General features: G+C 52.8%; 98 protein-coding genes, 1 other RNA gene, 2 pseudogenes and 1 other annotated feature (2 of these 102 running past the window's edge). Of the genes and pseudogenes, 83 read left to right on the forward strand and 18 right to left on the reverse strand.

Annotated elements, in window-relative coordinates:
• Positions 1–1,160: the 3' portion of a hypothetical protein gene (locus BN2762_RS12925; protein WP_055107374.1), read on the forward strand. Its footprint begins 496 nt before the window's first position; the window shows 1,160 of its 1,656 coding nt (coding positions 497–1,656); its start codon lies off the left edge, out of view; its stop codon occupies positions 1,158–1,160.
• An 83-nt stretch (positions 1,161–1,243) separates the two neighbouring features.
• Positions 1,244–1,505: a binding site (T-box leader), on the forward strand.
• A 171-nt stretch (positions 1,506–1,676) separates the two neighbouring features.
• Positions 1,677–4,118: a leucine--tRNA ligase gene (leuS, locus tag BN2762_RS12930; protein WP_055107375.1), complete on the forward strand. Its 2,442-nt coding sequence runs from the start codon at positions 1,677–1,679 to the stop codon at positions 4,116–4,118.
• A 276-nt stretch (positions 4,119–4,394) separates the two neighbouring features.
• Here the strand turns inward: leuS and comER are convergent.
• Positions 4,395–5,207: pseudogene (gene comER, locus BN2762_RS12935) on the reverse strand (late competence protein ComER); the annotation flags it as partial.
• 116 nt (positions 5,208–5,323) lie between these two features.
• On the opposite strand from comER, the gene BN2762_RS12940 reads away from it, so the two are divergent.
• The 6 genes from BN2762_RS12940 (at position 5,324) to holA (ending at position 12,565) form a co-directional block, all read left to right on the forward strand.
• Positions 5,324–5,950: a ComEA family DNA-binding protein gene (locus tag BN2762_RS12940; protein WP_055107376.1), complete on the forward strand. Its 627-nt coding sequence runs from the start codon at positions 5,324–5,326 to the stop codon at positions 5,948–5,950.
• A gap of 15 nt (positions 5,951–5,965) precedes the next feature.
• Complete coding sequence (locus BN2762_RS12945; RefSeq protein WP_055107377.1) at positions 5,966–6,484, forward strand: deoxycytidylate deaminase; 519 nt, start codon at positions 5,966–5,968, stop codon at positions 6,482–6,484.
• A 121-nt stretch (positions 6,485–6,605) separates the two neighbouring features.
• Positions 6,606–9,245 carry a ComEC/Rec2 family competence protein gene (locus BN2762_RS12950; RefSeq protein ID WP_055107378.1) on the forward strand — a complete coding sequence of 880 codons (2,640 nt, stop codon included), beginning with the start codon at positions 6,606–6,608 and terminating at the stop codon, positions 9,243–9,245.
• 160 nt (positions 9,246–9,405) lie between these two features.
• On the forward strand, positions 9,406–9,954 hold the full coding sequence (locus BN2762_RS12955; protein WP_055107379.1) for an RNA polymerase sigma factor: 549 nt from the start codon (positions 9,406–9,408) through the stop codon (positions 9,952–9,954).
• Positions 9,951–11,207: a zf-HC2 domain-containing protein gene (locus tag BN2762_RS12960; protein ID WP_055107380.1), complete on the forward strand. Its 1,257-nt coding sequence runs from the start codon at positions 9,951–9,953 to the stop codon at positions 11,205–11,207. Before BN2762_RS12955 ends, BN2762_RS12960 begins: the two co-directional genes overlap by 4 nt.
• A gap of 338 nt (positions 11,208–11,545) precedes the next feature.
• On the forward strand, positions 11,546–12,565 hold the full coding sequence (gene holA, locus BN2762_RS12965; RefSeq protein WP_055107381.1) for a DNA polymerase III subunit delta: 1,020 nt from the start codon (positions 11,546–11,548) through the stop codon (positions 12,563–12,565).
• Between the two features lie 125 nt (positions 12,566–12,690).
• Here holA and rpsT read toward each other — a convergent pair whose 3' ends face one another.
• Positions 12,691–12,963, reverse strand: coding sequence for a 30S ribosomal protein S20 (gene rpsT, locus BN2762_RS12970; protein ID WP_055107382.1), 273 nt, complete (start codon positions 12,961–12,963; stop codon positions 12,691–12,693).
• 175 nt (positions 12,964–13,138) lie between these two features.
• On the opposite strand from rpsT, the gene gpr reads away from it, so the two are divergent.
• The 4 genes from gpr (at position 13,139) to BN2762_RS12990 (ending at position 17,561) form a co-directional block, all read left to right on the forward strand.
• A complete protein-coding gene (gene gpr / locus BN2762_RS12975; protein WP_055107383.1) occupies positions 13,139–14,152 on the forward strand; it encodes a GPR endopeptidase in 1,014 nt (337 codons plus the stop codon).
• A gap of 448 nt (positions 14,153–14,600) precedes the next feature.
• Complete coding sequence (locus tag BN2762_RS12980) at positions 14,601–15,887, forward strand: stage II sporulation protein P (protein WP_055107384.1); 1,287 nt, start codon at positions 14,601–14,603, stop codon at positions 15,885–15,887.
• A 37-nt stretch (positions 15,888–15,924) separates the two neighbouring features.
• Positions 15,925–16,338, forward strand: coding sequence for a hypothetical protein (locus BN2762_RS12985; RefSeq protein ID WP_222861080.1), 414 nt, complete (start codon positions 15,925–15,927; stop codon positions 16,336–16,338).
• 137 nt (positions 16,339–16,475) lie between these two features.
• Positions 16,476–17,561 carry a LacI family DNA-binding transcriptional regulator gene (locus BN2762_RS12990; RefSeq protein ID WP_230202515.1) on the forward strand — a complete coding sequence of 362 codons (1,086 nt, stop codon included), beginning with the start codon at positions 16,476–16,478 and terminating at the stop codon, positions 17,559–17,561.
• 243 nt (positions 17,562–17,804) lie between these two features.
• Here the strand turns inward: BN2762_RS12990 and BN2762_RS27750 are convergent, their stop codons facing one another.
• The 5 genes from BN2762_RS27750 to BN2762_RS13010 all read right to left on the reverse strand — a co-directional run bounded on the left by BN2762_RS27750 (position 17,805) and on the right by BN2762_RS13010 (position 23,282).
• Positions 17,805–18,008 carry a hypothetical protein gene (locus BN2762_RS27750; RefSeq protein WP_222861081.1) on the reverse strand — a complete coding sequence of 68 codons (204 nt, stop codon included), beginning with the start codon at positions 18,006–18,008 and terminating at the stop codon, positions 17,805–17,807.
• Positions 18,009–18,681: 673 nt separating this feature from the next.
• On the reverse strand, positions 18,682–19,860 hold the full coding sequence (locus BN2762_RS12995) for a glycoside hydrolase family 130 protein (RefSeq protein WP_055107386.1): 1,179 nt from the start codon (positions 19,858–19,860) through the stop codon (positions 18,682–18,684).
• Positions 19,861–19,876: 16 nt separating this feature from the next.
• Entirely contained in the window at positions 19,877–21,088 is a 1,212-nt protein-coding gene (locus BN2762_RS13000; protein ID WP_055107387.1) for an AGE family epimerase/isomerase, read from the reverse strand.
• Positions 21,085–22,047, reverse strand: coding sequence for a glycoside hydrolase family 113 (locus tag BN2762_RS13005; protein ID WP_055107388.1), 963 nt, complete (start codon positions 22,045–22,047; stop codon positions 21,085–21,087). The genes BN2762_RS13000 and BN2762_RS13005 overlap by 4 nt, the downstream gene beginning before the upstream one ends.
• A 200-nt stretch (positions 22,048–22,247) precedes the next feature.
• Positions 22,248–23,282: a substrate-binding domain-containing protein gene (locus tag BN2762_RS13010; RefSeq protein ID WP_055107389.1), complete on the reverse strand. Its 1,035-nt coding sequence runs from the start codon at positions 23,280–23,282 to the stop codon at positions 22,248–22,250.
• 361 nt (positions 23,283–23,643) lie between these two features.
• On the opposite strand from BN2762_RS13010, the gene BN2762_RS13015 reads away from it, so the two are divergent.
• From BN2762_RS13015 to BN2762_RS13075, 13 genes are all read left to right on the forward strand, one after another.
• Positions 23,644–24,984, forward strand: coding sequence for an ABC transporter substrate-binding protein (locus BN2762_RS13015; protein WP_055107390.1), 1,341 nt, complete (start codon positions 23,644–23,646; stop codon positions 24,982–24,984).
• Positions 24,985–25,093: 109 nt separating this feature from the next.
• Positions 25,094–25,969, forward strand: coding sequence for a carbohydrate ABC transporter permease (locus tag BN2762_RS13020; RefSeq protein ID WP_055107391.1), 876 nt, complete (start codon positions 25,094–25,096; stop codon positions 25,967–25,969).
• Between the two features lie 2 nt (positions 25,970–25,971).
• A complete protein-coding gene (locus tag BN2762_RS13025) occupies positions 25,972–26,805 on the forward strand; it encodes a carbohydrate ABC transporter permease (RefSeq protein WP_055107392.1) in 834 nt (277 codons plus the stop codon).
• Positions 26,806–26,841: 36 nt separating this feature from the next.
• Positions 26,842–27,864: a glycoside hydrolase family 130 protein gene (locus BN2762_RS13030; RefSeq protein WP_055107393.1), complete on the forward strand. Its 1,023-nt coding sequence runs from the start codon at positions 26,842–26,844 to the stop codon at positions 27,862–27,864.
• 133 nt (positions 27,865–27,997) lie between these two features.
• Complete coding sequence (locus BN2762_RS13035) at positions 27,998–28,957, forward strand: acetylxylan esterase (RefSeq protein ID WP_055107394.1); 960 nt, start codon at positions 27,998–28,000, stop codon at positions 28,955–28,957.
• 345 nt (positions 28,958–29,302) lie between these two features.
• Complete coding sequence (gene lepA / locus BN2762_RS13040) at positions 29,303–31,120, forward strand: translation elongation factor 4 (protein ID WP_055107395.1); 1,818 nt, start codon at positions 29,303–29,305, stop codon at positions 31,118–31,120.
• A 145-nt stretch (positions 31,121–31,265) separates the two neighbouring features.
• Positions 31,266–32,462 carry a radical SAM family heme chaperone HemW gene (gene hemW, locus BN2762_RS13045; RefSeq protein WP_055110011.1) on the forward strand — a complete coding sequence of 399 codons (1,197 nt, stop codon included), beginning with the start codon at positions 31,266–31,268 and terminating at the stop codon, positions 32,460–32,462.
• 71 nt (positions 32,463–32,533) lie between these two features.
• Positions 32,534–33,001 carry an N-acetyltransferase gene (locus BN2762_RS13050; protein WP_055107396.1) on the forward strand — a complete coding sequence of 156 codons (468 nt, stop codon included), beginning with the start codon at positions 32,534–32,536 and terminating at the stop codon, positions 32,999–33,001.
• Positions 33,002–33,106: 105 nt separating this feature from the next.
• Complete coding sequence (gene hrcA, locus BN2762_RS13055) at positions 33,107–34,141, forward strand: heat-inducible transcriptional repressor HrcA (RefSeq protein WP_055107397.1); 1,035 nt, start codon at positions 33,107–33,109, stop codon at positions 34,139–34,141.
• Between the two features lie 49 nt (positions 34,142–34,190).
• Positions 34,191–34,808 (forward strand): nucleotide exchange factor GrpE, encoded by a 618-nt coding sequence (gene grpE / locus BN2762_RS13060; protein ID WP_055107398.1) that lies wholly within the window; start codon positions 34,191–34,193, stop codon positions 34,806–34,808.
• 50 nt (positions 34,809–34,858) lie between these two features.
• Positions 34,859–36,709 (forward strand): molecular chaperone DnaK, encoded by a 1,851-nt coding sequence (gene dnaK / locus BN2762_RS13065; RefSeq protein WP_055107399.1) that lies wholly within the window; start codon positions 34,859–34,861, stop codon positions 36,707–36,709.
• A 150-nt stretch (positions 36,710–36,859) separates the two neighbouring features.
• On the forward strand, positions 36,860–37,978 hold the full coding sequence (gene dnaJ / locus BN2762_RS13070; protein ID WP_055107400.1) for a molecular chaperone DnaJ: 1,119 nt from the start codon (positions 36,860–36,862) through the stop codon (positions 37,976–37,978).
• Between the two features lie 640 nt (positions 37,979–38,618).
• Positions 38,619–39,746, forward strand: a complete 1,128-nt coding sequence (locus BN2762_RS13075) for a slipin family protein (protein WP_055107401.1) — start codon at positions 38,619–38,621, stop codon at positions 39,744–39,746.
• 116 nt (positions 39,747–39,862) lie between these two features.
• On the opposite strand, the gene BN2762_RS13080 is transcribed toward BN2762_RS13075, so the two are convergent.
• Both BN2762_RS13080 and BN2762_RS13085 read right to left on the reverse strand, forming a co-directional pair.
• Positions 39,863–40,141 (reverse strand): YxcD family protein, encoded by a 279-nt coding sequence (locus tag BN2762_RS13080; protein ID WP_055107402.1) that lies wholly within the window; start codon positions 40,139–40,141, stop codon positions 39,863–39,865.
• A gap of 3 nt (positions 40,142–40,144) precedes the next feature.
• Positions 40,145–40,603, reverse strand: a complete 459-nt coding sequence (locus BN2762_RS13085; protein ID WP_055107403.1) for a hypothetical protein — start codon at positions 40,601–40,603, stop codon at positions 40,145–40,147.
• Between the two features lie 226 nt (positions 40,604–40,829).
• On the opposite strand from BN2762_RS13085, the gene BN2762_RS13090 reads away from it, so the two are divergent.
• The 9 genes from BN2762_RS13090 (at position 40,830) to BN2762_RS13125 (ending at position 48,854) form a co-directional block, all read left to right on the forward strand.
• A complete protein-coding gene (locus tag BN2762_RS13090; protein WP_055107404.1) occupies positions 40,830–42,182 on the forward strand; it encodes an IS1182 family transposase in 1,353 nt (450 codons plus the stop codon).
• 184 nt (positions 42,183–42,366) lie between these two features.
• Entirely contained in the window at positions 42,367–42,735 is a 369-nt protein-coding gene (locus BN2762_RS13095; protein ID WP_055107405.1) for a hypothetical protein, read from the forward strand.
• A 32-nt stretch (positions 42,736–42,767) separates the two neighbouring features.
• Positions 42,768–42,938, forward strand: a complete 171-nt coding sequence (locus BN2762_RS26105) for a YfhD family protein (protein WP_074048626.1) — start codon at positions 42,768–42,770, stop codon at positions 42,936–42,938.
• Positions 42,939–43,189: 251 nt separating this feature from the next.
• Positions 43,190–44,317, forward strand: a complete 1,128-nt coding sequence (locus tag BN2762_RS13100) for a Gfo/Idh/MocA family protein (protein ID WP_055107406.1) — start codon at positions 43,190–43,192, stop codon at positions 44,315–44,317.
• Between the two features lie 86 nt (positions 44,318–44,403).
• Positions 44,404–45,372 carry a 50S ribosomal protein L11 methyltransferase gene (gene prmA, locus BN2762_RS13105; protein ID WP_055107407.1) on the forward strand — a complete coding sequence of 323 codons (969 nt, stop codon included), beginning with the start codon at positions 44,404–44,406 and terminating at the stop codon, positions 45,370–45,372.
• A gap of 6 nt (positions 45,373–45,378) precedes the next feature.
• Positions 45,379–46,062, forward strand: coding sequence for a site-2 protease family protein (locus BN2762_RS13110; protein WP_055107408.1), 684 nt, complete (start codon positions 45,379–45,381; stop codon positions 46,060–46,062).
• Between the two features lie 92 nt (positions 46,063–46,154).
• Positions 46,155–46,919 carry a 16S rRNA (uracil(1498)-N(3))-methyltransferase gene (locus BN2762_RS13115; protein ID WP_055107409.1) on the forward strand — a complete coding sequence of 255 codons (765 nt, stop codon included), beginning with the start codon at positions 46,155–46,157 and terminating at the stop codon, positions 46,917–46,919.
• Between the two features lie 3 nt (positions 46,920–46,922).
• Complete coding sequence (gene mtaB, locus BN2762_RS13120; protein ID WP_055107410.1) at positions 46,923–48,263, forward strand: tRNA (N(6)-L-threonylcarbamoyladenosine(37)-C(2))-methylthiotransferase MtaB; 1,341 nt, start codon at positions 46,923–46,925, stop codon at positions 48,261–48,263.
• Positions 48,264–48,422: 159 nt separating this feature from the next.
• Positions 48,423–48,854, forward strand: a complete 432-nt coding sequence (locus BN2762_RS13125) for an NUDIX hydrolase (protein WP_055107411.1) — start codon at positions 48,423–48,425, stop codon at positions 48,852–48,854.
• Here the strand turns inward: BN2762_RS13125 and BN2762_RS13130 are convergent.
• Positions 48,851–49,891, reverse strand: a complete 1,041-nt coding sequence (locus tag BN2762_RS13130; RefSeq protein ID WP_055107412.1) for a Na/Pi cotransporter family protein — start codon at positions 49,889–49,891, stop codon at positions 48,851–48,853. The genes BN2762_RS13125 and BN2762_RS13130 overlap by 4 nt on opposite strands.
• Positions 49,892–50,043: 152 nt before the next feature.
• Here BN2762_RS13130 and BN2762_RS13135 point away from each other — a divergent pair, with 152 nt between their 5' ends.
• From BN2762_RS13135 to BN2762_RS13160, 5 genes and pseudogenes are all read left to right on the forward strand, one after another.
• The gene (locus BN2762_RS13135; RefSeq protein ID WP_055107413.1) at positions 50,044–51,414 is read left to right on the forward strand and encodes a class I SAM-dependent rRNA methyltransferase; all 1,371 of its coding nucleotides are present in this window, start codon (positions 50,044–50,046) and stop codon (positions 51,412–51,414) included.
• A 330-nt stretch (positions 51,415–51,744) separates the two neighbouring features.
• On the forward strand, positions 51,745–55,305 hold the full coding sequence (gene addB / locus BN2762_RS13140) for a helicase-exonuclease AddAB subunit AddB (protein ID WP_055107414.1): 3,561 nt from the start codon (positions 51,745–51,747) through the stop codon (positions 55,303–55,305).
• Positions 55,265–59,449 (forward strand): helicase-exonuclease AddAB subunit AddA, encoded by a 4,185-nt coding sequence (gene addA, locus BN2762_RS13145; RefSeq protein ID WP_074048627.1) that lies wholly within the window; start codon positions 55,265–55,267, stop codon positions 59,447–59,449. The genes addB and addA overlap by 41 nt, the downstream gene beginning before the upstream one ends.
• Positions 59,450–59,505: 56 nt before the next feature.
• Positions 59,506–60,693 carry an exonuclease SbcCD subunit D gene (locus tag BN2762_RS13150; RefSeq protein ID WP_055107416.1) on the forward strand — a complete coding sequence of 396 codons (1,188 nt, stop codon included), beginning with the start codon at positions 59,506–59,508 and terminating at the stop codon, positions 60,691–60,693.
• Positions 60,690–63,787 (forward strand): annotated as a pseudogene (locus BN2762_RS13160) (AAA family ATPase). The gene BN2762_RS13150 and the pseudogene BN2762_RS13160 overlap by 4 nt, the downstream one beginning before the upstream one ends.
• Positions 63,788–64,124: 337 nt before the next feature.
• Here the strand turns inward: BN2762_RS13160 and BN2762_RS27755 are convergent.
• The gene (locus BN2762_RS27755; protein ID WP_222861082.1) at positions 64,125–64,265 is read right to left on the reverse strand and encodes a hypothetical protein; all 141 of its coding nucleotides are present in this window, start codon (positions 64,263–64,265) and stop codon (positions 64,125–64,127) included.
• A 297-nt stretch (positions 64,266–64,562) separates the two neighbouring features.
• Between BN2762_RS27755 and BN2762_RS13165 the strand changes: the two genes are divergently transcribed.
• The 3 genes from BN2762_RS13165 (at position 64,563) to BN2762_RS13175 (ending at position 65,691) form a co-directional block, all read left to right on the forward strand.
• Positions 64,563–64,928: a histidine triad nucleotide-binding protein gene (locus tag BN2762_RS13165; RefSeq protein WP_055107419.1), complete on the forward strand. Its 366-nt coding sequence runs from the start codon at positions 64,563–64,565 to the stop codon at positions 64,926–64,928.
• Positions 64,929–65,058: 130 nt separating this feature from the next.
• Positions 65,059–65,232 carry a 30S ribosomal protein S21 gene (rpsU, locus tag BN2762_RS13170; protein WP_005547957.1) on the forward strand — a complete coding sequence of 58 codons (174 nt, stop codon included), beginning with the start codon at positions 65,059–65,061 and terminating at the stop codon, positions 65,230–65,232.
• Between the two features lie 15 nt (positions 65,233–65,247).
• Positions 65,248–65,691, forward strand: coding sequence for a GatB/YqeY domain-containing protein (locus tag BN2762_RS13175; protein ID WP_055107420.1), 444 nt, complete (start codon positions 65,248–65,250; stop codon positions 65,689–65,691).
• Between the two features lie 860 nt (positions 65,692–66,551).
• Here the strand turns inward: BN2762_RS13175 and BN2762_RS13180 are convergent.
• Both BN2762_RS13180 and BN2762_RS13185 read right to left on the reverse strand, forming a co-directional pair.
• A complete protein-coding gene (locus tag BN2762_RS13180; protein WP_148499853.1) occupies positions 66,552–67,562 on the reverse strand; it encodes an IS3 family transposase in 1,011 nt (336 codons plus the stop codon).
• Positions 67,469–67,813, reverse strand: a complete 345-nt coding sequence (locus tag BN2762_RS13185) for a transposase (protein ID WP_230202464.1) — start codon at positions 67,811–67,813, stop codon at positions 67,469–67,471. Before BN2762_RS13185 ends, BN2762_RS13180 begins: the two co-directional genes overlap by 94 nt.
• 466 nt (positions 67,814–68,279) lie before the next feature.
• On the opposite strand from BN2762_RS13185, the gene yqfC reads away from it, so the two are divergent.
• The 19 genes from yqfC to rnpB all read left to right on the forward strand — a co-directional run bounded on the left by yqfC (position 68,280) and on the right by rnpB (position 85,896).
• Entirely contained in the window at positions 68,280–68,567 is a 288-nt protein-coding gene (gene yqfC, locus BN2762_RS13190; RefSeq protein ID WP_055107421.1) for a sporulation protein YqfC, read from the forward strand.
• A 6-nt stretch (positions 68,568–68,573) separates the two neighbouring features.
• Complete coding sequence (gene yqfD, locus BN2762_RS13195) at positions 68,574–69,755, forward strand: sporulation protein YqfD (protein WP_055107422.1); 1,182 nt, start codon at positions 68,574–68,576, stop codon at positions 69,753–69,755.
• Positions 69,756–69,761: 6 nt separating this feature from the next.
• Positions 69,762–70,733: a PhoH family protein gene (locus BN2762_RS13200; protein WP_055107423.1), complete on the forward strand. Its 972-nt coding sequence runs from the start codon at positions 69,762–69,764 to the stop codon at positions 70,731–70,733.
• 106 nt (positions 70,734–70,839) lie between these two features.
• Complete coding sequence (locus BN2762_RS13205) at positions 70,840–73,125, forward strand: HD family phosphohydrolase (RefSeq protein WP_055107424.1); 2,286 nt, start codon at positions 70,840–70,842, stop codon at positions 73,123–73,125.
• Positions 73,100–73,597 carry an rRNA maturation RNase YbeY gene (ybeY, locus tag BN2762_RS13210; RefSeq protein WP_055107425.1) on the forward strand — a complete coding sequence of 166 codons (498 nt, stop codon included), beginning with the start codon at positions 73,100–73,102 and terminating at the stop codon, positions 73,595–73,597. The genes BN2762_RS13205 and ybeY overlap by 26 nt, the downstream gene beginning before the upstream one ends.
• Positions 73,597–73,968: a diacylglycerol kinase family protein gene (locus tag BN2762_RS13215; RefSeq protein WP_055107426.1), complete on the forward strand. Its 372-nt coding sequence runs from the start codon at positions 73,597–73,599 to the stop codon at positions 73,966–73,968. Before ybeY ends, BN2762_RS13215 begins: the two co-directional genes overlap by 1 nt.
• A gap of 69 nt (positions 73,969–74,037) precedes the next feature.
• Positions 74,038–74,442 (forward strand): cytidine deaminase, encoded by a 405-nt coding sequence (locus BN2762_RS13220; protein ID WP_055107427.1) that lies wholly within the window; start codon positions 74,038–74,040, stop codon positions 74,440–74,442.
• 37 nt (positions 74,443–74,479) lie between these two features.
• Positions 74,480–75,382, forward strand: a complete 903-nt coding sequence (gene era, locus BN2762_RS13225) for a GTPase Era (RefSeq protein ID WP_055107428.1) — start codon at positions 74,480–74,482, stop codon at positions 75,380–75,382.
• A 182-nt stretch (positions 75,383–75,564) separates the two neighbouring features.
• The gene (locus tag BN2762_RS26110; protein WP_074048628.1) at positions 75,565–75,714 is read left to right on the forward strand and encodes a YqzL family protein; all 150 of its coding nucleotides are present in this window, start codon (positions 75,565–75,567) and stop codon (positions 75,712–75,714) included.
• Between the two features lie 21 nt (positions 75,715–75,735).
• On the forward strand, positions 75,736–76,485 hold the full coding sequence (gene recO / locus BN2762_RS13230; protein WP_055107429.1) for a DNA repair protein RecO: 750 nt from the start codon (positions 75,736–75,738) through the stop codon (positions 76,483–76,485).
• Positions 76,486–76,559: 74 nt separating this feature from the next.
• Complete coding sequence (locus BN2762_RS28075; protein WP_262362814.1) at positions 76,560–76,685, forward strand: hypothetical protein; 126 nt, start codon at positions 76,560–76,562, stop codon at positions 76,683–76,685.
• 158 nt (positions 76,686–76,843) lie between these two features.
• A complete protein-coding gene (gene glyQ / locus BN2762_RS13235; RefSeq protein ID WP_055107430.1) occupies positions 76,844–77,731 on the forward strand; it encodes a glycine--tRNA ligase subunit alpha in 888 nt (295 codons plus the stop codon).
• The gene (glyS, locus tag BN2762_RS13240; protein WP_055107431.1) at positions 77,724–79,802 is read left to right on the forward strand and encodes a glycine--tRNA ligase subunit beta; all 2,079 of its coding nucleotides are present in this window, start codon (positions 77,724–77,726) and stop codon (positions 79,800–79,802) included. Before glyQ ends, glyS begins: the two co-directional genes overlap by 8 nt.
• Before the next feature lie 26 nt (positions 79,803–79,828).
• Positions 79,829–80,290, forward strand: coding sequence for a YaiI/YqxD family protein (locus tag BN2762_RS13245; protein WP_055107432.1), 462 nt, complete (start codon positions 79,829–79,831; stop codon positions 80,288–80,290).
• Positions 80,291–80,333: 43 nt separating this feature from the next.
• Positions 80,334–82,154 carry a DNA primase gene (gene dnaG, locus BN2762_RS13250; RefSeq protein ID WP_055107433.1) on the forward strand — a complete coding sequence of 607 codons (1,821 nt, stop codon included), beginning with the start codon at positions 80,334–80,336 and terminating at the stop codon, positions 82,152–82,154.
• Positions 82,155–82,199: 45 nt separating this feature from the next.
• Positions 82,200–83,330 (forward strand): RNA polymerase sigma factor RpoD, encoded by a 1,131-nt coding sequence (gene rpoD / locus BN2762_RS13255; protein ID WP_055107434.1) that lies wholly within the window; start codon positions 82,200–82,202, stop codon positions 83,328–83,330.
• Positions 83,331–83,513: 183 nt separating this feature from the next.
• Positions 83,514–84,290: a tRNA (adenine(22)-N(1))-methyltransferase gene (locus BN2762_RS13260; protein ID WP_055107435.1), complete on the forward strand. Its 777-nt coding sequence runs from the start codon at positions 83,514–83,516 to the stop codon at positions 84,288–84,290.
• The gene (locus BN2762_RS13265; protein ID WP_055107436.1) at positions 84,266–85,381 is read left to right on the forward strand and encodes a Nif3-like dinuclear metal center hexameric protein; all 1,116 of its coding nucleotides are present in this window, start codon (positions 84,266–84,268) and stop codon (positions 85,379–85,381) included. The genes BN2762_RS13260 and BN2762_RS13265 overlap by 25 nt, the downstream gene beginning before the upstream one ends.
• 101 nt (positions 85,382–85,482) lie before the next feature.
• Positions 85,483–85,896: RNase P RNA component class A (gene rnpB / locus BN2762_RS25655), an RNA gene on the forward strand.
• Positions 85,897–86,155: 259 nt separating this feature from the next.
• On the opposite strand, the gene BN2762_RS13270 is transcribed toward rnpB, so the two are convergent.
• Positions 86,156–88,072 carry a S8 family peptidase gene (locus tag BN2762_RS13270; RefSeq protein ID WP_055107437.1) on the reverse strand — a complete coding sequence of 639 codons (1,917 nt, stop codon included), beginning with the start codon at positions 88,070–88,072 and terminating at the stop codon, positions 86,156–86,158.
• A gap of 146 nt (positions 88,073–88,218) precedes the next feature.
• Here BN2762_RS13270 and BN2762_RS13275 point away from each other — a divergent pair, with 146 nt between their 5' ends.
• From BN2762_RS13275 to thiI, 6 genes are all read left to right on the forward strand, one after another.
• Complete coding sequence (locus BN2762_RS13275; RefSeq protein WP_055107438.1) at positions 88,219–88,446, forward strand: DUF1540 domain-containing protein; 228 nt, start codon at positions 88,219–88,221, stop codon at positions 88,444–88,446.
• A gap of 38 nt (positions 88,447–88,484) precedes the next feature.
• Positions 88,485–88,913, forward strand: coding sequence for a hypothetical protein (locus tag BN2762_RS13280; RefSeq protein ID WP_187386519.1), 429 nt, complete (start codon positions 88,485–88,487; stop codon positions 88,911–88,913).
• A gap of 583 nt (positions 88,914–89,496) precedes the next feature.
• A complete protein-coding gene (gene ltrA / locus BN2762_RS13285) occupies positions 89,497–90,789 on the forward strand; it encodes a group II intron reverse transcriptase/maturase (protein WP_055107439.1) in 1,293 nt (430 codons plus the stop codon).
• 197 nt (positions 90,790–90,986) lie between these two features.
• Positions 90,987–91,736 (forward strand): lytic transglycosylase domain-containing protein, encoded by a 750-nt coding sequence (locus tag BN2762_RS13290; RefSeq protein WP_055107440.1) that lies wholly within the window; start codon positions 90,987–90,989, stop codon positions 91,734–91,736.
• Between the two features lie 169 nt (positions 91,737–91,905).
• Entirely contained in the window at positions 91,906–93,057 is a 1,152-nt protein-coding gene (locus BN2762_RS13295) for a cysteine desulfurase family protein (RefSeq protein WP_055107441.1), read from the forward strand.
• A gap of 4 nt (positions 93,058–93,061) precedes the next feature.
• Positions 93,062–94,294, forward strand: coding sequence for a tRNA uracil 4-sulfurtransferase ThiI (gene thiI, locus BN2762_RS13300; RefSeq protein WP_055110014.1), 1,233 nt, complete (start codon positions 93,062–93,064; stop codon positions 94,292–94,294).
• A 1,353-nt stretch (positions 94,295–95,647) separates the two neighbouring features.
• Here thiI and BN2762_RS13310 read toward each other — a convergent pair.
• Positions 95,648–96,352 carry a TerC family protein gene (locus BN2762_RS13310; protein ID WP_055107443.1) on the reverse strand — a complete coding sequence of 235 codons (705 nt, stop codon included), beginning with the start codon at positions 96,350–96,352 and terminating at the stop codon, positions 95,648–95,650.
• Between the two features lie 142 nt (positions 96,353–96,494).
• Here BN2762_RS13310 and BN2762_RS13315 point away from each other — a divergent pair, with 142 nt between their 5' ends.
• From BN2762_RS13315 to BN2762_RS13340, 6 genes are all read left to right on the forward strand, one after another.
• Complete coding sequence (locus BN2762_RS13315) at positions 96,495–97,148, forward strand: TerC family protein (protein ID WP_055107444.1); 654 nt, start codon at positions 96,495–96,497, stop codon at positions 97,146–97,148.
• A gap of 91 nt (positions 97,149–97,239) precedes the next feature.
• Positions 97,240–97,749, forward strand: coding sequence for a hypothetical protein (locus BN2762_RS13320; RefSeq protein ID WP_316246796.1), 510 nt, complete (start codon positions 97,240–97,242; stop codon positions 97,747–97,749).
• Positions 97,750–97,905: 156 nt separating this feature from the next.
• On the forward strand, positions 97,906–99,747 hold the full coding sequence (typA, locus tag BN2762_RS13325; RefSeq protein ID WP_055107445.1) for a translational GTPase TypA: 1,842 nt from the start codon (positions 97,906–97,908) through the stop codon (positions 99,745–99,747).
• Between the two features lie 59 nt (positions 99,748–99,806).
• Positions 99,807–100,121: a YlaH-like family protein gene (locus BN2762_RS13330; RefSeq protein ID WP_055107446.1), complete on the forward strand. Its 315-nt coding sequence runs from the start codon at positions 99,807–99,809 to the stop codon at positions 100,119–100,121.
• A gap of 98 nt (positions 100,122–100,219) precedes the next feature.
• A complete protein-coding gene (locus tag BN2762_RS13335; protein ID WP_055107447.1) occupies positions 100,220–101,311 on the forward strand; it encodes an LCP family protein in 1,092 nt (363 codons plus the stop codon).
• Between the two features lie 70 nt (positions 101,312–101,381).
• On the forward strand, positions 101,382–101,834 hold the full coding sequence (locus tag BN2762_RS13340; RefSeq protein WP_055107448.1) for a pyridoxamine 5'-phosphate oxidase family protein: 453 nt from the start codon (positions 101,382–101,384) through the stop codon (positions 101,832–101,834).
• 46 nt (positions 101,835–101,880) lie between these two features.
• Here BN2762_RS13340 and BN2762_RS13345 read toward each other — a convergent pair whose 3' ends face one another.
• Positions 101,881–102,528 (reverse strand): YhcN/YlaJ family sporulation lipoprotein, encoded by a 648-nt coding sequence (locus BN2762_RS13345; protein ID WP_055107449.1) that lies wholly within the window; start codon positions 102,526–102,528, stop codon positions 101,881–101,883.
• Positions 102,529–102,638: 110 nt separating this feature from the next.
• Here BN2762_RS13345 and BN2762_RS13350 point away from each other — a divergent pair, with 110 nt between their 5' ends.
• Together BN2762_RS13350 and BN2762_RS13355 are read left to right on the forward strand one after the other, a co-directional pair.
• Positions 102,639–103,970, forward strand: coding sequence for a PhoH family protein (locus BN2762_RS13350; RefSeq protein ID WP_055107450.1), 1,332 nt, complete (start codon positions 102,639–102,641; stop codon positions 103,968–103,970).
• A 157-nt stretch (positions 103,971–104,127) separates the two neighbouring features.
• Complete coding sequence (locus tag BN2762_RS13355) at positions 104,128–105,402, forward strand: ABC transporter substrate-binding protein (RefSeq protein ID WP_055107451.1); 1,275 nt, start codon at positions 104,128–104,130, stop codon at positions 105,400–105,402.
• Positions 105,403–105,422: 20 nt separating this feature from the next.
• On the opposite strand, the gene BN2762_RS13360 is transcribed toward BN2762_RS13355, so the two are convergent.
• Together BN2762_RS13360 and BN2762_RS13365 are read right to left on the reverse strand one after the other, a co-directional pair.
• The gene (locus BN2762_RS13360) at positions 105,423–106,514 is read right to left on the reverse strand and encodes a coiled-coil domain-containing protein (RefSeq protein ID WP_055107452.1); all 1,092 of its coding nucleotides are present in this window, start codon (positions 106,512–106,514) and stop codon (positions 105,423–105,425) included.
• Positions 106,515–106,717: 203 nt separating this feature from the next.
• Positions 106,718–106,954 (reverse strand): DUF2626 family protein, encoded by a 237-nt coding sequence (locus BN2762_RS13365; protein WP_055107453.1) that lies wholly within the window; start codon positions 106,952–106,954, stop codon positions 106,718–106,720.
• Between the two features lie 430 nt (positions 106,955–107,384).
• Here BN2762_RS13365 and BN2762_RS13370 point away from each other — a divergent pair, with 430 nt between their 5' ends.
• From BN2762_RS13370 to BN2762_RS13405, 8 genes are all read left to right on the forward strand, one after another.
• Positions 107,385–108,038: an RsfA family transcriptional regulator gene (locus BN2762_RS13370; protein ID WP_055107454.1), complete on the forward strand. Its 654-nt coding sequence runs from the start codon at positions 107,385–107,387 to the stop codon at positions 108,036–108,038.
• A 115-nt stretch (positions 108,039–108,153) separates the two neighbouring features.
• On the forward strand, positions 108,154–109,110 hold the full coding sequence (locus tag BN2762_RS13375) for a ketopantoate reductase family protein (protein ID WP_055107455.1): 957 nt from the start codon (positions 108,154–108,156) through the stop codon (positions 109,108–109,110).
• 73 nt (positions 109,111–109,183) lie between these two features.
• Positions 109,184–109,567, forward strand: a complete 384-nt coding sequence (locus BN2762_RS13380; RefSeq protein WP_055107456.1) for a DUF3397 domain-containing protein — start codon at positions 109,184–109,186, stop codon at positions 109,565–109,567.
• Positions 109,568–109,786: 219 nt separating this feature from the next.
• Complete coding sequence (locus BN2762_RS13385) at positions 109,787–111,421, forward strand: peptide ABC transporter substrate-binding protein (RefSeq protein ID WP_055107457.1); 1,635 nt, start codon at positions 109,787–109,789, stop codon at positions 111,419–111,421.
• 179 nt (positions 111,422–111,600) lie between these two features.
• The gene (locus BN2762_RS13390) at positions 111,601–112,533 is read left to right on the forward strand and encodes an ABC transporter permease (protein WP_055107458.1); all 933 of its coding nucleotides are present in this window, start codon (positions 111,601–111,603) and stop codon (positions 112,531–112,533) included.
• A gap of 3 nt (positions 112,534–112,536) precedes the next feature.
• The gene (locus BN2762_RS13395; protein WP_055107459.1) at positions 112,537–113,487 is read left to right on the forward strand and encodes an ABC transporter permease; all 951 of its coding nucleotides are present in this window, start codon (positions 112,537–112,539) and stop codon (positions 113,485–113,487) included.
• 11 nt (positions 113,488–113,498) lie between these two features.
• Positions 113,499–114,494: an ABC transporter ATP-binding protein gene (locus tag BN2762_RS13400; RefSeq protein WP_055107460.1), complete on the forward strand. Its 996-nt coding sequence runs from the start codon at positions 113,499–113,501 to the stop codon at positions 114,492–114,494.
• A protein-coding gene (locus tag BN2762_RS13405) for an ABC transporter ATP-binding protein (protein WP_187386597.1) crosses the window boundary here: on the forward strand, positions 114,485–115,343 show its 5' portion. It continues 86 nt past the right edge of the window; only the first 859 of its 945 coding nucleotides appear in the window; it begins with the start codon at positions 114,485–114,487; the stop codon falls past the right edge of the window. Before BN2762_RS13400 ends, BN2762_RS13405 begins: the two co-directional genes overlap by 10 nt.

Here is a 115,343-nt window from a genome sequence, read left to right on the forward strand (position 1 = left end):
TGATTTTCGGCCAAAGGTACAAAGATCAGGCCTTGATCGAAGACGGGAGAGACTGCCTGCGGCGCACCCTTGAGCTGATCCGGCAGGAAGGGATGGCGGAGTACGGCTCACTGCCGTGGTTTTGGCACTGGATACAGGCGTTCACCTGCGCTTTCGAGCTGGCGGAGCATGAGGAGCTTAAGGCGGAGCTGGCCGAAATGCTGGATCACCTGTGGACCTTAAGGGCGAGCCTGTATTTAAAAGGCGCCTGGGTCGGCGCTCATTCCCGGGGCTGGCCGCATGATGCTCCAAAGGATGCGAACGTTCTGCATGATTATGTGCAGTTCGGCGACTTCAAGCTGCCGGATGAGATGCCCCGAACGGAATACGCCGGCCTGCTGTTCCGGCCAGCCCCCGAGCGCGCGCGGAGCATTGCGATAAATAGACAGCAGCCGGCCGAGGTGTGCAGCACGATCATAAAGACAGTTGAGGGTGAACGCCGCGTGCTGCACTCCTATGCTTATATCACGGGGCAGTTTGCGGCAGGCGGGCTGTGGGAGAGAGTCAAGGAATTCGATAACGAGCAGCTGCGCTGGTTGTTCAGTTTGCCGGTGCGCCTTGACGGGTTAGGCAATCAGCTGTACTTTTTCCATCCTGGGGAAGGATATGATGAATCCGGCCGGGATCCCCGCCATCAAAGCGAATGGATGGAGGTGCTCTATCATCAGAACACAGTCCTGGCGCTGTACCCGCTGCCTGATGAGGTTCAGGCTGAGGTGATCGGCGTCCTTCCGGAAGGGGAGTGGCTGCAGGAGCCGGAGGCATTGTATGGTAAAGCGGAGGAAACTTACTTCGCCGTATACTTGTCCGGATCCTATGAAATACGTCAGCAGGACGGCTACCGTCTTGTGGTCTGCCGCGGACGCAGGAGCGGAGTGGTGGTCGAAGCCATCGGCGAACCGCAGGCGAAGGAGCGCGGGATCGTTCATCTGAAGCAGTTCGCGAGCGAAATGTCGCTTTCCAAGCCCCGGTTTATACAGGGAGAAGAATTTCGGGTCGATTACACGGGAATGCTAACCGGTGAAGAGCTAAGCTTGCGTGCAAAAGGCAGGTCCGGCGCCAAAGCTCTGATTCAGGGTCAGCCTGTTTCGTTCGATCATTACACTTACGGGGCGCAATAGCCTGCATAATGCGGTATCGCAGGAAATATCATTGACGATGTCGACGCAGTTTTATATAATGATTGGTAATCAAAATTGGATAGTTAGGAACTTTGAAGAGGAATAGTAGTTTGGATTTCTGCCACTCAGAGAGCCGGTGCTTGGTGCAAGCCGGTTGGAGAATGCAAATGAACTCGCCTCGGAGTTATGATGCAACGGGGTTTATAGTCTGGCGCTGTGCAATGCGCCTGATGTCCCGCGAACATCATCGTTTTGCCCGCGTTAAGGGTGCAAAGGGAGCGGATGGCAAAGCATGCCGGAAGCTAACTAGGGTGGTACCACGGGAATACTCCTCTCGTCCCTAGCGATGATACGCTATGGATCGAGAGGTTTTTTTCTTTTAAGATTACAGAATGATGTGCATTCAGCGGAGCTGAACGCTTCTGTAATCGCAAGTCATACTACCGCCTAATGCGGTCTGTCCATCTAGAAAGTACGTCGACTGACGTTTTTCTCAACTGAAGGGAGTCTAAGATCATGAGCAATAACAATCAATCTCACGATGTCTATCGTGCCCAGTCGATTGAGCCGAAATGGCAGAAATACTGGGACGATCACCAGACGTTTAAAACCCGGGAGGAGCCGGGCAAACCGAAATTTTACGCGCTGGATATGTTCCCCTACCCGTCGGGCGCAGGCCTTCACGTAGGCCATCCTGAAGGGTATACGGCGACGGATATCGTCTCTCGCTACAAGCGGATGCGCGGATACAACGTGCTTCATCCGATGGGGTGGGACGCATTCGGACTGCCGGCGGAGCAGCATGCGCTCGATACGGGCGAGCATCCTCGCGATATTACGGTCAAGAATATCAACAATTTCCGGCGCCAGATTAAGTCGCTGGGCTTCTCCTACGATTGGGACCGGGAGATCAGCACGACGGATCCGGAGTACTATAAATGGACGCAGTGGATCTTTATTCAGCTCTACAAGAAGGGGCTTGCTTACGTGGCCGAGGTGCCTGTCAACTGGTGTCCGGCTCTCGGGACTGTTCTTGCCAATGAAGAGGTTATCGACGGCAAGAGCGAACGAGGAGGACATCCTGTAATCCGCAAGCCGATGCGGCAGTGGGTACTGAAGATTACCGAATATGCTGAACGGCTGCTGGAGGATCTGGAGGAGCTCGACTGGTCGGAGAGCATCAAGGATATGCAGCGCAACTGGATCGGCAAATCCGAGGGAGCGGAGGTCGTATTCGGCATCGAGGGAAGCGATGAGACGCTGACGGTATTCACCACCCGTCCGGACACTTTGTTTGGAGCCAGCTATGCGGTGCTTGCGCCAGAGCATGAACTGGTAGAGCGGATTACGACGGACGCTCAGCGCGGCGCGGTATCCGAATACCAGGAGCAGGCTGCCCGCAAGAGCGATCTGGAGCGCACGGATTTGGCAAAAGAGAAAACCGGCGTCTTTACCGGGGCTTATGCGATCAATCCGGCCAATGGGGAGAAGCTGCCCATTTGGATAGCGGATTATGTGCTTGCAGGCTACGGAACAGGCGCGATTATGGCCGTTCCGGGCCACGACGAGCGGGATTATGAATTCGCGAAGCAGTTTGGTCTGCCGATTATCGAGGTCGTAGAAGGCGGAAATATTGCAGAAGGAGCGTATTCAGGAGACGGGGCTCACGTCAATTCCGGCTTCCTGAACGGCCTCCGCAATGAAGAAGCCATTAAGAAAATGATCGCCTGGCTGGAGGAGAACGGCAAGGGCCGAGGGAAAGTAAGCTACCGCCTGCGCGATTGGCTGTTCAGCCGTCAGCGGTATTGGGGAGAGCCGATTCCGATCCTTCATCTGGAGGATGGCACGATGAAGCCGGTACCGGAGGATCAGCTGCCGGTGCTTCTGCCGGAGGTCGATCATATCGAGCCATCCGGTACGGGAGAGTCACCGCTTGCCAACGTAACGGAATGGGTGAATACGACGGATCCCGAGACGGGCCTTCCGGCTCGCCGCGAGACGAATACGATGCCGCAATGGGCAGGCAGCTGCTGGTATTATTTGCGGTACATTGACCCGCACAACGATAAGGAGCTGTGCTCGAAGGAGAAGCAGGAGCAGTGGCTGCCGGTAGACCTCTACATCGGCGGAGCCGAGCATGCGGTGCTTCACCTGCTGTACGCCCGCTTCTGGCATAAGGTCTTGTATGATCTAGGCGTTGTATCGACGAAGGAGCCGTTCCACAAGCTCGTCAACCAAGGGATGATCCTCGGTACGAACAACGAGAAAATGAGTAAGTCCCGCGGCAACGTCATTAACCCGGACGTGATTGTGAACGAGTACGGCGCCGATACGCTGCGCGTCTATGAAATGTTCATGGGGCCGCTGGAGGCGACCAAGCCGTGGAATACTAGCGGGGTCGAAGGAACGCACCGCTTCCTCTCCCGGATCTGGCGCCTGTTCGTCGCCGAGGACGGCAGCCTGAACGCCAAAATTCAAGATGGCGACGGCTCGGACGATTTCAAGCGCACCTGGCATAAGACGATCAAAAAAGTGACCGAGGACTTCGAAGCGCTGCGGTTCAATACAGCGATCAGCCAGCTGATGATCTTCGTGAATGAAGCCTATAAAGCGGACGTTGTTCCGAAAGCGGCAGCGGCCAATTTCGTGCAAATGCTGTCCCCGCTGGCTCCGCATTTGGCGGAGGAGCTGTGGGAGCGCCTTGGCCATAACGAGAGCGTTACTTACGAGCCATGGCCGGTATATGACGAGGCTTGGACGGTCGATTCCGAGGTGGAAATCGTCGTGCAGGTGAACGGCAAAATCGTGGACCGCACCAAGGTCGCGAAGGATCTTGACCAGGCAGCGATGCAGGAGCACAGCATGGCCCTGCCGAACGTGAAGCAGGCGATTGAAGGCAAGACCGTCCGCAAAGTCATTGCGGTTCCGGGCAAGCTCGTCAATATCGTGGTCGGCTAGACAGAGCTAGAGCATCTCGGTTGTGCTCTCGGTGTCGGCATTAGCGGCAGGTGATGTATTGGTTGCATTGTCGGCATTGTCGGTATTGGTGTTATTAGCTGAATTGGTTGTATGGTCGGTAACATTGGCTTCACTGGCAGCATTGGCTTCACTGGCTTCACTGGCTTCACTGGCAGCATTGGCTTCATTGGCGGCATTGATGGAGCTGGCGGCATTGGCAGAGTTGATGGTATTAGCGGTACTGGCAGTGCTGCTCGCGGTCGGAACGGTGCTGCTGAAGAGGGTGGCCAGCTTGGCCAGGTCGGCCTCGTGCTTGCACTGTGTCGCCTCGATCAGGCTGGGGAATACGCCCTGCAGCCGCTCCTCCAGGATAGCCAGTCCTTCGGCCGTCACGCCCCCAGGAACTGCAACTCGGCGCTGCAGCTGTTCGGGCGTCAGGCCGCCATCCGTCAGGAGCCTGCCTGTGCCGAGCAGCATTTCTGCGCCGAGGCGCAGAGCCTCCGGCATGCTGATGCCGGTCAATTGCGCCGCAGCTCTGGCCCACTGCTGGACGATGAAGGCCACGAAGGCCGGGCCGCAGCTCGCCATGTCGGAGGCGATTCTCGTCTCCGACTCTTTGATTGGGGTCGGTCTGCTGATCGAGGACATAAGCTGCTCCAGCAGCAGCCGGTCCTCGGGCTGTACCCGCTCCCCGTAAATGCAGAGCGAGGCGCCGCTATGTACGGAATGGGTGATGCTGGGGATGATCTTGGCGACTTTGGCGGGGATTTGCTCCTCCAGCATAGCAATAAGCACAGGGCTAGTAATGGAGATGACCAGCTGCGTCTCATGGAGTACATTGCGGATTTCCGCGATAACCTCCGGGAATTGATGGGGCTTCACGCATATAAATACAATATCGCTTCCCTGGGCTGCGTCGGCATTGCTTGCCGCGACGTTCAAGCCGGGATGCCGCAGAGCCAGCATCTCCGCCTTGTGCCGGCCTCGGTTGCTAAGGTACAAGTTATGCGGGTACAGTGCACCGGAACGAAGGAAAGCTTCAATGAGCAGGCTCCCCATCGATCCCGTTCCGATGAAAGCGACTTTCATCCTGTTTCCCCCTTTCGTGCTTAAGCACAAAAATATTCGTCGTTTAAATATGTATGCATCTTGATTGGATCTTCATGACTTTTTGGACAGATTCTTTTGAGATTGGAGCGATAATATTGAAACGGGAATACGTTTTGACGGCGATTGCATCCGCCGTCATCGGAGCGGGCCTGATGCTTCTGGCAGCCGGTGGAAGCCGTCCTGCCGGCATTGAAGGCTGGACGCCGCTTAACCGCGAGGTGGCTGCTGCGCTGGCCGCTGATGAAGGACAGGAGGCGGCGATTGCTGCTGCAGCGGCTAAGGCGTCGGCATCGGGTGCAGGGGCAGCCGAGGCAGCGGAAGGTCAGGCAGCAGCTGGCCAGGAGCATCCTGCGGCGGAAGGCAGCCCCGCCAGGCCGGGTATGGCGGCGGGACTGAACCCTGGCGACGAGGAAGCCGCCGGGAAGGCGGGCTTGGCAGAGCAAAGCGCAGCTGGTGCTGCCATCCCGGCGGCATACGGCAGCAGCGATACCGCAGCAGCGCCGCTGCCGCCTGCCGAGCCGCCGCAGGACGGCCTGGTGAGCATTAACACGGCGGACAGTGCCCAGCTTCAGGCCGTTCCGGGCATTGGCGAGAAGAAGGCCCAGGCGATCATAGACTACCGGAATCAGCACGGCTCTTTTAATTCCTTGAGTGATTTGAAAAAGGTGAAGGGCATCGGAGACAAACTGTTCCAGAAGATGAAGCCTTATATCAAACTTTAAGAGGAGAACTAAAGGATGAGTCTAGATACACGCAAAGATTGGGATACGTATTTCATGGATATCGCTTATATGGTATCCACGAGATCGCGCTGCAACCGGCGGCATGTGGGCGCCGTGCTCGTTCAAGGGAAGAAGCTGCTCGGAACGGCATATAACGGCGCTCCATCGGGTGTGCCTGACTGTTCGGAAGCGGGCTGCATGATCGCCGAGGAATACGAAGCGGTGACGGTGGACGGCAGGGAGACGATGGTCAAGAAGCAGCGCTGTGTCCGCACTATCCACGCGGAGCAGAATCTGCTATTGTTCACCGACCGGATCGACCGGGAAGGCTCCAGCGTCTATGTGACCGACGAGCCGTGCTGGACATGTGCCAACATGCTGGCGAACAGCGGGATCACTGAAATTATTTATCACCGCCCTTATCCGAAGGATACAGGCAAGGTGTCGGCAATGATGGGCCAGAAGGGAATTATCTTCCGGCGCCTGGAATCGTACCAGCCTCCGAAGGAAACGGATGGCCGGGTTGAAGATTAGTGTAGTTGAAAATTAGTGCATAAGAGATGAAGGAAGAACCTCGTCTGCTGCGGCAGATGGGGTTCTTTTTTTGCTGAGGGTACGTACGGCTGGTCATTATTTTTAGAAAGGAGGCAGGATGATGCGCCAAAGGCCTTTGGTCGCTACGGTAAGCTGCTGGACCGCCGGCAGCGCTCTCGCCTATTTGCAGAGCGGCTTTGCTTTTTGGCTGTCATGGGCGGGACTGTTATTGCTTCTCCCTTTGGCCGGGCTGATCTCCCGCTGTCCGTGGAGGAAGCTGCTTATTTACGGGCTGATGTTCTCGCTTGGGGCCGCCTATTGGACATACCATGACGGGAATAATGAAAGCAGGCTCGCCGAGTGGATGAACGGGGACGGCTTAGATCCCGGCGCAGCTGCTATCCTCGAGCCAGGCCAGATGCACATAACAGGGATGCTGCTGTCTCCGGTGAAGGTGGACGGTGACCGCGCGGATTTCACGGTTCGCCTAAACAAGGCGTCATGGGCGGGACAGCCAGCCGGTCCCAAGCTGGAGAATGCGGGCGGAGAGAAACTGATCGTCCAGCTGCGGCTGGCTTCCCTGGAGGAAGCGGCCGTAGCTGGACAATGGAGAAGAGGCCAGCGGATAGAGCTGGAAGGAACGCTGGAGAGGCCGAATACGGCCCGTAATTTTGACGGGTTCGACTATCGGGACTACTTGCGGATTCAGAGGGTTCACTGGATCCTGAAGGCTGCGGGCGCTTCCTCCGTAAAGGTGGAGGCGGATAGCGGAATTAACCCGGCCACGCTGCTCGGAAAGGTCGATGCCGCCCGGAACTTGCTTGCTGAACGTATTGAACGATTGTTTCCCGGGTGGCAGGCGGGGTATATGCAAGGGCTGCTGATCGGCCTGGCCAGCGAGCTGGAGCCTGAGAAATACGCGCAGTTCTCCCAGCTTGGATTAACGCATATTTTGGCGATTTCCGGAAGCCACGTCGCTATTAATGTAGGTTTGATTTTCGGATTGCTGCGGCTGTGCCGCGTTACCCGGGAAAATTCATATCGCATCGTGTTCTGGTTCATTCCCGCATATGTGCTGATTACGGGATTCTCGCCCTCCGTAATCCGCTCAGGGCTAATGACGATGATCGGCATCTATTTATTGCGGCGCGGCTTACTGAAGGATGGATTGAACGTTCTGTCTGCGGCGGCTCTGTTGATGCTGCTCTGGGAGCCATATTACATGCTGAATGTGAGCTTTCAGCTGTCGTTTATCGTAACGGCGGGGCTGATACTCTTCGTGCCTCTGCTGATGCCCTACCTCCGATGGCTGCCTGCCAGGATGGCCGGAGCCGCCGCGATTACAATCGCCGCGCAAATTGTTTCTTTTCCATTGACCATCTACTATTTCAATCAGTTCTCGCTCCTATCCCTGGCGGCGAATATGCTGCTTGTCCCCATCATCGGGATGCTTGCCCTGCCCGGCGGTACGGCAGCACTGCTGCTCAGCGCCGTGTGGCTGCCTCTTGGAGAATGGCTGGCTTATCCGATACGCCTCCTGAATACAGCGACGTTCGTCGTCACGGAATGGCTGAATGACCGCAGCGGATTCATGACCTATTGGAAGTCTCCTTCCTTAGCGTGGATCGCTGTATTCTATGCCGTATTCTATTTGCTGCTATATTCGAGACATCGGAGCCGTATCGTGCAGGAGGCCAGCCAGGCGGGCAATGACGATACGCAGCCGCTCGGGCCGCAGCAGGGAAAGAGCGCATGGAAGAGCGGCAGCCGCAGGAAATGGAGGGAGCTGGCACAGATTCGGCCCATGCAGCTGATGCGAGCAGTGCTTGCCGGCCTGCTGCTTGTCCAATTATATTTAGGATATCAGCCTTTAAATATGAAGGGACGGGGACATGTCCAGTTTATTGATGTGGGGCAAGGGGATTGCGCTCTGATTACGACCCCGGAAGGGAAGAACCTTCTCGTGGACGGAGGCGGCACCGTTTCATTCCGCAAACCGGAGGAGGCGTGGCGAAATCGGCGCGAGCCCTTTGAAGTAGGAGCCAAGACTGTTGTGCCTTTGTTGAAAAAACGCGGGATCAACCGACTGGATGCGGTTATTCTTACGCACGGCGACCAGGATCATGCCGGCGGACTGCAGGCGGTGCTTGAACAATTTCCGGTAGATGCGCTGCTTATCAACGGGACGCTTAGCGATTCAAAGACAATCGCCAAATTGATGGCTACGGCGCTTCAAAAGGAGATTCCAATTTACACGGCTGCGCAAGGAATGAGCTTAAAGATAGATTCATCGACGACGCTGCGAATATTGTCTCCTGAGCCGCCGGCTTCAGACGGCGGACGAATTCCTTACAGCAAAGAACAGAATCATGAATCCATCGTATTTGCACTGCAAATGGCTGGCGCAACGTTCTTGTTTACGGGAGATATGGATGAAGCTGCGGAGCATCGGGTGCTGGAGGAGCTTGCATACGGGAGCTTAGCCCATGCTTGGCCCGAAAAGCCCTATATTGATGTCATGAAAATCGCCCACCATGGCAGCAAAACCTCTACCTCGCGGGAATGGGTTGAATACTGGCGTCCTGCCTCAGCCGTTATTTCCGCCGGAGCCTCCAACAGCTATGGCCATCCCCATCCGACCGTGGTAGAACGGCTGCATTCAGCGGGCAGTCAAATTTACCGCACGGATCGACAGGGCGAGGTTCAAATGGAAGTGGGAAACGGACGTATTCGCGTGCGCTTCAAGTTGCTTGCCCCGTGATGACGGGCTGCGTATTTTCTGGTATTCTTAGGTGAGATTCGAGGTTTAGCAGGGATTGCAAGACCTAACTACTAATATTTTCTACAAAAAAATAGTAACAACATTGCAACATATCGCCAGTCGATATCGTCTGTAAGGTTGCAAGGAAGGGGGAGCCTTTGTGGTGGAGCAGGAACTCATCAGAGCCGCTCAAACGGGCGATCGCGACGCTCTAATCACCCTATTGCGAGAAATAGAGAATCAGGTATATCGCACGGCCTATTATATTTTGAATAATGAACAGGATGCCCATGACGCAGCCCAGGAAGCATTGATACGCATTTATACGAAGATTGATACTTATGAAGAGAAGGCGCAATTCAAGACCTGGGTGCAGCGAATCGTGACGAATATCTGTATCGACAAGTTTCGGAGGAAAAAACCGACGGTATCGATCGAGGAGCACGAGATCGTGTTCGAAGGCAAGGATAACGTCGAACGTGAAGTCATGTCCGGGTATATTGCGCAGGATATCCGCGAAGCGATCGATCAGCTTCCCGAGCATCATCGATCGGTCGTGGTGCTGCGGTATTTGCAGGACTTTTCGTATAACGAAATCGCTGACAGCTTGAACTTGCCGCTCAATACGGTGAAATCGTATTTGTTCAGGGCAAGGCAGCAGCTTCAGCATTTACTCCAAGATTATCAGAAAGGTGGTGTATCAGGATGAAGTGCGCGGAGGCGGTGGAATGGATGCATCGGTATATCGATCATGATTTGAATGACGAAGAGGCAGCAGCATTGTTCGAGCATATTCGCGAATGCAGCGATTGTGCTCAGGAATTTGAGCTTCTGAACGAGCTCTCGGCCAAGCTGAGCGAGCTCCCTGATGTCACGCCGCGCTTTAGCCTAGTTGACCGGATCATGCCACAGTTGGATGAGATTGACCGGGCTCGCCGGGAAGAGGGGAGCGCGCTGGAGCATAACAGCCTGATTGAATCGGCAGCCGCAGCGGCGGCAGCCAGTCCGCGCAGCATGCGGAGCAGAAGCGCTAAGGAAGCGGCGCAGCGCGGCCCTCGCCGCAGAATGCGAACAGGGATATTCGGCACGGTTGCGGCCGCCGTCATTTTAGGCATCTTCATTACGCAATATGAGCCGAGAACGATTCCTAATGCAGAATTGCCTGCGGCTGATCAAAGCGCCGACTTTTCGAATAATCATTCGTCTGCAACCAGTGAAATGCTGATGCAAAGCCAGGATGCCGCGGAGAGCGGTGCAGCAGGCGCGGGGGACGGGGCAGTCGGCAATTCGGGCAAGGAGCAGGGCGTACATTCGGACGGTACAGGCGATCTGAATGCAGTTACCCGTAAGGAGGAGCCTTCGGCGGGAAATGCCGAGCAGGAGAAGGTGACTTCGAATCGCGGCGAATCTAAGCAGGATCCCTCTCAAGAGGCGTCAAGCAAGCCTGTGAATACCGACGGGAATGCCGGGGGAAGTCCGGCAGTGCCGGATGCTCCCCGCAGTGGAGATAATTCTGGCGCGAATGACAATAGGAAGAACGGGACGTCAGAGGGACAGCCTGCTGAAGGAGAGCCAGCTGCAGGCGAACCGGCGAGCCGGGCGGACATAGGCGAACATAAGATGGAAATGGCGCCCTTGGCCCCGGATTCGTCAATGTCTTCGCCGGACGAATCAACCTCGGCTCAGCACTACGGATTTGCCGCTGTGCCGGAGGAATGGAGTTCTCCGGATGGAACGCATCATGCTGTCCTGAAGGATGATCATTTGTACATCTATAAGCTGCAGAACGAGGAACACCAGCTTGTGAAGGATGAACAGGTTATCGGCGTATGGCTTAAGGGCGAGTGGTCCGGAGACAGTACGAAATTTATCTATGAGGCGGATGTGGACGGCAGCGTCACTAAGCATACCGTAGCGGTAAAATCCGCGGCGAATGCGGAAAATTCCTCCGAAAGCAAATAAGTGAAGCACGATTTCAGGAGATATGGAATAGGTTATATATTAGAATACAGAGAGAAGCGAAAGACCCTGAACGTCGTATGACCGCCGGCAGAAAAGTTTCTAGAGCTTTTCAGCCCGCGTTTATATAGATGCTCCGGGACAAAGGGACCTGATTGCCAGATGGCGAAGGTCCCTTTGTTTGTTCGCGGCATAAATCCGGCTTCATCAGGGAATTGGATTTGGACGAAAACCGGATATCACGGTATCATAGTATTACGAAGGCTTGATATGGCAGGGAGCTGAAGCATTGAGCATCCATCCCTGCCGAGGATTATAGGTGAGATGAGAGGGGAAGCCGAGTGGATATCAAAACGGCGATCAAAGAAATCAAACAGGGGCGTATTTCCCCTTTATATGTATGTTACGGCACGGAAAAATACCAAATCAATGAATTCATCGCTCTGCTTGAGAAGCATGTCGTTGACGAGGAGCAGCGTGATTTTGCCATGGCCGCCTTCGATTTGGCCGAAACGCCAATCGAGGCGGTGATCGAAGAAGCGGAGACGCTGCCGTTTCTCGTGCCGCGCAAGCTAATTGTGGTCAAGGATGCTTCATTATTCACTGCGGGGAAGGACGGGGGAAAGGTCGAGCACAAGCTTGAGTCCCTAACGTCTTATATGGCGAATCCGGCCGAGCACAGCGTCATCGTCTTCGTCGTTTCCGGAGAGAAGCTCGATGAGCGGAAGAAGATTGTCAAGGGCATCAAGGCGGCCGGCACTGTGCTGCCGTTCATGCCGCTTGGCAGCGGTGAGCTGGCGCAATGGGCCGTCAAGCAGGCGGAGAAAAGAGGCTGCAGCATGAGCCGTGAGGCGGCTGAAGCATTGATAGCCGCCAGCGGCGTCCAAATGGCCTCCCTGGCCGTTGAGTTGGATAAGCTGTGTCTGTATGCGGGAAATGGCGGCGTGATCGATGAGGGAGCCATACAGCAGCTGGTAGCGCGGACGACGGAGCAGAACGTGTTTGCTATGGTGGAATGCATTGCGGGGCTTAAACTGGAGCAGGCGCTAAACATTTTCTATGAGCTGCTAAAGCAGCGGGAGGAGCCGATCAAGATTGCAGCGCTAATTGCCCGCCAATTCCGGATTATGCTGCAGGTAAAGGAATTGGGGCGGCAAAGCTATTCTCAGCAGCAAATGGCTTCGCAGCTTGGGCTTCATCCCTATGCTGTTAAGATTGCAGGCGAGCAGGCTCGAAGATTTGAGGCGGCGAAGCTGCGCGAGGTGTTGTCCGAGCTTGCGGAGCTGGATCATAAGATGAAGAGCGGGGGCGTCGATAAGGTGCTCGGATTAGAGCTGTTTCTGCTGAGGCTCGGTGTATAGCACGGCACTTTCATAATTTTTATAGAAATAACCCATAGCCACTGGCGTCACAGCCACAAGGAACCAAAAAGACCTGAACATATGTGTTCAGGTCTTTTTGAGCTTAAGTTTATAAATAACGTCGCTTACGCTTGGGACGTAAGGGCGTTCAATTTTTTAGCCAAGCGGGATTTCTTGCGGGCAGCAGCATTCTTGTGGATCAAGCCTTTAGTAACAGCTTTGTCCAATTTCTTAGCAGCTGCAGCAAAAGCTGTTTTAGCTGTTTCTACTTCATTGTTACTCAGCGCAGTGTCGGCAGCTTTAACAGCAGTACGCAAAGCGGACTTTTGCGAAGCGTTCAGAGCACGGCGTTTGTCGTTAGTTTTTACACGTTTGATAGCGGATTTAATGTTTGGCATTGCATTCACCTCCTGTAAAGCAAATATCATCCCAGATGATTCACAACTTAAAATATTTTATCACGCAGCTAGGCAAAATGCAATAAATTCATCGTAAAGAAAAGACGCTTGCATAATGTCTATTATCCTCCCGCACAATATAGGATGATCACGTGAAAAGGGAGGTCTTCCTCATATGAATCTGGATTTAAGCAAATATTCAGTCCGTACGGATTTGGCGGTAGAGTCCAAGGAGCTTGCGGAGACGGTTCACGGCAGGCCGATCTCCGGCATCCATGAAGAAGTCGAAGAGCTGGACGGAATCAAGGTTACCCGGCTGGATGTCAAGGACGAGCAGGCCTCGCGTCAAATAGGCCGGCTGGTCGGGCACTACGTTACTCTTGAGGTCCCTGGCCTGCGCAGCCATGACAGCGATTTGCAGGAGAGGGTGTCCGCTGCTTTTTCCAAAGAGTTCATCGCTTTTCTGGATAAAATCGGCGTCAACACCGATTCGACGGTATTAATCGTCGGGCTGGGCAACTGGAATGTTACGCCTGATGCGCTCGGTCCGCTTGTCGTAGAGAATACGATCGTGACCCGGCATTACTTTGAGCTCGTGCCGGATCAAGTAGCTCCGGGCTACCGCAAGGTCAGCGCAATCGCTCCGGGAGTGCTCGGCATTACGGGAATTGAATCCAGCGAAATTGTGCAGGGCATCGTGGATCGCACGAAGCCGGACGTCATCATCGCAATCGATGCTCTGGCGTCCCGATCTCTGGAACGGGTCAATACGACGATTCAGATCGCCGATATCGGCATACATCCGGGATCGGGCATTGGCAATAAGCGCAAAGGGCTGACCAAGGAAATATTGGGCATTCCCTGCATTGCGATCGGCGTCCCGACTGTATGCTATGCGTCCACCATCGTCAATAATGCACTCGATATGATGATGTCTCATTTCAACGGAGAGAGCGGAAATGCCAAGGGCAGCACGAAACAGATTATGGGGCTGCTTACGGAGCTTAACGAAGGCGAGAGATTGGGTCTGGTTAAGGAGGTTCTTGAGCCGCTCGGCCATGATCTCATCGTAACTCCCAAGGAAATTGACGAGTTCATTGAGGACATTGCCAACGTCATTGCCAGCGGGCTGAATATTTCCCTGCATCAGGCTGTTGACAAGGATAACGTGGCAGCGCATACCCATTGATCATTATTGAGCCGCGTCCATTCTACGCTTTGGGCATTAGAGTGGACAGCGGCTGTCTTCCCGGCGGCGGGGGCTGGGGTCTTCCTGCACGGCGGAGCTGAGGGGCTTCCTGGCGGCACAAATGGGGCTCTTCCTGGGCGATGCGGATGGCGGTTTGCCGGACGGTGTGGATAGGGTCTTCCCGCCGGCATAGATGGGGTCTTCCTGCACGGTTCAGATGGCGGCTTACTTTGAGGCGGCCGAGCTCTGACCCTATGAAGTTCGCAATCTAGCGGACTTTATTTTTTTGTGAGAGTAGAGGTTCTACTTTTCGGAATAGGTTCATAGATTTCAGATATGAAAGTGGTTCAGCGGCTATAGGAGATTTAACGAAAGACCTGGCCGGACCAGAAAGAAATCTTGAGACGAAGGGAACTTATTTCCGGCTAAAGGAGGGCTTCACAACAAAATGAGATGGTTTAGAACTTGGAACGTCGGCCGAATGAGACATAATCTGATGCGCGTGCTTGCTATGGGACAGACTTTTCTGCTTCTGTCGGTGTTATCGGTAGTATTTTTTCTGGTGCTAGGTATTGGGGGAATCGCAGAGAAGCAGCTGAACACTTCCCCGGTCTCTTCTATGAAAGGGCTGGCCTCATCGTTATCGAGCCGGTTCTTTATCAGCATGGTAGGCATGGAGCTGCCCCATATGGTTCCGGAAAAAGAAATGAGCTCCTTCTCTGGCAAGCAAATGACGAATTTCGTATTCCAGCTGCTTACGGACGTGAATCCGTCCGATCCGAAGAGTCTCGTAGCCCGGGAGGTGCCGGGCCTTGGCGCGGACAGCCCGATATTGCTGCGCACGGGCTCGGGAAATACGGCAGTACAGGCTCCGGAGGATTATCATCCGGGGGCCGGCGCTGACGGGAGCAGCCCGGATCATCCCGAGCCGGATCTCGGCCAGGAGCCTGATGCGGAGCCGGTTAAGCCAGCAGATCCCGAACCGGACAAGAAGGACGAGCCGCCTATCCAACCTGGGCACAAAAACATCGTCATGGTCTATCATTCGCATCCGCAGGAGTCATTCAACCCGGTTCTCGGCATAGATTCGACCAATCCTAGTTCCTCCAAGGACATGATGAACGTAGGTTTGGTTGGAGACGCGCTGGCCAAGGCGCTTGAGCGCAAGGGCGTGGCTACGCTTCATGCTTACGAGAATTATGCGGCGACCGTGCAAAATTACAGCTATAACTATTCTTATAAATATTCGAGGCAGACCGTGAAGGAAGCGATGGCTCAGAACGGACAGCTGCAATATTTCATAGATATTCACCGGGATTCCCAGCGTTATGATAAAACCACAACGAGCATCGACGGTGTATCCTACGCCCAGGTATATTTCATTATCGGGCATGGCAATGAGAACTGGCGGAAGAACGAGGCCTTTGCCAGCTCGATCCACGAGCGTCTGGAGAAGTCCTACCCCGGAATATCAAGGGGGATATGGGGCAAAACTTCCTCTCAAGGGAACGGCGAGTACAATCAGTCCCTCTCGCCGCATAGCATACTCATTGAAATCGGGGGGATCGATAATACCAAGGAAGAGCTGGAGCGAACGGCCGGCGTGCTGGCCGGGATTATCGCGGATATTTACTGGGAGAGCCAGGAGGCGGAGAAGGCGGGTACTTTGACGAAGGACCAGACGAAGGGGAAGACCGAGCAGAAGCAGGTAGCGGCGAATAAACCGGCCGGATGAATGTATTTCTTAAGGGGGAGTCGCATTGTCACGGACGATGAGAAAATCACTGTTTTACGGATTGCTGCTCGTGGCGGGAATTACGTTCGGGATGCAGCTGGCGGAGACGGGGACGAGCCGGACTTACAGCCCTGCTTCTGCGGACGTCAGTTGGCAGTATAGCCAGCAGTATAGGCAGGACAATCTCGAGAGCACCCGGGCTCAGGCTGAACGCGAACGGGAAGCATACTGGGAAAGCGAGCTGCAGGAGCCGGCGGATCGCACAGCGGGTGAAGCAGGAGCCTGGCCGGTCATCCCCGAGCTGCTGCAGACGCCGGACAGTCTGCTGCTCCCTCCGCCGGAGCAAGCGCCGGTAGACCGGTTCGCCGATAAAGCGGCGAACCTGCTGCAGCAGATGTCGCAGCGGAGCATACATTGGGTGGCCTCGCTGTTTCGATCAAGCGAATACTAAGGTTATCGGGACAAGTGCAAATTCCGGATAAATCACCGATTTATGATTACTCTTATTTTTGTTATAATAAAGTTATATTTGTTAGATGCATGGAAGAACAAATTGACTATATGGGGCATGTCCGGAGGTAGTAATCATTGAAGAAGGTAACGATGCAGCAAATCGCCGATCATCTCGGCGTATCCAAATTTGTCGTCTCCAAGGCATTATCCGGCAAGGGAGGCGTAAATGAAATGACGAGGGAGCGGGTGATCCAGGCCGCATCCCAGCTCGGTTATTTCAATCAGAAGAACGGCTATGTAAAGAATATCAGGCCCACTACAGCAGCGGCAGCCATTCCGCCGGGGAAGCAGTCGGTGCTCGTGCTGATGCCGAATATCCGCTCGCAGAATAAAGAGTCTCTCTATTGGGGCAAGGTTCTCGAGGGGATTTCGGATGAGCTGGAGGCGCAGAATCTCGGCATGATCATCGTATCGGAGCCTCGCACCGACGTCATGATGAATATCATTAACCCCGAAGGTATTCTCGGGATGATCGGGGTCGGTCAAATCGCGACCAGCCTGCTGCTGGAGGTGCATCGCATCGGCTTGCCTATGGTGCTCGTCGACCATGAGGATAACCTGATACCCGCAGACTCGATTTTTGCCAATAACGTCGATGGAACCTATCGTTTGGTCAACCATTTGATCGGACTCGGGCACCGGGAACTGCATTTTTTGGGCAATCTAAATTTCTCCAGAAGCTTCCGGGACAGATGGGTCGGCTTCCGCAGCGCTTTAGAGGAGAATGGCCTCGGTGTGCAGCTGCATGATGACCCCATGCTTTATTTGGACAGCGTAGAGACCGGGGGCTTTGTTCCTGGCCTGAAGGATTGGCTGCTTGCCAGGAAGAAATCCAAGTCTTTGGGCCTGCCGACGGCGCTGGTCTGTGCCAACGACTCTATTGCGCTTAGCACGATCAGCATTTTGAAGGAGCTGGGGCTTCGTGTGCCCGAGGATATTACCGTAACCGGATTTGACAATATTGAGGATGCCGCCCGTTTTGATCCGGCGATTACGACCGTGAATGTGCCGAAGGAGCAGCTGGGCAGACGTGCGGTCACGAAGCTGCTGGACCGGCTGGCCGACTCGAACAGGGCGGTGGAGAAGTGGCTTGTTTCGGTCGAGCTGCTGTACCGGAATTCGGCTTCCAGCCCGCGGGAAGCGGTGCATGCATCATCCTGAACCGAATATTAGAGCTCTGCGATAACCCCGGGAACATTAAGAATGGGCTGTCCCTAAAGGTAGGGAATTTAATTGGCTTAGGGGGATAGCTTCTCGTAAAAGTTTTTTGTAAAAATAGTCGGCTAGGATGCTATAGTCGGCCAGGATGCTTTATTCCTGGCCGACTATTTTATTTTGTTGGCTAGTTGCCTGGCTTTCAGAAGATTGCGGGCAAGGGAAAGCCATCCGGTCTCAACTCAAGGCTTACTTCCTTTTTTCGAGCTTTTGTTTCTTTTTGTGGCAGGTGTTGTATTTGATGATTGCTTTCACTGATTGGCCTTCTAGGTAGGCGTAATTTTCCTCGTTCTCATATCCGGCGTCGGAACTTACATTTGTCTTTAACAGATGGATGTGACCAAGCATGCTCTCACCTCCCCCTTTACGCCGAGCATAAATCGCGAATTTCATGTTCTGGCGGACATGAATCGCAGATTTCTCATTCTAGCGAGCATGAGTCGTGGAGACTTCTAGTTCTAAATGGATTTATAGTAGTTAGTTTCTGCAGCAAAGAAAGGAAAGCGGATTTAAATGGATTTCATGTCGTTAGAAGAAGGGAACTGTCCATCAGGGGCGGGATTCGTGATTTTAGATGCATCAAATCCATCTAATCTATTGAACCACTCATTTAGTGCATAATTAGATACATGAATTCCATTTAGTGTTCGTGTTCGACAGCTTATATAACAGAAGCCAAAGAATGGGGGGCCACATCCGACAGCTTATATAACAGAAGCTAAGAATCGGCGGTTAGCGTGCGAGTTCAATAGCTTATATAACATAGGCCAAGAAATGGAGTTCTGTGTCCAAGTTCGGCAGCTTAGATAAGTTGAACTAAAGAAAGGGATGCATGCAAGGGAGAAAATTGCTACCGCAAATTTAATACCGCAAAAGCTAATACCATAAAAATCAAAAGCTAATACCATAAAAATCAATACCGCAAAAGTTATTACCGCAGAAGCTAATACCGCAAAAATTGATTCTGCAGAAATGGATAGCTTTTAAACGGACAGCTTAATAAAAAAAGGGCGCCCCCAGCCATTAGCGATGACTTGTGGGACTACCCCTCTTTCAATACTATAAATTAATTAAAAAAACGAAGATTATTATTAATCAGTTCGATTCTTTGCTCCACGCAGGCAAAGGAGCGAAGCGGATCCTTCGGCGTGTTCACTGCGTAATCGACCAGTTGCTCCACGGTCGTCGTGGCGACATGGATTCGGGTGTCGGAGGACGCATAGTAAATGTAGACCTCCCCGTTCTCCCGGGCGATTACACCGTTGCAGAATACGACGTTAGAGACGTCGCCGACCCGTTCTTCGCCGTCCGGAGCAATCAAATGCCCGCCTGGGCTGTAGATGATCCGATGCGGCTCGTTCAAGTCGGTAACAAATACGTATAGCACGTATCTTAATCCCGCTGCTGTATTCCGTACCCCATGCGCAATGTGGAGCCATCCGATCTCTGTGCGGATAGGTGCAGGGCCCTGGCCGTTCTTTACTTCTTTAATCGTATGGTACTCCCGTTCATCCACGATGATTTCCTCATTGATGACAGCCTCTTCGATGGAGGCGGACAGCCCCCAGCCGATTCCGCCGCCGGAGCCGGCGTCGATGAAGCCATCCTGCGGGCGGGTATAGAAGGCGTATTTGCCATCGACGAACTCGGGGTGCAGAACCACGTTGCGCTGCTGCGGAGATTTCGTCTTCAAATCCGCCAGACGCTCCCACGCTACAAGGTCTTTCGTCCGGGCAATGCCGCATTGGGCGATCGCGCTGGACAAATCTCCTTGGGGCGCATTCGGATCCTTGCGCTCCGTGCAGAACAGGCCGTAAATCCAGCCGTCCTCATGCTTCACCAGACGCATATCATAGACGTTGACATCCGGCTCAGCGGTTTCCGGCAGGACGACCGGATGATCCCAGAAGCGGAAGCCGTCCACGCCGCTCTCGCTCTCGGCGACGGCGAAGAAGGATTTGCGGTCGATCCCTTCCACGCGAGCTATCAGATAGAACTTGCCGTTTAGCTCGATAGCCCCTGGATTAAATACAGCGTTAACGCCAAGCCTCTCAGCGAAGAACGGATTCGTCTCCGGGTTAAAATCATATTTCCAGATCAAGGGGGCATGCTCCGCGGTCAGTACGGGGTAGCGATACCGGTCATATATGCCGTTGCCGAACGGAACTTTCTCGTTGGGGCGGGCGATCAGGGCTTCATATTTCTTGGTTAATGCTGCTTTTCTCTCTGTAAAACATGCGTTCATATTACTAGCCTCCATATTAATTTGTTTTGTTCAAACGCGAGATCATTTCCAGGCAAGCTCTGCCGTTATGGTAAGGGCACTTCCAGGCACTGACCTTCGGTTCGGCGGTAATCGGGGTGCCGTCCTGACGTACCGCCCAGTGCCACTCGCCATGTACGGGATCGGAGATGAACTGGCGAATGAAATGCCAGGAGCTGCGGGACGCCTCTTGGAACCTTAAGTCTCCGCTCAGCTGATAGGCATTGTAGAACCCGACCATCGCCTCGGCCTGCGGCCACCAGTCCTTGTTGGTATCGGTCAGCCCATGCTCATCTGCTTCGTTCCACAGCCCTCCGTCCTTATCTACGCCCTTGGCAAGAACCGCCTCCGCCATAGCCACAGCCACTTGCTTGACCCGCTCCAGCAGGGCATGGTTATGCTCCAGCAATTCGGCCGCTTCGACGAGCAGCCAGCTTCCTTCAATGTCATGGCCGTAGGAGATATGTGTGCTCTTTACATGCCACTCCTCATCAAAGAACAGATGGAAATGGGCGTTCTCCGGATGGATGATATGATCCAGCGTAACCTCGATGAGCTCGGTGAGCTTCTGCTCCAACCTTTCTGATTTCCATACCCGATACAGGTTGGTGTAGGCTTCGAGCACATGCAGATGGGTGTTCATCGACTTTTTCTCGTTGAGATCCTTGTTGCTTAAGGTCAGATCGTCAGTAACCTGCCAATCGCGTGCGAGCGCCTCGATATAGCCCCGGTGGACGGGATCGTAGCTGTGCTTCTCCAGCAATTCAAACAGCTGGGCAGCCTGCTGTACCGGCTCGGGGCGTCCGGATGCCAGATGGTATTCGGAAAGCGCATATATGACGAAGGCTTGGCCGTATACCTGTTTTTTATCCTGAATAGGCCGGCCGGTGTAATCTACCATCCAGTAGAGCCCTCCGAACTCTTTATCCACGAATGCATCCTGCAAATAAGCGTAAGCCCTGTCTGCCGTCTGCAAATATCCGGCATGCGGATAAACGCGGTGGGCGGCCGCAAAGGTCCACAGAATTCGGGCATTCAGGACTAGGCTTTTCGCGGCCTTCGGCTGAATTGCTCCAGTGTGATCCATCCCTCCAATGAATCCGCCATAATCCTCATCCATCGTGCGCTCCATCCAGAAGCGCAAAATGTTATTATTCAGCTCATCTTCGATTTCCGCCAGCCAGGCAGCGGAGTTTGCTTGTTCAGTCACTGCTCCATCCCCTCATTTCTTCTCTTGGACGTGTAGTAATCGTAAATGATTGTCTCCGCCTTCTTGCCATAGACGCAGTAGCCGTCATCTGCCGCCGCCTCCTCGCGGGAATACAGCCTGGCCGGCCAATCCCAGAGCATGAAGCCCTGAACCCAATCCCTACTGTCGCATGCCCGGAACATCGCTTCGTAGAATCTGGCCTGCTCATCCTGGTCGGCGGGGCCGGCTAGCGTCCAATCGTTGGGAATGGCCGCCGAGCCGCTGCGGCTGGGGCAGCCGGCTTCCATGAAGAAGAAGGGCTTGCCGTGAGTCTTCACTACGTTCTCGATCCGATCAAGCTGGGCTTCCCAATCGCCGGCCGGGTAGTAGCCGCTGGAGGAGATGATATCCAGGGCATCCCACCAGCCGACGTTATCCTCCTGATATTTATCGCAATTATACGTAATGAGACCGTTATATACGCCGCGAACCTCGGCGATCAGCTGACGCCATTCGGCCTCCCGCCGATCCGTCTGCACCATTTCGCAGCCGATGCACAACATTTCGCAGCCCGTCTCCTCAGCGATCCGGGCAAAATGAAGGATGTAGGCGCTGTAGGAGCGGAACCAATCGGACCACTTGGGCTCGCATGGCACATCCTTATCAAAAAAATTAATATGCGCCCGCCAGGTGCCGTCCGCACAGTTGACGATCGGCTTCAGGCATACGTTCAATCCTAGGCTCTTGGCCTCCCGTATCGCCCATCTTACTTCTTCGTCCGTGACTGTCGGCGCTTCCCAATAAGGGATTTCGGTAGAATTAGCGGTAGCCTGGATCGCCGAGAAGGCGATGGCCGTCCAGCTGGCCCCCGTCGCCGCCGCCATCTGTTCCATGGAATGTCTGGCTTCATCATTCGCCCATGTTCCGCGAACGCCCATGAAGCCCCATGTCATTCCGGCGATGAAATCCGGCATGTTCATCGTATCAGCCTCTCTTTGTTAGTAAGTGGTGGAATCGTACTAATTCATTGAGTGAAGCAGGGATCGATCCTTTCGTTAGTTTTGTTATCATAATTTTATTATTGTTATATAACTAATTTATAGATGTTTTCAGGGAATAAATCAACCGTTAATTGTGGCAAAACTAAAAAAAACCGCCCATATGGGCGGTTTGTCCGGTTTCAGTTGCAGGAGGCCTTCGGCGATCCGTCAGCTGCTTTCCGAACCGATTGGCGGTAAATGATCTTGCCCTGCACCATTACGCGTCCGAACTTGCGGTGCGGGTTCTCGATTTTGTCCATCATCAGCTTGACGGCCGATTTGGCCATCTGCTCGATGTCCACCTCCACCGTCGTAAGCTGCGGCGTAGTTAATGTGGCGTATATATCATTATCGAAGCCAACGACGGAGCAGTCGTCCGGAATGCTGTAACCCAGCTGCTTCAGCTTGTCTACGAGCAGATAGGCGATTTGGTCGCAATTGCAGACGAAGGCGGTGGGCAGCGGGCTTGGAAGCCCGATATCGATGAATTTTCCTTTCTCGTCCCGGTCGCTCAATATCAAGGTCTGATCCAGCTGCAGTCCATGCTCCAGCAAGGACTTATAGTAGCCCAGGAACCGGTCCTGAATGCTGCTAGTTGAATAGATGTTTCCTACATAGGCGATTCTTCGGTGACCGTTGCGGATCAAATAGTTTGTCATTTCATAGGCCCCGTAAAAGTTGTCGGTAACGATAGAATCGATGTCGGCATGCTCATCGTAGAAGTCGAGGAACAATTTTGGAAGATTCATGTTCTGAACCGTCTCGATATACCTCTTGCTGATTTGGCCGAGAACAATGATGCCGTCGACTTTTTTCTCACTATAGACCCGCGGGAAGTTCAGCTGCTCCTCATCCTCGTTGCTCAGGATGTTGAGAATGCCGAAATACCCGTATTGATCAAGCAGCAGCGAAATCTGCTGATATACGCGCAAATAGAAAGAGTGGGATACTCCCGTGAATCGCTCCGGGATGAGCACGCCGATATTCTTCGACAGTCCGTCCTTAATGGACTTGGCCGCGGAGTTGTAGCGGTATCCCATTTCCCCGGCTAAGGCCTTAATCTTCTGCTTAAGCTCCTCGCTAACGCCTTCCTTATCGTTAAGTGCTTTGGATACCGTAACGCTGCTCACGCCGAGCTTATTAGCGATATCCCGCATCGTAATGTTGCTTTTCATGAAATCACCTGCTTTCGCGTTATAACTTTAATGCCGTGCCTACAGGTAGTATACATTTATATGATTTAAAGATAAAGAAAAGTTTACAAAAGCAATAAAATTAGCTAATCGTTAACCTAACATTCTTGTCTATTTAAGTGATCCAAATGGTACTTTCTGAAACTTTCGATATATTCTGCAATTAAGTTTCTTAAAAATATAAAGTGAGTTATAAAACGCTGAATTCGTAAGGGATACAGGGTTTGAAAACGATTTGAAAACAAAAGCATAAAATTAAATGATTGACGGGTAAGCGCATCCAGTATAACATTTGAATTGTAAGTTACCGATAACTTAATTTAGATTGAGAGGGGTTGCAAGAGTGAAAAAACGCAAATTGGTATTGGGGTTAATGGCTTTGACGCTCATTCTTGGGCTGCTCGCAGGCTGCGGAGGCAAAGGCAATAACGGGGAAGCCGGCGGCGGGACAAGCAGTGACGGAGCGGCAAACGGGGATGGCGGCGGAATCAAAGGAGAAATTACCGTAATCACGCAAAGAACAGATATTGTGGATACGGTATTCAAGCAGTACGCCGCAGAATTCAACAAGCAGTATCCCGATGTAAAGGTGAATTTTCAGGCGCTATCCGATTATGAAGGGCAAATCACGGTGCGAATGAGCTCCGATGATTACGGGGATGTCCTTCTTCTGCCGACGAGCATTCCGCTCGAGGATACGCCGCAGTTCTTTGAACCGCTTGGGGATCTGGCGGAAATGAGCAAGCAGTATATCGGTCTTGAAGAAAGGGCGGTTGACGGCAAGGCCTATGGCATACCGATCGCGGTTAACTTCTCCGGCGTCTTATATAACAAGAAAGTGTTCGCAGACGCTGGCGTAACGACGGCGCCGAGAACGCCGGATGAGTTCATGGCGGCGCTGAAGGCGATTAAGGAGAAGGGCGACGCCATTCCGCTGTATACGAACTACGCCGACGGCTGGCCGCTGACGCAATGGGAGGCCGTGCTTACGACGGTTGCGGGCGACGTGGATTACGTCAATGTCAAGCAGCCGAGCACGGATGATAACTTCGTGCCGGGACAGCCTCATTACGAGCTGTATAAAGTGATGTACGATGCTGCTGCCCAAGGGCTGATCGAGAAGGATCCGACGACAACGAACTGGGAGGCGTCCAAGTCCGATATCGCTAACGGCAAAATCGGCGCAATGGTGTTAGGCTCCTGGGCCATCGGGCAGGTGAAGGAGCAGGCGGCTAATCCGGACGACATTGCTTATATGCCGTTCCCGACAAATGCCCAGGAAGTCATTATGCCGCTGGCGGATGACTATACGCTGGGGATCAGCAAGCACAGCAAGAACAAGGCTGCTGCGAGAGCATGGGTCGACTGGTTCATTAACGAATCCGGCTATCCTACTACGGAGGGCGGGGGCATGAGCCCGGTCGTCGGTGCGCCGCTGCCCGACACCCTGAAGCAATTTGAAGGCACGGACATTAAGTTTGAATTGCAGACGCCGGCGCAGCCAGGCCAGGAGGGCTGGGTGGACAAGATCGATAAAGACGCCGAAATCGGCCTGTGGCAGCCGGACTTCAAGAAGCGGATCATTGAAGCCGCCATCGGCAACCGCAAGGAATCTTACGATGACATTATGAAGGAGCTCAACGCTGCATGGGTTGAATCCCGGGCGAAAGTAATTCAGCAGTAAGCGATCCGGCTTCATTGCGAGTTGAGACCATAGGGAGGAGAACGCGCTGCAGCGCGTTCTCCCTCTCGTACCATATCAAGACAGAAAGCAAGGCCTGGAGGTGTGAGTGGTGTTTGCAAACCTAAGCTACAAGACGCAAAGGCGAATCATAATTATCGCTTTCTCGCTGATTCCGGTCGTCTTATTATTCACGTTTGCTTATCTCCCTGTATTCAACATGTTCAAATACAGCTTTACGAATTGGAACGGTTATAGCAAAAGCTTTGATTACGTCGGCTTTGAGAACTACAAGACGATTTTTACGAATCCAAAGTATTTTTCCGTATTCAAGGTCAGTCTCTATTATTTCGGAGCGACCTTCGTACAGATGGGATTAGCCCTTTACTTTGCTACCATACTTAGCTTTAATGTACGCTTTAAAAATTTCTTTAAAGGCGTTTTATTTTTTCCTTATCTGCTCAATGGGGTAGCCATCGGCTTCATCTTCCTGGTCTTCTTCCGTCCGGACGGCACGCTGGATACGCTGCTTCAGGTTCTCGGGCTGGGGCATTTATCGCAGGGCTGGCTTTTGAACCCGAGCATAATTAACATTTCGCTTGCAGGGGCGTCCCTGTGGAGGTACATGGGCTTCAACTTCATTATTTTCCTGGGGGCCATATCCTCCATCGGCAAGGACATCTACGAGGCTGCCGACATTGACGGCGCCAACCGCTGGCATCAATTCAGACATATTATCCTGCCCAGCATCAAGCGGATTCTGCAGCTGAACTTGATTTTGGCTATTAGCGGCGCCATCAGCGCCTTCGATATTCCATACATTATGACCGGGGGCTCCAACGGAAGCAACACCTTCGTGATCCAGACGGTCGACGTTGCATTTAAATACAGCAAGCTGGGTCTTGCTTCGGCTATGGCCGTCGTGCTGCTCATCATCGTCATTCTCGTGACGCTGCTCCAGCGGGTTCTGATTAAGGGGGATGATTGATCATGTATAGGCTGAAATATGCAGTAGGCAGCGCGTTCAAGTATATGACTCTAATTCTGGGTGCCTTCACGGCCCTGATTCCGATTATCGTTGTGTTCTTCTCTTCCTTAAAAACTAACGCCGAATACGGTGCGACCAGCCCGCTCGATCCGCCGCAAAACTGGACGAATTTTTCGAATTACACCAAGGCGTTCATCGATGGAAAAATGCTGCTTGGCTTCGGCAACACCGTTTTTATACTCGTTATTTCTATAATTGGAGCGACGCTGATCGGCTCAATGATCGCTTATGTCCTCAGCCGGTTCAAATTCCGGGGGAGCAAGCTGTTAATGGGCGCATTCCTGCTCGCTACCTTGATCCCGAGCGTTACGACGCAGGTGGCAACGTTCCGCATTATTGATGCGCTGGATTTGGTGAATACCCGATTTGCTCCTATTGTGCTTTATTTGGGTACCGATATTATTGCCGTATATATTTTCCTGCAATTTCTGGATACGATTTCGGAATCCCTGGATGAGTCGGCAATGCTGGACGGCGCCTCCTACATCACGATCTTCTTCAAAATCGTGCTGCCGCTTCTCGCTCCGGCTATCGTAACGGTCATCATCGTGAAGGGCGTTAATATTTACAACGATTTCTATACGCCGTTCCTCTACATGCCAGGGGAGAATCTGCAGGTCATATCGACCGCCTTGTTTAAATTCAAGGGACCTTACGGCTCGCAGTGGGAGGTCATTTGCGCAGCCATCATAATTACGATCATTCCTATCCTGGTCGCATTCATCGCACTGCAGAAGTATATATACAATGGCTTCGCGCAGGGTTCAGTGAAATAAACCTAATGATTATTGCTTTGGAAGGAGACATACCTCATGACAGAAGTACGTATTATTGGAGAACAACTGCTCCATATGCCTTGGCAGGAGAAGCCGGCGGGCACAGCCGGACCCGTGTGGAGACATAGCGATAACCCGGTGATCCAGCGCAACCCGGCCAAGGGCATTGCCCGTATTTTCAACAGCGCGGTCGTCCCGTTCGAGGGACGGTTTGTCGGGGTGTTCCGCGCGGAAACGATTAACGGCCGGCCCCATTTGCATCTCGGATGGAGTGATGACGCGCTGAGCTGGACGATCGAAGAAGAGCGGATCGCTTTCGTCGACGAAGCCGGCAAGCCGTTCCAGCCGAATTATGCGTACGATCCGCGGCTCGTTAAAGTGGAAGGAACCTACTATATTATCTGGTGTACTGATTTCTACGGAGCTGCAATCGGCATAGCCAAGACGGATGACTTCAAGACGTTCGTTCGCCTGGAGAATCCCTTTCTGCCGTTCAACCGCAACGGAGTGCTCTTCCCGCGCAAGATCAACGGCAATTTCGTCATGCTGTCCCGTCCGAGCGACAGCGGGCATACGCCGTTCGGCGACGTGTTCCTTAGTGAAAGTCCTGACCTTGTCTACTGGGGCAAGCACCGTCACGTCATGACCAAGGGCGGGCAGGGCTGGTGGCAATCGGTGAAAATCGGCGGGGGTCCTGCCCCGATTGAGACGACGGAAGGCTGGCTCATGTTCTACCACGGTGTAACGGGAACGTGCAACGGGCTCGTGTACAGCATGGGCGCGGTCATCCTTGACCGGGATGAGCCGTCCAGGGTGAAGTATCGTTCAGCGAATTACGTGCTGACGCCGGAAGAATGGTATGAGGAGCGCGGCTTCGTTGGCAACGTCGTGTTCCCGTGTGCGACGCTGCATGATGCGGGGACGGGCAGGATCGCCATCTATTATGGGGCTGCGGATACATACGTCGGCGTAGCCTATACGACGGTGCAGGAGATCGTGGATTATGTAAAGGCGACGAGCGAGGAAGTCGCCGACGATGCCGAGATTGGCATTATGTAGCCCTTAATGTTGGGCCAAGCGCCCAATCGGGCCCGAGCGATATCGGGCAATTGCAGGCGGTATCATTTCAGCAGAGGATGGATTCCTTCAAACAGGATTGATTCCATCCTCTTATTGTTAGGAGGTTGCATGAATGGGCAGCGACATGACTTTAGCGGAATTGACAAAATATGAGGGCAGCAGTCCAAGGCCGGCTGATTTTGATTCCTACTGGGAGAGGGCGCTTCAGGAGCTCGACGGGCAGCCGCTGGACTACGAGCTGGTTCCCGCTGATTTTGCCACTCCTCTTGCGGATTGCTATCATCTTTATTTCACTGGCGCAGGCGGAGCGCGGATTCATGCCAAATATGTCAAGCCGAAGCGGCTGGAGGGCAAAGGCCCTGCAGTGGCGATGTTTCACGGTTATTCCTGCGATAGCGGAGACTGGGCGGATAAGGTGAACTATGCGGCTCACGGCATTACGGTGCTGGCGATGGATTGCCGCGGCCAGGGCGGCCTGTCCGAGGATAACCTGACGGTGCAGGGGACGACGCTTCGCGGCCATATTATCCGGGGAATCGATGATCCGAATCCCGACAAGCTGTATTTCCGCAATGTCTTTCTGGACACCGTGCAGACGGCCAGAATTCTTATGCGCATGGATCATGTGGATCCTGAACGCATCGGCGTGCACGGCCTCTCGCAGGGCGGGGCTCTCGCCACAGCCTGCGCAGCGCTTGAGCCGAGGGTCAAGCTCGCTGTGCCGGTATATCCGTTCCTGTGCGACTACCGAAGAGCCTGGGAACGGGATATTACGACTTCGGCTTATGAAGAGCTGCATTATTATTTCCGGTCCTTCGATCCTCACCACCTGCGGGAGGAAGAAATTTTCATGAAGCTTGGTTATATCGACATTCAGAACCTGGCCAGCCGGATCAAGGCTAAGGTGCTGTTCGTGACCGGACTGGCCGATACGATCTGTCCGCCGTCCACGCAATTTGCGGTCTATAACAAAATTCGCTCGGAGAAGGAACTGCTGGTTTACCACGAATATGGCCATGAGTATTTGCCGTATTTGGGAGATCGTACCTTGCGGGCTTTTTTGAAGTTGTAGCCGTTTGAATGATCCAATAGCTTCTTATTTATATAGAAGAAAATTTAGCTAGAGGAAATGTCCCAGTGCAGGTTATAAGGAAGCCTGCGCCGGGGCATTCTTTATTGTTGGGCGAATGGGGCATCGTGCTGCAGAGGCAGCCGGAGCACCAGCCTTGAACGCCAGGCTTGTGCCTAAGCTTTGTGCACAGGCCTTAGGTACTAGCCTTAGGGATTAGTCTTAAGAAGCAGCTTTATGTACAAGTTTACAAGTTCTGAAGCCTCGCCAAGGCTGACATTGATGATGACTCTTATACCTGATATAATAAATTGATTATACTTCTAAGGATTTGTGGTGGGGGTAACAATGACAGATATTAGAGCAAGGCAGCAAAAAATTCGGAATTTCTGTATTATTGCGCATATCGACCATGGCAAATCAACGTTGGCTGACCGGATTTTGGAGTATACCGGGGCATTGACCTCACGGGAAATGCAGCAGCAGGTACTTGATACGATGGATTTGGAGAGAGAACGTGGAATTACGATTAAGCTTCAGGCCGTACGCCTCTCCTACCGTGCAGACGATGGCGAAGAATACGTGCTTAATTTGATTGATACGCCGGGACACGTCGACTTCACGTATGAGGTATCCAGAAGCCTGGCCGCCTGTGAAGGGGCTCTTCTGGTCGTCGATGCCGCGCAGGGAATCGAAGCGCAGACGCTGGCTAATGTATACTTGGCTTTGGATAACAACCTTGAGATATTGCCGGTGATCAACAAGATCGATCTGCCGAGCGCCGATCCAGATCGTGTGAAGCAGGAGATCGAAGACGTCATCGGTCTGGATGCGAGCGAGGCCGTCCATGCTTCGGCGAAGGCCGGCATTGGCATTAGGGAGATCATTGAGCAGGTTGTGCAGAAGGTGCCTGCGCCGGCGGGGGATCCCGACGAGCCGCTGAAGGCGCTCATTTTCGACTCGCATTATGATCCGTACAAAGGCGTTATCGTGTATGTCCGCGTCATTAACGGGCACATCAAATCGGGCTCCAAGATCAAAATGATGGCGACCGGCAAGACGTTCGAGGTCATCGAGGTCGGCGCATTCATGCCGCGGATGACAATGGTAGACGAGTTGAACGTCGGGGACGTCGGATTTATCGTCGCCGGTATCAAGACGGTGGGCGACACGCGCGTCGGGGATACGATCACGGATGCGAAGAACCCGACGGCAGAGCCGCTGCCGGGATACCGCAAAATCAATCCGATGGTATTCTGCGGGCTGTACCCGATCGACACATCGGATTACAACGATTTGCGGGAAGCGCTGGAGAAGCTGCAGCTGAACGATGCTTCGCTGAGCTTTGAGCCGGAGACCTCCAGTGCGCTCGGCTTCGGATTCCGCTGCGGATTCCTTGGCCTGCTGCATATGGACGTCATACAGGAGCGCATCGAGCGGGAGTTCAATATTCCGCTCATTACGACCGCGCCAAGCGTTATTTATAAAGTGTCCCTGACGAACGGAGAGACGATATCGATCGATAACCCGTCCAACTATCCGGAGGTCGGCAAGATCGACCACGTGGAGGAGCCGTACGTCAAAGCGTCCATCATCGTGCCGAACGATTTCGTGGGCACGGTCATGGAGCTTTGCCAGAGCAAGCGCGGGGAATTTATCAACATGGAATACCTGGATACGACGCGGGTAACGATCACGTACCAGATTCCGCTATCCGAAATCGTGTACGATTTCTTCGACCAGCTCAAGTCCAGCACGAAGGGCTATGCTTCCTTCGACTATGAGCTATCGGGCTACCGTCAGTCGAATCTCGTCAAAATGGACATCCTTCTGAACGGGGAGCAGGTCGATGCGCTGTCCTTCATCGTTCACAGGGAGCGGGCCTACCATCGCGGCCGCGCGATTTGCGAGAAGCTGCGCGAGCTGATTCCGCGCCAAATGTTCGAGGTGCCGATCCAGGCCTCTATCGGTACGAAGATTGTCGCGAGAGAGACGGTCAAGGCAATGCGCAAGAACGTGCTTGCGAAGTGTTACGGCGGCGACATCTCCCGGAAACGTAAATTGCTGGAGAAGCAAAAAGAAGGCAAGAAGCGCATGAAGCAGGTAGGTAACGTAGAGGTGCCGCAGGAGGCGTTCATGGCGGTGCTGAAAATCGACGACAATTAATCGATCATCCTGCATGGATGGACAAGGAAAGCCGAGCGGCTTTCCTTTTTCCGTACTATCGTTGGATGCATCTATGGGATTTCGCAATTACAGACGAAATTAACCAACAAGAAGGAGGAGCATTAGCGTGAACCATCAACTGAAACTGGACGGGAGGGAGTCTAGGAATTCCTTCAATCGTCCAAGCACGGCTCCTCAAGCCGTATATATCCATATCCCGTTTTGTACGAATAAATGCTTCTACTGTGATTTCAACTCGTACGTCCTCAAGGATCAGCCGGTGATGGATTATTTGCGGGCGCTTGACCGGGAGATGGAGCTGACGGTGCGCGAGACGCCGCCTGGAGAGATTAAGAGCATCTTCGTTGGCGGCGGTACGCCGACCGTGCTCAAGCCGGATGAAATGGAGTTCTTCCTCTCCTCTGTTCGCCGCCATTTTCCCGATTGGGCGGCCGATATCGAATTCTCGATGGAGGCCAATCCTGGAACAACGGATCGCGACAAGCTGGCCGTGATGAAGGACGGGGGCGTCAATCGCGTCAGCTTCGGCGTGCAGGCCTTCCAGAACGAGCTGCTGAGCGGCATCGGGCGAATTCATAATACGGATGACGTATTCCGCAGCCTGGAGAATGCAATGGCAGCCGGGCTGGATAATCTGTCGATCGATCTGATGTTCGGCCTGCCGAATCAGACGGTGGAGATGCTGGATTACAGCATGTCCAGGGCACTGGAGCTTGGCCTGCCGCATTATTCCATCTACAGCCTCAAGGTCGAGGAGAACACGCTATTCCATACGTTGTATCAGAAGAATCAGCTCCCCCTTCCGGCGGAAGAGGATGAATTGAAAATGTACTTGCTGCTGATGGAGCGGATGGAGCAGGCCGGATACAAGCAGTACGAGATCAGTAATTTTGCGAAGCCCGGCTATGAGAGCCGCCATAATATCACGTACTGGCGCAATGAGGATTATTACGGGCTCGGCGCGGGCGCCCACGGTTACGTGAATCGCTGCCGCCATGTCAACATTAAGGGCGTTAACCCATATAATGAAGCAACTCAGCAGGGGCGGCCGATTTTGGAGCGCTTTGAGGTACCCCGCGAGGAAGCGATGGAGGATTTCGTCATGGTTGGCCTACGCGTGCTGGAGGGGATTTCGGATGACCGGTTCCAGCGCCAGTTCGGAGTCCGGCTTGAAGATATGTTCGGGGAGCAGCTAGGCAAAATGCTGAATGCCGGGCTGCTGGAGAGAACGGCTGCAGGCGGCTACCGGTTGAGCCGGAAGGGGATCTTGTTTGGCAACGAGGTATTCGCCGAGTTTGTAGGCGCCTTGGACGGAAAATAATATATTGAACTTATATACGCTTTGTTGTATATTTATTCATATTATTGTGCCGGATTCGAGGAGGGATAAGCATGCCTGCTGTAGCTGTATGCAGAAGAGCAAAGCTGGAGGACGTAGAGCCTCTATTTCAGATGATTGATGGATATGCCCAGCGGGGCATCATGCTGCCGCGTTCAAGAGAGGTGCTGAGCCGGCAGATCGACGACTTCGTCGTTACCGAGGTAGACGGTCTCGTCGTTGGCTGCGGATCCCTGTGCCGTCTTGGCGATGAGCTTGTGGAAATCCGGTCGCTGGGCATTGCGGAAGGGTATAAAGGGCGCGGGCTCGGCTCTCTGCTTGTGGCGCAGCTGGTTGAGGAAGCGAAGAGTCTCGGCATTCCTAAAGTCATGGCGCTCACTTATGAAGTTTCTTTTTTTCTGAAAAACGGATTTACCGTCGTAGAGAAGGATATTTTTCCGGAGAAAGTCTGGACGGACTGCATTCACTGCCCGAAGCAGCATGCTTGTGACGAAATAGCAGTGCTTAAGATACTGAACTGACTTGACAATCGTCTTGTCGGTTTGGTATTTTTGTATTAGCGATTAGCACTCGATATGAGTGAGTGCTAACGGTACGGTCAAACATCTAATTTGGGAGGGATTTTCATGTTAACGGAACGCCAAAGAATGATTTTGACAGCCATTGTAGATGATTATATTCGTTCGGCGGAGCCGGTGGGATCCCGAAGCATTTCAAAGCGGGGCGATGTCGGCTACAGTCCGGCGACGATTCGCAATGAAATGGCAGATTTGGAGGAGCTCGGATTTCTTGAGCAGCCTCATACCTCAGCTGGCCGTATTCCGTCTAATAAAGGATACCGATATTATGTTGATCATATGATGCCGCTGAACCTGCTGACCCCGGAAGAGCTGGGAACGATAAAGTCCTTTTTTGCTGAGAAGCTGAACGCGACGGAGCAGGTCATACAGCATGCAGGCACGATTTTGTCGCATATGACGAACTATACCTCTATTTTGCTTGGGCCCGAAGTATTCCATACTTCTCTTCGCCATTTTCAGCTGCTGCCGCTTAACGATACTGCGGCAGTTGCGATTATTGTGACGAATACGGGGCAGGTAGAGAACAAGACGGTCTCGATCCCGCCAGGCGTATCCATTTCGGAAATCGAGAAGGTCGTCAATTTGCTTAATCACAGGCTGGCCGGCGTACCGATTTATAAATTGAAATCCGCCCTTTACAACGAAATCGGTCAGGAAATGCAGCGGCATATCGACCATTTCGAGGATTTGATCAAGGTGCTGGATGAAGCGCTCGACAGCGACGGGACCGAAGGGCAGCGGCTGTTCCTCAGCGGAACCACCAATATGCTGACACAGCCGGAGTTTCGGGACGTCGACAAGGTGAAGAGCATTTTAGACCTCCTGGAGGAGACGCCGACATTAACGAAGATGATGACCTCGGCTTCGAAGGGATCAGGCATTCAGGTGCGTATCGGTACCGAGAACAACCATGAGGCTTTTGCGAACTGCAGTCTGATTACGGCGACCTATGCCATTGATGGCGGCGCTGTAGGCACGATCGGCATTTTGGGGCCGACGAGAATGGAGTATGCCCGGGTCATGCGGATTTTGGATATGCTATCCAAGGATTTAACAGAATTCCTGTCCCGCTTACATTAATCATGAGCATGATATTCATTGGCAACCGCAGGTTAAGGAGGTGAACATCTTGAAGGAGCAGGAACCGATTCAAGACAACATCAATACGAATGTAGAGGAAGAGTTGGAAATGAGCGATAACCTGAATCAAGAAAATACAGTCGACGAGAATAACACGCCGGAGGAGCAAGCAGCGAGCGAGCAGCAGGCTGCCGAATCCAGCCCGGCTGAGGAGAGCAATAAAGAGGTAGAGGCGCTTCGCGCTGAATTGGAAGAGCAGCAGCAGAAGCTGCTGAGAGCGCAGGCGGACTTCGATAACTTCCGCAGGCGTACCCAGAAAGAGAAGGAAGAGCTTGGGAAGTACGCTTCCGCGAAGCTGATCACCGAGCTGCTGCCGGTTATTGATAATTTCGAGCGAGCGATCGCCAGCGGCGAGCAGGGCACGGATGTCACATCCTATGCCAAGGGCGTGGAAATGATTTTCCGCCAGCTTGAGGGCGTGCTGGGAAGCGAAGGCTTGAAAGCGATGGAGACTGTCGGCGAGCCGTTCAATCCGGAATTTCATCAGGCGATTATGCAGGTGGAGTCGGATGAGCATGAAGAAGGCATCGTAGTCGAAGAGGTACAGAAAGGGTATATGTTGAAGGACAAGGTACTTCGTCCGGCGATGGTTAAAGTCAGCGGTTAGATGATGAAGTACACACATACGCACAATCTATTAAGGAGGACATTACTTATATGAGTAAAGTAATCGGTATTGACTTAGGAACCACCAATTCTTGCGTAGCCGTTATGGAGGGCGGCGAGGCGGTCGTTATTCCTAACCCGGAAGGCGCGCGCACAACGCCATCCGTTGTAGGCTTTAAGAAAGACGGCGAGCGCGTTGTCGGCGAGACGGCAAAACGCCAGGCTATTACGAATCCGGATCGCACGATCATCTCGATCAAGAGACATATGGGAACGAACCATAAGGAGAATATCGACGGCAAAGAAATGACGCCGCAGGAAATTTCGGCGATCATTCTGCAGAAGCTGAAATCCGATGCCGAAGCCTATCTTGGCCAACCGGTGACCCAAGCGGTTATTACTGTTCCGGCTTATTTCAATGACAGCCAGCGCCAAGCGACGAAGGACGCAGGTAAAATCGCGGGCCTTGAAGTGCTGCGTATCGTGAACGAGCCTACGGCTGCGGCACTTGCATACGGCATGGAGAAAGCTGAAGACCAAACGATTCTTGTATATGACCTGGGCGGCGGTACGTTTGACGTATCCATTCTGGAGCTTGGGGACGGCTTCTTCGAAGTTAAGGCAACCAGCGGGGACAACAGCTTGGGCGGCGATGACTTTGACCAAGTGATCATCGACTATCTGGTAGCTGAATTCAAGAAAGATCAAGGTATCGATCTTAGCAAGGACAAAGCGGCTGTACAGCGGCTTAAAGATGCTGCCGAGAAGGCGAAGAAGGAATTATCCGGCGTCCTGACGACGACGATTTCCCTTCCGTTCATCACGGTAGCCGACGGCGTGCCTCAGCACTTGGAGATGAACCTGACTCGCGCCAAATTCGAAGAGTTGTCCGCACATCTCGTAGAACGGACGCTTGAGCCGACACGCCGTGCACTCAGCGACTCCGGCCTGACTCCTGCGGAAATCGACAAGGTTGTATTGGTCGGCGGATCTACGCGGATTCCTGCCGTTCAAGAAGCGATCAAGAGACTGACCGGCAAAGAGCCGCATAAAGGCGTTAATCCCGATGAAGTTGTTGCTCTTGGCGCTGCGGTGCAAGCGGGCGTTCTGACAGGCGACGTTAAAGACGTGGTATTGCTCGACGTTACTCCGCTGTCCCTCGGGATCGAAACCGCAGGCGGCGTATTCACAAAAATGATCGAACGCAACACGACAATTCCAACAAGCAAATCGCAAATCTTCTCTACTTATGCAGATAACCAGCCTAGCGTTGAGATTCATGTTCTGCAAGGGGAGCGCGAAATGGCGGCAGGCAACAAAACGCTGGGTCGCTTTATGCTGGGCGACATTCCACCGGCACCGCGCGGTGTACCGCAAATTGAGGTTACCTTTGATATCGATGCCAACGGGATCGTTAACGTGTCGGCAACGGATAAAGGAACCGGCAAGAGCCAGAAAATCACAATCACTTCTTCCAGCGGCTTGAGCGACGAGGAAGTAGAGAAAATGATGAAGGACGCCGAGCTTCATGCAGAGGAAGACAAGAAGCGCAAAGAGCTTGTAGAAGCGAAAAACAACGGCGACCAGCTCATTTACAGCGTAGAAAAAACGATCAAAGATCTTGGCGACAAAGTCGACGCTGCCGAGGCGGAGAAGGCGAATGCAGCTAAAGACGAGCTGAAGAAGGCGCTCGAAGGCGATAACATCGACGAGATCAAAGCCGCTTCTGAGAAGCTGACGGAGATTGTACAGCAGCTTTCCGTGAAGCTGTATGAGCAAGCAGGAGCCGCCCAAGCGGGTCAAGCTGCAGGCGCCGACGGCGCTGCTGCCGGAGGCCAAGGCAAAGACAATGTCGTAGACGCGGAATATGAGGTCGTTGACGAAGACAAGAAGCAGAACTAATCGCTGCATGCCAGCGGTTGGTTAGGCTGCACACTTTGGTGAACCGGGAAGGTCAAAGCGCGGGGCATTCCGTGCTTTGACTTTCCTTTTGCCGGATTAAGGGATTTGCTCAGGAGAGAGCAGAGCTATAGCAATAGTGGGGGTGGAAGGATGGCTGAAAAACGCGATTATTATGAGGTGCTGGGCGTTGGCAAAAGCGCGACAGACGATGAGATCAAGAAAGCCTATCGCAAGCTGGCGCGTCAGTATCACCCTGACGTCAACAAGGCGCCGGATGCGGAGGATAAATTCAAAGAAGTAAAAGAAGCTTATGATGTCCTTAGCGATTCGGGGAAACGCGCCCGCTACGATCAGTATGGCCATATCGATCCGAATCAGGGGATGGGCGGCGGATTTTCCGGCGCGGATTTCGGCGGCTTCGGCGATATTTTCGATATGTTCTTCGGCGGCGGCGGCCGCCGCGATCCGAATGCGCCGCAGCGCGGGAACGATTTGCAGTATACGATGACGATCGAGTTCAAGGAAGCCATCTTCGGCAAGGAGAGCGACATTACGATTCCTCGCACGGAGAACTGCGATACATGCTTCGGCTCCGGGGCGAAGCCGGGAACGAAGCCGGAGACGTGCTCCGTCTGCCACGGCACAGGGCAGCAGGAGGTCGTTCAGAACACGCCGTTCGGCCGTATGGTGAACCGCCGGGCCTGCGGCAACTGTGCGGGGAAGGGTCAAATCATCAAAGACAAGTGCCCGACCTGCCAAGGCAGCGGCAAGGTCAAGAAGCAGCGTAAAATCCACGTCCGCATTCCAGCCGGAGTGGATGACGGCGCTCAGCTGCGGATGAGCGGCGAAGGGGAGGGCGGCTTGCGCGGCGGACCGCCGGGAGATTTGTACATCGTCATCCGCGTGAAGCCTCATGATTTCTTCGAGCGCGAGGGCGATGACATATACTGCGAAATCCCGTTGACCTTTGCCCAGGCGGCACTGGGGGATGAAATCGAAATCCCGACGCTGACGGAGAAGGTGAAGCTGAAGGTACCGGCAGGTACGCAAACAGGCACTTATTTCCGCTTGAAGGGCAAAGGGGTTCCGCGGCTGAGGGGCATCGGCCAGGGTGATCAGCATATCAAGGTGGTCGTTGTGACGCCAAGCAAGCTCAGCGACGAGCAGAAGGATCTTCTGCGCCAGTTCGCCGCGCTTGACGGGGAGCACACCCATGAGAATGAACAGTCGTTCTTTGACCGAATGAAGCGGGCATTCCGCGGAGATTGATCGGCAGCGTACAGCTGTCATCGTAAGCCGAAGTGAACTGAATAGACACAGAGTATCGATTGCACCGACGCCGTCATGGCGTCGGTTTTTTCTTTTTGCAGAGAAAATCCGGTTCGTAATACTTTCACCATGTTCGTTCCTCCCGAAATAAGCGATGATAGCTATGAGATCATGCACGGCTGGCTTTACCCAGGCGAGGATGTCCGATCATTCCGCAGTGCAGGCATAAAATCTATGCTTGGCATGCTGTAATGTCAGAGGCATGAAATCTCCAAATGCAAGGGTTCGAATCCCTTATCCTTATGGAAGGATTAGCTCAGTGGTAGAGCGCTCGACTGTTAATCGAGAGACAAAGCTACAGATGATGGCCTGATGGAGGGATCCTCGGTGGCTAGTTACGCACGCTGCGGCATAAGCTTTGCAGCCTTGCGGATACCGTAATTGCACTCTGGATGCAGTCCCGGGAAGGGGAAGCGGAACAGACCGGAAGAGGGCAAGCGATCTTGCGGAATGTCCAGGGATGCTTCGGCGGGAAGCAGGCGGAAGGCAATTCTTAAGCAGGGCTCCGCTGATGCGGCAGGGAGGATGCCTCTGCATTAGGTCATAAAGGCGGTGAGCCGCCTAGGAGGAGGAAGATTAAATGTTGAAAAAAGTAACAATACATAAAGGAATGCGCGGCTTGCTGTTTAAGCAGGGAAATTATGAAAAAATGCTGCAGCCGGGGACATACCGCCTCTCCCCGTTTACCGAAAGCCATATCCTTGTGGTTGACACTGCACTGCCGTTCGAGGTGGACGGCAAGGATCTGCAGCTGTTCATGCATGACGACATGCTCAGGCAGGAGCTTGAGGTCGTTCAGGTTATGGACCACGAGTACGTGCTGCATTACGAGGACGGCCGGTTCAGCGGGCTTCTCCGGCCGGGAACCTATGCTTTTTGGAATGTTCTGAAGAAGCACAGCTTCATTCATGTCGATATTCGCAATCCCGAACTGCCGGCCGCGATTGATCCGGTTATTATTCCGAAGCTGACGGGCTGGTATCATGTGCTGGAGGTGGCCGATCATGAAGCGGGTGTGCTGTACTACAATCACGTCATGCAAAGAGAGCTTGCGCCCGGAAAATATTACTTCTGGAGAGGTCCTGCAGCGGTAACTGTGCAGAAGATCGACCTGCGCCAGCAGCAGCTGGACATGACGGGGCAAGAGATGATGACCGAGGACAAGGTTACGCTCCGGCTGAATTTTGTTTGCCAATATAGAGTAACCGAGCCGCTCCGGGTGCTGGGGATCAAGTCCTTCGAGGACCAGATTTACATTCAGCTGCAGCTGATACTGCGGGAGTATATCGGAAGCTTGAAGCTCGATGATCTATTGAGAATGAAGCAGGAAATAGCGGATTTCGTACTGACCCGATTGCAGGAGAAGGAGCAGGAATACGGTGTTCGCTTCGTCTCAGCAGGGGTCAAGGATATCATTTTGCCGGGAGACATCCGCGATATTTTGAACACTGTTCTTCTGGCCGAGAAAAAAGCGCAAGCCAATCTCATCACCCGCCGCGAGGAAACCGCATCGACCCGCAGCCTGCTTAACACGGCCAAGCTGATGGACGAGAACGAGACGCTGTACCGCTTGAAGGAGCTGGAGTTCCTGGAGAAGATTTGCGACAGAATCGGCTCAATCTCTTTAACCGGGGGGAGCAGCCTGCTTGAGCAGCTTAATTTCTTACTGGGAGCAAGCCGAGCAGATGGGACCAACCCAAAGGCCTGAAGGGAAGCTATGGTGAACTAGCCATTTAAGCCGGCGATCCCCCTCTTTTCCGAAAAAAAGTGATCCCAATAAAAAGGCACCCTTATCGTCTAAGACGACAGGGGTGCCTGTTCATATTACTGCCGGATAGATGCCGTAATCTCCTCGTCCAGTTCCAGGGTAATATCTTCCTTGAATGTCCGGATGCCGTATTCCTTATACACGTACTGAATAATCGCTTCTATAATGTTCAGCTCGATCAAGTAGCGGCTTCGCCCGTTAGCCCATACCTCGCCGGTATAACCGGTATCCTCATCCCAGCACAGCTCCACCTGAATATCGGTAGGACGCAAGCCGGTACGATCCGCGGTATGGAGACATATCGCGTTGATGATCTCATCCATGCTTAGAACCATAGGTTAGAATCTTCCTCCGCGGTGATCATAGTCGTCATTGCGCGGGCCTTGGGAGGTCTGCGGCTTCTTGAATCTGCGGAACAGGGCCACGGCGATCATCACGATCAGATAGATGGCAAAAAGGTTAACAGCCAAACCAAGCAGTTCGCCGAAGAAGCCCATGCCTCCGAACAGTCCGCCGAACAGCAGGCCGGCCAAACCGCCGACCATCATGCCCTTCATGAAGCTGCCGCCGCCGAAGAAGCCCGTTCTAGTATTATTCGCTCCGTTCGTTGTGGCCGTGGACTTGTTGGTCGTGTTCGTTTCCGACTTGTTCACGTTGCTTGATTTCTTTGGCGTATTCGTGTAGCTGCGAGGCCCGGATTTAAAGCCGCCGCCTCGTCTCGCATCGGCGAAATCCGCAGAGGCGAAGGAGAAGAATAGAGTGAATACCATCACGAGCACCGTCATTTTTTTGAACATACCTAAAGTAAACCCTCCTACCATTTAAAAATGTATTTATATAAGAGTATATACGAAACGTCCCGATAATAGTTTCAAATTTTAAAAGAAAGTATCATTTGAATCAATTTCATAAATCAAAAGCCTTGCCACGACTGGTTTTTAAGGCATAGAAAAAGGAGTACCTCCCCAAATCTCGAATTAGTATAGTGACCAAACCAAACTAATGAGACGAGGTGAACTCCCTATGCCATATATTCGACACGAGAGTTTATTTACCCTGCAAGAACTTTATGAAATGGAACAAAAAGATCGTTTTCGTGAGGTTTTTTCTACGATTGACATTGCACCTATTCTACGTTTGGTCAGAAAAACATCTCTTTATGGTGCGCCCATTGAAGTGAATTATAGGTCAATGGTCTATTCCTTGATCATCCGAATCGTAGAACGTATTCCTACGATCAAAGATTTAATAAAGAGACTTCAACATGACATCTTATTTCGCTTGGATTGTGGCTTTATGCTGTCAGAATCGATCCCATCGGCTTCTTCTTACTCCCGATTAATGCGTAAGATAAGCGAAAGCCATGCGCTAGAAGAGATGCAACAGCAGCTACTAGAACATGCCATGGCCGAAGGATTTATTACAGACGATACGGTTGCTATTGATGCTACCCATATCGAAGCTCGAGATCAGGCGCCTGCAAAGCAAGAAAAGGAAAAGCCAGAACCCAAAAAGCGTGGGCGAAAAGCGAAAGCTGAACGCGAAGCTTGGTTGAAACAAAAACAAGAAGAAGAGGAGCAAAAACCAATCTTCGAGAAAGAAATCGCTGCCCAATTACATGAGCCGTTCAACATTTTACGAGATCAAATGCCTCTTGATCCGCAATGGGGAGTCAAGAAGAATAGCGATGGCAAAAATGTCTTTTGGTATGGCTATAAAGGTCACCTTGCCGTAGGATCGCAGAGTCAATATATCCTTGGAGCAATGCTATCTTCTGGGAGCTTGAATGATGGTAAAGCTGCCATTCCGCTCCTAAAAGGGATGGCATTACAGCATCCGAATTTCAATATCAAGTACGTAACCATGGATGCTGGATATGATTATGAAGCCATATACAAGCAAATTCGAGAAGCAGATGCACATGCTGTTATTGCTTATAATCGTCGGCGGGAACCAGAACTTGTTGGATTTGACGAATACTTCGCACCCACTTGTGTCAGGGAACATTCTTATCGCTATGACAGCTACGATCCAACCTATGAAATACTCAAATATGTTCGACCGAAAGAATGTGCAAGCTGTCCATTAGCGCATGATTCACTTTGCCAGAAGGTCTATAAAATGAAGATTACAACGGATCTTAGAAAATATACCGCTCCGGCCAGAGGCTCAAAGCAGTGGAAAGAAATTGCTAAGAGACGATCTGCAGTGGAAAGAGTGAATGCTTACTTGAAAGAATTTTTCCAACTGAACAATGTGAGACATCGAACAGGTCAAAAAGCTAAGGTTCATTTAAACTTGGTTACTTTAGTTTACAATTGCATGAAGTTAGCGTGTGATCGTTTAAGCCGTCAGTTACAAGAACGAGCCGCATAGTTTTTTTTAAAATGGAAATGCTTTAATTCGGTTAGTCTACGATTTTGTAACTAAGCATTATGAAATTGATTCATTTGCATAAAGTGCCATTCAATACCGCATCCTATTGTATTAAGAAACTGCGTTTGAAGCAGGTTCAATGCATGCCGAAGGATGAAGGACGAAGGAAGGCAGGTGCTTACAGATGGCTGAAAAAAATATACTCGCTTATTTCAAAAGTCCTGAAGAGGCGGAAGGCGCTGCCCGGAAGCTGCAGGCCCTTCGGGTCGTGGATTTATCCATCGATCGCTTCAGCAGATATCCCGGCGAGGGCTATGATCCGCTAAATCCGGTCACCGGCAAAGTATCCAGCCTGGCGGCAATAACCCAGGACGCGGAAATCACCAGCCGTTCCGCAGGCATTCTGTCGGCTGCCGATCCGGCGGCCAGCGGGATGAGCCATGGGGGACAAGGCGGACCGACGGGCCACGACATTCTGCTTACGGTTGTCGTGGACGAATCCAGTCATCACCAGGCTTTGCGGATTATTGAAGAGCTGGGCGGAATGATGTAACCGATAAGCACCAGAAGGAGGGAAGCGTGAAGATGAGCGAGCATAAACAGGAGACAAAACGAGCTTACGCCGGTAAAATCTCCAAAGCATCCATCGGTCATAATGAGGATGTGGAATTTTCCGAAGAGCTGGCCGATCAGGAGGATTGGGAGGCATTGGAACGCAGCGAGCGAGCGGATCGCCGGCAGCAGCAGCGCCTCTAGCTGACGAAGTATCCGCGCTGTGCTGCGGTTCGGGAGCATAAATAGCTCAGTTAGCTGCGCATGCTCCCGTGTATGGATTAGAGCAGAAGACAGGGTTTCCGGTCTTGTGCTCTTTCTTTTTGCCAGAGATGTATTGAACTTTATGGATTATATAATCAGCTTCATATCCCATATATTTGACCGCTGAAAAATGGATTGACAGCTGTTGTCCGGCCTTATAAGTTCAAAGCATACGGACAGGAGGAAGCAGGATGGACAAGATTAGAATAGGTATCGTAGGCGCCGGACAAATCGGAAAGGCGCATTTAGAACAGTATATGGAGATTCCAGGCGCTGCGGTCATCGCGATATGCGACATTAATCTGGAGGAGGCCCGCCGGGCTGCAGGCAAGCACGGCATTGCCAAGGTATACGCAGATTACCGGGAGATGCTGGAGCAGGAGGAGCTGGATGCGGTCGACGTATGCCTGCATAACAACTATCATATGCCGGTTACGACGGCGGCCCTCGAAGCTGGCAAGCATGTGTACTGCGAGAAGCCGATCGCTGGCTCCTACGCGGACGGCTTGCGAATGTTAGAGACGGCCAGCCGCTGCGGCCAAATGCTGCATATTCAGCTTGCGCATTTGTATGACATAGAGACGAGGGCAGCCAAGCAGCTCATAGATGCCGGCAAGCTTGGGAAGCTGTACCATGCCAGATCCACAGGCTTTCGGCGCCGAAACCGCCCATATGTCGATGGTTACGGAACTGCTGCATTTACGAGGCAGGAGACCGCCGGCGGCGGGGCTTTATATGATATGGGCGTGTACCACATTGCCCGCATGCTGTATCTCATGGGCAATCCTAAGGCCGAGCGGATTACGGGACGAACCTATCAGGAGATCGCCATGGATGAGGAGCGCAGGGCCCGGTCCGGCTTCGATGTCGAGGAGATGGCGGCAGGCTTCGTTCTTCTTGAGGGCGGGATTACGCTCGATATCATCGAGTCCTGGGCGCTGCAGCTCGGAGGCCTGGAGGGCAGCTCGATCGTCGGATCGGAGGGCGGAATCCGGCTGTCTGGAGCCGTATCGGACAGGGAAGCGAACGGTTTCAGCTACCATACGACCATCGCTGACCTGGACATGGATTGTACGGTCAACCTGGAGCGCGCCGACTGGCGCCAGCGGATGCTGAGTCCCTATCCGGATGCCTACGCATCGTCCCAGCATCACTGGATATCCGCCCTGAAGGGGCAGGTCCCGCTATTGCCCACTGCGGAAATTGCGCTGAACACGATGCTGATCAGCGAGGGGATTTATCTATCTCAACGACTGGGGCGCGAAGTCAGCGCCGATGAGGTCGCGCAAGCCTCCAAATCCAGCGCGATCGGACTATAGCCGCTTGCATAAGCGGCTTTTTGTTTCCCCGGATATTATATAGTACAATAAAAGGTATGCGTATGAACCGAGGAGGATAAATCAACATGATTTGGAAGGAAATAACCATACATACAACGGAAGAAGCAGTAGAGATGATAACCAACTTCTTGCATGAAGAGGGAGCCGGGGGCGTAACCATTGAAGAGTACGTAGATAACAACAAGCCTAGAGATACTTCCTTGGGACAATGGTTTGAAATACCGCCCAATGATATTCCTCAGGGGGAAGCAAGGATCAGCGGTTATTTCCCGGAGGGCACGAACGTGGAAGCGGTCATTGCTTCAGTGGAGGAGCGAATCGCAGAGCTGGCCGAATTTGATATTGATGCGGGCCGCGCGGACATCGTTGTGAAGGATGTCAGCGAGGACGATTGGGCGAACAATTGGAAGCAGTATTTCAAGCCGATCCGGGTGTCCGAGAGATTGACGATCAAGCCGACATGGGAAGAATACGCTCCACAATCGGAGGAAGAGAGAATCATCGAGCTCGATCCGGGCATGGCCTTCGGAACCGGGACGCATCCGACGACATCGCTGTGCCTGCGTACGCTGGAAGGCGTTATCCGGCCGGGGGATGAAGTCATCGACGTCGGGACAGGCTCCGGCATACTCGCGATAGGGGCAGCCAAGCTGGGTGCTTCCCGGGTGCTTGCGCTGGATCTGGATCCGGTCGCGGTATCCAGCGCGCTTGAGAATACAAGGCTGAACAAGCTGGAGAATCAGATTACCGTCGTAGAAAGCGACCTGCTGTCTGTATTGAAGCAGGAGACTGGTGCCGAGCTTAACGTTGCACTCCCCGTTCGCGTTGTCGTCGCCAACATTCTGGCGGAAATCATTCTCTTATTTATTGATGATGTCTACCAGGCGCTGCAGCCGGGTGGCTATTATATCGCTTCGGGAATATACAAGAACAAAGAACAAGCCGTGGAGGAAGCGCTGCTTGCCGCGGGATTTGAGATCGCGGAGACTGCCCGGGAAGAAGATTGGGTCGCTTTCGTGGCTAGAAAGAGGTAGCTGTTCATGGATTTTTTAAATCAAATATTGCGTATTCCTTTGGATCAGCTGCCGTATTTCCTGATTACGCTGATCATTGCTTTTACCGTGCATGAATTTTCCCATGCTTATTTTGCCAACAAGTTCGGGGATCCGACGGCAAGGCTGCAGGGGCGTGTTACGCTGAATCCGGCCGTCCACTTCGATCTGCTCGGGGTCATTCTGCTTCTGCTTGCAGGATTCGGCTGGGCTAGGCCGGTTCCTGTCAACCGGGACAATTTTGAGAAGCCCCGTCAAATGGGCATCGTCGTCAGCGCGGCAGGGCCGCTCAGCAATTTGCTGCTCGGCTTTCTAGGAACGATGATTTATGTCGCGCTTTCCAGTTTCGGCATCATTGACATGATAACAAATGAGATTCTGCTCGATGCCGTGCATAAATTTTTCACCATTTTCTGTGTCATGAACTTTTTCCTTTTCCTATTTAACCTGGTGCCGCTGCCTCCGCTTGACGGTTACCGGCTGCTGGAGGACATCGTACCTGACCGGGTCAGATTCAGATTGAAGCAGTTCGAGCAATGGTCCATCTTTATCTTTTTACTCATTCTGATTCTCCCGCCGCTCCGCAATGTGACCATTGAGCCTCTCTACACGGGAGCCAGAACGATTTTCTTCCAATTCGCCAATTTCTTTCTTATGCTGTTTGGCAGGTAGAACCGGCTGTTTTTTTCGGGTAATAAACACTGGAATCCATAATTCAAAAGTTGTATGATGTTCTTTGGTGATTAAGGTGAGGTTGATGATAAATGCAGCGCTATTTTATTGATCCCGCACAATTTGGGGACAAGACGGTGAGCATAACCGGCGAGGACGCCCGCCATATCGGCAAAGTGATGCGCTCCAAGCCTGAAGATAAGCTGATTGTCAGCGATGGGATTGCCAGGGAGGCGCTCGTCGAGATCACGGAGATCGAAGCGCATGAGGTGACCGCCCGCATTATTGAACAGCTCGAAGCATCCGGCGAGCCTCGCGCCCAGGTTACGATAGCCCAAAGCCTGCCGAAAGGCGATAAAATGGAGCTCGTGATCCAGAAATGCACAGAGATCGGCGCCGCCTCCTTCCTGCCTTTTATGTCTGAGCGGACGGTGGTGCAATACGATCCGCGCAAAGAGGAGAAGCGTACGGTGCGCTGGCGTAAAATCGCCAAAGAGGCGGCCGAGCAGGCTCATCGCAGCAAAATACCCGCAATCGAACCGCCGGTCGCTTGGAAGGGACTGCTTGCGAAGCTGCCTGAATATGACCTCGCCTGCGTATGTTACGAGAAGGAGCACGGCCAGCAGCTGCGGGACGTGCTGAAGCCTTTTGCGGAGCGGCTGGGCCGCGGAACGGAAGTGCGGATATTGGTCGCCGTCGGGCCCGAGGGCGGGTTTACCGAGCAGGAGATTACGCAATTAGAGGCGGCAGGTGCCGTATCCGTGGGGCTAGGCCGCAGAATATTAAGAACGGAGACGGCCGGCATGGCCGCTCTAACCTGCATCATGTATGAAACCGGAGAAATGGGGGAGATTTGAACAATGCCATCCGTCGCTTTTTACACCTTGGGCTGCAAGGTTAACTTCTATGATACAGAAGCCATATGGCAGCTTTTCAAAAATGAAGGCTACGAGCAGGTCGATTTTGAACAGACCGCCGATGTATATTTGATAAATACCTGCACGGTTACCAATACAGGCGATAAGAAATCGCGGCAAATTATTCGCCGGGCGATTCGCCGCAATCCGGAGGCGATCATCGCGGTGACGGGCTGCTATGCCCAGACCTCGCCTGCTGAAATCCTGGACATTCCGGGAGTTGATCTTGTCATCGGCACCCAGGACAGGGACAAGATCATGCCGCTCATTGGGCAGCTGCAGGAGCAGCGCCAGCCGATTAACGCGGTGCGCAACATTATGAAGACTCGGGATTTTGAAGAGCTTGACGTTCCCGACTTCGCGGATCGGACCCGCGCCTTCCTTAAAATTCAGGAGGGCTGCAATAATTTCTGCACCTTCTGCATCATTCCATGGTCGCGGGGGCTATCCCGCAGCCGTGATCCGCAAAGCGTCGTAAATCAGGCGAAGCAGCTGGTTGCCGCGGGGTACAAGGAAATCGTATTGACTGGCATCCATACCGGCGGGTATGGAGATGACCTTGAAAATTACCGTTTATCCGATTTGCTCTGGGAGCTGGACAAGGTCGAAGGCCTTGAGCGCGTACGGATCAGCTCGATCGAAGCTAGCCAAATCGACGAGAAGATGCTGGAAGTGCTGAAGGGGTCCAGCAAAATGTGCCGCCATTTCCATATTCCGCTCCAGGCGGGCAGCAATGAAGTACTTAAGCGCATGAGACGGAAATATACCATCGAAGAGTTCGAGCATAAAATTAAAATGATCCGCGCCTTTATGCCGGACGTGGCGATTACGACCGATATCATCGTCGGCTTTCCGGGAGAGACCGACGAGCTGTTCCGCGAGGGCTTCGAGGCGATTAAACGCATCGGCTTCTCCGAGATGCATGTGTTCCCTTATTCCAAACGGACCGGCACGCCGGCTGCCCGGATGGAGGATCAGGTGGATGAGGAAGTGAAGCACGCGCGGGTCCACGAGCTGATCGACCTTTCGGAAACGATGCAGCTCGCTTATGCCCAGAAGTTTGTCGGCCAGGTGCTTGACGTTATTCCGGAGAAGGATGAGAAGGGATTGTCGGGCGAGGGCTGCGCAACCGGGTTCAGCGATAACTATTTGCAGATCCGCTTTGCGGCACCGGGGGATTTGACTGGCAAGGTGTGCCGGGTCAAGCTGACGGAGGCAGGCGTGAATACCTGCGAAGGGCAGCTCGTGCGCATTTTGGAGGATACGTCCAAAGCGCTGGCTTAGGGAAGGCCGCCTAGCCGTCGCAGCTTCAATATCATAAGGACCTTCAAGGATTTCACCCCGGGGTGAAGTCCTTGTTGTCCATTTTGGGTGTTCACCCGGTGATGACCAAGCGAGAGCCCGTTTTGCAGGAATGAAGCTCAATATAAGGAGGGATCAAGTATGCCGTCCAAGCAAATATCCGCAGGAGGCATTGTCTACCGCAGGGAAGCGGGGCAATTGCAAATACAGCTCATTACGGACCGATACGGCAAAATCTCATTTCCCAAAGGGAAAAGGGAAAATAGTGAGACGATCGAACAGACCGCGCTACGCGAAATAAAGGAAGAAACCGGCATTATCGGCCGGATCGTAAGGCTCATCGATATTATTGCCTATACCTATCATCATCCGCAGCAAGGGGATATCCAAAAGGAAGTCCATTACTATCTTGTCGAGAGCGAGGGCGGTATCCTGAGGCCGCAGACGGAGGAGATCCGCAGCGTTGCCTGGTATGATCCCGAAGTCGCATGGGAAAGACAGTGCAATGCCGGTTATGACAATAATGATTTTATTTTGGAAAAAGCGCTTAAACTGCTGGACGTTCACGTCTAATCACGCCATTTAGCAGAGGATACCGCAGCTGCCGGCGCGGAATATTGCGGCGGACGGCGCCCGGGGCCATCCCATCTCGACCATACGGGCAAGTAGCAGAAGGGGAGCGCCAGCAAAGAACAAACGACATTAAAAATCGTCTGCGTATGCGCGATTTGAGCTCCGGGATCGCTGCTCAGCCAGGCAGCGGCCGTCCCGAGCCAGGGAATCAACGGCAGGAACAGCAGCGCGCCCAGGACGTTCAGGAGCACATGGGACCAGGCGACGAAGCGGCCTGACCGGGTGCTGCCGACCGAAGCGATCAGCGGCGTAATGCATGTGCCTACATTGGAGCCGATGACCGTGGCGATCCCGAACTCGGCAGGGAGTGTTCCCATGGCCACAAGCCCCATCGTCATGGCAATAACAGCCGCACTGCTATGGATAAGCGCAGTGAGAATCGCTCCGGCGGCAGCTCCCCATAGAAGGCTGTCAGCCGCGTGATGCAGCAGCCAGGCGATAACGCCGCGCTCCTCCAGGGCCGGCCCGATCGACTGCATCCACCTAATTGCGATCATAATAAGGCTGAAGCCGAATACGGCGAGCGCCCCGAACTGGAGCGGTCTCAACAGATGCGTCCAACCAGCGCCGCTTCGGCGCTGGGGCAGGATCTCTTCGCCGAGCACGGCGGCGGCCCATATCGCCAGGGAACCGATCAGCAGCGGAGTGCCAAGGCGCGAGATATTTAGAGCGATCAGCTCCGTAGTCAAGCAGGTTCCGATATTGCCCCCGAGGATAATGCCAAGCGTGCGGCCATATGACAGGAGCCCCGCATTGACAAGCCCGATCGTCATGACGGTTATCGCCGTACTGCTCTGCAGCACAGCCGTGACCAGGGTGCTCGACAGCATGCCCGTCCACGGCGTACGCGTCGAGGCTTGCAGCAGGCCGATCAGCCTTGGCCCGGCCCAGGCCTGCAGCGCAGACTCCATAATTTTCATGCCAAGCAGAAACAGGGCAAAGCCGAATGTCGCCGGGAACACAATTTCGTGAAACATGAGCTCCCTCCTCAGATTAAAGCTGTACAAGTTACATATATGCGATGCTTGCGGCTCTCATGCCCTAAGGAGAAGCCTGGCCGCCTTATCTGGGGAGGCGTGAATCCGGCGGCGGGCGGGAGACGCTATTAGAATAAGAGGAGTGGTTCAACATGCCATCAGTCATACTGCAACGCGGCCGCAAGAAGCGGCTGGAACAGGGGCATCCCTGGATTTACAGCAATGAAATCGAGAAAACGGAGGGCAAGCCGGAGCCGGGCAGTCTGGTAGCCGTGCTTGACTGGAGAGGCAAGTTCCTGGCAACGGGCTACTATAATCCCGCTTCGCAAATAACAGTTCGCGTCGTCTCCTATCAACCGCTGGAGGCGATGGATGTCTCCTTTTTTATTCAGCGTTTTGAACAGTGCCTCAAGCATCGCAGAAGATTCGTACATGAGGATGCTTACCGGCTCGTCTACGGAGAGGCCGACTTCTTGCCGGGGCTCATCGTGGACCGGTTCGGCGACGTACTCGTCGTGCAGCTGCTTACACTGGGAATGGACCGCTGCCGCGATAGCATCGTGGAAGCCCTGGTGTCCATTCTTCAGCCAGCTGGCATTTACGAACGCAGCGACGTATCCGTCCGTGCCATGGAAGGCCTGGAAGAGGTGAAGGGGCCGCTTTACGGCAATCCTCCGCGCCATGTAACCGTTACGGAGAACGGCTTGCTGATCCAAGTTGATATTTGGCAGGGGCAGAAGACGGGCTACTTCTTCGATCAGCGCGAGAACCGCGCCTCGATCGAGCCTTTGATGACGGGCTGGGGGGAGCGAAGCGGCATTACGCTGCAGCAGCTTCCGGCCGAGGGTGGAGGCATGCGCACGGCTCCGGTCAACCGGAAGGGCAAGGAGGTCACTTTCCCGTATTGGGACGGAGCGACCGTGCTGGAATGCTTCTCCCATACGGGAAGCTTTACACTGCATGCCTGCAAATATGGCGCCAAAAAAGTAACCTGCCTCGATATTTCAGAGCATGCGATTCAAAGCGCCCGGGAGAACGTCAGACTGAACGGTTTCGAGGATCGGGTCGAATTCGTCGTTGCCGATGCTTTCGAATACCTGCGCAGCCAGGTCAAGGGGCTGGACGAACGGCGCGAGCGTTCGGCCGATGGCGGCAAGGCAGACACCTCGCTTCCCATGACGGCCGGCGGGGGGCGGACCTGGGACGTCGTCATTCTCGATCCGCCGGCCTTCGCTAAGACGAAGGGGGCGGTCAAAGGAGCGTGCAGAGGCTACAAAGACATTAATTTGCATGGACTGAAGCTGGTTAACGAGGGCGGCTATCTGGTAACCGCCAGCTGCTCCTACCATATGAAGCCGGAGCTGTTCCTGCAGACGATCCAAGATGCGGCGATGGACGCGGGCAAAATCCTCAGGCTGATCGAATGGCGGGCCGCGGGGAAGGACCATCCGCAAATCCTTGGCGTCAACGAGGGGCATTACTTGAAATTCGCGATCTTCGAAGTGCGAACAAAGACGTATTGATCGGCTTCAGCCAGTTAAAATAAAGGGAATTTGCATGCTCCAACATTTGCCGCGTTTTGGAGCATAGGACCGTGTCTTGAGAAAGTGCGCGGTATGATGGGTTATTCTTCAGACAAGACTTCTGATCGAATCAGAAGTCTTGTTGTATTACGAGGGCTTTGCAGTTTAAAATAGACAGAACATACATTCTTGTTTCGTGCTTAATCACGACCGCCGGTATGCTATAATGTAAATTAACAACTTGGCCGGGACATAAGGCCGCGAATGTCCGCGTTTTTTGCTTTCATAGATTTCTAGTCTTACGGCAACCTTGCTGTTAGGAGGAGCACCATGTCACTTCAATTTATCATCGGCCGTTCGGGGAGCGGCAAGAGCAGCCTCATTCTGGAGCGGATCACTTCGATGCTGAGAGCGGATCCGGGCGGAGCCCCAATCATATTAATTGCACCGGAGCAGGGGACGTTCCAGATCGAGCGTGCGATCGTACAGTCAGAGCAATTATTCGGCACCGTACGGGCCCAGGTGCTGGGCTTTCACCGCCTGGCTCTGCGGATTATGCAGGAAACCGGCGGGGCAGCGCTGATACCGATCAGCGAAGAGGGCAAGAAGATGCTCCTCTACAAAATCATGCGCAGGCACCGGAGGGAGCTGAAGCTGTTCAAGCAGTCCGGTGATCAACTGGGTGTCATCGACCGGATCAATGCGCTTTACAGCGAGCTGAAGAAATACGATGCTGACTTTTCGGATTTTGATAAGTATGAGAAGACTTTGGGGGAGTCGGACAGAGAATCGCCCCTTTTGAAGGATAAGCTGCATGATCTGAGCATCATCTACCGTGAATTTGACCAGGAATTGTCCAGGCTCTACATAGATGCTGAGGATCATGTTGTAAAGCTGGCGGAAGGCGCTCCGAAGTCCGCTTACCTTCGCGGCGCTGATATATGGATCGACGGCTTTCAATCCTTCACCCCACAGGAGTATAAAGCCATCGGCGCGCTGATGTCGGTCGCTTCCTCAGTCACTGTATCGCTTACGCTGGACCGTCCGTATGATGACGGAGTGCCGCCGCACGAGCTGAACCTGTTCCATTCTACGGCGATCACGTATATGAAGCTTCGCGCGCTTGCCGAGGCATGCGGGATCGAGGTTAAGCCAGCGGTCGTGCTGGCCACCCGCCCATACCCGAGATTCAGGGACAATGAGACGCTGTCTCATTTGGAATATGCTTATGAGCATCGCATTCCCTGGAAAGGAAAGGCTCTGCCGGAGGATTTGCCGGCCTCCTTGTCTGTGCATGCCGCAGGCAGCCGGCGCACGGAGACGGAAGGAGCTGCGCGAGCTATGGTCGCCCTTGCCAGGGAGCAGGGGGCGAGATGGCGGGATATGGCTCTGTTCGTCCGAAATTTGGAGGATTACGACCATTTGATCGGCCCGGTGTTCGAGGAATACGGTATTCCCTACTTCCTGGATCAGAAACGCAGCGTGCTTTATCATCCCCTCGTGGAGCTGATTCGGGGAGCTATGGATGTCGTGCTGAAATTTTGGAAATACGAGGATGTATTCCGCTGCGTCAAAAGCGAATTTCTTCTGCCGCAAGACGGCAGCTTGACGCGAAGCGACATGGATCGGCTTGAGAATTATGTGCTGGCCAGCGGGATTCAGGGCTACCGCTGGAACGACGGCCGACCGTGGAAAGGGGCGCCCAGCCTGTCGCTTGAAGCCTCCGACCGTCCGGAGGACCAGGCGGCAGGCGAGGCGATGCAGGTATTGGAGCGCTGCCGCGAGGCGGTTGTGACGCCGCTGTCAGCCTTTGAGACCAGGCTGAAGCGGAGCCGCAGCGCCCGGGAAATGTGCACCGCAGTCTACAGGCTGCTTGAGGACGTGGAAGCTGCCCACCGCCTGGACAAGCTGGCGCATGTAGCCCAGGCCGAAGGACGGCCGCAAGAGGCGATGGAGTATCGCCAGCTGTGGAACGCCATTCTGGATCTTCTCGATCAGATCGTGGAAATGATGGGAGAGGAGGAGCTCAGCCTGGATATCTTTGCCGGCATTATGGAGACCGGCTTGCAGGATCTGAAATTATCCCTTGTTCCGCCGTCTCTTGACCAGGTGCTGATCGGAAGCACGGACCGCACGCGCTCCAGCCACGTAAAGCATTTGTTCCTGCTTGGAATCAACGAAGGCATTATGCCTGCCAGCCTGCAGGAAGAAGGGGTGCTTAGCGATCAGGAGCGGGTGCGCCTTTCCGAAATCGGCATGGACCTTGCCCCGAGCCTGACGCGGAGGCTGCTTGATGAACGCTTCCTCATTTATGAAGCATTGTCGGCGGCGAGCCGCTCGCTGTGGCTGAGCTATCCGCTGGCTGACGAAGACGGCAAAGCGCTCCTGCCTTCCGAGGTAATCCGCCATGTGAAGACGATTTTCCCCGGCCTGCAGGAGCGCTTTCTGGCTGATGCTCCGGCAGCGGCGGAGCAGGAGGAGCGGCAGCTTGAATATGTAAGCCGGCCGGAGCCGACGTTATCCCGGCTGATCGACCAGCTGCGGCTTTGGAGGAGCGGAGAAGAAATCTCCCCTGTATGGTGGAATGCACTCGCCTGGTACAAGGCCCATCCCGAATGGGACGGCAAGGTAAGCCGCCTGCTCAGCTCGCTGGAATACCGCAATAGGGTGCGGGGGCTTTCTGCCGCTACGAGCCGGAGATTGTACGGCAAGCGTCTCCGTACGAGTGTATCGCGAATGGAGAGATTTTCAGCATGTCCGTTCTCACATTTCGCTTCCCATGGCTTGAAGCTGAGAGAACGGCAAATTTACCGGTTGAAGGCCCCGGATATCGGCCAGCTGTTTCATGCAGCGCTTAGCTCGATGGCCCTTACTTTTAAGGAGCAGAATCGCAGCTGGGGCAGTCTTACCCCGGAGCAGTGCCTGCAGGAGGCGGAGATCGCGGTCGACCGGATCGCGCCGAAGCTGCAGGGGGAAATCCTGCTCAGCTCAAAACGCTACGGTTATATTACCCGCAAGCTGAAGAATATCGTAGGCCGCGCCTCCGTCATCCTCGGCGAGCAATCGAGGAGGGGCAGCTTCGAGCCGATCGGCCTGGAGCTGGATTTCGGTCCGGGCCAAGCCTTGCCGCCGCTTACCTTCGAGCTGCCGAACGGGTGCGTCATGGAGATTATCGGCCGGATCGACCGCGTCGATGTAGCGGAGGGAGAGCAGGGGCTGCTGCTAAGGGTCATCGATTATAAGTCGAGCCAGACGGATTTGAAGCTTCATGAGGTGTATTACGGCTTGTCGCTGCAAATGCTGACCTATCTTGAGGTGCTGTTGGCGTCGGCGGAGTCGTGGCTGGGAGAACGGGCCCTGCCGGCAGGCACGCTGTATTTCCATGTGCATAACCCGCTGCTTCAGAGCAGCAATGGGATGAGTACAGAGCAGGCCGAGCTGGAAATGCTGAAGCGATTCAAAATGAAGGGATTGCTGCTCGCGGATCGGGATGTGATCTCGAAGATGGACAGCGTGCTGGACAAAGGATATTCCGATATTCTGCCGGTTGCCGTCAAGGCTGATGGCGGCTTCTACAGCAGCGCTTCCGTCGCAACAGAGGAGCAGTGGCACAAGCTGCTTCGTTCGGTGCGGCGGGCGATTACGGAAATAGGAACGAGAATTACGGACGGGGATGTACGGATTGCTCCGTACCGGCTAGGTCAAGAGACGGCCTGCACCTACTGCGCCTTCAAGCCGGTATGCCGCTTCGATGAGGCGGTGGAGGGCACGTCCTATCAAATGCTGAGCAAGCCAGGCAAGGACAAGCTGTGGGAGCTGTTCGAACAGAATGACAGAGAGGAGGAGCAAGATGAGCATACCGAAGCCTCCAGGCAGCTACTGGAGCGATGATCAGTGGAGAGCGATATCGCAGTCGGGCAGCAACATGCTGATCGCGGCAGCCGCAGGCTCCGGCAAAACGGCGGTGCTGGTGGAGCGGATCATTCAGAAGCTGTGCAATAAGGAGCATCCGCTCAGCGTGGATCGCCTGCTTGTGGCCACCTTCACCAAGGCGGCGGCATCAGAAATGAGGCAGCGCATCCGGGAAGCGCTGGAGAAGGAGCTGGCGCGTAATCCTGCCGACGAGCATCTGGGGCGGCAGCTAGCTATGCTTGGCCGCGCTTCGATTACGACGCTTCATTCCTTCTGTATGGAAGTCATTCAGCGCTATTATACGCTCATCCCGCTTGACCCCGGCTTCCGCATCGCTTCCGAGAGCGAGACAGCCCTGCTTCGTCAGGAAGTGCTCGAGGAGCTGTTCGAAGAGAAATATGCGCAAGAGCGGGAAGGCAGTCCTTTTTTGAGCCTGGTAGATTGGTTCGGCGGCGAACGCAGCGATGATGCTGTATTTTTCCTCGTTCAGAAGCTGTATGATTTCTCGCGAAGCCACCCTTGGCCGGACTTCTGGCTGAGGCAGGCAGCTGAAGCCTTCGCCGTACCGAGTGTGGAGGCTCTGGAGAAGAGCGTGTGGGTCAGCAGCATTCTAAGCGATGCCAAGCTGACGCTGGAGGGAGCCGTCCAGCTGCTTAAGCAGGCTCAGGAGATCTCCCTCGCTCCTGGCGGACCGCAGCCGTATGCGGCCACGCTTGAAGAGGATATTTCAATGATTGAAAGGATGCTGGCTTCCGTTAATGCAGGACAATGGTCGGAGCTGCATGGGAAATTTAGCAGCATCGCCTTCGGCAAGCTGAAGCCGTGCAAGAAGGATCAGACCGATCCCGCATTGCAGGATCGGGTCAAGGGGCTGCGTGAAGAAGCGAAGAAGACGCTCAATGAGCTGCGCACGCAGCTGTTCGGCCGTCCGCCAGAGGCTTTTCTGGACGAGATGAACCAGATGGCCCCGCTGATGGCCGAGCTGTCCTCCTTCGTCAGTGAGTTCGCTGAGCGCTACCGCAAGGAGAAGACGGCTAAAGGCTGGCTGGATTTCGCTGATCTGGAGCATTACTGCCTGCAAATTTTGCGCCATCCGGATTCGACCTGGGATCAAGTCATTCCTTCAGATGCCGCGCTGGAGTACCAGAAGCAATTCGAGGAGGTGCTCCTCGACGAATATCAGGATACGAACACGGTGCAGGAGGATATCGTCCGGCTGATTTCCCGGCAGGAGCCGGGCAATCGCTTTATGGTTGGCGACGTGAAGCAGAGCATATACCGGTTCAGGCTGGCTGAGCCCGGGCTGTTCCTGCAGAAATATCGGAGCTATGGCGAGAACGAGTCTGCAGAGGGGCTAAAAATCGATCTTGCCCGCAATTTCCGCAGCCGGCGGGAAGTGATCGATGCCGTCAACCATATTTTTCGTCAAATCATGAGCGAGAGGGTTGCGGAAATCTCGTACGACTCCCGCTCGGAGCTCGTGTACGGGGAAGGCTATCCCGGCAATGACGGGGAGGATTATCGCCCCGAGCTGCTTCTGATCGACCGCAGCGGCGATGCGGGCTTCGATGGGGAGCTGCCGTCAGCCGATGACGACACGGAAGGAATGCGGGCCGACGAGGAGCTGGCCGATCTGGAGGCTGTGCGCCTGGAGGCCCGAGCCATTGCGGCCAGGATCCGGGAGCTGCGGCAGAAGCCTTTGCGCATCTACGACAAGCATTTGAAGAGCCTGCGGCCCGTGGAGTACCGGGATATGGTCATTCTGCTCCGCTCTACCCTGACTTGGGCTCCCGCCATGATGGAGGAGCTTCAAATGGAAGGCATTCCGGCCTCAGGGGAAGTGAGCCAGGGTTATTTTGAGGCTTCCGAGGTCGAGACGATGATGTCGTTGCTGCAGGTTATCGATAATCCGATGCAGGACATTCCGCTGGCGGCCGTTCTTCGTTCGCCGCTCTGCAGCCTGTCCGAGGAGGAGCTGGCCGAGATACGCCTGGCTGACCCGAAGGGCAATTATTACGAGGCTGTGGAGGCTTATATAAGCCGGGAGGAGACGGTCGCGGAAGACGGGCAGGCTTCGGCGGCTTTCGTCTCAGCAGATTTTACGTCAGCAGACCCTGAGGCAACAGCGCCTGTGTCTGTAGATCCTGAATTGGCAGATCCTATTACAGCAGATTCCCTGTCGTCAGACTATAGTTCAGCGGATTCCGCAGGTTCCATGCCAACAGATTCCAATTCAGCAGGTTCTATGTCAACAAACTCCAATTCAGTAGATTTCATGTTGGCAGATTCCCTGTCAGCGGGGATCGCACCAGAGGAGGCAGGGGCAAAGACCAGCGCGTTGAAGGCCAAGCTTATCTCTTATACGGCACAGCTGGAGAAGTGGCGGGAGCAAGCGAGAGAAGGCGAGTTAGGCGATTTGATCCGGGATATTTACCGGCAGACCGGATTCTTGGATTGGGTTGGCGGCCTGCCGGGCGGAGCACAGCGGCAGGGCAACCTGCGGGCTCTGCTTGACCGCGCCAGACAATTCGAGAAGTCCACATCGGCCCGCGGCCTGTTCAGGTTCCTGAGATATATAACGAGGCTGCGGGAGAACGGCGGAGACCTTGGGGCGGCTGCCGCCGCCGGGGAGCAGGAGGATGCTGTCCGGATTATGACCATTCATAAGAGCAAGGGGCTGGAGTTCCCGGTCGTCTTCGTGGCCGGCCTGTCCAAAATGTTCAACCGGCAGGATTTGAATACGCCGTTTCTGATGCATAAGGAAATGGGCTATGGTCCCAAGTTCGTGGATGAGAACACGCGGGTAAGCTATCCAACGCTTCCGAATCTGGCGATCCGCCGCCGGGCGCAGCTGGAGCTGCTGGCCGAGGAAATCCGGGTGCTGTACGTAGCGCTGACGCGGCCTAAGGACAAGCTCATTCTGATTTCCTCGGTCAAGGATCTGGCCAAATCAGTTGAGTCGTGGGGAGGCATTCTGGCAAGCGGGGAGGAGCGGCTTCCGGATTATTTGATCGCCCGCGGACGGAGTTACTTGGATTGGATCGGACCATCCCTTATCCGCCACCCTGCGGCAGCGCAGCTGAGGGAATTTGCCGGATTGCAGGGCCCTTCACTGAATTATGATGCAGGAAGCCTGCCAGACTGGGTTATCGGCTTTATGCCGGCCGAGCAGTTCGTGACCGCTCTGGCCCAAGCGGCGGCAGCCAAGGCCTGGGCGCCGGAGGAGAGAGCGAGGCTGCAGGCGCTGGTATCCGGCCGGCCTGTTCCCGTCAATCTGGCGGAGGACGACGGGCAGCATGAGGAGCTGAACGCTGCCGTAAAAGCGCGGCTGGACTGGCGCTATCCGTTCGAGACGGCCAGCCGTATTTCGGCCAAGACCTCGGTCACCGAGATGAAGGCGCTCCTGGCGATGCAGGAAGAGCCGCCGATGGATTGGTTCGCTGCGGAGGAAGCTCGCGCGGAGCGGCGCAGCGTGCTTGAAGAAAAGCCGGAATACAAGCTGCACTTGCGCCGTCCGAGATTCATGGAAGAGAAGCGGATGACGCCGACCGAGCGGGGAACGGCCTATCATATGCTCATGCAGCATCTTCCTTTCGATCAGCCGGCGAATGAGGAAACGGTAGAGCAGACGCTGCAGCGATTAGTGGAGCTGCAGATCATGTCCCAGGAGCAGAGCAGGGAAATGGATGCCGCGCGGGTTGCTGACTTTTTACGGAGCCCGCTGGGAGATTTGCTTCGCGGGGCTGACTGGATCCGCCGGGAGATGCCGTTCAGCTACGGCTTGTCTGCCGGAGAGGCTTATCCGCGCTTTGCTCCGCCTACAGCCGGCTCTGAGAATGAACCTGACGGTTCCGGAGAGCGATTCAGGATGGAGCAGCTGGCGGATGAGACCGTGCTGATCCAAGGGATCATCGACTGTTTGTTTGCGGTCGGCGATAAGCTATATTTGCTGGATTACAAGAGTGACCGGGTGCTCGATCATTTAGGGGGCGTGCCGGCTCTTGCGGAAACCTATCGCTTCCAGCTTGAACTTTATGCCAAAGCGATCGAGCAGATCATGGGGCGTCAGGTCGACGAGAAATGGCTGTATTTTTTCGATAACGGAGAAGCGGTCAAAATATAGGAATCATTGTGCAGGAAACATCGTAGCAGTTTTCAAATTTAGAGGGGGAACAGGCCATGCGCATTTTGCATACGGGAGACTGGCATTTGGGTCGGACGCTGGAGGGGCGGAGCCGCTTGAAGGAGCAGGAGATGTTCATGGACGAGCTGGTCCAGATTTCCCGCGATCAGCAGGTCGATATGATTTTAATGGCCGGCGACGTATACGACAGCGTCAACCCGCCGGCTGCTGCCGAGGGGTTGTTCTACGATACTGTGGCCCGGCTGAATGATGCGGGCTGCCAGCTTGTCGTCATCGCCGGGAACCATGATCAGCCGGAGCGGATCTCCGCCGTCTCCCCGCTTGTATCGCAGCGAGGGATTACGCTGGTTGGCCTGCCCGCTTCCCGGAGCGTGCACGTAGAGGTGCCGAGAACTGGCGAGCGGGCGGTCATCGCTGCCCTGCCGTATCCGTCGGAAGCGAGATTGTCGGAGCTGCTGGCGGAGGACGGCGATGAGCGGGAGCTTCGTTTGGCTTACAGCGCCAAGGTTGGCAGGCTTATGCGCCAGCTGGCCCAGGAATTCCGCGCGGATACCGTGAATTTGGCAATGAGTCATATTTATGTGCTGGGCGGAGTAGAATCGGACTCTGAGCGCCCCATTCAGGTCGGCGGAGCTTATACGGTCGATCCTTCGTCATTGGATGTCGGAGCCCAATATACGGCGCTGGGGCATTTGCACCGCCCGCAGCTTGTCAAAGGCAGCGGGCTGATCCGGTACAGCGGTTCCCCGCTTGCCTACAGCTTCTCGGAAGCAGGACAGGCCAAGTCGGTGATGCTGCTTGACATAGCTCCCGGAGGCATCCCGAGCACGGAGGAGCTGCTGCTTTGCAGCGGACGTCCCCTGGTGCGCTGGACGTGCCGGGGCGGTCTGGAGGAGGCGCATCGCTGGCTTGAGGAGGGACGGGATAAGAACGCATTTATTGATCTTGAAATCAGCTTAACCGAAGCGATGTCGATGAGCGATATTCAAGCGCTGCGGAAGGCTCATGAGGGAATTGTACATATCCGCCCGGTCTATCCCGGACGGGCCGAGGAAATGGCGGTTGCTTCGCGCGCACAGATGCCGGTTCATGAGCTGTTCCGTAAATTTTACCAGCGGCAGAGCGGCGGGGCGGAGCCGGAGGATGAGCTGGTCGAGCTGTTTATGTCGCTAGTAGCGGAGGAGGAGACCGCTGCAGGCCAAGAAGAGGAGGAGGAACGATGAAGCCGATTTCCCTGAAGCTATCCGGTCTTCAGAGCTACCGGAGCATGCAGGAAATTGATTTTACCGCTCTGTGCGATACCGGGCTGTTCGGCATTTTTGGTCCGACGGGCAGCGGTAAATCGACGATTCTTGATGCCATTACTCTGGCGATGTATGGCAAAGTGGGCCGTGCCTCCGGGGGGACGCAGGGAATCATGAACCATTCGGAGGATTCGCTGTTCGTGGCCTTTACCTTCGAATTGCTCTCGGCCAAGGGCCACGAGCGTTACCGGGTTGAACGCCGCTTCAAGCGCCAAAGCGATATTTCGGTCAGCAACACGGTCAGCCGCTTTATCGAAATATCGCCGGAGGGCGAGAAGGTGGTGGCCGATAAGCTTGCTGAGGTTACGCGCTGTGTCGAAGAGAAGATCGGTCTGAAAATGGACGACTTCACGCGTGCCGTCGTTCTCCCCCAGGGCAAGTTCGCCGAGTTCCTCTCCTTGAAAGGGGCGGAGCGAAGAGCGATGCTGCAGCGCCTGTTCCATCTGGAGAAATACGGCGACCTGCTCGCTCAGAAATTGAGCCGCAGAGTGAAGGAGAACGATCAGGCGCTCAAAGAGCTCGCGGCGGAGCAGCAGGGGCGTCTACTATACACATCCAGCTGTCGATACGCAGCAGCATCGGATCCGCTGACCGTAGCCCTCGCGGGCAGCTGCTGGCGGAGGCGAGGAGTCTGGAGGCCCAGCGTACGCAGGCCAGCGAGCAGCACCGGCAGCTTGGCGAGGAGCTGTCCAAGCAGGAGCAGCTCCTCGCCAAGGCGCAGCAGCGCAAGCAGGAGCTGGAGGCGCAGTTGAAGAGCAGCGAGGTGAAGGCCTCCGAACGGCGCAGCCTGCAGGATGCAGTGAACCGCCAGCAGGGGCTGGCCAGCGCCCTTGAGGCATTGGGCAAGGCGGAAGCCGAGGAGAGCAAGCGCCTTGAGCTGTCCCGGGAGGCAGCTGCTCGTCTGGAGGCGCTGGCCCTGGAGGAGGCCGGGTATGTACGGGAGCGTCTGGCTCTGGCCGAAAAAGCTCGAGAGGCCGGGGAGCGTCTAGCGGGGCTTGCCGCAGCGACAGCTGAGCTCACGGAGCGGATTGAGCGTTACGAAGCAGCTTTAAGGCACGCTGCTAAAGAGCGGGACGAGCAGCACTGGTCGCTGCGCTTGGCCGAGGCGCTGCGTCATGGCGATCCATGCCCGGTATGCGGCTCAACCGAGCATCCGTCTCCGGCTGCTTCTCACATCGAGGCAGGCGGCCCGGACATCGGAGAGCAGGAGCTTGAACAGGCTGGCCTGTTGGCCGGTCAAGCCCGCGATCTCCGCTATACGGCGGCGAGGGCTTCCGATGCTGTCAGCAGCTTGTTCAGCTCGCTTGAATTAGGGCTTGAGGGTGCCCTATCTGCCGAGACTGCGCAGCAGGAAGCAGCCTCCGCATCCGCATCCGAAGCGCTTGTATTCCCAGCTGTCTCCTCGACTTCTGCGGGATCTGGCTCAGGCGGTGCAGGCGAGTTAGAGGGCGGTCTGCCGGACGGACCGCAGGCGAGAGCTGTATTAGTACAGCAATATGAGGATTTACGGAGAAAGCAGGCGGATTGGCGCCAGGTGTTTGACGCTCTTGAACAAGAGGTTAAGACAATAAATCATCAGCTGGGCGAAATACAGAACAAGCAGGCGTCCGCAACGGCGGAGGCGGCCTCATTAGCTTCACTAGCCGAGCAGTCCAGGGAGAACAGCCGCGCATGCCGCGAGGTGTTAGCCAGACTGCAGAAGGAGTGGGATCAGGAGCATCCGGGCTTGTCTCCAGAGGAAGCGGTCATCCGAATGGAGCAAATTCACGAGCGCGACCTTATTACGGAGGATATCAAGCAGCGCCTCGCTATCAGTATTCCTTTTATCGAGGAGAAGACAACCCATATTGCACAGCTGCAGAAGGACATCATCGAGCTGGACAGGTCGCTGCTGCAGTGGGAGCTGCAGGAACAGGGCAAACAGGAGCTGCTCCGCGACAAAAAAACGCGCCTGACAGCGTGGATCGGCGAGGAATCGGCGGATGTGCTGCTCCAGAATATCCGGCAGCGTATCGAGGGCTTGCGGGAACAGGCCGAGGCAGGCAGGCGCCGCCAGGCGGAGGCGGAAGCGGAGCGTCAGCGCTGCAGTCAGGCGGACGTATTGGCTCAGCAGGCCGCAGCGGCTGCCCAGGAGCAAGAAGCGAGGCTGCTGAAGCAGTGGGAGGCGGAGCTGGCCGCTTCTCCGTTCGAAAGCGCGGCGCAGGCAGCGGAAGCCCTGCTGGATGAGGAGAGTATGAAATCCTTGGAGCAGCAGATCCAAACGCATCGGGATGACGAGCGCGAGCTTATCATTAATCTGAAGGAGCTTGAGGCGAAGCTGGAAGGCCGTAATGTGACCGAGGAGGAATGGCAGGCGTGCTGCGAGGCCCTACGCTTGGCTAAGGAGCAGGATGAGGCCGCACTGCAGTTAAAGGCCAGATCGCATCGGGATTTGGAGGATTTGGAGAAAAGGCATGTCCGCTGGCAGGAGCTCGAAAAAATCCGCTTACAACGGGAGCGCGATGCCGGACTGCTGGCCAAGCTGCAGTCCTCGCTGCGCGGTAATGCGTTCGTGGAATACGTGGCCGAGGAGCAGCTGATGAATGTCAGCCAAGCGGCATCGCAACGGCTGAGGTTTCTTACAAATCAGCGGTATTCGCTGGAATGTGATTCCGGGGGAGGCTTCGTCATTTGCGACGATGCCAACGGAGGAGTGAAGCGGCCTGTCGCCACCCTCTCTGGCGGAGAGACCTTCCTTACCTCCTTGGCGCTGGCGCTTGCCTTATCGGCGCAAATACAGCTTCGCGGCCAATATCCGCTGCAATTCTTCTTCCTGGACGAAGGCTTCGGAACGCTGGATCCGGAGCTGCTGGATACGGTGATTACTTCATTGGAGCATCTGCACCATGATCATTTGTCGGTCGGTATTATCAGCCACGTGGCCGAGCTTCGCGCTAGATTGGCACGGAAGCTGATTGTCATTCCGGCAGAAAGCGGCGGGGAGGGCTCGCGGGTTACTCTGGAAAGCCTGTAATCGTCTAAGGCCCGACCTAGGTTGGAGAAGCGGGAATTCGTCAACTGCCATCGCGCCATCATAACATCTCGCTATCACCACATAAACGCTAACACAGTCACGTTTTCAAAACATCAAGCTATCAAAACATTAAACTATTACAACATTAAGCTGTCACAAATCGTGTTGTCGTAGATCGTGCTATTGCAAATCATGCTATCATTACCACGTTATCATATACTTGTCATGACACTATCGATCGATCATACCTGTTACACCATAACTCCACGCACACAAAAGTTGCCTACACCGAGCGTTACCATCGATTAATCATATCTGTTATGCCGTAACACAAGTCTTATGCCATAACACAAGTCATGAGCAGCGGATGATAGCAAGGAACAAAAATGCCGGTCATCGGCAGGACGTCCCGCTTCGCACCGCGCGCGGCTCCTAGCGCGCGGTGTTTCGCTGCATGACGGCGGTCGGTCGACCACATGCGGTCTAGTACAAGTTATTTGAGGCGTTTATTGGCGTCGACACTGCCTGTTGAATTAGGCAACAAAATAACTTCCAGGCGTGATGTACATCACAGATACAGCTTCAACCGGCTGTTATACTACAGTTAGCCGACATCATTTTGCAAGCACCCCGTCGGACGTATTGGTGACAGATGGATTTTGGGCCAATACGTCCGTACGACCAGCGAGCTCGATATTCGAGGGAGCCGGGTGCTTCTTTTTTTTGCTAATTTTAGGTATGATGGTACATATATATTTGTAGGAGGCATTGTAAAATGGAAAATTGTTTATTTTGCAAAATCGCAAATGGATCCATTCCTTCAAACAAAGTGTACGAAGACGATACTTTTCTTGTATTCCATGATATTCAGCCCGCGGCGCCGACGCATGTCCTGGTGATCCCTAAAAAACACATTGCGACGATGAACGATGTAGGGCCCGAGGATTACGCTATGATCGGGGAATTGCACCGGGTGGCTCAGGAAGCTGCAAAAAAACTGGGCGTTGCCGAAACGGGGTACCGCCTCATTAACAACTGCGGACCGGACAGCGGACAAGCCGTATACCACATCCATTATCATTTGATCGGCGGCAGAAAACTCGGGGCGCTTGTTCAAAGTTCCGATTCGCACGCTATCTAAAAATTTAATGGTGAAAATGAAAGATAAAAACTAGGTGTTTGGTTGACACCCGATTTATTTTTCCCCTATAATGAAGAATGATGAACCGTGTTATGCTCTTGGACGGTCTGGTCGGAGGGAGGGAAAACTGGTGTCTGAAACTAAAGTTCGCAAAAACGAGACAATTGATGCTGCACTTCGTCGCTTTAAGCGTTCCATCGCAAAGGATGGCGTATTGGCTGAGGTGAAGAAACGCAAGCATTATGAAAAGCCAAGCGTAAAGCGCAAGAAAAAGTCCGAGGCTGCTCGTAAGAGAAAGTTTTAGGAGGAATTAGCTACCATGAATCTTAGCGAGCGATTGAACGAAGATATGAAGCAAGCGATGAAGAGTCAAGACAAGTTCAAACTCTCCACCATTCGAATGGTTCGTGCTACGATCAAGAATCTTGAAATAGATCTGAAAAGACCTTTGAACGATAATGAAGTGCTTGATATCCTAAGTCGTGAAATCAAACAGCGCAAAGATGCCCTCCAAGAATTTGAAAAAGCAGGTCGCGATGATCTTGCTGCAAATGTCAAAGCTGAAGCTGAGATTATTGCCGTATACCTTCCTGAACAGCTTACAGAAGAAGAAATTAAAGTCATTGTACAGCAGACCATCCAGGAAACCGGTGCTTCTTCGAAGGCGGATATCGGGAAAGTCATGAGTGCGCTAATGCCCAAGGTCAAAGGCCGGGCTGACGGCAAGCTCGTGAATCAAGCGGTTCAGCAGCTTTTGCAATAACATACGCAAATGAACACCTTCTACGAATGTAGAAGGTGTTTTTTGTTGTGTGCAGTTTATGCTTTAATGAAGCATGACTGACTTCTCTACCTCGTGAAGGAGCAGGAAGGGAAAGCCTTGTGTACGAGTTCCATGAAGGGCTGATGCATTACTGCCATGAGGGGTCTGACGCATTGCTGAGATTGCGAGGGTCTGACGCAATACTGGTTTCATGGGAGATAACGCTTACCGATTTCGTGAGGTGTTGACGAATTACTGAGTTCAGGGGAGTTGACGCATTACCGAGTTCACGAGGGGGCTAGAACATTTCTAATTTCTTAAGAGACTGTGACGCACCACATTTTTTCTCTTGATCGACGAAACTTGAATTTTTGTATACGATACACAGCGTAACCGTGTAACTGCTGCTAATATAAGAGGCACGAGCCCAAACGTTAACCGGATTTCTGAAGATTTATTATAGACAAATTTAGATAATAGTTGGATTTCTTACAACATTTCTTAAGTATGCGGGCAAATAGACGAGTAAATGGATTGGCTTCCCTGCAAATAAATTGTTAATTCTGACGGGTAACAGACGAATAGTGCTTTTCGTGCAATTAACTCTTAATTCAACGGATGAATAGATAATTAATTGGAACGCTTGCAATTAAATTCATAATTCTAAGAATGAACAGACATTTAATTGGATTCCTTGTATTTAAAATCAGGATCAAAGGCTTGTAAATCAAAAATCGGTCATTTAGATGAATGAAATACAGTTATTATAGCGCAGCAGTGACCAAGGATTCAAATAGACGCATTTAACGGTTCAACCCCCTAAGTTTGGACACTTTCCACATCATACTTAGGAAATCACATTATAGCGCAATTTTCTTTGGGTTAATCAAGCCCGCGGTGACTAAACGCAAGTATTCCTTGGGCGGCCAATCGTAGAGACTGCCGTGGATGCGTTCTGTGTTGTAGTATCGAATAAATCGGTCGACCACTGCAAAAGCCTCTTCGTAGGTTTCAAAACAATTCCGCTGGTAGCATTCTTGCTCTACAATGCTGTGGTACGACTCAATAAAAGCATTCTTGTTTGGCGTTTGGTTGGGGATCCTTTCATGCTCTAACCCCGCTTGCTCGCAAAAGGCATGGAACGCTTTGCTAATGAACTGCGGCCCATTATCCGTCCGGATCACCAACTTGTGTTCTTGTTCGTGGATTCTACGTTTAAAAAGCGCCTTCTGGATCGTACGCAAAATGTCTTCTGTGCTGCAGACCTTTCCACGGTAATGGGCGACAATGCTCCGGTCAAACACGTCAATGATGCTGGCCAGGTAGAAATGTCGGCGTTTGCCGGCTACGTAACCATACTTAATATCCATTTGCCATAGCTGGTTTGGTCCGCTCACAATACGGTTATTGGCGAGCTTTTTAGGTACGGGGTTTTTCAACTCTCGCTGTGGATGGAGAATCCCCATTTCTTTGCAGAGACGGTAGGTCTTCTTTTTGTTAATAATTAGCCGGTATTTTCGCCGCAACAACGTCGTCAGCTTCCGATAGCCGAAGGCAGCGTTAAGGCCTTGAATCAAGCGTCTGAGGTATCCTTTAATGCGAGCATCTCCTACCTTTTTTCCATCCTTGTCATAGGAGAAGCCTGGAACAGGCCGACCGCTGCTGACTGGCTGCTGGCGTTCAGGATGCTTTAGGCGATAGTAGTAACTTGAACGTGGGACTCCACATAGAAGGAGCACCTTTTGAACGGGATACCCTTGCTGAATCCAATAGATAGCTACTTCCAATCGGGATACTTTTTTTTTACCAGGTCTCGTAGAATGCTGTTCTCGAGCTCTTTTTCGCCTAGTAGCTTCATGGCATCGTTGTATTTCTTCTCTAGTTCCTTGAAATTGGCTGCATCCTGCTTCATTTTTTCTGCATCGTTTTGCTTCTTTTTCATAAGGTCACCCACCTCATCTTGATACTGGCGAACCCACTGGCTTAACGTTCTAGGAGACATTCCATGCTTCCGGGCTACTATCTCCGTCCGATAACCCGAGAGCACCTCTACCACAAGCTCCTTCTTCGTTTCATTGGGGCACCTAAATCGTCTTTTCATGGATTCTAACTCCTCACTCATTTTAGTGTATCTGAGGTGGATTAGAGTGTCCAATTGGATTAGGGGGCTAAATAGTTAATCCATTTAAATTCTAACCGGCACTGGACCTCAACCAATTTCCAACCATACCAATTTCCAACCATACCAATCTCCAACCGTACCAGACCTCAACCATACCAATCCAACCGTACTAAGCTCCAGCGAGCCAGACTCCAACCATGCTAGACTCCAACCATACCAAACTCCAGCCGAGCCAGACTCCAGCCGAGCCAGACTCCAATCATACCAAACTCCAGCCGAGCCAAACTCCCACTGTGCCAGAACCCAATCCGCACCCAACTCCAAATCCGCACCAAACGCCAAACAGCACCTGAAAAAGAGGTTTCTGCTAAAACAGCCAAGCCCGCTCTGCCCTTTTTGCTTCGGGTTTCATAAATTCATCCCGGGGCGCATATTTTGTAGGGTAGAGGAAGGAGGGTTGCCTCAAATGAGCCGGCTATCACGGAAAATTCGCAAATGGGCGGTCGATGCGCTCGACCTGCCGGGGGATCTCGTATTCGATCTACCGAGGCTCACCATGATCGGCAGCAAGCAGCTGTTGATAGAGAACCACCGGGGGGTGGTTCACTTCTCGCCGGAGGAGCTTCAGCTTGAGCTGAAGCAAGGAATACTGACGGTGGAGGGCGCAGAGCTTGTGATCAAGGCAATCATGCCTGAGGAGGTCATTATTGAAGGCCGGATTTCCGGCATTAAATATCAGGGAGTAGAGGAGTGAACCCGCGTGAAATCATCTGTCTTATCCCGACTGCGCGGCAGCGTGACGATCGTTGTCCGCGGCGAGCATCTCGAGAGGCTGATTAATGAGCTGGCGAAGGAAGGCATAGAGATTTGGAATGTGCGCTCCCTCCCGGAGCGGAAAATGGAGATGAATGTCCACCTAAGCGATTATTTCTCCCTCCGCCCGCTGCTGAAGAGGACAGGCTGCAGGATGTCCGTCAAGCGCCGCAGCGGCATGCCTTTTATGCTCGCCAGATTATGGCGCCGCAAAATTTTTATCGCCGGCTTTCTCCTGTTTATCGCCATTATGTTTGCCCTCTCCTCCCTAGTATGGGATATTGAAGTACAGGGTAATGACAAAATTTCGACGGAAGACGTGCTGCACGCTGCCCGCGAAGAAGGGATTTACCCTTTTCAATGGATATTCCGCTTGCAAAAACAGGACAAGTTATCGGCGGAGCTTACGCGCAGGCTGGCCGGAACGTCCTGGGTCGGCGTATCCCGCAGCGGGACGCGCATCACAATCCAGGTCGTCGAGGCCACCCGCCCCAAGGAACAGGAGCTGCGCAGCCCCAGCCATCTTGTCAGCAGCTTTGATGCCGTGATTACGCATATTTATGCCGAACGGGGACAGCTGGAAGTGAAGAAGCATGACCGGGTCAGGAAGGGGCAGGTGCTCATTGCCGGTATCCAGGGCAACGGCTATGTGGTGGCCAAGGGGGAAATCAAGGGAATCGTCTGGCATGAATATGACATCGAAGTGCCTGTCGTCAGGAAGCAGAAGGTCTACACCGGGGAAAAAAAGGAAAGGGGTTATTTGTTCTTTGGCAAAACCGCTATCCAGATTACCGGCTACGGCAGCCCGGGCTTTGCTGAATTCCAAATCCTGAGCGAGCTTGATCCGCTGAGCTGGCGCAGCTGGAAGCTGCCGGTTGGCTGGATGAGCGAGAAGCTGCTGGAGACGACGGAAATCCAGCTAAAGCTTTCAGCCCGGCAGGCGAAGCAAGACGGGATCGACAGGGCTGTACGGGATATTTATGCGAAGCATGGCATCGAATCGAAAATTGTCAGTCAAAAAATTTTGCATGAGAAGACAGACAATGGTAAAGTTTATATGAAAGTGCTTTTTGAAGTAGAGCAAAATATAGCGGAGGAACTTCCGATAGTATACGATCAAGGAGAATGAGTCTATTTGTCAGAACAAATTTCGCATACAAAAATTACATTGCAAAGTGCATCTGAAGGATTATCGTTATTCGGTCCGCAGGATTCTTTCCTGAAGCTTGTCGAGAGAAATCTGAATGCAGGGATCGTCCTGCGGGAGTCGGAAATATCGATTCGCGGTGAAGCCCGCCAGGTGGAGATGGTCCAGCAACTGTTCGAGGTTCTGCTGGAGCTGATCCGCAACGGCTACATTCTGACGGAGAGAGATGTGAACTACGCCATCGATCTGGCGAAGGAGCTTCGCGCCGATCAGTTGCTGGATCTGTACAAGGGCGAAATTGCCGTCACCTACCGGGGCAAGCCGATTCGTGTAAAGACGATCGGACAGAAGCACTATGTAACGACGATCAAGAAGCGCGACATCGTATTTGGCGTCGGTCCGGCGGGGACAGGGAAAACCTACCTGGCGGTCGTCCTCGCGATTACAGCGCTGAAGGAAGGCACGGTTAAACGGATTATCCTTACGCGGCCTGCGGTTGAAGCGGGGGAGAACCTCGGCTTCCTGCCGGGCGATTTGCAGGAGAAGGTGGATCCTTACTTACGTCCTCTGTACGATGCTTTATATGATGTCATGGGGCCTGAGCAGACGGCCAAGGCTTTGGAGCGCGGCCTCATCGAGATTGCCCCGCTAGCGTATATGCGCGGCCGGACGCTTGACGATTCCTTCATTATTTTGGACGAGGCCCAGAATACGACGCCGGAGCAGATGAAGATGTTCCTGACGAGGCTCGGCTTCGGCTCGAAGATGGTCATTACCGGCGACGTAACGCAAATCGATTTGCCAAAAGGCAAGAAGTCCGGGCTCATCGAAGCGAAGAATATTCTTCAGGAGATCGAAGAAATCGGGTTTGTCTATTTTGCGGAATCCGACGTTGTGCGCCATTCGCTTGTACAGAAAATTATCGTTGCTTATGACCGTGCTGCTGAAAATCAGGGTTAATCCGACCAGCTTGGAAACCTGCTGTCATACCAATCATAGTCTCGCCGCTACTCTATATGCTTAATAAAAGGTTGCCGGGCTTAAATTTTTCAGGAGGGCTGTCACTATGACCTCAAACGAAATGCAAAAAGGTAAAATGCTGCAATCCCGAACAGCCGGATGGAAACATAGCGTATCTGTACGCTATGTTCTGTTTGCGCTGCTCATTATTATGTTCTATGCCAGTCTTGCGCCCAAGCTGCTCCCAGAGACTTATGATATTGCCGTCGGGCTGCCCAGCGATAAGGAAATCCTGGCTCCCATGGATATTCCCGATACCAAGGCTACGCTGAAGGCCCAGGAGGAAGCGGCCGAGAAAGTAGGACAAGTCTATACGATCTTGCCGCTGCGCAACGAGGTGCTCGTCGGCCAAATGCTTGATCGGATTTTCCGTCTCAACCAGGATGATCAGGTGTCGACCCAGGACAAGATCCAAATTTATCGCGAGGAGCTGCCGCAAAGGGCGCATGATCATATCCAGAATTTTATCCGGAACAACCGAAACTCACCCAACTATTCAGAGAAGCTGTTCCAGGAAGTCAACGAGCGGATCAGCGAACAGGCTTATCATATTTCGGAAGAGACGTTTATCAAAATCCCGAGGCTGACGCCGGAGGATATCAATGAAATGAAGCCTGTGGCAGCGGATATCGTCGCGCGGCTGACGACGGACCAGATCGTGGATGCCCAGACGGCGCGCGCCAAGGTTGCGGAGCTGGTGAGCACGAGCTCGCTAAGCAAGCGCGTATCCCGCGAGGTCGTTCAGGAGCTGGCCCGGCTTGCGATTACGGCTAACAAGTTCTATGACGAGGAAGCGACCAAAGCGGCCAAGGTCGAGGCGCGAGAGAACACGCCTACCGTATTCATCAAGCAGGGGGATGTACTGGTGCAAAAGGGGGAGAAAATCACCCCGGAAATGTATTCCTTGCTGGAGAAGAACGGACTGCTCAAGGATGAGGTGAACTATTGGCCGCAATTCGGCCTGATCATTCTGTCTTCGCTGCTGGCAGCAGGCCTGATTATGTATATCCGCCAGTCGGAAGGCGTGAGCCGCTTCAAGTATAATAATGCGCAGTTCGTCATGCTGCTGCTGATCATTTTGATCACGATCCTGTCGATGCATGTGGTCAACATTGTGCAAAATGAACAGCGTCCCTATATCGGCTACATTGCGCCCATCGCTGTGGGGGCCATGCTGATTACGCTGCTGCTTGACATGTCATTGGCATATATTTGCTCTATATTGTTCAGTATATTGGCCAGCATTATTCTTAATGTGCATAAAGGGCAAATTTTCGATTTCCAATTCGGATTTTTCGCTGTCGTCATTTCTTTTGCGGCTATATTCGCGATCCATCGGGCCAGCCAGCGCTCAACGCTGCTGAAGGCCGGAATTATGATCACGCTGTTCGGCTCGCTGGCGGTGTTTACGCTCATTCTGGTTGATAATAATGGCTGGACGGAATCCAGCACGCTTTATGCGGTCGGCTTTGCCGTTGCGGGCGGACTGCTGACGACGATCCTCGTCATCGGGCTAATGCCGTTCTTCGAGGTTACCTTCGGCATTCTGTCGGCGTTGAAGCTGGTGGAGCTGTCCAATCCGAACCACCCGCTTCTGCGCAAGCTGCTGACGGAGACGCCGGGAACGTATCATCACAGCGTCATGGTCGGCAATTTGTCCGAGGCGGCGGCGGAGGCCATCGGCGCCAACGGTCTGCTGTGCCGGGTAGGCTCTTATTATCATGATATTGGCAAGACCAAGCGGCCGAGCTATTTCATAGAGAACCAGAACAATATGGAGAATCCGCATGATTTTATCGATCCCAAGCTGAGCAAATCGATTATCATCGCGCATGCCCGCGACGGGGCTGAGATGCAGAAGGATTATAAACTGCCGAAGCCGATCCGCGACATTGCGGAGCAGCATCACGGGACGACCTTCCTGCATTATTTTTATCACAAGGCGTTGAAATTGGCTGAGGAGCAGGGGATAGAGCCTGACTTCACGGAGGAGGATTTCCGTTACCCGGGGCCGAAGGCCCAGTCGAAGGAGGCGGCGATCGTCGGTATCGCCGACAGTGTGGAGGCCGCAGTCCGCTCTTTGCGCAAGCCTACCGTAGAACAGGTAGAGACGATGATTGAGAAGATCATCAAAAGCCGCCTCGACGACCATCAGTTCAATGAATGCGACTTGACGATGAGAGAGCTGGATGTCATTGCCCAGACGCTGAAAGAGACGGTAATGGGGATTTTCCATTCGCGGATCGAATATCCTGAGGAAATCAAGAAAGCAGCTCATGAAGAGAAAGACGGGGGGCAGGAAGGCCATGGCACTACAGCTCGAGTGCAATAACGAGCAAGAAATCATCGAAATCGGGGAAGATTTAATAGAGCTATTGAATGTATTGCTGCAAAAAGCCGGAGAGGCCGAAGGCATCACAGAAGGCGAGGTAGCTCTGACCTTCGTGACTGACGAGGAAATTCACGAGCTTAACCGCGAATACCGGGGAATCGACCGGCCGACTGATGTGCTCTCCTTTGCCATGAACGAATCGGTGGAGGAGGAGCAGGAGATCGTTTACGAGCTCGAAGAGGGCGAAGAGCTTGAAGGATTGAACGACATGCTGGGGGATATTATTATCTCGGCAGAGACAGCGAAGGCCCAAAGCGAAGAATACGGCCATTCCCTTGAGCGGGAGATCGGATTTTTGTTCGTTCATGGCTTCTTGCACCTGCTCGGCTATGATCATCAGGATGAGGCGAGCGAGGCGGAAATGATGGGCAAGCAGGAAGCTGTTCTGGCTCAGGCAGGGCTAACCCGCTAATGAAGCCCGCACCGAAATGGAGCGACACTTTCCGCTATGCGGCGGAAGGAATTGTATCGGCGCTGAAGTCGGAGCGGAACATGAAGATACACTTGCTGGCCGCGATCATTGTACTGCTGGCCGCTGCGTACTTTCGCCTTCCGGTGCGTGACGTTGCCTTGCTTCTTATCGTTATTGGCCTCGTCATCGCAGCCGAGCTGGTGAATACCGCGCTGGAAGCCGTGGTGGATCTCGTCTCTCCCGAATGGCATCCGCTTGCCAAGGCGGCGAAGGATGCGGCTGCCGGCGCCGTGCTCGTCACGGCGATCATTGCCGCCTGCGTCGGCGGCCTGCTGTTCTATGAGCCGGTTATGGCTAGCTTTGGGCTGTAGCGGGTTACTTCCAGCGCCTGGACTTGCGCCCGGGTGCCTGCAACTATATTGCCTGAGGAGATGACGTCAATGGATCACAAGAGCTTGCTGTTAGAAGCGATTAAAGCGCGGGCTGCTGCCTATACGCCGTATTCCGGCTTTGCTGTCGGCGCCGCGCTGCTGGATGCGGACGGGCATGTCCACCATGGCTGCAATATTGAGAACGCGGCTTATGGGCCGACGAATTGCGCTGAGCGAACCGCGTTGTTCCGCGCCGTGGCCGACGGACTTGCTCCAGGAAGCTTCAAGGCGCTGGCCGTTATCGGCGATACAGAAGGGCCCATCGCGCCCTGCGGCGTATGCCGTCAGGTCATGCTGGAGCTGTGCAGCCCGGACATGCCGGTCATTCTTGGCAGCATGCAAGGCGCTGTCCGGGAGACAACGGTAGCGGAGCTGCTGCCTTATGCCTTCGGTCCTGCGGATTTGCAGAAATAATAGCACCGTTACGCACGAACAGAAAGGACTAGACAAAATGGCAAAAACCAAATTCAAATCCGGGTTTGTGGCGATCGTTGGCAGGCCGAATGTCGGCAAGTCGACGCTGATGAACCATATCATCGGGCAGAAAATCGCAATCATGTCCGATAAGCCGCAAACGACGCGGAACAAAATACATGGCGTGTACACGACGGAAGAAATGCAGATCGTGTTTCTGGATACCCCGGGCATCCATAAGCGCCAATCCAAGCTCGGGGATTTCATGAATAACACGGCTTTGAACACGCTAGGCGAAGTAGAGGCAGTGCTGTTCCTTATCGACGCTTCGGAGGGATTGGGCGGAGGCGACAGATTCATCATCGAGCGGCTGAGAGAGGTTCGCACCCCGGTATTCCTGGTCATGAACAAGATCGACCGGATCGAGCCGGAGAAGCTGCTGCCGCTGATCGAGCAGTACCGGGAGCTCTATGACTTCGCGGAGATCGTGCCGATTTCCGCTATGCTCGGCAACAATGTCAACACATTGCTGGAGCAAATCGGCAAATATTTGCCGGAGGGACCGCAGTATTATCCTGAGGATCAGATTACGGACCATCCGGAGCAATTCGTCTGCGCCGAGTTGATCCGCGAGAAAATCCTGCATTTAACCCGTGAGGAGGTCCCGCATTCCATTGCTGTGACGATCGAGGATATGCGGGTCGAGGATAACGGGGTCGTCTATATTTCAGCCGTTATTTTCGTTGAGCGGGATTCCCAGAAAGGGATCATCATCGGCAAGCAAGGCGCGCTGCTTAAGGAAGTCGGAAAGCTGGCCAGGCAGGATATTCAGAACCTGCTCGGCTCGAAGATTTTTCTTGAGCTATGGGTTAAAGTGAAGAAGGACTGGCGCAATCAGGAGCGGATCCTGAAGGATCTCGGGTTTCACCGGGACGCTTAGGAATACCCGGCCCGGCCTGCAGCGGGGTGGTGCAGCTCTATCCGGCACTCACCCGTTTTGCGGCATTTCTCCTTTTTTGCTCGTTATACGATGGCAGGAATTTCATCACATACTCCAGGCTGGCTGAGAACATCCTATTCTTCAAAGACGCAGCTTCATTTCCGAAGAAAGGATGAATACGATTGCGAGATTTTTCGTGGAAGTACTTTTCGATGACTGGAGATGTCGATGCTTATATGCTGTACAAGGAAGCGTGCAGCAATTGTGAAGAGGAGGCCGCGGCTGCTGAGGAGCTGGAGGCTGCGGAGGACGTGGACAACGCTCCGCTGTAACATTACGCTTGGGGGAGAGACATGCTATACAGGGTGGAAGGGATCGTCATCCGCAGCATGGATTATGGCGAGGGAAACAAGATCATTACGCTGTGCACGGCCACGCATGGCAAGATTGGGGTTCTCGTTCGCGGGGCCAAGAAGGTCAAGAGTCGACATGCTGCTCTGACCCAGCCGTTTACTTATGGTGAATATACGTTCTATAGGCAGAAGGAAGGCCTCGGAACTCTTAACCAAGGTGAGATTATAGAATCTCACTTTTCTTTACGTGAAGATTTATATTTGGCTGCCTACGCCTCCTATGCCTGTGAGCTTCTAGACCGGACGCTGCAGGACGAGGAGGTCGGCAGCTTCTGGTTCAACCAGCTCAAGGCCTGTCTGGACGGCTTGTCTGCAGGCAAGTCTCCGGAGATTGTCATCCATCTGTTCGAGATGAAAATACTTCAGGCGGCCGGATACGGACCCGTCTTTGAGGCATGCCTGTCATGCGGCCGGCAGGACGATACGCATTTTATCAGCCCGCGCCTTGGCGGGAGGCTGTGCCGGAGCTGCAGGCACCATGACCCGGCTGCAATGGCTGTGGCGCCGGGTACATTCAAGCTGTTGTCCCTGTTTGAGCGAATGGATCTTCGCCGCCTTGGCAATGTTGAGGTGAGAGACGTGACGAAAGCCGAGCTGAAAAAGGTCATGCGCGCCTTCATCGATATGCAGCTGGGACTGCAGCTCAAATCGAGGAATTTCCTTGACCAGCTGGACAAATATGAAATTTGACTTTATATTCATTATTCATGTATTATAGTAAGGATTTCTCTTATTAGAGACTCGTGCGTTGAACGGGAATAGTAATGTGTTCTTCAAACCGGATTAGCGAGTCGGGGATGGTGGAAGCCCGAGCCGGAGAGACCCATGAAATGGCGGCCCTGGAGCACGGAAACGATCGTGAAAAAGCGGATTTTGCACAAGCGGCATAAGCACCAAGGCTGCTGTTTTGCAAATCAAGTAGGGTGGAACCGCGGGAAGCTAGCAGCTCTCGTCCCTACGTCTGAACAGCAGGCGTAGGTGGCGGGAGCTTTTTGCACGTCATTTTAACGCCGGCTGGACACGAATAAGTGTGAAGGAGTTGTAATCGATGAATTTTCAGCAAATGATTCTAACGCTGCAGCAGTTCTGGGCGGAGCAGAATTGCATCGTTGTGCAGCCGTATGATGTGGAGAAGGGGGCCGGAACGCTCAACCCGATGACCTTCTTGCGTTCGATCGGGCCGGAGCCATGGAACGTCGCTTATGTGGAACCCTCCCGCAGACCGGCGGACGGCCGTTATGGCGAAAATCCAAACCGTCTGTACCAGCATCACCAGTTCCAGGTAATTTTGAAGCCGTCCCCTGACAATATTCAGGAAATTTACCTGGAGAGCTTGAAGCGGCTGGGCATCAATCCGCTCGAGCACGATATCCGCTTTGTTGAGGATAACTGGGAGCATCCGGGGCTCGGCGCCTGGGGGCTTGGCTGGGAAGTGTGGCTTGACGGGATGGAAATTACGCAATTTACGTATTTCCAGCAGGTCGGCGGCATCGAGACGAATCCGGTCGCCGTTGAAATTACTTACGGGATGGAGCGGCTCGCGTCTTACATTCAGGAGAAAGAGAATGTGTTCGATCTGGAGTGGGTTAACGGAACGACCTATGGCGATGTATTCCATCAGCCAGAGTACGAGCACTCGAAGTATACATTCGAGACTTCTGACGTAAAAATGCTGTTTACTTTATTTAATATGTACGAGCAGGAAGCGTCCAAAGCGATGGACCAGCATCTCGTATTTCCCGCCTATGATTATGTCCTGAAATGCTCGCATACGTTCAATCTGCTTGACGCCCGTGGGGCGATCAGCGTAACGGAGCGCACCGGATACATTACGCGGGTGCGGAATTTAGCCCGTCATGTGGCGGCGACGTATTTAGAGGAGCGGGAGAAGCTTGGATTCCCGATGCTGAAGAAAGGGGGCGAGATCCATGGCTAAAGATTTGTTATTCGAAATCGGGCTTGAGGAAATGCCGGCCCGTTTTATTCGCAGCGCTATGGAGCAGTTGAAGGAGCGGACGGTGAAATGGCTCGATGAGCAGCTGATCCGGCATGGAGACGTTCACGTCTATGCGACGCCTCGCCGTCTTGCAGTCCTTGTTAAAGAGGTTGCTGAGAAGCAGGAGGACGTTCATGAAGAGGTGAAGGGGCCTTCGCGTAAAATCGCTCTGGACGAAAATGGACAATGGAGCAAGGCTGCATTGGGCTTTGCCCGCAGCCAAGGCGCTGATCCGGAGCAGTTCACCTTTAAAGAACTCGGGGGCACGGAGTATGTCTATGTAAGCAAAAGCCGCATCGGCGTAGAAACATCCTCGATCGTAGCCGGAGGCCTGCTGGATATTCTTCATGCGATGAGTTTCCCGAAAAATATGCGCTGGGGCAGCTACGATTTTAAATTCGTCCGGCCGATCCGCTGGATTGTCGCCCTGCTCGGCAGCGAGATTATCGATATTGAAATTGCGGGCGTGAAATCCGGGAACGTGACGCGCGGACATCGCTTTCTCGGCGGAGAGATCGCGATCGATCAGCCGTCCGACTATGTGGAGGCGCTGCGCGCCGGGCATGTCATTGCCGACGTAAATGAGCGGCAGGAAATGATTGTGAAGCAAATTAACGGCTTGGCCGAGGCACAGGGCTGGCATATTTCTGTGAAGGAGGATCTTCTGGAGGAGGTGCTGTTCCTCGTAGAGACGCCAACGGTGCTGTACGGGACGTTCGAGGAATCCTTCCTGCATATCCCGCAGGAGGTGCTGATCACTTCGATGCGCGAGCATCAGCGCTATTTCCCGGTTCTGAATAGCCAGGGAGAGCTTCTTCCTTACTTCGTTACGGTGCGCAACGGCAATGCCGAGCATCTTGATGTGATCGCAAAAGGGAATGAGAAGGTGCTGCGGGCCCGGTTGTCGGATGCCAAGTTCTTTTATGAAGAGGATCAAAAGCTGGCGATCAAGGATGCCTTATCGAAGCTGGAGAGCATCGTCTTTCACGAGGAGCTGGGAACGGTCGGCGATAAGGTGCGCCGGATTCGGCGGAATGCCGAGAAGCTGGCCGCTGTTCTTCAAGCGGACGCGAGCACGGCCGAAGCGGTCAATCGTACTGCAGAAATTTGCAAGTTCGACCTCGTTACCCAAATGGTATATGAGTTCCCTGAGCTGCAGGGTGTGATGGGCGAGGACTATGCCCGCAAAGCGGGAGAGCCTGAGGCTGTAGCCAAAGCGATTTTCGAGCATTACCAGCCAAGATTTGCCGGAGATGCCGCTCCCGGCTCCGCCGTGGGCTCTATTGTCAGCATTGCCGATAAAATCGATACGATCGCAGGCTGCTTCTCCATCGGCATCGTTCCGACGGGATCGCAGGATCCGTACGGGCTTCGCCGCCAGGCGGCCGGAATCGTACAGATCATCCTGGAGCATAAGCTCTCGCTCGCGCTCCCGGTACTGTTCGATATCGCTCTGGAGACACATGAGCATTTCCATGAGCTAAAGCGAACCAAGGACGAGATTCTGAAGGATCTTGCCGATTTCTTTGGCCTCCGCATCAAGAAGACCTTGTCAGACCTCGTACGCTACGACGTCGTGGATGCCGTCATCTCCGCAGGGTACGATGATGTTGTATCCGTTATAGCTAGAGGAGAGACATTGATGGCGGCGGTAAGCGGTCAGAGCGATTTCAAGACGACGGTCGAATCGTTTGGCCGCGTCAGCAATCTGGCGGCTAAGGCTTCCGGAGAGAAGGTGCGCTCGGATCTGTTGAATGAGCCGGAGGAATCCCAGCTATACGAAGCCTGGAAGGCAGTCACAGCAGATTACCGCGAGGCCGTGGAGAAGCGGGATGCAGGCAGGGCGCTGGAGCTGATTTCCAGCCTGAAGAACAGCATTACTCTATTCTTCGACCAAGTCATGGTTATGGCTGAGGATGAAGCCATTCGTACTAACCGACTGGCCCTGCTTAAAGCGATTGATGAAGACCTGAAAATTTTTGCCGATTTCAGCAAGCTCGTTTGGGCATAATACCAAATAAAAAGGACCGGAGTCTGATGAATCCACAAATTGTCGTTGACGGGGACTCCTGTCCCGTTAAAGCTGAGATTGTTAATATAGCTGCGCAGTTCGGAGTTGGCGTAACGATGGTATCCTCCTATGACCATGCGATCAAGCAGGTCTTGGGGGTTACCATTGTTCAGGTTGACCGCAGCCAGCAGAGCGCTGATTTGTACATTGCCAACCATATCGCGAGAAATGATGTTGTCATCACTCAGGATTATGGGCTGGCAGCCTTGGGTTTAGCCAAATCGTGTCGTATTTTGTCGCCCAGGGGCGAGGAATACCATCAGGGCAATATCGACTATCTGCTGGAGCGTCGTCACCATCATGCCAAGGCGCGTCGAGGCGGGCGTTATTTCAAAGGGCCGCGGCCCTTTACGGATGATGACCGCAAAAAGTTTATAGCTGCGTTGTCAAAAGTTTTGCGAGATATGCAGGAGAATGTACAATTTTAGCGAATTACTATTTACGTGTTATATAGAGATGAAGGTGGTTTGGATGAGTACCGGGAGAAGCATTCCGGAGGAGATCATCGAGGCGGTCTTGCAGCAGCATGATATCGTCGATACGGTAGGCAAGCACGTTCATCTAACTAAGCAGGGCAAGTATATGAAAGGTCTATGCCCTTTTCATTCGGAGAAGACGCCGTCATTTACGGTGACGCCCGAACGGCAAATGTTCCACTGCTATGGCTGCGGCAAAGGCGGAAATGCCATCAGATTCAGGATGGAAATCGAAGGATTATCCTTCCCCGAAGCTGTCAGAGCCATGGCGGAGGAGGCGCATATCCCTTTTCAGGATGCAGCCTTTCGGCCAGGGGGCACCCCCGTAAGCCGGGAAATGGAACAATTACTGCAGGCCCACGAATGGTCTTCCAAGCTGTATCATTTTCTGCTGAAAAATACAGAGCATGGCAAACCGGCCATGGACTACTTGAAGTCAAGGGGGTTTAGCGATAAGGCTATCGACACATTCCAAATCGGTTACGCCCCGGCACGCTGGGATACGCTGGTGCAGTTTCTGGAGAAGCGGTCCTTTGATCTCAGCGAGATGGAGAAAGGCGGTTTACTGTCGTCCAAGCAGGACGGATCAGGATTTGTTGACCGCTTTCGCGACAGGATCATTTTCCCGCTGCACAATCGAAGCGGCAAAGTGATCGCTTTTGCAGGCCGTATTCTCGGTGAAGGCCAGCCCAAATATTTAAATTCCCCGGAGAGCAGGTTATTCACCAAGAGCCGAACGCTCTATAATCTTCACCAGGCCAAGACGGAAATTCGCAAGTCCCGTCAAATTGTATTATTTGAAGGTTACGGCGACGTCATCAGCGCTTGGGAGGCGGGAGTTCATAACGGAGTAGCGACGATGGGCACCGCGCTTACCGAGAGTCATGCCAGCATGATGAGGACGCTCGCGGACGAGATCATCGTCTGCTATGACGGCGACAATGCCGGACAGGCCGCAGCCTTGAAGAGCATTCCTATATTGGAGGCCGCAGGCTTCCAAATTAAAATTTCACTGCTCAGTGAAGGACTTGACCCTGATGAATTCATTCAAAAATACGGGGCCGAGAGATTCAGAATACAAGTCTTGGATGGCGCCGTTTCAGCGGTTAAATTTAAGCTTATATATCTGAAAAAAAACCATATACTGCTAGAAGAAGATGGAAAGGTCGCATACATCAAAGATGCTCTGGAAGTCATCGCGCCACTGCCTTCGCCGACAGAACGGGAGATTTATTTAAAGGAATTGTCTGCCGAGCTGCAGGTTTCATTCGATAGCTTGAAACAGGAATGCAACCAATTCCGCCAAGACATGCAAAAAAGGTCCTCCCATGGGGATAATAACGCCAAAAGGTGGAATAATGTTAGGCATAAAAAAGGCAAGGCATCTATGCCTACTTTATTGCCTGCTTACCATGTCGCGGAACGGAGATTGTTATCCTTTATGCTTCAGGACGAGGAAGTCGCCCGCTATGTAGGGGATCGTCTTGGAGACAGTTTTAACATCAATGATCATGCGGCGATTGCTGCTTATCTATACGCTTATTACGCAGGGGGGAAGGAGCCGGATGTCAGCCGGTTTATATCATCCTTGCAGGATGAACGGCTGGAGCAAGCCGTCACATCCATCGCGATGATGGATACTCCGGAGGAATGGACGACTCAGGAGCTGGACGATTGCATCCGGGAAATTCAGCGGGTTCCGCTGCAGGCCCAAATCCAGCGTAAGAAGGAAGAAATGGTTGCGGCGGAGCGTGCTGGAGATTTTCTGCGAGCGGCACAAATTGCAAGTGAGATTATAGCCCTAGAGAGACAATAGCTGGAGGAATTTTTGCGGATGTTTCTAGGGAGGAGGGAGTCAAGTATGGCGAATGATCAGCATACGGAATCTGAAACGGAACTGACATTGGATCAGGTCAAAGATCAGCTGGTTGAAATAGGCAAGAAAAGATCCTCGTTAACGTATAAAGAGATTATGGAGAAGCTTTCGCCTTTCGATCAGGATCCTGAGCAAATGGACGAGTTTTTCGAGCATTTGGGGGATTTGGGAATAGATGTTGTAAATGACAGCGATGACGAGCTCGGGCACCGCGGCGGTGATGAAGATGGCCGCGGCGACGGCGACGAATTCAGCTTTGACGATGATTTGACATTGCCTCCCGGTATCAAAATCAACGATCCGGTGCGTATGTATTTGAAGGAAATCGGCAGGGTCCCCCTGTTGTCGGCCGATGATGAAATCGAATTGGCCAAGCGCATCGAGAATGGTGATGAGGAAGCGAAGCGCCGTCTGGCAGAAGCTAACCTCAGGCTCGTGGTTAGCATCGCGAAGCGTTATGTTGGCCGCGGCATGCTTTTCCTGGATTTGATCCAAGAAGGAAATATGGGTCTGATCAAAGCAGTGGAGAAGTTCGACTTCAAGAAGGGCTTTAAATTCAGTACCTACGCAACATGGTGGATTCGCCAGGCTATTACGCGGGCCATCGCAGACCAAGCCCGTACAATCCGCATCCCGGTGCATATGGTCGAGACGATCAATAAGCTGATTCGCGTCTCTCGCCAATTGCTTCAGGAGCTTGGGCGCGAACCGACGCCGGAAGAGATTGCAGCGGAGATGGAGCTCAGCGTAGAGAAGGTTCGCGAGATTATGAAGATAGCACAAGAGCCCGTTTCGCTGGAGACGCCGATCGGGGAAGAGGATGATTCCCATTTGGGTGATTTTATAGAGGACCAGGAGGCGCTGGCTCCTGCTGATGCCGCGGCTTACGAGCTGCTGAAGGAGCAGCTGGAGGACGTGCTGGATACGCTGACCGAGCGGGAAGAGAACGTTCTTCGCCTGCGTTTCGGCCTGGATGACGGCCGGACGAGAACGCTGGAGGAAGTCGGCAAAGTGTTTGGCGTTACGAGAGAGAGAATTCGCCAGATCGAAGCAAAGGCACTGCGTAAGCTTCGCCATCCAAGCCGCAGTAAACGGTTAAAGGATTTCTTGGAATAGGTCGTGCAACATTGGCCCTTCTGCAGCTGCAGAAAGGTCTTTTTTTTCAGAAAACCCTTTAAGATTTACATTAGTTTTATTTTTTTCCTAGTTTTTCTTGTTGATTTTATTTTAGCTTTTTTCATGGCTCAATGCAAATGGAAAAGGTGCGGATTTTGTTGGATGGAGGGAGTGGATAGTCGGATGAAATTGTCGTCAAGATTGCAGCATATTGCGGACAGATTGCTGCCGGGCTGCCGCTTTGCGGATATCGGCTCGGACCATGCGCTGCTGCCGGTATGGGCGGTCAAGCAGGGAGCCGCGGCATCCGCCGTCGCCGGAGAGGTTAACGAGGGCCCGCTGGAGGCAGCAAGAAGACAGGTGGCGGAAGCAGGGCTAAGTCGGTCGGTATCCGTCCGCAAGGGAGACGGTCTGGAGGTGATCGCTCCCGGAGAAGTAGACGTAATTACGATCGCGGGCATGGGCGGAGCCCTAATGACCTCGATATTGGAGGCGGGCAAAGACAAGCTTGCAGGCGTAAAGCGGCTGATTCTGCAGCCCAACGTCGGGGAGGATTTCGTCAGACGCTGGCTGCTGGAGCAGGATTGGTATGTTTCGGATGAGGCGATCGTCGCGGAAGACGGAAAGATCTATGAGATTATCACTGCGGATGCCGTGTCCGATGCCGCCAGGCTGAATGAGGAGCTGTACAAGGAAAGGCCGCTTCAAGGCCAGGAGGAGGCCGGGTGCAGCGCAGCGTTAACGAAGGAATTGCTGCTCATGATGGGGCCGCGGTTAACTGCGCAGGCCTCCGGCGTGTTCCTGGATAAATGGAGCTCGGAAATTTCCAAGCTGGAGAAAATCCATCGTTCCATCGCAGGCTCCCAGCTGCCGGCCTCCCGGAGCAAGGAGCAGGAATTAAGCTTATTGATAAAGCAGCTTAAGGAGGTGCTGGCATGTTTGCCAAAGGTCAAACCGTAATTCAATATATGGAGCAGCTAGCTCCCAAGCATGTCGCCATGGAGGGCGATAAAATCGGCTTGCAGCTCGGAACGCTGCAGAAGGAAATACGGAGCGTGCTCATCGCTCTGGACGTTAACGAGGAAGTCGTTGATGAGGCGATTGCGCTCGGCGCAGACCTCATTATTGCGCATCATGCGATCATTTTCAGGCCGCTAGCGGGCTTGCAGACCGATACGCCCATGGGCAAGGTTTACGAGAAGCTGATCAAGAACGATATTGCCGTATATATCAGCCATACGAACCTGGACGTCACGGAAGGCGGGATGAACGACTGGATGGCGGAGGCGCTCGGCATCGAGGATACGTCCCCGCTGGAAGATATCCATACGGACAAGCTCTATAAGCTGGTCGTCTTTGTGCCGAAGGATCATCATCAGAAGGTTCTGGACGCGATTCTCCATGCGGGAGCCGGATGGATCGGCAACTACAGCCATTGCAGCTTCAACATCGAAGGATACGGCACATTCCTGCCGCGGGAAGGAGCCGACCCTTATTTGGGAGAGCAGGGGAAGCTGGAGCGGGCGGAGGAGATCCGTATCGAGACGATTATTACGGAGAGCGTCCGAAGCAAGGTCATTCAAGCCATGCTCAAAAATCATCCCTATGAAGAGGTCGCCTACGACCTTTATCCGATGGATTTGAAAGGGCGGACTCTCGGGCTAGGAAGGGTTGGCAGGGTCGCCGAGCCCGTTACGCTGCAGGCATTTGTTGAGCGAGTTAAAAAGAAGCTCGAGGTACCGTCGGTGAGGGTCGTCGGTGATTTGAACCGGACGATCAAAAAGGCCGCCGTCGTGGGCGGCTCGGGAGGACGTTATTGGAGGCATGCCCAATTCCGAGGGGCCGACGTGCTCGTGACCGGAGATATCGATTATCATACGGCCCAGGACGCATTGATGGCGGGAATTACGCTGATCGATCCGGGACATAATGCTGAGAAAATCATGAAGCCGAAGGTGGCGGCCTGGCTGGCGGATAAGCTCGCCGAGCATAAGTATGAGACCAAGGTGCATGCCTCGGCGATCGATACCGAGCCGTTCAAGTTCCGCTGATTGGAAAAAAGCTGGCGGCTTGGCATAAAACGTCAGCATTGGCGGCGATTCATACTTGTGATTATGCGGGATTCCCTGTATACTAACAAGTGTTGACTTCGAAAGTTTGACAGACAATCGCCGGCGGCATAATGGCCGCGGGAGGAAAGTCCGGGCTCCATAGGGCAGGGTGCTGGATAATGTCCAGTCGGCGCGAGCCGAAGGATAGTGCCACAGAAACGGACCGCCGATGGCCGCCGCAAGGCGTGCACAGGCAAGGATGGAACCGAGGTGTAAGAGACCCCGAGGAACGCTGGTGACTTCGTTCCTGGTAAACCCCACTTGGAGCAAGACCTAATGAGACGCAGCTTGCGCCCTTATGGGCCGAGCAGCTTTTGCCCGAAGTGCGTCTAGGTTGGTCGCTGGAGCTGTGCAGTAATGTACGGCCTAGATAGATGATTGTCGCCCAGTAGCGGGAGGGTAGTTCCCGAATCACCGCAAACGGTACAGAACCCGGCTTATGGCAAACTTTCATCACTGCAACACTTTTTATCCGAACAGTCCTTGTTACTGTTCCTATCTCAAATCCAATCAAAGAAGATCGCTTTGCGGCGCAAGCCGCAGCGATCTTCTTTTTATTTTGCGAGTATCGAATGTTATCGTGTGGTTGTCAAGCCGCCGTCATGCAGTGAAACACCGCCTGCTGCGAGTTGCACGCGCGCTATCAATCATTTTTCTTGGTTGCAGCCTCGAATTTTGAATTATGCAAGTGATCGCGCTAGCCGCATGGATCAGTTAGCGACGAAGAACATCCTCCATCACCCGCTTCAGCTTCTGGTCGATATGCTGGGGCCACAGCTGCAGCGGCGCAGCGCTTCCTCCGGCTGCCTCCAGCGCCGCGTATACATCGATCTGCCCATAGCCGTACAGATTGTCGCGGCCGGGATCGCCGAGATCGATAACGCTGCTGCGGATAATATCCATTACTTCCGTATTTCTCAGCTCAGGATTGGCAGAGCGGATCAATGCCGCAAGGGCGGCAACATGAGGACTGGCCATGGACGTCCCGGACAGGGCTGCGTACTGGTTGTCCGGGTACGTGCTGGCTATGCTCTCGCCAGGGGCGACTACATCGACATAGTCGCCGTAATTGGAGAACGACGCCTTTTGCAAATTGTAGTCGGTAGCCGAAACGGACAGTACCTCGGGATAAGCCGCCGGATATCCCGGCCGCTCTGTATTGTCATTGCCGGTAGCCGCAACCAGTACGACATCCTTGTCATAAGCGTATTTGATCGCATCATGCAGAAATTGGGCATCTGCATAATTGCCAAGGCTCAGATTGATGACTTTGGCACCATTGTCGGCGGCCCAAATAATGCCTTGGGCAACGGAGTAGGCCGTACCCGAACCGGATTGGTCCAGCGCTTTGACCGGCAGTATTTTGCCTCCCCACGTCATGCCGGCAATGCCTTCTCCGTTGTTGACGTTTGCTGAAATAATGCCGGCCACATGCGTGCCGTGTCCGACATCGTCGACAGGATCCTTATCGGGGTCGATCACGTTATACCCTTTGAGGAGCCGGCCTTTGAGGTCGGGGTGAGCAAGATCCACGCCGGTGTCAACTACGCCGATGATGACGTCGTTGCTGCCCTTGGACAGCTTCCAGCCGCGGTTCGTTTCGATGACGGGTAAATTCCACTGGTATTCTGAGAACAGCATATCGTTAGGAATCTCGGGCGCATCGAACGCTGGGGGCATTTCATTCGTTTGATACAAATAATGCGGCTCTATAACGGCCGGACTCCATTTCCGGGCGAAATATGCTTTCAACTGCTCCATACTCATCGTTTCCGATTGAAAAATGTAGGTATTACGAAGAATTCTCGGTCTCTTCGCAGCGTCTGCCTTGATATCCGCCCGAATCTGGGCGAGCTGCCGCTCGGACGGAGGCTCATTGAAGGTTACAACAATTTCGTTCTCGTAATAGTGGCTTGCTTTCTCATTGTCATGGCCGGTTTTTACGGTGAGATCCTTCAGCGTATCGGCATGAACCGATTCGATTTTATATTTGCCTTCCTTCGGGTAAGGGATTAGACGCAGATTCTTATCCTGATGCTCCTTGACTCTCTTTAGAATATGGGTGTCCATGACGGCGATGATTCCAGATTGATTAGGCTTGGCTGGTTCCGCTGCTACGAAAAAATGGGGATCCTTCTCAGGAAAGGCGGGTGATTCATAGGATTCCAATTTGCGGAGCGCTTTCCGCGCCAGTCCTACATAATAATTCACCTGCTCTTCTACCTCCGGTGCAACCCGCTTATTAGAGCTGCGAAATTGCTTATTCATTTTCCCTGAAGGATCATACAGCATAATGGTATGAAATTGTTTATGCCCCTTCTGAAGCTCGCGTATTTCGGCTGACAGCTTGGCGGGCGAGGAAGCTTTGAGCTCTGCGGCCAGCGTTCTCAAATGTCCTTTTGCATCCAGCCTGGCCAGCCGCTCCGTCGCTGTTACGTCCCGGCGCAGCATAAGCTGCTTCAACTGCTTCTCCTCCGCAGGGCGCGGAACGGTCATTTCCTTTGCCTGCTGCTTTATCTGCTGCTCCCTAATCTGTGTCTGCGAACCCGGGCCGGGCTGCGGAAACAGCGAGAAGACAGCTATCGCCGCAGCGCAGGACGTGCCGATAATGACCCATCTGCCCCATTTCATGACTCATCCCTCCTGCTGTAATTTCATATACCTGTAGGTTGAGGAATTGCCCCTCATTTTATTCCTGAATTTCTGCATCGATTTGACATTAATTCGGCCGCATAGCCGTCATCCTGACGGGGGAAAATGTATGCGAGGTGATCATCATGCCAAATGGCAATAAACCGATTGTCAAATGCAGTGTCTCCAATTGCGCCTATTGGGGAGAACAGAATTTTTGCAATGCGGATCTGATCATGATCGATATCGACAAGCATGCGGATCGCAAATATCATGCGGAATTCGCAGGCGAGGAGTTCGACAGCGATCATAAGGATACCGCCAGTTCATCCGCAGCGACATGCTGCCATACGTTCAAGCCGAAATCATCGTAGGCAGCAGGGGAAGCCAATATTACTTGGAGGTGTTGAAGATGACGGACGAAAACAAGAATAATGTGGAATTGCATGACGATGAGCTGGCCAGCGACCCGGAGCGCGTGGATTATCCTCGCCGTACTCATCAGGAGGAATATTCCGATGAAGTAGCTCCAACACACAAGGAGGAGTATTCCGCCGAGGTAGCGCCAACGGGCACGTTCGAGAGCTCCCGTGCGGACCGTGAGGCCGACCAAGGCGGTGCCGCCGAAGACACGGGCACAGCCAGCCGTACCGTTGGCTATGTAGGTGTAGGTCTAGGCATAGCCTCCTTGTTCGTTTGGTCGATTATTCTGGGGCCGCTTGCCGCTGTAATGGGATTCTATGCCTACAGCCAGGGAAGCAAGACCTCTGGGGCTTGGGCCGTTGGCCTTGGCGCCATCGCTACTCTTAGCTATTTCTTCTTGATTCCTTTCACGCGATAATCCATTGCTCTAATCTGCCGGAGACTTTCGTCTATTCAGACGAAGGTCTTTTGCCGTATGGCGTGCCCAGCTAAGCACGCATCTTCTAGCCGGTGAAAGTCCGGTCGCGGGAAGGGCCAAGCCCCCGCGTAGCTAGGATACCTACGTATGGCGAAATCTGTACGTAGAAGCGTATCGACGAAAGTACCTGTCAGAGGCAGGGCGAGCAACATACCAGGCCGTAACATGAAAGTGAATCCTGCCGCGTCGTCAAAAAGGCCTCGCAAGAGGGAAAAGAGGAAGCCGAGTCCCGCGTACATGGACGAAGGCCATGGAAGCTGCCTAGAACTTGGAGCGGCAGTGAAGAATCCTCCGGCGTAGAGGGAACGGCATGGTATGAAAGAGGATGCAGGGAACTGGGGGGGGCCGCCCCGGGACGGTTGCAGAAACCGTAGAGAGGCCGTCTATAAGCCCCAGAGGTGAAGTGAACGGTCTGCAGGAAGGGAGTCCGAGGGGCTCATAGTACCGTGGAACGCAGGACAACACAACCTGCGGGAGGGAAGGAGCCCTGCTTTGTTCAAGTTTCTTGAGGAGGTACGAGTCAGTGAATGCCAAACGGCTAACAACACCAGAGGAAAACGTTCAACAACTCCAAGGGAAACTCGGTCATGCGGCCAAGGAGAACAAGAAGCGAAGATTTCACGCGCTGTACGACAAGGTCTATCGGGTAGACATCTTATGGGAAGCGTGGCGAAGGGTACGAGCCAACGAGGGCTCGGCAGGAGTGGATGGAGAGACGTTGGCAGACATCGAGAAACAGGGAGAAATGCGTTTTGTGCTTGAATGTCAACGGCTACTGAAAGAAGGGAAGTACCATCCACAACCCGTTAGACGCCACTACATCCCGAAGAAAGATGGCAAACTGCGACCGCTGGGGATCCCGACGGTGAGAGACCGCGTCATCCAGATGGCGACCAAACTCGTCATGGAACCCATTTTCGAGGCGGATTTTCAGGACACGTCTTTCGGTTTTCGGCCTAAGCGGAGCGCGAAACAGGCGTTGGAGCGAATCCGGAAAGCATGCAACCGCAAAGGAAATTGGGTGGTCGACGTCGACATCCAAGGCTACTTCGACAACATCAATCAGGAGAAACTGATGAAGCTGATCGAAATGCGGATCAGTGACAGGCGAATCTTGAAGTTGGTGAGGAAGTGGTTAGGTGCGGGAGTGATGGAAGAAGGAAACATCCGACGCTCAGACTTGGGTACACCGCAAGGGGGAGTGATCTCACCACTGCTGGCGAACATCTACCTGAATTACTTTGATCTTCTGTGGGAACGACATGGCGGTAAGCTTGGGGAACTGACGCGTTATGCAGATGATCTGGTGATCATCTGCAAGACGAAGAAGGACGCACAGCGGGCCTATGAACTCATACGAGCGATTATGGAACGCCTGGAATTAACCCTGCACCCCACGAAAACGCGCATCGTTGGACTTTGGACTGGGGAAGAAGGCTTCGATTTTCTGGGCATGCATCATCGAAAGACGAAGGCCGAAACATCCAAAGGCCAAGTGTACTACACAACCCACCAGTTCTTCTTCCTGAAAGCGGGAGATCGAATACAGGTACGGGTACACGGTCGGTTCGATCCGACCGGTCTGCGTCGCCCCAGGTTCGAAGAGCACGTGGAGTACCTGAATCCAAAGATTCAAGGCTGGCGCAATTACTACTACACAGCTTACAGCCAGAGGAAGATGGCGAAGTTGGATTGGTATATCCGGCAGCGGTTTGCGAAGTGGTATGCTAAGAAACACAAACGCAGACGATGGTTGAGTTCGCTGCGCGAAGTGAAGTCTTTGTCTATTCAATATGGACTTAAAACGCTCTTGTAATCTGCATGCTCATGATGACGAACATCGGAAAGCCGTATGAGGGAAAACCTCACGTACGGTTTGATGAGGAGGGGCTGGGCCCCGCCCAGCCTTTCACTCTAGCGAAATATTTTCGAAAAAAGGTGGTTATTGTCGCATTTCAAGTGTAAAATATAGGATATATAATTCCGCGGGGAGAAAGAGGAGTCAAGATTAAGATGGAAATCGATACACGCACGATGGGACAGCTGATCAAGCTCCAAATGATGAATGATATTGACCTTCAAGGCACTTCTGTTCAAAGAACCTCTTCCGGCAGTGAAGGTTCTTTATTCGATATATTGCTGCAGGAATTAATGACTGCGGAAGGGCAAGAGAAGACCGGGGCTAGCGGCTTGCCTGAAGCCGGTGCTATGCTGCCCGGAACGCTGGAGGATGCGCTGTGGTATTTTATCGGGCAGCCGATGTACAACGAATCGGATAGCATGGCTATCCCTAGTGACGGCTCTTTGCAGGCAGCAGCATTATCTGCAGCCGCATCGGCAGGGGCCGGAGGGAATATCGACGAGCTTGTTACCCGTGCCAGCCGGACTTATGGCGTCGCTGAGAGCCTGATTAAGGCTGTCATCGAGACCGAGTCTTCCTTTAACGCCAATGCGGTCTCCTCTGCAGGAGCCAAAGGGCTGATGCAGCTTATGGATGGAACGGCAAGAGGCCTTGGCGTAAGCAATCCGTTTGACCCTGCCCAGAACATCGATGGGGGCACGCGCTATCTGTCCTATCAGCTTCAGCGCTTCGGCGGTCAAGAGAAGACGGCGCTTGCAGCTTATAATGCGGGACCTGGCCGGGTCCAGCGTCTCGGCATCAGCAATGACCAGGAATTGATGGAGAAGCTGCATTTGCTTCCCGTAGAGACACAGAACTATATCAGAAAGATCGAAAACGCCCGATCCAAGTATGAGAGATAACGATACGGGGCGACTGGCCTTATATTCAGATACTCATGAAGTCAGAGATCAATTGAGAAAACGCCGATTCGCTGCGATTTCCCATTTGGTCTTTTTTTTGACAATGACGGTGTTGCTGTGAATCCGTTACAATAGACAAGGATAATATTGATGATTAGGGGGGGATGAAATGAAGTACTTTGATTTAGCCGCCACAACCCCGCCTCATGAAGAGGTCATACGCACTGTGGCGGAAGTGATGGCTCAGCACTACGGAAACCCGTCCTCCCTGCATCGCTTGGGAGAAGACAGCGGCAAGCTGCTGTCCAAGGCAAGAGAAGTATGCGCACAGGCGCTTCAGGTGGATTCGGGGGAAATTATGTTTACATCTGGGGCAACCGAGAGCAACAATATGGCAATCAGGGGGGCCATGACGGCGTATCGTCAGCGCGGGAATCATATCGTGACGACCATGGTGGAACACCCTTCTGTATATGAGACCTGCAGATATCTGGAGCAGCAGGGCTGCAAGGTTACTTATGTCCCCGTCCAGGCTGGCGGATCAGTTTGTGCGGAGGATGTCCTGGCTGCGGTAAGAGAGGACACGGTTCTCGTGTCGGTCATGCACGTTAATAACGAGACAGGAGCGGTTCAGCCGATCGAAGACATCGGGAGGGTCTTGAAGAACCGTCATCCTCGTGTGCTCTTTCACGTTGACGGCGTCCAGGGGTTCGGCAAACTGCCTTTATCCATTAAGGATAGCCGAATTGATCTGTACAGCTTGTCAGCCCATAAATTTCGAGGGCCTAAAGGAATCGGCCTGCTGTATGTCAGGGAAGGTGTAATTCTGGCTCCGCTGATTACGGGCGGCGGCCAGGAAGGAGGATTCCGCTCCGGTACGGAGAACCTTCCTTATATCGTTGGCATGGCCAAGGCCGTCAGAATGGCGGCAGAACGCCAGCCTGCCCTTGCGGAGCATTTGTCCAGGCTGGCCCATGAACTTTACGAGGGCTTGCAGAGCCTGCCTGGCCTGCAAATTAACTCATCGTTGGCAGGAGCGCCCCATATCATCCATTTCTCTTCTCCCGGGATGAAGGCGGAGACGATGCTCCATATGCTGGAGGAGGAGGGCTTCTTCGTCTCGACCCAATCTGCCTGCTCCTCGAAGCGAAGCGAGCCAAGCCGCGTGCTGCTTGCTATGGGCAGAGACAGGGATAGCGCTTTGTCGGGGATTCGCATCAGTCTGGGGGAAGAGCATACCGAGGAGGATGTCAGACAATTGCTTGGGGCTATTAAGCGTACAATCGGACGTCTGCAAAGATTGAAAGGTGGAAACAGTTAATATGCTGCAATATGATATGCTTCTGCTGCGCTTCGGCGAAATTACCGTAAAAGGAAGAAACCGCAACCGCTTTGAGAAAGCGGCGTTAGCGCATGTGCAAGACCTGCTGCGGGCTTATCCTGCAACCGAGATCAAGAAGGAGTACGGACGGATCTACGTCGTGCTGAACGGGGAGCCTGCGGCGAAAATCATCGAGGTGCTTAGAAATGTGTTCGGTGTCACTTCGATCAGTCCGGTGAAGGTAGCCGAGCCCGATATCGGCGAAATTACCGCCCAAGCCATCCGCTTCATCGAGAGCTTGGGGATTGCCAGGGAAACAACCTTCAAGCTGAATGCGAGAAGGGTATGGAAGAAGTTCCCGGTGTCCTCCCAGGAAATGAACCAGATTGTAAGCTCGCCCATACTGAAGTCCTGTCCTCATTTAAAGGTCGATGTACGGCATCCGGAAATCGAGCTGCGGATCGAAGTCAGGGAGCAGGGAGCCTATCTCTATTCTGAGGTCGTTCCCGCTGCAGGCGGCTTTCCGCGGGGAACGAACGGGAAGGCGATGCTGCTCTTGTCCGGGGGCATTGACAGCCCTGTTGCCGGCTGGGCGGCGATGCGGCGCGGGCTGGAAATCGAATGCGTGCATTTTCACAGCTACCCGTTTACGAGCAAAAAAGCGGAGGAGAAGGTTATTGACCTTGCTCAGGTTCTGTCTGGCTACTACGGCCAAGTCAAGCTTCATCTCGTTCCCTTTACGGAAATCCAGACGACGCTCGCCCAGGGCAATCATGAGAACGTCATGATAACGCTAATGCGCAGAGCGATGCTCCGGATCGCCACCTCTCTGGCGGAACGAAACGGCGCGCTTGCCTTGGTTACCGGAGACAGCCTTGGTCAGGTGGCAAGCCAGACGCTGGGCAGCATGAATGTCATTGGAAGGGTTACGTCGCTGCCGATTCTTCGGCCGCTGGTGACGACCGATAAAGAGGAAATTATCGGCCTTGCCCAGCAAATCGGCACTTATCAGCTTTCCATCCTGCCTTATGAGGACTGCTGTACTCTGTTTGTGCCGAAATCTCCGTCGACGAACCCTAATCTCCATATCATCGAGAAGATCGAGACTTCGCTGCCTCAGCTGGACGAGCAGATCAAAGAGGCGGTTGCCAACACAGAGACTATCGTCATCAAGCCAGGTGAAGCGGTAGTTAGAAAAACGCAAGGAGAGCCCGTCGTTCAGGATAAATGGTTCTAACGGAAACAAATAAATACCAGCTAATACTTTGCCCCAGACAGTTTTGTAGGAAAGAGTTTTTGAAATACTGCTTTTAAAGCACGGCAAATAAGCCTCCACTTATGAGGAAGCCTGTGGAATAAGCAGTTTCTGAGAAGCGAAAGGCGCCCTTTTTTGAGTATAGCGTAGACGTGATGTAACACTTTTTTGCGCAAGCGATCACGGCTACTTTATGGGGCTTACCCTTCGCTTTTTTTTCTTGTCATCATATCCTCTTCAGCACGGGTTTAATCTCTTAATCCGCATATAAATGATTCATTAACAAAATCGACAAACTGCTCCTGAAGCATAGAGCACCTGCGCACCTTAAGCAATAGCAAGAAGTGATTGCCTCAAACCGAGCCCAATTGTCGTAACGGGATTCATTTAACATATCGTACGCACCAAATTGACCTTTTTATTCAACCAAACCATGCGACCGAGCGAGAGGCTTGAGCCGCTTCCTTAATCGTTTCGTACAACTATCCCCAACTATCCCCTGTTCTTGAATTCCCTTGGGCGACGGACAGTCTTCCAACAGGTTTAAGGATATTTTAGAGAATATAGCCGTAAACACGCTTCAGCCATCCGTTCAGTCTTATCGGTTCGTCGAAGTTCCAGAAAACATATCCAAAAAACTGTTTGTATCCTGGAGTGCCTTAATCGATCAGTGCACTTTACTCAAGCATGAGTCGCAGGATTTTCGTTCTAAATGGATTTATAGTAGTTAGTTTTTGCGGCGAAGAAAGAAAAGTAGATTTAAATGGATTTCATGTCGTTATAAGAAAGGAGATCGCATCATAGGGGCGGGATTACTGATTTTAGGTGCTTGAAATCCATCTAATCCCCTGGAACATTCGTTTAGAGCATAATTGGATACATGAATTCCATTTAGTGCTCGAGTTCAATAGTTTATATAAGATGAGCCAAACAATGGGATTTTAGTGTTCGAGTCGATAGGGTTATATAAAATGGGCCAAAGATATCGAAAGCTTATATAGGGTGCGCTAAGAACGGGATGCAGGCAAGGGAGACGTTGATTCTACGGAAATGGATTCCAAAGAAATTGATTTTGCAGGAATTGATTCTACTGAAAATGATTCTACTGAAAATGATTCCTGCAGAAACGGATAGCTTTCTAAAAGAAAGGGCCGCCCCTCAGTCATCTATGATGGCTTGGGACAGGCCCCTTTTGTTTTAGAAGAGTTTTTAAGTATCTTCCACTTGCTTCCCGGTGCGGGGCTGGAAAAGCCCCTTTGTCATCAGAAAGGCCAGCCAGCCCCCCAAGGGGGGCGTGCTCCATCCTCCGTTCTGGAACAGCCCTTTAGAAAAGGCTTAGCGCGTGGCAGGCCGGGAGGAACGCTTCTCGTTCCGCTTTCGCTGCCGCTGCTTTGCCGTATAACCGGCGCCGAGCACACCCAGGATGATTAAGGCGATAAAGCCATAGCGCAGAATCGGCTTGTCCGCAAAAAAAGGCAGTAAATTCGGCTCCTCCGTGATCATGTGGGAAGCGGTATAGGCGAGTACAGCCGAGCCTGCATAAGCGATCCAGGGAAAGCGCCCGAGCAGCTTGATGAAGAGCGTGCTGCCCCAAATGACGATCGGGACGCTGATCAATAGCCCCAGGACGACGAGGATCATATGCTGCTTGGAGGCTCCGGCTACGGCGATCACGTTATCCAGCCCCATGGCTGCGTCGGCGATGACGATTGTTCTTACCGCAGGCCAAAGGGAATCCTTCGCATCTATTTTCTCGTGTCCGCCTTCATCGGCAAGCACTTTATAAGCGATATAGACGAGCATTACGCCGCCGATCGCCAGCAGCCAGGGGATTTTAAGCAGCCATACGACGACTAGCGTCGCAGCGATTCTTAACAGAACCGCTCCGGCTGTGCCGAGCATAATTGCTTTCTTCTGTATATGGGCGGGGAGCTTTCTGGCGGCCATACCGATGACGATCGCATTATCTCCCGCAAGAATCAGATCGATGAAAATAATATTGGCCAGGGCAATAAAAAAAGCGGCGCTAAACAGTTCCACTATTGAACCTTCTTCCTCATTTTTGTGGGATGTACTTTAATATTAATTCACTAAAAATGGATTTTGTCCAGTGTTGATTTTGAAAAAGAAACGGTATAGCTTGGCACATCCTCTCATACAAGTGTAATGGAGGGATAAGCCGATGGAGCATTTGTTATTGTTATCGGAAATACTCATTATCAATTTGGTGCTTAGCGGCGATAATGCCGTTGTCATTGCGATGGCCAGCAAAAATCTTCCCCTTCACCAGCGCAAGCAGGCCGTATGGTGGGGAGCGTTTGGCGCGGTGCTGATGCGATGCGTTCTTACATGGCTTGCGGCAGTTCTGCTGCAAATACCCTATATCCAGGCAGCGGGAGGGCTGCTGCTGGCCATCATTGCCTTCAAGCTGCTCCAGCGCCGCGAGCAAGCTGCGGAGGACAAGCAGGCCAATACGATCTGGAAGGCGATTCAAACGATCCTCGTGGCCGATTTCATCATGAGCCTGGACAATGTTCTGGCGATTGCCGCGCTGGCGGACGGGGATCTTGCGATCCTGGTCATTGGTATTGCTATCAGCATACCCATTGTCATATGGGGAAGTAATCTGATCTCGGACTGGCTGCAGCGATTCCCGGCATTGACGTTTGCCGGCGCAGGCATATTGGGCTATACGGCCGGGGATATGATGCTGAAGGATGCGAAGCTAGGCTTTTTTCTAATGGAGAGGCTTCCCGCTTTGCACAATTGGATTCCGCTCCTTATTGCCGCGGTTGTTATTATGTTCGGCTGGCTCAACAATTATAAGAAGGCTTGAGGGAGTGGCATTTTCACCCATCTTCATATAAACTGGAATTAGGTGGGATGTCACAAAAATGGTGACTCTGTCCCTAATTGTCAACTGGAAGGTGAGTGACGGAATGTCCGACAATAACAAGCTAATGACCGGAATACTGATCTTGGCTGCGGGGATTATCATTTTGCTGGGCAAATGGGGAGTGTTCAGCTTTCTTGGCAAAGCGCTCTGGCCGCTGATTCTCCTGATCCCGGGCATACTGCTGCATCTATGGGTATTTGCCAGAAGGGCTTCTTCCGAATTGCTTCTGCCGGCAGGTATTCTCGTCGTCTACTCGATTTTGTTTTTTATCGGCATTATCGGGGGCTGGACATTCCTCTTTCATAAATTGTGGCCCGCTTTCATACTCGGCATTGCCGTCGGCTTGTTCGAGTATTATGCCTATGCGTCGCAGCGTCAGAGCGGGATGCTGCTGACGGCTGTCGTGCTCGCGGCGGTGTCTGTTATTTTGCTGGGCTGGAGCGTGTTCTCAATCTCTTTCGTCTATTTGTTGGCGATTGTGTTGATTGCTGCAGGGGCCTGGCTGATCCTGGCCCGCGGGAATAGCGGCCGGTTCTGGTAGATCTCTGGAAAGTTCTTGAATTATTTCTGGTTTTGCGTATAATATTAAGGATAGATTAGCGTCGGAAGTTTTCGTCCGGCGCTTCTTTGGGTGGTACAGCCGTTATATGTCAACCTGCTGTAAAGACACAGACATGAAAGGATTTGGAGAAAACATATGCATGATAGAAAAAACATTCGCAATATAGCCATTATCGCTCACGTAGACCATGGCAAGACAACGCTTGTCGATAAGCTTCTTCAGCAGTCGGGCATTTATCGCGACAATGAGACGGTACAGGAGCGCGTGATGGACTCCAATGATTTGGAGCGCGAGCGGGGCATTACGATTCTGGCCAAGAACACGGCAATTACGTACAAGGATTATTTGATTAATATCGTCGATACACCGGGACACGCCGACTTCGGCGGTGAAGTGGAACGGATCATGAAAATGGTCGACGGCGTCCTGCTTGTGGTGGATGCTTACGAAGGCTGCATGCCGCAGACGAAATTCGTACTTAGCAAAGCGCTGGAACACCAGCTTACTCCGATCGTCGTCGTGAATAAAATCGACCGTCCGGCCGCTCGCCCGGCGGAGGTTATTGATGAGGTGCTTGATTTGTTCATCGAGCTTGAGGCGAACGATGAGCAGTTGGAGTTCCCCGTGGTGTATGCGTCCGCTTTGAACGGTACCTCCAGCCTCGACCCGGGGCAGCAGGACAGCAATATGCAGGCTCTCTACGATACGATCGTCGAGCATATCCCGGCACCGACCGAGAATGTGGAAGAGCCGCTGCAGTTTCTGGTTACTCTGATGGATTATAACGAATATCTGGGACGCATTGCGATCGGCAGAGTTAACCGGGGAGTTATCCGCCAGGGACAGCCGGTTGCCGTAATGACGCGGGAAGGCGGCAAAAAGTCGGCCCGGATCGAGAAGCTGTTCGGATTCAAAGGCCTCAACCGTGTTGAAGTCGATGAAGCAGGAGCGGGAGATATTGTGGCTATCGCAGGCATTAAAGATATCAACATCGGGGAGACAATCGCCGATCCGAACCATCCGGAAGCTCTGCCGGTGCTCAAAATCGACGAGCCGACGCTGCAAATGACGTTCCTTGTTAATAACAGCCCGTTTGCAGGCCGCGAAGGCAAGTGGGTCACTTCCCGCAAACTGCGGGAGCGCCTCATGAAGGAGCTGGAGACCGATGTGTCCCTTCGGGTCGACGAGACGGACAGCCCTGACGCCTTCATCGTATCGGGCCGCGGCGAGCTGCATCTTGGCATCTTGATCGAGAACATGCGCAGAGAGGGCTACGAGCTTCAGGTATCCAAGCCTGAAGTTATCGTCAAGGAGATCGACGGTGTCAAAATGGAGCCGATCGAGCGCCTGATGATCGATGTGCCAGAGGAGCATATGGGAACGGTTATGGAGAGTCTCGGCTCGCGTAAAGCGGAAATGGTTAATATGATCAACAGCGGCACAGGCCAGGTTCGCTTGGAGTTCCTGATTCCGGCCAGAGGGCTGATCGGCTACGGTACGCATTTCCTGACGCTGACCCGCGGCTACGGCATTATGAACCATGCGTTCGACAGCTACGGGCCGGTCGTCGGCGGACAGGTCGGCGGACGCCATCAGGGAGTGCTCGTATCGAGTGAGAACGGCGTGTCGACGATGTACGGCATTCTGTCCATCGAGGACCGCGGCATACTGTTCCTAGAGCCAGGCACCGAGATTTACGAAGGGATGATCGTCGGAGAGCATAACCGCGATAATGATATCGTCGTGAATATCTGCAAGGAGAAGCAGCTGACCAACGTCCGTTCGGCTACAAAGGAAGAGACGGTCAAAATGAAGACACCGCGTCTATTCTCCCTGGAGCAGGCTCTGGAATATCTGAATGACGATGAATACTGCGAGATCACGCCGAAAAATATTCGCCTGCGGAAGAAGATTCTGAACAAAAGCGAGCGCGAGCGTGCCGAAAAACATCGCAAAATGTCTGAAGCCAACTTATAATGGTTAAGTAAGGCCGTAAGAAAACAATAATTAGTACTGCCTCGAAGGAGGGAACTGTATTGCAACAATGGTTTGCCGATCACCCGGTGATCGCGTATATTCTCATTTTTGTATTGGTTACTTTCGTGTACAATAAGGTGTTTCGGGCTCAGCAGAAGCTCCCCTTATGGAAAGAAATCATCTTGTATGTGCTGATGGCAATCGGCTCGTTCATGCTGCTGATTTTTCAAATCGACAAGCTGCCGATTATCCAATGTCTTCTGGTCGCAGTCGTTCTTATGCTAATGGTGCGCATCCGCTATTTCGTGGAAGGGCGGCGCAGCAAGAAGAATGGCTCATCTGTCGCTGAAGGAGACGGAGGAACTACACCGTAAGGGCTGCAGGGGGACATGTTTGTAACCTTTTGCAGTGCCGATACGTTTTTTAGATGAAGCTCAAGCTGCTAATTCACATGAAAAAGGTGTTTTAATCCATGAGTTCTACACGTAGTGGCCTGCCTCCTCGGGAGCAAAGCCATAAAAAAAGATCACCGAAGAAAGGCTCTCGCAAGAAGAAAAAGAAGGCTAGCGCGTTAACGATATTTTTGCGGACACTGCTAACGCTCATGTTTGTGCTAGCGCTGGGCGTTGGTTTGTATATCGGACATTTATCCGTAACGCTGGATCAGGTCATTGAAGACACGGGCACCGAGGAGAAGGTGGCACCGGAGCAGTCGGCCAAGGTCAAGCCGCTCACCATGCTGCTTCTGGGCACGGATTACCGTCCGGAGACGAAGACGCATCTTACCGACGTGATGATGGTTATCGCCATGAATCCGGAGACGAAGTCGGCTACCGTCGTCTCGCTTCCGCGCGATACGCTTGTGGAGCTGAAGGGTTATAAGGCGGACAAGCTGAATCATTTCTATCCGAATTTCCTCGTTCAGGAGAAGAAAACGGGAATTACGGCCAAGTATGAGATGAAGACGATGATGAGCAAATTTTTCGATTTGAATATCGATTACGTTACCGTCGTGAACTTCCAGGGCTTCCGCGATGTGGTGGACGCGCTTGGCGGCATTGATGTCAACGTTGATGCGGACATGTGCTATCGCGACCGCGCGGATAATACGAACATCAATCTGAAGAAGGGGCCGCAGCATTTATCTGGAGAGGATGCGCTGGGCTACGTAAGGTACCGCAAATCCAATTGCAGACCTAAGACGAAGGCTTCCGATGATTTCGACCGCAACCGCCGCCAGAACGAAGTGCTGCATGCGCTCATCGACCAGGCGAAGTCGCTCGATGGTGTTCTCGGGGCTGCCAAGGTGATTCAATCGGTAGGCAAGAATATGGAGACCGATCTGGAGTCTCAGCAGATGAAGAATATTATTGGGGCCTACTGGAATATTTCTAAGGAAAATGTGGCGTTCATGCCAGTGACGGGACAGTGGAAGAATCCATATGTTTATTTGAACGGGGAAGAGCTCGACAAAGCCAAGCAGGCGCTCAAGGATGAATTGGCCGGAATCAAGCCCAAAGCCGATGAAGCCGGAGGCGCCGAGGCGGCAGAGGCGGGCGGCTGATGATTGAAGGCAAGTTTTGCAGCATGCTATAATACAATCATATAGAAGGATTGTATAGGAGGGCTGGTTCATGTCCGATATTGTTACGCAATTATCCGAACCGTTATATACCGCTTTCCAGTCCGAAATGTTTGTATTGCTGAGCACGGTAGATGCCGAGTCCGGCGGGCCGACGTCAAGCGCGATTTCCTGGGTCTATGCGCGGGATCATTCCACGCTTCGCCTTGCACTTGATCATCGCTCGCGTCTGGTTGGTAATATTAAGGCCCGGCCGAAGGTAACCATTACGGTCTTCGGCGAGGGAACCATCTACGCCATCAATGGTCGCGCTTCCGTGGCCCAGGATCCGCTCGAAGGGGTTCCTTTCAAAATGTGCTGCTTTGACGTGCATATTGAAGCCGTCCGGAACGCTCTGTTCTATGGAGCGCAGCTTGTCTCTGCTCCCGTATATAACAAAGTTTATGATCGCCGTGCAGCGGACATGCTGGACGCGCAAGTATTTGATGCCATGAAAAAAGCCTAGCGAATTCTTTTTCGCCGGGCTTTTTTTCGTTGTCATGTCAGTCAAATTATTTTTGTCCTTGAGGGGCCATTTGCATATTTTGCTGGTGCTGCGTATTCGATGGGGATTTGGTTCTGTAGTTTTGAGTGGACGGGTTGATCTCCGGCGTTCCAGGTCTGCGTCCCTGAATGTCTGTTTCGCCTCTTGGAACCGTGTCGCTCGGCATTTGCGGAATAATTCGTCCGATAATATCGGCTAATTCTGTGGCAAAGCCGGATACGGGGTGTCCCTGCCGGATTTTGGAGCCAATTTCGGCAATCCGATGGTTCAGGTCGATATCGGCAGTAACGATCGCCCCGGCGCCCTGCGGATCCTTCCGCAGCGCTTCGGCTACCGTGTACTTGATATTCCCTACGCGGGCTCTTTCCAGATCGCCTTCCACATCAATGCCGACAACGGCGGTGTTCCCCATAACGACGCAGTGAGCTCCCTTGACGCCTGGAACCCGCATGGCGAGCTGCTCCAGATGGGCCTGCTTATCGAGCTGGTTTCGGGTGCCAGCGTTGTTGGCGATAGGCTGTCCGCCGTTTGGCGCGCTTTGGGCTCGCGGTTTAGGATTTGCTTGACCTTGAGGAGAGGGTGATGCATTTTGTGAAGCTGTATTACAGCCTGTAAGAAGAACAGCCGTCAGTAATATACACAGCCAAATTCGCATGTTGATCGTCCTTTCAGGAATAATGTCTGTCTTTAACCTTCCCGCCCGCGGGAAGAAATATGTATGTATCATGCAGATAGGCTGCAAATCCAAGCGGTGGAGGGGATACTGTGAAAAAGATATTTGTACTGGATACGAATGTATTGCTGCACGATCCCAATGCGATTTTTGCTTTCGAGGAAAACGAGGTCGTTATTCCGGCCATCGTTCTGGAGGAAATCGATTCCAAAAAGAGGAACGCCGATGAGCTTGGCCGAAATGCGCGGGGGGTCTCCAGGCTGCTGGATGGGCTGCGCGAGAAGGGGCATCTTCATGATGGAGTGAGGTTGGATAACGGCGGAACGGTTAAGGTGGAGCTGAATCACCGCAGCTTCGCCAAAGTACAGGAGATGTTCGGCGACATTTCAAATGATAACCGCATATTGGCGGTCGCCCTCAATTATCATCTTGAAGAAGCCGAGCTTGGCTCCGGCAGAACGGTCGTGCTCGTAAGCAAAGATGTTCTTGTCCGGATTAAGGCGGATGTGCTTGGCCTAACGGCTCAGGACTACTTGTCCGACCGTACGGCAGGACTTAGCGAGCAATATTCCGGACACTCCACGATCAAGGTGCACCCCGCCGTCATTGACGAATTTTATTCTTATCGATCCCTGCCCACCAAGCCGTTAGGATTGTCTTATCCGTTGTATCCGCATGAGTTCGTTATATTGAAAGATGAAATGGGAGGCGGCAAGTCGGCTCTGCTCAAGGTTAGCGAGGACAGCCTGAAGCTGGCACCGCTCTATCTCAGCAATGAGCCCGTATGGGGGATTAGTGCCCGTAATGCACAACAGCGGATGGCGCTCGAGCTGCTGTTAAACGACGAAATCCCGCTTGTGACGATTACAGGCAAAGCCGGAACCGGTAAGACGCTGCTGGCTCTGGCCGCCGGATTGCTGAAGGTAGAGGATGAACATAAATATAAGAAATTGCTGATCGCCCGCCCTGTCGTTCCAATGGGCAAGGATATCGGTTATTTGCCGGGCGAGAAGGAAGAGAAGCTCCGGCCATGGATGCAGCCTATTTATGATAACCTGGAGTACCTGTTCGATACGAAGAAATCGGGGGATATCGATAAAATCCTTATGGGGCTTGGCAGCATACAGGTCGAGGCCCTGACCTACATTCGCGGCCGTTCGATTCCGGGCCAGTTCATCATTATCGACGAAGCCCAGAACCTGACGCGGCACGAAGTGAAGACGATCGTCTCTCGGGTCGGGGAGGGTAGTAAAATCGTCCTGCTCGGGGATCCAGAGCAAATCGATCATCCGTATCTGGATTCAGCCAGCAACGGACTGACCTATCTGGTAGAACGCTTTAAAGAGCAAGGCTTAAGCGGCCATATTACATTGGAGAAGGGCGAGCGCTCCAAGTTGGCCCAGGCCGCGGCTGACCTGCTCTAAGTCGTTTGTCTCGCGGAATTTCATGCTTATGAGCCGCCGGACTTAGCTTCGGCGGTTTTTGCCATGATTTGTAGGGGACAAAGTATGAGGTAATTTGTTACAATAAGGGTTGATTGGTCGTCGGAAGAAGATCGGAACGCGGAGAGGAAGAACAGGTGTGAAGCGTAGAAATCATTGGGTGCTTTTTGCAATCCTATTACTTGCTTTAATTAACTTGTCTCCAAGCAAGCAATCGACCCTTATTCGTAACGAGGAAGGCGTTATTCCGGAGCCCGTAACGCTTCCGAACCCAAAAGAGGTACAGGAGCCCAGGCATTTCCGGGTCGCCGTCCAAATGAATGAAGGAGAATTCCTGCGGTTGCAGCAGATGAACTATGAATATATGAATGAGCATGCGGATCAGGTGGAGCTGGTCAATTTGTCGGCCGATGCCTCGCCTTTTGATGTGCTGCGGCAATTTGAGCTGGGCGAATCGCCGGATGTCCTGCTGCTGGATAATGACTGGATACGCAAGTTCGCCTCCAGCGGTTACTTGATGCCTGCTGAGCGCTATTATTCGAGCCCTCTGTCTGGCGAAGTGCTGAGCGTTTCGCTAGGCCAGAACGAATGGAACGGCTACATATGGGGAGTTCCTTTTGATATCGATCCTTATGTATTCGCATACAATCCCGATTTGATCAGAGAATTCGGATTTGAGCAGCCTCCGAAAACGGCCGATGACTGGGAGAAGCTCCTGGCCGCGTTCAAGAAGCAGAGCCGGGTACCCGCGCTTCTGGCCATTGATTTGAATGAGCCTTACGCTGCGCTGTCGCTGCTCTGGCAGCTTGGCGGAAATACGGGCGCAGACGGCTCATCTATTTTTGAAATCACGGAAGGAATGCGCCGCGGAATACGCAATATGGAGGATATTCGGCCCTATTTGCTGCGGTATTCCGCAGAAGCTTCGGCTGCACCTAACATATGGAAGCGGATGTACGACGGGGAGGTGGCGATTTGCCTTACCCGGGCGTCTGCAATGAGGGAGAGGCAGCATCCGCAGATGGAGGCCTTCATACCGGAGCCTGGAAATACGGGCAAAGCGATGTGGAGCTACGGGCGCAGCTTCGTGGTTTCCTCGAAGAGCTCAAACGCCCAAGCGGCCGGTGCCTGGATCGCTGAAATGGCTGCGTCCGGCAGGCAGCGGGAATGGCACGAAATAACAGGGAATTTACCTGTGTTGAAGTCGCTGTACTTTGAGTTCGAGAGAAATCAAATCCCGGCATGGGTACCGGCCTCGCTAATAGGCAGCAAACCGGATGCCCTGCCCGTCAGCAGCATGCTCCCCGAGCAAATGGAGCAATTTGCCCGGCATTCGGCTGATTTCATGAACAGCCGTTTAGGAGCTGAGCAGTATGCCAAAGAGATTGCACAAATCGGCATAAAGTATAAGTGAACATACAGCAAAGAAGCTCTCTATAAAGAGAGCTTCAGCTTCACGGTCAAGGTTCCCTTCTGAATGACAGCCTCGTCGGCCTTCACGAAGGGAACTATTTGTTGTGGATAAAAGCCGAGATCAAAGCCTTTCTCCAGCTCCATGCGCGTTGTGTCCGGCAGCTCCAGGCCGTTAAAAACGAGCCGGTCTACATGGAATACTATGGCGTTCTGCGGCTCGTTCTCTACGGTGTAATGGCCTTCAACCCGCAGATTGAGACCCTCCCGGCTTCCCGTAGCGACAATTTTCCCCTCTTCGAAGATGAATGCCATATTGCTGAGCAGCTTATTTTTACCGTGCAGAAAGGCATTCAAATCTTCTTCGCGGATTACAAGCACATAGCCCCCATTCTCGGAGACCAGGCTGTCTTGATGGTCCTTCAGAAAATCCTGAAAATCCATCATTGCGGAGGCAAGGGCGCTAAAATAGCGGCGAACCTCGTGCAATCCAACATTCTCCCAATACGTCGTCAGTTCCTCTATCATGGCCCGAAGATGCTCAGGATCGGCGCTTGCACCGAGCTTTCCGTCCACGCTCCGCTGCAGCTCCATTACACGCTCACGCTGCTTTAGCAAATTATCCTTCATTTGCTCGAGCTCGTTTGACAATGCTGTTAGCTGCTTTCTTGACTTGTTCAGCTTTGTCAGATCGTTCCGGTATGATGCTAGCACATCACGGTCCCTCTCCATGATCAGTTGATAATAATCCAATACTGTAAAAAAGTCCTTCCAGCTGTTGACGGACAGCAGAGCGGTGAGCAAATCCTCGCGTTCTCCCATATAATAGGCTCTGAGCCTGACCCCGGCACGTTCTTGGCTGATCCGCATTTGCCCTTCCTTCTCGGCAAGCTCCCCGGACAATTTGCGTATGGAGCGCCCGGTTTCCTGTTGCTTGTGTTCAATTCTGGCGATTTCCCGGTCAATTTCTACAATGGACAAGCTCTTCTCCAAAATTTCCTGTTCCTCTTCCGACATCGGGAATGCGCGAGCGGAGGAGAGAGGGAAGACTGCGGCAAAAAATAACGACACGATAAGTACGCAAGAGGAGCAGAAGGATATGATACGTCTGTTCAAGAGCGTTCCTCTCCTTGGGTTGATCTATAAATATATATGATAGCAGGACAAGAAATAGCAGGGATAGTACAAATATTCAAATATCCCTAGCCGCCTCCGGGATTTCGAAGGTATTCCTTAACGAAAAAAGGGCGCTCGGCCTCGGCCGAATCGCCCTTGATTGAAAGAGTGAGTTGATCCTACTCGTTCATCACATCTATAGATTAGAGAGGCAATCCCATCTGGAAAACCGTCCAGTAACTGAAGCCTGTGAAGGCGACAATCATGTATCCCCAGAAAAGCAGGATATACGTTCTCTCCGTAAACTTCAAGTAACCAAAAATAACGAAAAAAGCCGTTTGCAGGAAAAATAGCAGGGCCATTTCGATATGGTTACCGGCAAAAGCCATTAGTCCAATCGTTAGTGTGAAGAAGCCAAGGACGCGGTACATGCGTGCCACAAATAAGTCCCCCTTTCGTATGTATCGGCGACATCCAATTTTCTATACCTCATTATACCCGTAACCCTAACAACTGTAAACGAAAAGTCATGAAAGTTTAACGATTGTTTCCCAAGCAAGTGATTTCGGTTATAGGAGGTCCAATTTTCGAGATGTCAGAAAGCAGCCGCTGGGGAGTCTGAACCTCCTAATACCGGAAAAAAAGCAGCTGAGAAAACAGCCTGTCTGCAGGGAAGTATATCGGAGGATGTTTTTCTTGTGAGGAGGTATGACAGCCCTTTATTTTGGACATACAAAATAGTATCAAATAGATTCTATGAACTCTATGAGAGGCATAGGATGGAATATGAAGCTTTTTTACCGATACACCGGCCCGGAATCGTGCCCGGAGGACGGTTATATTAGGATGTCGTTAGGAGGTTTTTATAGCATGACAGCTGTGAGACAAGATGCATGGAGCGCGGAGGATGATTTGATTCTGGCCGAGGTAACCTTGCGCCATATCCGCGAAGGAAGTACCCAACTGACTGCATTTGAAGAGGTGGGAGAACGTATCGGGAGAACGGCGGCCGCCTGCGGCTTCCGCTGGAACAGCTGCGTTCGCAAAAAGTACGAGGCGGCGATCAGCATCGCCAAAGCGCAGCGGCAAAAACGGAACTATATGAAAAAACAGGGATCGATCCCGAGTCATTCATCGATCGCTTCCTTGGCTTCTGTAGATCTGGAAGAGGGAATCTATAAAAGTGAAGGCGTAACGGAAGAGACGATTTCCATCGATGCGGTTATCCGGTTCTTGCGGGGGTGGAAGAATACGGTTCAGGAAACAAGCAGATATGTGAAGCAATTGGAGAAAGAGCTTCGCGAGAAGGATGAAGAACTGGCTGCGCTTCGTGAAGAAAAGGAGCGTTTGTCTGATCAGGTCAATGAAGTGCAAACCGACTACCGCGTCGTTAACGATGATTATAAGGCGCTGATTCAAATTATGGATCGGGCTCGCAGGCTGGCATTCCTGAACGAAGAGGATGAAGAGCTGAAAACAAGATTCAAAATGGATGCGAACGGCAACCTTGAACGAATCGAATGAAATAGTCCGAGACTGAAATTGAAATTCCGGCATCTTTGATGCCGGAATTTCTTTGTGCTGCACAGGTAAGGTCTGGTATAAAGGAAATAACAGTAACACGAAAAGGGTGGACAAAATGAAAGTTGAAATCGTTGGAGCGGGTGCGCTCGGTTTGCTATTCGGAGGCAAGTTGGCTAGTTCCGGGGAGGAGGTCAGATTCTGGACAAAATCGGAGGAACAGGCCAGGCTGTTGGCTGAGGAAGGAATTCTCCTGCAGGAAGGAGAGAACGGAGCCCCTGCCATTATATCTGGTCTTGCCGCCTATCCGCTTCAAAAGGCTGCGTCCCGCTGCATAGGGCAAGAAAATCCGGATTGGGTGCTGGTGGCGGCGAAGCAGCATCATATCGATAACGCGTTGGTTAGCGCCATTGGGCCGCTATTAGGCGAAGGCACACAAATATTATGCTTTCAGAATGGGATCGGGCATTTGGAGCTTCTGGCTAAAGCTTTTCCGGGGACAGGGGTGTATGCAGCCATTACGACTGAAGGAGCGAAGCGGCCCAGTATCCGGCACGTGATTCGTTCGGGGAAAGGGACGACCTCTATCGGCCTGTCTGCAAAAGAGGGGGAAAAGGCGGATTTATACTCAAAAAATGCGGCTGAAAAATTAATTGTCGCCCTTGAAACGGCAGGATTTTCCGCTCATCTGTCGAAAGACATCGATAGGGAAATTTATAGAAAACTGCTTATTAATGCGGCAATTAATCCGCTTACCGCGATTTGGCGCATTTCGAACGGGGAATTGCTGGAGAAGGCGGAGCGAAGACTGCTGCTGAAGCAGCTTTGCGAGGAGGCTTTAGCGGTTTATGCTGCGGAGGGCATCGTGTTCGAGGGAGATGCCTATGACGCTGTGGCTGAGGTATGCCGCCTGACGTCAAGCAATATGTCCTCGATGCTGAAGGATGTTCTGCAAGGAACGCCAACGGAAATTGATTATATCAACGGACGGCTTGTAGAGATGGCCAAGCAGACCGGGACCCCGGTTCCCGGACATGAAACCGTGTGGCGTCTCATCCGTGGATTCCATCAATAATATTCCAAATTTTGGGAGGTAAAACGAAAATTTAATTAATGCATTTTGATGCAATTTTGCAGGAGGTGGAACTATGAGCTTTTTGAGTAACACTTTAGCTGTTCTCGGCATTTTACCGATCATTCCATTTATGCTCGTTTATTTTATTCATTATTATGTGAAAAAAGATAAAAAAACGGCTCTGCTTCTTGCGATGGATGTAACGACGGTATTTCTAATCTTAGCGGCTGCGGCCCTGTTCAATATCGTGTTTAATTCCGGATTCGGGATCTATCTGATCCTTCTTGTGCTGCTTATCGCTGCAGGGCTGATCGGCGGCGCGCAGAATCGCCTGAAGGGAAGGGTCGATGTCAGACGGCTGCTTCGCGCCGTATGGAGACTTGCCTTCGCCGGAACAGGAGCTGCCTATATCCTGTTATTCCTGATCAGCTTTATTACATATATTACGGCAGTTTAATTTACAACAACTTATATATACGTTATTCTCCTTAACTTTTGCGGTCAAAAATCGGGCATAGTCTGATGCCAATAATGTGAAAACGACTATTTTGTTAAGAAACTGCAAAGGATTTTATTAACAATAGTTCAATTTCTGAAATTATGTATTGGATTTTTTGACCGGTGGTTGTATAATCTAAAAACATATACCACAAAATTTTAAGGGGGATATTGCTAGATGAAGAAGAAAAAGAGCCTTTTGCTTCTTTTGACACTGGTATTGGCGCTCAGCACGCTGCTAGCTGCCTGCGGATCCAGTCAAAAAGGCGACGACGGAACGTTTAGAGTCAATTTGAGCGCCGAACCTCCAACATTCGACCCTGCCATGGCACAAGATAGCCAAGCCAACACTGTCCTCAAAACGATGTACGAAGGCCTGACCCGAATGAACGAGGATGGACAACCTATTCCGGCCGCAGCGGAAGAATGGGACGTGGACGGCACGAAGTATACATTCAAACTTCGTAAAGATGCGAAATGGAGCAACGGCGACCCTGTAACAGCACATGATTTCGTGTTCGCTTGGGAGCGCGTTCTGAGCCCGGAAACACAACCGGCACCACCTTATGCATATCAACTGTACTACTTGAAAAATGCTCAAGAATATAATGAAGGAAAAATTACCGATTTCAGTCAAGTCGGCGTAAAAGCAGCGGATGACTACACTTTGGAAGTTGAACTCGTAGCACCAACGCCTTATTTCCTTGGATTGACTTCCTTTTATACGTTCTACCCTGTTCACCAATCCGTTAAGGACGATGCGAAATGGGCGGTAGATGCAAACAAAATGATCGTTAATGGCGCGTTTACATTGACAAGTTGGGTTAAAGGCCAAACGATTGAAGTGACTAAGAACGAAAATTATTGGGATAAAGACAACATCAAGTTGAACAAAATCAAAATGTCCCTTGTAAATAGCGGTGCAACCGAGCTTACGAGCTACAGAAACAATGAACTGGATCGTGCAGGACATCCGAACGGTGAAATTCCTACCGATCAGATTCCAGTTGTCCAAAAGGAACTGAAAGACGAGTATAAAGTTCATAACATTGCAAGTACCTACTACTATCAATTCAATTTGACAGCCAAGCCGTTCGATAATGCTAAGATCCGCAAAGCATTCGCCATGTCCATCGATCGTCAAACCATCGTTGACAAGATAACCCTTGGCGGACAAGCTCCAGCATTCGGATTCATTCCTCCACGTATTAACGGGGTAAACGATGAATTCCGCAATGAGAACAAAGATGATTATTTTACGGAAAATGTAGAGGAAGCCAAAAAGCTTCTTGAAGAAGGCATGAAAGAAGAAGGTTACACGACACTGCCTGAAATTACACTGATTTACAACTCTAGCGAAGCCCATAAGAAATTGGCTCTTGCTGTAGCTGATATGTGGAAGAACAATCTTGGCGTTGACGTAAAAACGGAAAACCAAGAGTGGGCCGTGTTTATCGAGAACCGTAAAAATCTGAACTATCAAATTGCACGTGCCGGCTGGAGCGCAGACTATAACGATCCGATGACCTTCATCGATTTGTGGACCTCCAACAGCGGCAACAATGACATTGGCTTCAAGAACGAGGAATACGACAAGCTGGTCGCTGAAACCAAAGTATTGGAAGATAACGTAAAACGTAACGAGAACTTGCGAAAAGCGGAAGAAATCCTCATTAAAGACACCATGGCTATTTTGCCGGTTTACTACTACACGAACGTTGCGGTAGAGAAACCATGGCTCAAAGGCGTATCGCTTGATTTTAGCGGTGCGATCGACTATAGCCGCGCTTACTTTACCGACGAGCGCAAGTAATTTGAATAGCTGCACCGGGATATATATGTAGGTATTCCATATATATCCCGTTTTTTTGTATTCGGTCAGGAAACTTCCAAGAATGACGTACTTATGGCAATTATATTGAATAGACATTGTGAAATAGTTATCCTAAAATCGATTTATGTCGAAAATTATCAAAGGAGGTGCTAACGGGCATGGTTCGTTATATTGCCAATAAGTTTTTTTATATGTTGCTTTCGTTGTTTATTCTAATCTCGGCCACCTTCTTTCTGATGCAAGCAATTCCCGGGGATCCATTAACCTCAGAGAAGCAGGTGCCGCCTGCGATTCAAGAGCGACTTCGTGAACAATTAGGTTTGGATAAGCCCGTTTATCAGCAATATGTTAAATATTTAGGAAACGTCGTTCAAGGGGACTTTGGGATTTCGATGAAGAAGATCAATCAGGATGTCTCTTCCATTATCGGTCAGACGTTCTCCACTTCATTGAAACTCGGATTGGTTGCTATCATCGTAGCTGTTATCGTTGGCGTCTTGCTTGGAATGCTGGCAGCGCTGTATCATCGCAAGCTGATCGATAACGTGGCGATGGTGTTAGCGGTGCTTGGCATTGCTGTGCCCAGCTTCGTCGTAGCCACTCTATTGCAATACGTCTTTGCTTCCAAGCTCGGATGGCTGCCTACGATGGGCTTTAATGGGCCGCTGTTCTATGTCCTGCCGGTTGCCGCGTTGACGGCACAGCCGATCGCGTTCATCGCCCGCTTGACCCGTTCGAGTATGCTGGAGGTGCTGCATGCCGATTACATCAAGACGGCTAAAGCGAAGGGGCTGGGCTGGATGGCCATTCTGTTCCGTCACGTCATTCGCAACGGGATTATGCCGGTTGTCACTTATTTAGGCCCGATGACGGCCAATATCGTTACCGGTTCCGTTGTTATCGAGCAAATTTTCGGAATCGGCGGTATTGGGAAGCAGTTCGTTGAGGCCATTAGCACCCGCGATTATCCGGTCATTATGGGGATTACGATTTTCTATGGAATCCTGCTGATGCTGGCCCGCTTTATTACGGATATCATTTACGTGTTTGTAGATCCCCGCATTAAACTCAATAAAGGAAAGGAGGGGTAACGGATGGATCTAAAACCGATGAAAGCAATGCCGGCCCCTGCTGACCTGAAGCCAGAGGACTTCCGCAAAATCGGTACGGACGAGAAGGAAGCGGAAGTCATTCAGCGTGAAAGTATTTCCGCATGGAAAGATGCCTGGTACCGCTTACGCAGTAATAAGCTGGCGATGGGGGCATTGATCGTTCTGGCGTTAATCACTCTAGCGGCTATTTTTGGCCCGATGATTTCAGAATATAACTATTATTCTAATGATTATGCGAATACCAACTCGCCGCCGTCTGCGGTGCATTGGTTCGGAACCGATGATCTCGGACGTGACATGTTCGTCCGTACCTGGATGGGAGCAAGAATCTCCCTGATCGTAGGCTTGGCCGCTGCTTGTATCGATTTACTGATCGGCGTCATTTACGGCGGCATCATGGGTTATTTCGGCGGTCGTGTAGATGAGATTATGAATAAATTTTCCGAGATTCTCTATTCGATCCCTTATCTTCTGGTAACCATCCTGCTCCTTGTGGTGATGGAGCCGAGTCTGGGTACGATTATTCTGGCTTTAACAATTACCGGATGGATCAATATGTCTTGGATTGTCCGCGGTGAAATCATGCAGCTCAAAAACCGTGAATTCGTTCTTGCTTCCCGTTCTATGGGTGCGGGCTCGGGACGGCTGCTGTTCCGTCACCTGCTGCCGAACGCCGTGGGACCGATTATTGTAACCGTCACGCTGTCCGTGCCAAACGCGATTTTCGCTGAAGCTTTCCTCAGCTTCCTCGGGCTCGGCGTGCAAGCGCCAATCGCCTCGCTCGGTTCGATGATCAGCGATGCGCTTACCGGTTGGTTGTACTATCCATGGCGCATGATGTTCCCGGCCATTCTGATCAGCTTGACCATGCTGTCGTTTAACATTTTCGGCGACGGTCTTCGCGACGCGCTGGATCCAAAACTGAAGAAATAGGAGGTGGAATGATGGAACCAATTTTACAAGTTAAGGATCTGCATGTATCCTTCAAGGTTAAAGGCGGAGAAGTAAAAGCCGTTCGCGGCATGAACTTTGAAATAGGTAAAGGGGAAACGGTTGCTATCGTCGGCGAATCGGGCAGCGGCAAGAGCGTTACAGCCCAAACCGTCATGCGCCTGATTCCGTCCCCTCCATCGATCATTAAGCAGGGTGAAATCCTGTTCCAAGGACAGAATTTGCTCAAGAAAAGCAATAAAGAAATGGAAACGATTCGCGGTAAAGATATTGGCATGATCTTTCAGGATCCGATGACCTCCTTGAATCCGACGATCAGAATCGGCAAGCAAATTACCGAAGTGCTCATCAAACATCAGAATATGTCAGCGGCTGAAGCGAAGGCCCAAGCGATTGAAATGCTGAAGCTTGTCGGCATCAAAAATGCGGAAGCCCGCTTTAATCAATATCCTCATGAATTTTCCGGGGGGATGCGTCAACGCGCAATGATCGCGATCGCGCTGGCTTGCCGGCCGGCCCTGCTGATCGCTGACGAGCCGACGACCGCCCTTGACGTAACGATACAGGCACAAATCATGGATGTCATGAAAGACATGCAGCAGCGTCTCGGTACGTCGATCATTCTGATTACGCATGATCTTGGCGTAGTAGCCGGCATGTGCGATCGTGTAATCGTCATGTATGCGGGGGAAGTCGTGGAAACAGGAACCAAATGGGAGATCTTTAAAAACCCTCAGCATCCTTATACCAAGGGCCTGCTGCGTTCCATGCCGCGTCTGGATCAAAAGAAGGACGAGCCGCTTATTCCGATTATCGGGACTCCTCCAGATTTGATTAAACCGCCGCTGGGCTGCCCGTTTGCCGCCCGCTGCGATCACGCCATGAAGATTTGTGAGCGGATCGATCCTGGAGCTACTGTGTTCAGTGATACGCATACAGCACGGTGCTGGGATTTGCATCCGATGGCGAAGGAGGCGCAATCGTCTTGAAGAAAAATTTAATCGAGGTTGAAGGCTTAAAGAAATACTTCGATGTCGGCAATGGAAATGTGCTTAAGGCCGTCAATGATATCAGCTTCTCTATTGCGGAGGGCGAGACGCTTGGGCTAGTGGGCGAGTCCGGCTGCGGCAAATCGACGGCGGGGCGCACGATCCTTCGTTTGTATGAGCCAACGGCAGGCAGCGTGAAGTTCAACGGCGTAGACATCAGCAAGCTGCCTCCGAAGCAAATGAAGGCGATGCGCCGTGATATGCAGATGATTTTTCAGGATCCGTATGCATCGTTGAACCCGAGATTCACCGTCACGGATATTATCGGCGAGGCGCTGGACATTCATAAGATGGCCGGCAGCCGGACGGAGCGGAAGAGACGGGTGGAAGAACTGCTTGATATGGTCGGCCTCAACCCGGATCACGCGACGCGCTATCCGCATGAATTCTCCGGCGGCCAGCGCCAGCGGATCGGAATAGCCCGTGCCCTGGCTGTCAATCCGAAATTCATTATTTGCGATGAGCCGATCTCCGCTCTGGACGTATCGATCCAGGCCCAGGTCGTTAACCTGCTCAAGGATTTGCAGGATCGCCTGGGATTGACTTACCTGTTCATCGCGCATGACCTCTCCATGGTCAAGCATATCAGCGACAGGGTAGCGGTAATGTATCTGGGCCGCATTGTGGAGCTTGCAGAGAGCGAGGAGCTGTATGCCAATCCAATGCATCCTTATACGAAAACACTTCTGTCCGCTATTCCGATCCCGGATCCGGAGATCGAGGCCAACAAGAAACGCATCCTGCTGGAAGACGACGCCAACGGGCCGATCCAATCGGCTAAAGACGGCG

Source organism: Paenibacillus ihumii, assembly GCF_001403875.1.
Classification (GTDB): domain Bacteria; phylum Bacillota; class Bacilli; order Paenibacillales; family Paenibacillaceae; genus Fontibacillus; species Fontibacillus ihumii.

Coding starts and splice junctions, on each gene's coding strand:
- leuS (WP_055107375.1), top strand. CDS start 1,677: ATGAGCAATAACAATCAATCTCACGATGTCTATCGTGCCCAGTCGATT.
- BN2762_RS12945 (WP_055107377.1), top strand. CDS start 5,966: ATGAGTCTAGATACACGCAAAGATTGGGATACGTATTTCATGGATATC.
- BN2762_RS12950 (WP_055107378.1), top strand. CDS start 6,606: ATGCGCCAAAGGCCTTTGGTCGCTACGGTAAGCTGCTGGACCGCCGGC.
- BN2762_RS12960 (WP_055107380.1), top strand. CDS start 9,951: ATGAAGTGCGCGGAGGCGGTGGAATGGATGCATCGGTATATCGATCAT.
- rpsT (WP_055107382.1), bottom strand. CDS start 12,963: ATGCCAAACATTAAATCCGCTATCAAACGTGTAAAAACTAACGACAAA.
- gpr (WP_055107383.1), top strand. CDS start 13,139: ATGAATCTGGATTTAAGCAAATATTCAGTCCGTACGGATTTGGCGGTA.
- BN2762_RS12980 (WP_055107384.1), top strand. CDS start 14,601: ATGAGATGGTTTAGAACTTGGAACGTCGGCCGAATGAGACATAATCTG.
- BN2762_RS12985 (WP_222861080.1), top strand. CDS start 15,925: ATGAGAAAATCACTGTTTTACGGATTGCTGCTCGTGGCGGGAATTACG.
- BN2762_RS27750 (WP_222861081.1), bottom strand. CDS start 18,008: ATGAAATTCGCGATTTATGCTCGGCGTAAAGGGGGAGGTGAGAGCATG.
- BN2762_RS12995 (WP_055107386.1), bottom strand. CDS start 19,860: ATGAACGCATGTTTTACAGAGAGAAAAGCAGCATTAACCAAGAAATAT.
- BN2762_RS13005 (WP_055107388.1), bottom strand. CDS start 22,047: ATGAACATGCCGGATTTCATCGCCGGAATGACATGGGGCTTCATGGGC.
- BN2762_RS13010 (WP_055107389.1), bottom strand. CDS start 23,282: ATGAAAAGCAACATTACGATGCGGGATATCGCTAATAAGCTCGGCGTG.
- BN2762_RS13025 (WP_055107392.1), top strand. CDS start 25,972: ATGTATAGGCTGAAATATGCAGTAGGCAGCGCGTTCAAGTATATGACT.
- BN2762_RS13030 (WP_055107393.1), top strand. CDS start 26,842: ATGACAGAAGTACGTATTATTGGAGAACAACTGCTCCATATGCCTTGG.
- BN2762_RS13035 (WP_055107394.1), top strand. CDS start 27,998: ATGGGCAGCGACATGACTTTAGCGGAATTGACAAAATATGAGGGCAGC.
- lepA (WP_055107395.1), top strand. CDS start 29,303: ATGACAGATATTAGAGCAAGGCAGCAAAAAATTCGGAATTTCTGTATT.
- BN2762_RS13050 (WP_055107396.1), top strand. CDS start 32,534: ATGCCTGCTGTAGCTGTATGCAGAAGAGCAAAGCTGGAGGACGTAGAG.
- hrcA (WP_055107397.1), top strand. CDS start 33,107: ATGTTAACGGAACGCCAAAGAATGATTTTGACAGCCATTGTAGATGAT.
- dnaK (WP_055107399.1), top strand. CDS start 34,859: ATGAGTAAAGTAATCGGTATTGACTTAGGAACCACCAATTCTTGCGTA.
- dnaJ (WP_055107400.1), top strand. CDS start 36,860: ATGGCTGAAAAACGCGATTATTATGAGGTGCTGGGCGTTGGCAAAAGC.
- BN2762_RS13075 (WP_055107401.1), top strand. CDS start 38,619: ATGTTGAAAAAAGTAACAATACATAAAGGAATGCGCGGCTTGCTGTTT.
- BN2762_RS13080 (WP_055107402.1), bottom strand. CDS start 40,141: ATGGTTCTAAGCATGGATGAGATCATCAACGCGATATGTCTCCATACC.
- BN2762_RS13085 (WP_055107403.1), bottom strand. CDS start 40,603: ATGTTCAAAAAAATGACGGTGCTCGTGATGGTATTCACTCTATTCTTC.
- BN2762_RS13090 (WP_055107404.1), top strand. CDS start 40,830: ATGCCATATATTCGACACGAGAGTTTATTTACCCTGCAAGAACTTTAT.
- BN2762_RS13095 (WP_055107405.1), top strand. CDS start 42,367: ATGGCTGAAAAAAATATACTCGCTTATTTCAAAAGTCCTGAAGAGGCG.
- BN2762_RS26105 (WP_074048626.1), top strand. CDS start 42,768: ATGAGCGAGCATAAACAGGAGACAAAACGAGCTTACGCCGGTAAAATC.
- BN2762_RS13100 (WP_055107406.1), top strand. CDS start 43,190: ATGGACAAGATTAGAATAGGTATCGTAGGCGCCGGACAAATCGGAAAG.
- prmA (WP_055107407.1), top strand. CDS start 44,404: ATGATTTGGAAGGAAATAACCATACATACAACGGAAGAAGCAGTAGAG.
- BN2762_RS13110 (WP_055107408.1), top strand. CDS start 45,379: ATGGATTTTTTAAATCAAATATTGCGTATTCCTTTGGATCAGCTGCCG.
- BN2762_RS13115 (WP_055107409.1), top strand. CDS start 46,155: ATGCAGCGCTATTTTATTGATCCCGCACAATTTGGGGACAAGACGGTG.
- mtaB (WP_055107410.1), top strand. CDS start 46,923: ATGCCATCCGTCGCTTTTTACACCTTGGGCTGCAAGGTTAACTTCTAT.
- BN2762_RS13125 (WP_055107411.1), top strand. CDS start 48,423: ATGCCGTCCAAGCAAATATCCGCAGGAGGCATTGTCTACCGCAGGGAA.
- BN2762_RS13130 (WP_055107412.1), bottom strand. CDS start 49,891: ATGTTTCACGAAATTGTGTTCCCGGCGACATTCGGCTTTGCCCTGTTT.
- BN2762_RS13135 (WP_055107413.1), top strand. CDS start 50,044: ATGCCATCAGTCATACTGCAACGCGGCCGCAAGAAGCGGCTGGAACAG.
- addB (WP_055107414.1), top strand. CDS start 51,745: ATGTCACTTCAATTTATCATCGGCCGTTCGGGGAGCGGCAAGAGCAGC.
- addA (WP_074048627.1), top strand. CDS start 55,265: ATGAGCATACCGAAGCCTCCAGGCAGCTACTGGAGCGATGATCAGTGG.
- BN2762_RS13150 (WP_055107416.1), top strand. CDS start 59,506: ATGCGCATTTTGCATACGGGAGACTGGCATTTGGGTCGGACGCTGGAG.
- BN2762_RS27755 (WP_222861082.1), bottom strand. CDS start 64,265: ATGTGGTCGACCGACCGCCGTCATGCAGCGAAACACCGCGCGCTAGGA.
- BN2762_RS13165 (WP_055107419.1), top strand. CDS start 64,563: ATGGAAAATTGTTTATTTTGCAAAATCGCAAATGGATCCATTCCTTCA.
- BN2762_RS13175 (WP_055107420.1), top strand. CDS start 65,248: ATGAATCTTAGCGAGCGATTGAACGAAGATATGAAGCAAGCGATGAAG.
- BN2762_RS13185 (WP_230202464.1), bottom strand. CDS start 67,813: ATGAGTGAGGAGTTAGAATCCATGAAAAGACGATTTAGGTGCCCCAAT.
- yqfC (WP_055107421.1), top strand. CDS start 68,280: ATGAGCCGGCTATCACGGAAAATTCGCAAATGGGCGGTCGATGCGCTC.
- BN2762_RS13205 (WP_055107424.1), top strand. CDS start 70,840: ATGACCTCAAACGAAATGCAAAAAGGTAAAATGCTGCAATCCCGAACA.
- ybeY (WP_055107425.1), top strand. CDS start 73,100: ATGGCACTACAGCTCGAGTGCAATAACGAGCAAGAAATCATCGAAATC.
- BN2762_RS13215 (WP_055107426.1), top strand. CDS start 73,597: ATGAAGCCCGCACCGAAATGGAGCGACACTTTCCGCTATGCGGCGGAA.
- BN2762_RS13220 (WP_055107427.1), top strand. CDS start 74,038: ATGGATCACAAGAGCTTGCTGTTAGAAGCGATTAAAGCGCGGGCTGCT.
- era (WP_055107428.1), top strand. CDS start 74,480: ATGGCAAAAACCAAATTCAAATCCGGGTTTGTGGCGATCGTTGGCAGG.
- recO (WP_055107429.1), top strand. CDS start 75,736: ATGCTATACAGGGTGGAAGGGATCGTCATCCGCAGCATGGATTATGGC.
- BN2762_RS28075 (WP_262362814.1), top strand. CDS start 76,560: ATGTGTTCTTCAAACCGGATTAGCGAGTCGGGGATGGTGGAAGCCCGA.
- glyQ (WP_055107430.1), top strand. CDS start 76,844: ATGAATTTTCAGCAAATGATTCTAACGCTGCAGCAGTTCTGGGCGGAG.
- glyS (WP_055107431.1), top strand. CDS start 77,724: ATGGCTAAAGATTTGTTATTCGAAATCGGGCTTGAGGAAATGCCGGCC.
- BN2762_RS13245 (WP_055107432.1), top strand. CDS start 79,829: ATGAATCCACAAATTGTCGTTGACGGGGACTCCTGTCCCGTTAAAGCT.
- dnaG (WP_055107433.1), top strand. CDS start 80,334: ATGAGTACCGGGAGAAGCATTCCGGAGGAGATCATCGAGGCGGTCTTG.
- rpoD (WP_055107434.1), top strand. CDS start 82,200: ATGGCGAATGATCAGCATACGGAATCTGAAACGGAACTGACATTGGAT.
- BN2762_RS13260 (WP_055107435.1), top strand. CDS start 83,514: ATGAAATTGTCGTCAAGATTGCAGCATATTGCGGACAGATTGCTGCCG.
- BN2762_RS13265 (WP_055107436.1), top strand. CDS start 84,266: ATGTTTGCCAAAGGTCAAACCGTAATTCAATATATGGAGCAGCTAGCT.
- BN2762_RS13270 (WP_055107437.1), bottom strand. CDS start 88,072: ATGAAATGGGGCAGATGGGTCATTATCGGCACGTCCTGCGCTGCGGCG.
- BN2762_RS13275 (WP_055107438.1), top strand. CDS start 88,219: ATGCCAAATGGCAATAAACCGATTGTCAAATGCAGTGTCTCCAATTGC.
- BN2762_RS13280 (WP_187386519.1), top strand. CDS start 88,485: ATGACGGACGAAAACAAGAATAATGTGGAATTGCATGACGATGAGCTG.
- BN2762_RS13290 (WP_055107440.1), top strand. CDS start 90,987: ATGGAAATCGATACACGCACGATGGGACAGCTGATCAAGCTCCAAATG.
- BN2762_RS13295 (WP_055107441.1), top strand. CDS start 91,906: ATGAAGTACTTTGATTTAGCCGCCACAACCCCGCCTCATGAAGAGGTC.
- BN2762_RS13315 (WP_055107444.1), top strand. CDS start 96,495: ATGGAGCATTTGTTATTGTTATCGGAAATACTCATTATCAATTTGGTG.
- typA (WP_055107445.1), top strand. CDS start 97,906: ATGCATGATAGAAAAAACATTCGCAATATAGCCATTATCGCTCACGTA.
- BN2762_RS13335 (WP_055107447.1), top strand. CDS start 100,220: ATGAGTTCTACACGTAGTGGCCTGCCTCCTCGGGAGCAAAGCCATAAA.
- BN2762_RS13340 (WP_055107448.1), top strand. CDS start 101,382: ATGTCCGATATTGTTACGCAATTATCCGAACCGTTATATACCGCTTTC.
- BN2762_RS13345 (WP_055107449.1), bottom strand. CDS start 102,528: ATGCGAATTTGGCTGTGTATATTACTGACGGCTGTTCTTCTTACAGGC.
- BN2762_RS13370 (WP_055107454.1), top strand. CDS start 107,385: ATGACAGCTGTGAGACAAGATGCATGGAGCGCGGAGGATGATTTGATT.
- BN2762_RS13375 (WP_055107455.1), top strand. CDS start 108,154: ATGAAAGTTGAAATCGTTGGAGCGGGTGCGCTCGGTTTGCTATTCGGA.
- BN2762_RS13380 (WP_055107456.1), top strand. CDS start 109,184: ATGAGCTTTTTGAGTAACACTTTAGCTGTTCTCGGCATTTTACCGATC.
- BN2762_RS13385 (WP_055107457.1), top strand. CDS start 109,787: ATGAAGAAGAAAAAGAGCCTTTTGCTTCTTTTGACACTGGTATTGGCG.
- BN2762_RS13390 (WP_055107458.1), top strand. CDS start 111,601: ATGGTTCGTTATATTGCCAATAAGTTTTTTTATATGTTGCTTTCGTTG.
- BN2762_RS13395 (WP_055107459.1), top strand. CDS start 112,537: ATGGATCTAAAACCGATGAAAGCAATGCCGGCCCCTGCTGACCTGAAG.
- BN2762_RS13400 (WP_055107460.1), top strand. CDS start 113,499: ATGGAACCAATTTTACAAGTTAAGGATCTGCATGTATCCTTCAAGGTT.